This is a genomic window from Membranihabitans maritimus (assembly GCF_021729145.1).
GTDB lineage: Bacteria > Bacteroidota > Bacteroidia > Chitinophagales > Saprospiraceae > Membranihabitans > Membranihabitans maritimus.
Genome location: NZ_JAJSLW010000001.1, coordinates 1 through 115,343 on the forward strand (window position 1 = coordinate 1; position 115,343 = coordinate 115,343).

79 protein-coding genes and 1 pseudogene (1 of these 80 running past the window's edge) are annotated in these 115,343 nt (G+C 38.6%); 14 read left to right on the plus strand and 66 right to left on the minus strand.

Annotation, left to right across the window (positions count from 1 at the left end):
- Positions 1 to 193 precede the first annotated feature (193 nt).
- From LVD47_RS00005 to LVD47_RS00070, 14 genes are all read right to left on the minus strand, one after another.
- Entirely contained in the window at positions 194 to 961 is a 768-nt protein-coding gene (locus LVD47_RS00005; protein ID WP_236973452.1) for a (Fe-S)-binding protein, read from the minus strand.
- Positions 962 to 978: 17 nt separating this feature from the next.
- The gene (locus LVD47_RS00010) at positions 979 to 1,758 is read right to left on the minus strand and encodes an SDR family oxidoreductase (RefSeq protein ID WP_236973453.1); all 780 of its coding nucleotides are present in this window, start codon (positions 1,756 to 1,758) and stop codon (positions 979 to 981) included.
- Between the two features lie 12 nt (positions 1,759 to 1,770).
- The gene (locus LVD47_RS00015) at positions 1,771 to 2,403 is read right to left on the minus strand and encodes a LutC/YkgG family protein (RefSeq protein ID WP_236973454.1); all 633 of its coding nucleotides are present in this window, start codon (positions 2,401 to 2,403) and stop codon (positions 1,771 to 1,773) included.
- 10 nt (positions 2,404 to 2,413) lie between these two features.
- Entirely contained in the window at positions 2,414 to 3,802 is a 1,389-nt protein-coding gene (locus LVD47_RS00020) for a LutB/LldF family L-lactate oxidation iron-sulfur protein (protein WP_236973455.1), read from the minus strand.
- Positions 3,802 to 5,451, minus strand: a complete 1,650-nt coding sequence (locus tag LVD47_RS00025; RefSeq protein ID WP_236973456.1) for a sodium:solute symporter — start codon at positions 5,449 to 5,451, stop codon at positions 3,802 to 3,804. Before LVD47_RS00025 ends, LVD47_RS00020 begins: the two co-directional genes overlap by 1 nt.
- Positions 5,445 to 6,536 (minus strand): hypothetical protein, encoded by a 1,092-nt coding sequence (locus LVD47_RS00030; protein ID WP_236973457.1) that lies wholly within the window; start codon positions 6,534 to 6,536, stop codon positions 5,445 to 5,447. Before LVD47_RS00030 ends, LVD47_RS00025 begins: the two co-directional genes overlap by 7 nt.
- 271 nt (positions 6,537 to 6,807) lie before the next feature.
- Complete coding sequence (locus tag LVD47_RS00035) at positions 6,808 to 8,583, minus strand: FAD-dependent oxidoreductase (protein WP_236973458.1); 1,776 nt, start codon at positions 8,581 to 8,583, stop codon at positions 6,808 to 6,810.
- Between the two features lie 17 nt (positions 8,584 to 8,600).
- A complete protein-coding gene (locus tag LVD47_RS00040; protein WP_236973459.1) occupies positions 8,601 to 10,109 on the minus strand; it encodes a sulfatase family protein in 1,509 nt (502 codons plus the stop codon).
- 16 nt (positions 10,110 to 10,125) lie between these two features.
- Complete coding sequence (locus LVD47_RS00045) at positions 10,126 to 11,574, minus strand: sulfatase-like hydrolase/transferase (protein WP_236973460.1); 1,449 nt, start codon at positions 11,572 to 11,574, stop codon at positions 10,126 to 10,128.
- Positions 11,575 to 11,654: 80 nt separating this feature from the next.
- Positions 11,655 to 12,743, minus strand: a complete 1,089-nt coding sequence (locus LVD47_RS00050; protein ID WP_236973461.1) for a glycoside hydrolase family protein — start codon at positions 12,741 to 12,743, stop codon at positions 11,655 to 11,657.
- A gap of 83 nt (positions 12,744 to 12,826) precedes the next feature.
- On the minus strand, positions 12,827 to 14,677 hold the full coding sequence (locus LVD47_RS00055; protein WP_236973462.1) for an arylsulfatase: 1,851 nt from the start codon (positions 14,675 to 14,677) through the stop codon (positions 12,827 to 12,829).
- A gap of 34 nt (positions 14,678 to 14,711) precedes the next feature.
- Positions 14,712 to 16,409 carry a RagB/SusD family nutrient uptake outer membrane protein gene (locus LVD47_RS00060; RefSeq protein ID WP_236973463.1) on the minus strand — a complete coding sequence of 566 codons (1,698 nt, stop codon included), beginning with the start codon at positions 16,407 to 16,409 and terminating at the stop codon, positions 14,712 to 14,714.
- Positions 16,410 to 16,431: 22 nt separating this feature from the next.
- Positions 16,432 to 19,857 (minus strand): SusC/RagA family TonB-linked outer membrane protein, encoded by a 3,426-nt coding sequence (locus tag LVD47_RS00065; RefSeq protein WP_236973464.1) that lies wholly within the window; start codon positions 19,855 to 19,857, stop codon positions 16,432 to 16,434.
- Between the two features lie 56 nt (positions 19,858 to 19,913).
- Positions 19,914 to 20,993 (minus strand): FecR family protein, encoded by a 1,080-nt coding sequence (locus LVD47_RS00070; RefSeq protein WP_236973465.1) that lies wholly within the window; start codon positions 20,991 to 20,993, stop codon positions 19,914 to 19,916.
- A gap of 230 nt (positions 20,994 to 21,223) precedes the next feature.
- On the opposite strand from LVD47_RS00070, the gene LVD47_RS00075 reads away from it, so the two are divergent.
- The gene (locus tag LVD47_RS00075) at positions 21,224 to 21,766 is read left to right on the plus strand and encodes an RNA polymerase sigma factor (protein WP_236973466.1); all 543 of its coding nucleotides are present in this window, start codon (positions 21,224 to 21,226) and stop codon (positions 21,764 to 21,766) included.
- Between the two features lie 85 nt (positions 21,767 to 21,851).
- Here LVD47_RS00075 and LVD47_RS00080 read toward each other — a convergent pair whose 3' ends face one another.
- The 7 genes from LVD47_RS00080 to LVD47_RS00110 all read right to left on the minus strand — a co-directional run bounded on the left by LVD47_RS00080 (position 21,852) and on the right by LVD47_RS00110 (position 30,882).
- Entirely contained in the window at positions 21,852 to 23,711 is a 1,860-nt protein-coding gene (locus LVD47_RS00080; RefSeq protein ID WP_236973467.1) for a DUF5060 domain-containing protein, read from the minus strand.
- A gap of 237 nt (positions 23,712 to 23,948) precedes the next feature.
- Positions 23,949 to 25,292: a purple acid phosphatase family protein gene (locus tag LVD47_RS00085; RefSeq protein ID WP_236973468.1), complete on the minus strand. Its 1,344-nt coding sequence runs from the start codon at positions 25,290 to 25,292 to the stop codon at positions 23,949 to 23,951.
- A 76-nt stretch (positions 25,293 to 25,368) separates the two neighbouring features.
- A complete protein-coding gene (locus LVD47_RS00090; protein WP_236973469.1) occupies positions 25,369 to 26,949 on the minus strand; it encodes a beta-N-acetylhexosaminidase in 1,581 nt (526 codons plus the stop codon).
- Between the two features lie 90 nt (positions 26,950 to 27,039).
- Positions 27,040 to 28,737, minus strand: a complete 1,698-nt coding sequence (locus LVD47_RS00095) for a ribonucleoside-diphosphate reductase subunit alpha (protein WP_236973470.1) — start codon at positions 28,735 to 28,737, stop codon at positions 27,040 to 27,042.
- 54 nt (positions 28,738 to 28,791) lie between these two features.
- Positions 28,792 to 29,766 (minus strand): ribonucleotide-diphosphate reductase subunit beta, encoded by a 975-nt coding sequence (locus tag LVD47_RS00100; RefSeq protein ID WP_236973471.1) that lies wholly within the window; start codon positions 29,764 to 29,766, stop codon positions 28,792 to 28,794.
- A 565-nt stretch (positions 29,767 to 30,331) separates the two neighbouring features.
- Positions 30,332 to 30,667: a hypothetical protein gene (locus tag LVD47_RS00105; protein ID WP_236973472.1), complete on the minus strand. Its 336-nt coding sequence runs from the start codon at positions 30,665 to 30,667 to the stop codon at positions 30,332 to 30,334.
- Entirely contained in the window at positions 30,667 to 30,882 is a 216-nt protein-coding gene (locus tag LVD47_RS00110) for a hypothetical protein (RefSeq protein ID WP_236973473.1), read from the minus strand. The genes LVD47_RS00105 and LVD47_RS00110 overlap by 1 nt, the downstream gene beginning before the upstream one ends.
- Positions 30,883 to 31,348: 466 nt before the next feature.
- Between LVD47_RS00110 and eat the strand changes: the two genes are divergently transcribed.
- From eat to LVD47_RS00135, 5 genes are read left to right on the plus strand one after another with little or no spacing between them, the layout of a single operon-like run.
- The gene (gene eat / locus LVD47_RS00115) at positions 31,349 to 32,671 is read left to right on the plus strand and encodes an ethanolamine permease (RefSeq protein WP_236973474.1); all 1,323 of its coding nucleotides are present in this window, start codon (positions 31,349 to 31,351) and stop codon (positions 32,669 to 32,671) included.
- Positions 32,668 to 34,038 (plus strand): glutamine synthetase family protein, encoded by a 1,371-nt coding sequence (locus LVD47_RS00120; protein WP_236973475.1) that lies wholly within the window; start codon positions 32,668 to 32,670, stop codon positions 34,036 to 34,038. The genes eat and LVD47_RS00120 overlap by 4 nt, the downstream gene beginning before the upstream one ends.
- A 15-nt stretch (positions 34,039 to 34,053) precedes the next feature.
- Complete coding sequence (locus tag LVD47_RS00125; protein ID WP_236973476.1) at positions 34,054 to 35,202, plus strand: iron-containing alcohol dehydrogenase; 1,149 nt, start codon at positions 34,054 to 34,056, stop codon at positions 35,200 to 35,202.
- A 10-nt stretch (positions 35,203 to 35,212) separates the two neighbouring features.
- The gene (locus LVD47_RS00130; RefSeq protein ID WP_236973477.1) at positions 35,213 to 35,980 is read left to right on the plus strand and encodes a gamma-glutamyl-gamma-aminobutyrate hydrolase family protein; all 768 of its coding nucleotides are present in this window, start codon (positions 35,213 to 35,215) and stop codon (positions 35,978 to 35,980) included.
- Between the two features lie 4 nt (positions 35,981 to 35,984).
- Positions 35,985 to 37,349 (plus strand): aldehyde dehydrogenase family protein, encoded by a 1,365-nt coding sequence (locus tag LVD47_RS00135; protein WP_236973478.1) that lies wholly within the window; start codon positions 35,985 to 35,987, stop codon positions 37,347 to 37,349.
- Positions 37,350 to 37,357: 8 nt separating this feature from the next.
- Here LVD47_RS00135 and LVD47_RS00140 read toward each other — a convergent pair whose 3' ends face one another.
- From LVD47_RS00140 to LVD47_RS00185, 11 genes are all read right to left on the minus strand, one after another.
- A complete protein-coding gene (locus LVD47_RS00140) occupies positions 37,358 to 38,440 on the minus strand; it encodes a glycoside hydrolase family protein (RefSeq protein ID WP_236973479.1) in 1,083 nt (360 codons plus the stop codon).
- Between the two features lie 67 nt (positions 38,441 to 38,507).
- On the minus strand, positions 38,508 to 39,713 hold the full coding sequence (locus LVD47_RS00145; protein WP_236973480.1) for a sialidase family protein: 1,206 nt from the start codon (positions 39,711 to 39,713) through the stop codon (positions 38,508 to 38,510).
- Positions 39,714 to 40,256: 543 nt separating this feature from the next.
- Positions 40,257 to 40,628: a helix-turn-helix domain-containing protein gene (locus tag LVD47_RS00150; protein WP_236973481.1), complete on the minus strand. Its 372-nt coding sequence runs from the start codon at positions 40,626 to 40,628 to the stop codon at positions 40,257 to 40,259.
- Entirely contained in the window at positions 40,606 to 40,875 is a 270-nt protein-coding gene (locus tag LVD47_RS23920; protein WP_369427725.1) for a type II toxin-antitoxin system HigB family toxin, read from the minus strand. Before LVD47_RS23920 ends, LVD47_RS00150 begins: the two co-directional genes overlap by 23 nt.
- A gap of 385 nt (positions 40,876 to 41,260) precedes the next feature.
- Positions 41,261 to 43,147: a DUF7133 domain-containing protein gene (locus LVD47_RS00155; RefSeq protein ID WP_236973482.1), complete on the minus strand. Its 1,887-nt coding sequence runs from the start codon at positions 43,145 to 43,147 to the stop codon at positions 41,261 to 41,263.
- A gap of 18 nt (positions 43,148 to 43,165) precedes the next feature.
- Positions 43,166 to 44,584 (minus strand): 3-keto-disaccharide hydrolase, encoded by a 1,419-nt coding sequence (locus LVD47_RS00160; RefSeq protein WP_236973483.1) that lies wholly within the window; start codon positions 44,582 to 44,584, stop codon positions 43,166 to 43,168.
- A 724-nt stretch (positions 44,585 to 45,308) separates the two neighbouring features.
- Positions 45,309 to 46,328, minus strand: coding sequence for a zinc-binding alcohol dehydrogenase family protein (locus tag LVD47_RS00165; protein WP_236973484.1), 1,020 nt, complete (start codon positions 46,326 to 46,328; stop codon positions 45,309 to 45,311).
- A gap of 398 nt (positions 46,329 to 46,726) precedes the next feature.
- Entirely contained in the window at positions 46,727 to 47,599 is an 873-nt protein-coding gene (locus tag LVD47_RS00170) for a DUF2961 domain-containing protein (RefSeq protein ID WP_236973485.1), read from the minus strand.
- A 265-nt stretch (positions 47,600 to 47,864) separates the two neighbouring features.
- The gene (locus LVD47_RS00175) at positions 47,865 to 49,334 is read right to left on the minus strand and encodes a RagB/SusD family nutrient uptake outer membrane protein (RefSeq protein WP_236973486.1); all 1,470 of its coding nucleotides are present in this window, start codon (positions 49,332 to 49,334) and stop codon (positions 47,865 to 47,867) included.
- 10 nt (positions 49,335 to 49,344) lie between these two features.
- Positions 49,345 to 52,779: a SusC/RagA family TonB-linked outer membrane protein gene (locus LVD47_RS00180; RefSeq protein ID WP_236973487.1), complete on the minus strand. Its 3,435-nt coding sequence runs from the start codon at positions 52,777 to 52,779 to the stop codon at positions 49,345 to 49,347.
- 121 nt (positions 52,780 to 52,900) lie between these two features.
- Complete coding sequence (locus LVD47_RS00185; protein WP_236973488.1) at positions 52,901 to 53,986, minus strand: FecR family protein; 1,086 nt, start codon at positions 53,984 to 53,986, stop codon at positions 52,901 to 52,903.
- Between the two features lie 187 nt (positions 53,987 to 54,173).
- On the opposite strand from LVD47_RS00185, the gene LVD47_RS00190 reads away from it, so the two are divergent.
- Positions 54,174 to 54,740, plus strand: coding sequence for an RNA polymerase sigma-70 factor (locus LVD47_RS00190; RefSeq protein WP_236973489.1), 567 nt, complete (start codon positions 54,174 to 54,176; stop codon positions 54,738 to 54,740).
- 1,179 nt (positions 54,741 to 55,919) lie between these two features.
- Positions 55,920 to 57,041 (plus strand): ATP-binding protein, encoded by a 1,122-nt coding sequence (locus tag LVD47_RS00195; protein ID WP_236973490.1) that lies wholly within the window; start codon positions 55,920 to 55,922, stop codon positions 57,039 to 57,041.
- 379 nt (positions 57,042 to 57,420) lie between these two features.
- On the opposite strand, the gene LVD47_RS00200 is transcribed toward LVD47_RS00195, so the two are convergent.
- The 4 genes from LVD47_RS00200 to LVD47_RS00215 all read right to left on the minus strand — a co-directional run bounded on the left by LVD47_RS00200 (position 57,421) and on the right by LVD47_RS00215 (position 65,151).
- A complete protein-coding gene (locus LVD47_RS00200) occupies positions 57,421 to 58,791 on the minus strand; it encodes a purple acid phosphatase family protein (RefSeq protein ID WP_236973491.1) in 1,371 nt (456 codons plus the stop codon).
- A gap of 213 nt (positions 58,792 to 59,004) precedes the next feature.
- Complete coding sequence (locus LVD47_RS00205) at positions 59,005 to 60,516, minus strand: RagB/SusD family nutrient uptake outer membrane protein (RefSeq protein WP_236973492.1); 1,512 nt, start codon at positions 60,514 to 60,516, stop codon at positions 59,005 to 59,007.
- 29 nt (positions 60,517 to 60,545) lie between these two features.
- Complete coding sequence (locus LVD47_RS00210) at positions 60,546 to 63,971, minus strand: SusC/RagA family TonB-linked outer membrane protein (protein ID WP_236973493.1); 3,426 nt, start codon at positions 63,969 to 63,971, stop codon at positions 60,546 to 60,548.
- Between the two features lie 109 nt (positions 63,972 to 64,080).
- Positions 64,081 to 65,151, minus strand: a complete 1,071-nt coding sequence (locus LVD47_RS00215; protein ID WP_236973494.1) for a FecR family protein — start codon at positions 65,149 to 65,151, stop codon at positions 64,081 to 64,083.
- Between the two features lie 191 nt (positions 65,152 to 65,342).
- On the opposite strand from LVD47_RS00215, the gene LVD47_RS00220 reads away from it, so the two are divergent.
- Complete coding sequence (locus LVD47_RS00220; RefSeq protein WP_236973495.1) at positions 65,343 to 65,906, plus strand: RNA polymerase sigma factor; 564 nt, start codon at positions 65,343 to 65,345, stop codon at positions 65,904 to 65,906.
- Between the two features lie 80 nt (positions 65,907 to 65,986).
- Here the strand turns inward: LVD47_RS00220 and LVD47_RS00225 are convergent, their stop codons facing one another.
- The 11 genes from LVD47_RS00225 to LVD47_RS00275 form a co-directional block, all read right to left on the minus strand.
- Entirely contained in the window at positions 65,987 to 67,306 is a 1,320-nt protein-coding gene (locus LVD47_RS00225) for a sulfatase-like hydrolase/transferase (protein ID WP_255784983.1), read from the minus strand.
- Position 67,307: 1 nt separating this feature from the next.
- Positions 67,308 to 68,870: an FAD-dependent oxidoreductase gene (locus LVD47_RS00230; RefSeq protein ID WP_236973497.1), complete on the minus strand. Its 1,563-nt coding sequence runs from the start codon at positions 68,868 to 68,870 to the stop codon at positions 67,308 to 67,310.
- A 1-nt stretch (position 68,871) separates the two neighbouring features.
- Positions 68,872 to 70,398 (minus strand): sodium:solute symporter family transporter, encoded by a 1,527-nt coding sequence (locus tag LVD47_RS00235; protein ID WP_236973498.1) that lies wholly within the window; start codon positions 70,396 to 70,398, stop codon positions 68,872 to 68,874.
- A gap of 23 nt (positions 70,399 to 70,421) precedes the next feature.
- The gene (locus tag LVD47_RS00240) at positions 70,422 to 71,621 is read right to left on the minus strand and encodes an exo-alpha-sialidase (protein WP_236973499.1); all 1,200 of its coding nucleotides are present in this window, start codon (positions 71,619 to 71,621) and stop codon (positions 70,422 to 70,424) included.
- Positions 71,622 to 71,625: 4 nt separating this feature from the next.
- Positions 71,626 to 72,870 carry an exo-alpha-sialidase gene (locus LVD47_RS00245; protein WP_236973500.1) on the minus strand — a complete coding sequence of 415 codons (1,245 nt, stop codon included), beginning with the start codon at positions 72,868 to 72,870 and terminating at the stop codon, positions 71,626 to 71,628.
- Positions 72,867 to 74,009, minus strand: coding sequence for an exo-alpha-sialidase (locus LVD47_RS00250; RefSeq protein ID WP_236973501.1), 1,143 nt, complete (start codon positions 74,007 to 74,009; stop codon positions 72,867 to 72,869). Before LVD47_RS00250 ends, LVD47_RS00245 begins: the two co-directional genes overlap by 4 nt.
- Positions 74,010 to 74,101: 92 nt before the next feature.
- Positions 74,102 to 75,289 carry a M14-type cytosolic carboxypeptidase gene (locus tag LVD47_RS00255; RefSeq protein WP_236973502.1) on the minus strand — a complete coding sequence of 396 codons (1,188 nt, stop codon included), beginning with the start codon at positions 75,287 to 75,289 and terminating at the stop codon, positions 74,102 to 74,104.
- A 13-nt stretch (positions 75,290 to 75,302) separates the two neighbouring features.
- Positions 75,303 to 76,565, minus strand: coding sequence for a M14 family zinc carboxypeptidase (locus tag LVD47_RS00260; protein ID WP_236973503.1), 1,263 nt, complete (start codon positions 76,563 to 76,565; stop codon positions 75,303 to 75,305).
- A gap of 17 nt (positions 76,566 to 76,582) precedes the next feature.
- Complete coding sequence (locus tag LVD47_RS00265) at positions 76,583 to 78,148, minus strand: RagB/SusD family nutrient uptake outer membrane protein (protein WP_236973504.1); 1,566 nt, start codon at positions 78,146 to 78,148, stop codon at positions 76,583 to 76,585.
- Positions 78,149 to 78,159: 11 nt separating this feature from the next.
- On the minus strand, positions 78,160 to 81,558 hold the full coding sequence (locus LVD47_RS00270) for a SusC/RagA family TonB-linked outer membrane protein (RefSeq protein ID WP_236973505.1): 3,399 nt from the start codon (positions 81,556 to 81,558) through the stop codon (positions 78,160 to 78,162).
- A gap of 102 nt (positions 81,559 to 81,660) precedes the next feature.
- Positions 81,661 to 82,755 carry a FecR family protein gene (locus LVD47_RS00275; protein ID WP_236973506.1) on the minus strand — a complete coding sequence of 365 codons (1,095 nt, stop codon included), beginning with the start codon at positions 82,753 to 82,755 and terminating at the stop codon, positions 81,661 to 81,663.
- A 189-nt stretch (positions 82,756 to 82,944) separates the two neighbouring features.
- Here LVD47_RS00275 and LVD47_RS00280 point away from each other — a divergent pair, with 189 nt between their 5' ends.
- The 3 genes from LVD47_RS00280 (at position 82,945) to asnA (ending at position 86,149) form a co-directional block, all read left to right on the plus strand.
- Positions 82,945 to 83,487: an RNA polymerase sigma factor gene (locus LVD47_RS00280; protein ID WP_236973507.1), complete on the plus strand. Its 543-nt coding sequence runs from the start codon at positions 82,945 to 82,947 to the stop codon at positions 83,485 to 83,487.
- Between the two features lie 468 nt (positions 83,488 to 83,955).
- Positions 83,956 to 84,975, plus strand: coding sequence for a zinc-binding alcohol dehydrogenase family protein (locus tag LVD47_RS00285; protein ID WP_236973508.1), 1,020 nt, complete (start codon positions 83,956 to 83,958; stop codon positions 84,973 to 84,975).
- Between the two features lie 166 nt (positions 84,976 to 85,141).
- Positions 85,142 to 86,149, plus strand: a complete 1,008-nt coding sequence (gene asnA, locus LVD47_RS00290; protein ID WP_369427726.1) for an aspartate--ammonia ligase — start codon at positions 85,142 to 85,144, stop codon at positions 86,147 to 86,149.
- Positions 86,150 to 86,217: 68 nt separating this feature from the next.
- On the opposite strand, the gene LVD47_RS00295 is transcribed toward asnA, so the two are convergent.
- Entirely contained in the window at positions 86,218 to 87,627 is a 1,410-nt protein-coding gene (locus LVD47_RS00295; protein WP_236973510.1) for a sulfatase family protein, read from the minus strand.
- A gap of 299 nt (positions 87,628 to 87,926) precedes the next feature.
- Between LVD47_RS00295 and LVD47_RS23925 the strand changes: the two are divergent.
- Positions 87,927 to 88,196 (plus strand): annotated as a pseudogene (locus LVD47_RS23925) (AlbA family DNA-binding domain-containing protein); the annotation flags it as partial.
- Between the two features lie 33 nt (positions 88,197 to 88,229).
- On the plus strand, positions 88,230 to 89,255 hold the full coding sequence (locus LVD47_RS00300) for a DUF8451 domain-containing protein (RefSeq protein WP_236973511.1): 1,026 nt from the start codon (positions 88,230 to 88,232) through the stop codon (positions 89,253 to 89,255).
- A gap of 216 nt (positions 89,256 to 89,471) precedes the next feature.
- Here LVD47_RS00300 and LVD47_RS00305 read toward each other — a convergent pair whose 3' ends face one another.
- The 18 genes from LVD47_RS00305 to LVD47_RS00390 all read right to left on the minus strand — a co-directional run.
- Positions 89,472 to 90,275, minus strand: a complete 804-nt coding sequence (locus tag LVD47_RS00305; RefSeq protein ID WP_236973512.1) for a DUF4886 domain-containing protein — start codon at positions 90,273 to 90,275, stop codon at positions 89,472 to 89,474.
- 247 nt (positions 90,276 to 90,522) lie between these two features.
- Positions 90,523 to 93,357 carry a glycoside hydrolase family 2 TIM barrel-domain containing protein gene (locus tag LVD47_RS00310; protein ID WP_236973513.1) on the minus strand — a complete coding sequence of 945 codons (2,835 nt, stop codon included), beginning with the start codon at positions 93,355 to 93,357 and terminating at the stop codon, positions 90,523 to 90,525.
- 91 nt (positions 93,358 to 93,448) lie between these two features.
- On the minus strand, positions 93,449 to 94,945 hold the full coding sequence (locus tag LVD47_RS00315; RefSeq protein WP_236973514.1) for a sulfatase family protein: 1,497 nt from the start codon (positions 94,943 to 94,945) through the stop codon (positions 93,449 to 93,451).
- A 396-nt stretch (positions 94,946 to 95,341) separates the two neighbouring features.
- On the minus strand, positions 95,342 to 96,133 hold the full coding sequence (locus LVD47_RS00320; RefSeq protein WP_236973515.1) for a cupin domain-containing protein: 792 nt from the start codon (positions 96,131 to 96,133) through the stop codon (positions 95,342 to 95,344).
- Between the two features lie 539 nt (positions 96,134 to 96,672).
- Positions 96,673 to 98,592, minus strand: a complete 1,920-nt coding sequence (locus tag LVD47_RS00325; RefSeq protein ID WP_236973516.1) for a sulfatase family protein — start codon at positions 98,590 to 98,592, stop codon at positions 96,673 to 96,675.
- Positions 98,593 to 98,698: 106 nt separating this feature from the next.
- Entirely contained in the window at positions 98,699 to 99,490 is a 792-nt protein-coding gene (locus LVD47_RS00330; protein ID WP_236973517.1) for a cupin domain-containing protein, read from the minus strand.
- A gap of 640 nt (positions 99,491 to 100,130) precedes the next feature.
- Positions 100,131 to 100,973, minus strand: coding sequence for an alpha/beta hydrolase (locus tag LVD47_RS00335; protein WP_236973518.1), 843 nt, complete (start codon positions 100,971 to 100,973; stop codon positions 100,131 to 100,133).
- A gap of 133 nt (positions 100,974 to 101,106) precedes the next feature.
- Positions 101,107 to 101,991: a sugar phosphate isomerase/epimerase family protein gene (locus LVD47_RS00340; RefSeq protein WP_236973519.1), complete on the minus strand. Its 885-nt coding sequence runs from the start codon at positions 101,989 to 101,991 to the stop codon at positions 101,107 to 101,109.
- A 109-nt stretch (positions 101,992 to 102,100) separates the two neighbouring features.
- Positions 102,101 to 102,922, minus strand: coding sequence for an SDR family NAD(P)-dependent oxidoreductase (locus LVD47_RS00345; protein WP_236973520.1), 822 nt, complete (start codon positions 102,920 to 102,922; stop codon positions 102,101 to 102,103).
- 2 nt (positions 102,923 to 102,924) lie between these two features.
- Entirely contained in the window at positions 102,925 to 103,953 is a 1,029-nt protein-coding gene (locus LVD47_RS00350) for a zinc-binding dehydrogenase (protein WP_236973521.1), read from the minus strand.
- 25 nt (positions 103,954 to 103,978) lie between these two features.
- Complete coding sequence (locus tag LVD47_RS00355; RefSeq protein WP_236973522.1) at positions 103,979 to 104,677, minus strand: orotidine 5'-phosphate decarboxylase / HUMPS family protein; 699 nt, start codon at positions 104,675 to 104,677, stop codon at positions 103,979 to 103,981.
- Positions 104,677 to 105,948: an AGE family epimerase/isomerase gene (locus tag LVD47_RS00360; protein WP_236973523.1), complete on the minus strand. Its 1,272-nt coding sequence runs from the start codon at positions 105,946 to 105,948 to the stop codon at positions 104,677 to 104,679. The genes LVD47_RS00355 and LVD47_RS00360 overlap by 1 nt, the downstream gene beginning before the upstream one ends.
- Positions 105,926 to 107,104, minus strand: a complete 1,179-nt coding sequence (locus LVD47_RS00365) for an MFS transporter (protein WP_236973524.1) — start codon at positions 107,102 to 107,104, stop codon at positions 105,926 to 105,928. The genes LVD47_RS00360 and LVD47_RS00365 overlap by 23 nt, the downstream gene beginning before the upstream one ends.
- A 122-nt stretch (positions 107,105 to 107,226) precedes the next feature.
- Positions 107,227 to 109,545, minus strand: a complete 2,319-nt coding sequence (locus LVD47_RS00370; protein WP_236973525.1) for a GH92 family glycosyl hydrolase — start codon at positions 109,543 to 109,545, stop codon at positions 107,227 to 107,229.
- A 14-nt stretch (positions 109,546 to 109,559) separates the two neighbouring features.
- Positions 109,560 to 110,918 carry a sulfatase-like hydrolase/transferase gene (locus tag LVD47_RS00375; RefSeq protein WP_236973526.1) on the minus strand — a complete coding sequence of 453 codons (1,359 nt, stop codon included), beginning with the start codon at positions 110,916 to 110,918 and terminating at the stop codon, positions 109,560 to 109,562.
- A 21-nt stretch (positions 110,919 to 110,939) separates the two neighbouring features.
- Positions 110,940 to 112,403, minus strand: a complete 1,464-nt coding sequence (locus LVD47_RS00380) for a sulfatase (RefSeq protein ID WP_236973527.1) — start codon at positions 112,401 to 112,403, stop codon at positions 110,940 to 110,942.
- Between the two features lie 155 nt (positions 112,404 to 112,558).
- A complete protein-coding gene (locus LVD47_RS00385) occupies positions 112,559 to 114,001 on the minus strand; it encodes a RagB/SusD family nutrient uptake outer membrane protein (protein WP_236973528.1) in 1,443 nt (480 codons plus the stop codon).
- A gap of 18 nt (positions 114,002 to 114,019) precedes the next feature.
- Positions 114,020 to 115,343, minus strand: partial view of a SusC/RagA family TonB-linked outer membrane protein gene (locus tag LVD47_RS00390; protein WP_236973529.1) — the 3' end only. It continues 2,159 nt past the right edge of the window; 1,324 of the gene's 3,483 nt are visible here — the last part of the coding sequence; the start codon falls outside the window, past its right edge; its stop codon occupies positions 114,020 to 114,022.

The following is a 115,343-nucleotide window of genomic DNA, read 5'->3' on the forward strand; positions in this document are numbered from 1 at the left end:
CTGACACCTTTAATGATGCCTTTTCCTTTATCGCTCACTACCACAGTTCTTAACCGCAGCAGCATAAAGGCGGTTTGTCCAAAGGACTCCCAGGGAGAAACCAATGACTGTGGACCGATTCCGAGGGGCCCCTCCCTCATCTTTTACTCAGCATAAGTACTAAACAAAGAACTTTTCCTTTGTTCAATCCTTGTCAGGACACACAATAACCTGAGTTCGATGAATATTTAGGGTTCAGACCCCTTGAAAGAACATCCACAATATGGATAGTTTTAATTTTATAGTTATGTTTTTTTATATACCCATCCATCTGCATCAAACAGGACAAATCCGTAGAAATAATATAATCAGCACCTTTTTCGACAGCATTGTGAACCTTTTGTTCCGTCATTGCTGTAGAAATAGGTTCGTATTTAATGGCAAACGTCCCTCCAAATCCACAACACACTTCCGAATCCTCCGTTTCTACAATTTTCAATCCTTCCACATTCTCCAATAATTTCCTTGGTGCACTTTTAATCCCACATTCTCTTAGCGCTCCGCAGGAATCATGATATGTACCTACTCCATCCATAGATGCCTTTATCTTCGTATAATCCAGCTTTTGTACTAAAAATTCACTAAACTCAAAGATATTTCTCAGTAAAGGATTCTTCACACCTAAATCTTTTGGTGGAATCTTACCCGACAACAATTTATGGTAATGGTTTCTTACAAAACCGGTGCACGATCCGCTGGGTGTTACAATGTAATTTTCCGGATCAAAGTCATCCAAAAATTTTTGCGCCACAATCTTAGATTCGTTCCAATGACCTGCATTAAAAGCTGGCTGTCCACAGCATGTTTGCTGCGGATTGTAAACTACTTCACAATCCAATTTCTCAAGAATACTTATCATATTGAATGCCGTCTGAGGGAAAAGTTGATCCACAAAACATGGCACAAAAAGTTGTATTTTCATTGATGGGATTGTGTGTATTAAATAATTCGATCTAAATGAACGTAACCCCCATCTATATGCATCAATTGTCCCGTAGTATGACTCGAGCGCTCCGATAAAAGAAATGCAACCATATTGGCAATTTCTTCAGGGGTAGTCATTCTATTTTCCAATGGAATCTTTGACACGATAGATGAAAGTTTTGCCTCGGAATCCGGTAAAGAATGAATCCACTTTTTGTACAATGGGGTCCAACATTCCGAAACTATAATAGCATTCACCCTGATTTTGTAGGGTAATAATTCGACAGCCCATTCCCGGGTCAATGCATTTCTTCCTCCATTGGAGGCAGCGTATGCTGAGGTTCCTCCCTGTCCGGTTTCTGCTGTTTTTGAACTGATGTTTACAATGGAACCACCTGCATCCTTCAAAAGGGGTAATGCATAATGGGCCATTAAATAATAGTGAACCAAATTGCAGTGTAGACTATACATAAACTTTTCATAGTTTCCATTCTCCAGCCCCACACCATCGTTGACCCCGGCATTATTGACCAATCCATCTATTCGATTAAATTCCTTTTTAACGTATCCCACTGATTGTTCACATTCTTCAGGATTGGTTAATTCCGCCACAAACTGATATGCTTTTCCTCCATTTGCTTCAATCTCCGAAACAGCTGTGCGATTATCCTTTTCATTACGACCGATAATAACAGGTAAAGCACCTTCGTTTGCAAGAACGGTGGTAATTCCTTTTCCTATACCTTTTGCCCCACCTGTAACAATAACAACTTTATCTTTTAAACTCAAATCCATTGCAATTACTTTTTAGTCTTCTATTAAAAAAATATATACTTCCTTAGGGCCGTGAACCCCTTTTACCAATGTCTTTTCAATATCTCCGGTACTACTTACTCCTGTTAAAAAATATAACGCCGACGGATACTCCTTCAGGTACTGACGCTTTATATCTTCCAATGCCTCCGAAATACTATTCACCATCTGATTTTCATGTCCAACTATTACATGCACAGGACTATAGACCGGCAATACACGACCAGAAGGCTGTGCGGAACTCATCACCACTGTTCCCGTTCGTGCCACGAAATATTCACATTCAGTTATCACAGCATCCATAGAGTACATGGCACCCCTGTCATAGATTATAGGCGATCCAAGTCTTTTTTTCAAGCCGGGATTAACACAAACCACACTCTTCCAAGCTTTTGATTTGGACACATTTCTAAACGCTTCAATGAATTCATTATCATTTTTACAACGATACACCTGAACACCGAGTAATGAATTTTCAGTGATAAATTGATCAACAGACTCTAGATCATTCACATTAAAATATATACTCTGAAGTCCAACCTCATGAGAAGAATCATTTTTTCCAGACCTATTTAGTCCCTGTTTTATCTTTTCTATAATATTCTCTTTGGCATGCAATTGATTCATAAGCCCCTATTTACTTTTCTATTTTTGAGTTTCGTTCCTTCCATTGTTCATTAAAGGATTTTTTCGGGAAAGTTGGAATGGCCCTATTTTCACCCCAGGATTTCTTAAATAAGTATCTGAACATTCTTTCCTTCGTATTCCCATTGGCGGTATTCAACATTCGTCTTGAAAGCATAGATCTCTTCCATATATACCAGGAAAATTTTTCGAGCCGGAACGTATTCTTTTGTTCTACAGATTTCCTTCGGTTCTTCAGCAATAATTCATGTAAATTAATCTTTACGGGACATACCTCTGTACATGCTCCGCATAAAGAAGAAGCATGACTTAAATGGCCATATTCCTTCATCCCCGAAAGATGAGGCGTAATAACGGATCCAATGGGCCCTCCATAAACTGTATTATAGGTGTGCCCGCCAATATTTTTATACACCGGGCAAACATTCAGACATGCGCCGCACCGTATACAATGTAAACTTTCCCGCATCTCAGGATCTGACAATATATTGGTCCGGCCGTTGTCCAGGAGGATAACATACATATCCTCCGGTCCATCCGTTTCATTTCTATGTTTAGGTCCTGTAAAAATAGAGTTATAGACGGTGACCTTTTGACCGGAACCATGGGTCGCCAGTAAAGGCCAGAATAATTCAAGGTCTTTGGCTGATGGAAGTACTTTTTCGATTCCGGTAATGGCTATATGTGTATTTGGAAATGCAGTTACCATACGGGCATTCCCTTCATTTTCAGTTATGGCCACGCCTCCAATATCTGATAAAAGAAAATTAACCCCGGTAATGCCAATATCTGCTTCCTGAAACTCTGTTCTCAATTGCCTTCTAGCCACCATCGTCAATTCTTCCGGGCCAAGATGCGGGCGAACGCCTAATTTTTCATGAAATAACTGAGCTACTTCTTCCTTACTTTTATGGATCGAAGGGGCTACAATATGATAAGGAGGTTCTTCGGATAACTGCTGAATGTATTCACCTAAATCCGTTTCTATTACTTCAATATCCTTTTTTTGTAAAAATGCATTAAGGTGGATTTCTTCGGTCACCATGGATTTACTCTTCACGATCTTTTTGGCTTTCTTTTCCGCACAAATTTTCCAAACCGCTTCCAGAGCCTCCTTTCCATCTCTTGCCCATATAACTTTTCCTCCGTTCTTGGTAAATCGATCTTCGAATTCCAATAAATAGCGATCCAAGTGAATGGTCGCCTTTTCCTTAACAGATTGCGCATCTTCTTTTGCCTTGTCCAAATTTTGAAATTGCTGCTTACCATTTTGAAAAGCAATTTCTGACTGGTTCAGGGCATGATTCATCATGCGCCTGTGTTCCAAGTCTTCTGCCTTAGACTGACTCTCTCTGTGGAATTTTCCTTGGATTGTTCTCATTATCTAAAAATTATATATAAAACAATCATAGTGATTACCAGTATGGAAGAAAGTAATTTATAATTCCCCAATCCACTCCAGGCCTTTCCTGCAAGGGGTTCAAAAGGACTCTTCCAATAAAGGGATTTGCTTTCTACCGTATGTTTTACAGGAAATGTATACGATAAAACTATTTGAAGCAAAAGACAAAAAAGAAAAAGATAGAAAGCCATCATCATAAAGGGTATTTCACCCAGTAAGGTATCAGGAAATAATTTATTCGCAGAGTACACCAAAATCCCGATTATTGACCCTATCAACAAAGTATATTGTGCTGACCGGGCCGACGCCTTCCCCCAAAATATACCCACAATGAAAACGCATGTGATGGGAGGGGCCAGGTGCGCGATAATATCATTTAACCCCACAAATAAACTTTCATAGGTATTCAAAGCAGGGAGAAGCAATAAGGAAATTATTATGGCAACAACCGCAGAGATTCTTCCATAAAAGACCAATTGATGATCGGAAGTTCCGGGTCTAAACTTTCGGATCAGGTCATAACTGACCAATGTGGAAATTGAATTAAGGGCTCCCGCTACTGTACTCATAAGGGCCGAGATCAAGGCAGCTATGACCACTCCTACTAAGCCGGATGGTAAAAGCTGCGTAACCATCAGGGTATATATTCCTTTGCTCTGTACCACAGGTTCTCCCTGGACATCGTTTACAAGTATTGAACTCACATCTAATAAACCATTCTCCATCAATGCATATGCCATTAATCCGGGCAAAACGAAAATAAATACGGGTAGTATCTTGATAAATCCGCAAAATAACGCACCTACCCTCGCATGGCTCTCATCTTTTGCCCCCAATACCCTTTGCACAATGGTTTGATCTGCACACCAGTACCATACTCCGAGAATAGGATATCCCAATAAAACAGAGTACCAGGGCATACCACTTTCATCATTGTGCGGCCTGAGCATAGAAATCATATCCATTTTATTTGAACTCTCCAACACATTAATGAGAGAAGACCATCCACCCAATTTCAACCAGGCTGATATCGTTATAATGATAGCACCAACAACCAGTACTATCGTCTGAATGGATTCCGTCACGACGACTGCTTTCAGTCCTCCAACAACCGTATAGATTCCAATCAATAATAATAACACCGAAATACTGATGTACATATTAACACCGAATAGGGTCTCTAATACAATCCCTCCGGCCAATAGCGAAAATGCTATGTGTATAATTACCGCTGATACAATGGAAATAACCGTCAACCAATCCCTGCACTGTCGATTGTACCTCTTTTCCAGAAAATCAGGCAATGTCGACACTCCCGAATTAATGTAAAAAGGAACAAAAAATAATGCAAGCAGTATCAAGGTAAATGCCGCCATCCACTCAAAATTACCGTTTAACAGTCCGGTATCAAATCCGGATTGTGCCAAACTGACTATATGTATACACGATATATTGGTTGCAAATAAGGCTAAGCCGATGACCGGCCAGCGCAAAGATTTTCCGGCAAGGAAGTATTCGTTTGACTCACTTTTCCCTCTCATAAAGTGAGAGATACCTGACCGCAAACCAATGATAACAATTCCTACAAGATAAATCCCAATTATTAATAAATCTAATTTGCTTACCATGTTAAATCATTAAATAAATAACCATGCTGTGTATTAACACCTTTCAACATATCTTTGATTAATTCCAATTCTTCAGGAGAAACTTTACTCTTTTCTTTTGTCAAAATTCGTACATAGACTTTTACTTGGTTCCTTGTCATTAAAAATAAATATTTTGCTAACTCAACTATACTTTTAAAATTAATTACATCACTTTTATAAATGTAATTCAGTAAGTGGGTTCGGCTATTTACATCAAAATCCTCAAATCCTTTCACAATGTCTAGTTGGAAGTCAACATTCCTCCACATTTCAGCAGGCATTTTCTTCATTATATAGATCCGATTGAGCGGGATAGCTCCATTGATTAACTCAATTATACGATCTTGATACGACATAAAATCAGATTTATTCAAGCTTTTAAGGGCATATAATTGATAATCGGCATGTTGAGACCCCAATAATTTCTCTTGTAATGACGTATTAAAATGTCTTTCCATATCACTTTGAATGGAATCCGAGAGTGGGCCATGTACGATATGGTAAAGGGTATAACAAGAATACAAAGCACCATCGACTACAGCTTCCTTGACTTCTTTGGCAGTAGCTCCTGTTACAGCATCAACTAATTCTGAAACCCGGTTTTTTTCCCGGTCAAACAATTCCTTTTTTGCTTTGCGCTTGATAATGGAATTATCATCCATCAAGAGGTTGTGTAGTTTGACATAATCGTTGTTCCTAAACTCAATATGATCATTTTTCGTCAAAGGTTTTCCAGCTACGGTGTCAAACCCTACGTAATTTCCCAACAGGTTCCAATACACCCGAATATTCATCAACGCACATAGGGTATCATCACAAACCGGAGTTACAATTTCTGACGTATAAGCGTACGGTAGTTCCTCTTCATCACTTAGCATCACCACGTCATATTCGATCAACGTGGAATCATCCGTCAGTAAAAAAGCCGGTTTTTCTGATGAGACATCAGAAAAATCCCATCCGTCTACTGCCATCACAGGATTATGTTCAATGAAGGCTGTATCGCCTTGTAGAAAAGCAATCTGGCCGATAAATAATAATATGCCTGTTGCTAATTTTAGCATTTTATTGTATTTGAATCATTCCAGGCTTACCCACAAAGTGCCCTTTGGGAAATTCGCCGTAGCATTCGTTAACAACCCTCTAATCTTTATCTTCGAAGAGTGTTAATACACAACCCAAGTAAAGAAATGCAAATGTTTTCACGATATAGTCCACCCCCCTGGGATAAGAGCAATATATGTCAACTTTGCAAATTGTTCCCTGAAGGGTCAGAAAACCACTCCCATAGGCACCCCCATGGGACAATCTTTACTGTTTCAAAGCACCACTCTTCTAGTTCACTTTCTCATTTTGAGACAACACCAAGTTCATATACTCATCTAAGTGCTCCTTATAAACTTCCCTTGGGGTAATGCCGTATTTCTTACAAATAGACGCCGCCAATCCCACAGCTGCACCCATTTGTCCCGTCGTACGCATCACACGCGGTCCGCCCAGTCCCACATGACTGGCACTAAAACAACGGCCCGCCATAAACATATTCTTTATATCCCTGGAATACAAGCTCCGGTAAGGTATATAGTATTTCCCGGTCTTGTAAAACATCGCTTTCGACAAAAAATCCGGCTTTGAAGCATCCTTCAGGTTTTGTTGATAGTGAACGTCTACTTCCCGGATCTCCACTACCACCGAATCCGGAAATTGGGTTTGATCCCGGGCATCGTTGAAAGTAAAAACATGGTCCCCTATCAATCTCCGGGACTCTCTCTTACCCACAAGGTACGACACCCATTCAAATCTCAACTGCTCATTCCCCGGTTTTTTCTTTTCATTGGCAAAAGATCCGTATATCGCCCGGAGCATATGATCCCGTATTTCTTCTGCATCATGGACTTGATGCATATCGGCACGGGAATATTCCCAGTGCCAGGTTCCTTTATCCGCTGCAAAATCCCCCACTACGTCTTTCGTCCACGGTACTTCCGGAAATTTGTACGACTTATCGTCCTTATAAGTCCGCCACAAGACCGATGACCCCATTACCACACCATCCGGCTCTTCCGGACTCCACAATTCCCCGAATTCTTCCCAACCCTCGTCAAACTTATCCACACTCTCCCTGCCGTACATAAATTCAGCCCCGGCCCAGAATCCAATCCAACCATCACCGGTACAGTCAGCAAAAAGCGGAGCCTCAAAGCGTATTCTCTCTCCCGTAGAGGTATGTCGCGCATCCACGGATTCAATCACATCGTCATCTGTATTCGCGTCGTACGCTCTCCAGTTCAGGTACAGGTGGATATTCTCGTATTTTTCTACATTTTTATGCCTTTTTCGGTCCTCTGCATAGGCCTCCGGAGAACCATTAGGGTAATGTTTCGTATCCAACATCCTTAATATGCGCTCGAAATGACCGTATATCCCCAAAGTATGTACCCGGATCTCACTGCTGGCATTGCCACCCAATACCGGACGGTCGTGGATCAATGCCACCTTCAGTCCCTGCTCCGCCGCTGCAATGGCACTGGCACATCCGGCTATACCACCGCCGACTACTACATAGTCAAAATGCTCAACCTTTTCCGGAACATTCTTTTGGTTCGTTACTTCAAACCGCCATTGCGCCAAATCCTCTCCCCGGGCCGGAGGAACTTTTTCTTCCGTACTGAAATAAATGGCATCACACCGCCCGTCAAAACCCGTAAGATCGACCAGCTCAATTTCAGTTTCCCTTTCGCTTATTTCGATTTCTCCCCCGTACTCCCAGGACCAACCCGGGGTCACTCCAAATTCCTGATCTAAAACTTTCTCTCCCACCCTGACTTGAAAACGTCCGGGGGGCTCCCATTCTCCGGGAACCCAATTCTTGGTCCGCACCCATACGTGATATTTCCCCTGGGTTGGAAACTTAACCTCCATTTCGGCATTTTCTACCGGTTCTCCTAATCCATGTGCCAGCAAATAGGGAGATCCCATCTGCTCCACAAATTGGGGGTCGACAACCCATCCACCCTTCGTATCAAAACTCTCGGCCTCTATCAAAAATGACTGAGAAGGTAGAGTGAGTACATTAAATAAAAACAAGAATACTATAATACCTTTTTTCATATATGCTTATTTTGATATCAGTTTTTTTGGTACGCATTTAATACAGAGCTCAAACTATCAACAATTTCCGGATACTTCAGCCATAAGTTATTTGATTCAGTAGGGTCTTGAACTAGGTCATATAACTGTCCTTCTACACCCTCCCGTGCTGGTTCTATTATTCTAGGTTTTGCAAAACCCCCGGGACCTAAAGAGGGTATAAACTTCCACTTTCCTTTCCTAAGACCAAATTTCCCATAGAATGAATGGTGAATAGCAACATCCCTTCGATAATGACCATTTCCATTATTGGTTAAGATTGGTAAAAGACTATAACTATCCCGGATGCCTTTTTGTGATAATTTAATACCTAAGATTTCAGATATAGTAGCCATCAAATCAATAAAATCAATAGTTTTATCACAACTACTGCCTGGTTGAATTTTCTTCGGCCATTTGATCATAAACGGCACCCGATGTCCACCTTCCCATATATCGGATTTTACTCCTCTCCACATCCCATTCGCATGATGATTATATTCTTCAATAACGCTGTATGGAGCCGACCTACTTGTGATCCTGGCAGGAGACCCATTATCACTGGTAAAAATCACGATAGTAGTTTCTGCAAAATTTTGATTTTCCAGAGCTCTCAAAATCTCTCCCACGGACCAATCCGTTTCCTGCACAAAATCACCATATGGCCCTGCTTCACTTGTCCCCTTAAATGCTTCAGAGGGAGCAATCGGTGTATGTGGCGAGGTTAAAGAAAAATATAGAAAAAAAGGAGTATCCTTATTTTGTTGGTTAATATATTCTACTGCCTTTCCCGTAATCCGGGATAAAACTTTCTCGTAGGACCAACCTTCTGCCATTAATCCCGGTTGACCAAATACCGAATCAGGTTTCGGAAGTGTCGGAATAGAAACAACTGAATTATTCTCAATGTAGGTAAAGGGCGGGTGGTTAGCAGGGCCGGACAATCCAAAAAAATAATCAAAACCAACGGATAGTGGTCCGTTTTGTACAGGCTTACTAAAATCAACATCCCAGGTAAATTTTTTCCGATCTGCACTTTTCGGAATATAAGTTCCATCCTGAAGTGTCCATTTCATTCCTAAATGCCATTTGCCAATAACTGCCGTATTGTAACCTGATTTTTTCAATACTGTCGCAACGGTTGTCTGATTAGAATCTATTAACTCTCGGTCATAAGAATATAATACACCTTTTTTCAATCTAGTTCGCCAAGAGTATCTACCCGTTAGTAAAGAATAGCGGCTAGGAGTACAAACGGAAGAACTCGAATGTGCATCTGTAAAGACCATCCCTTGATTAGCCAAGTCATCTATATTTGGAGTTCGAACTTTCGACTGTGGATTTTGGTAACTCACATCCCCATAACCTAAGTCATCCGCCAAAATAATAACTATATTGGGACTGTCAGTTGCATTTTTACTGTTGGGCGAATCTCCGGAAGTATTGCTACAAGCAATAAGGAATAGAAAGCCAACTATAAAAAGAAAATATTCGTGAAATTTTATCATGATCATAATTTAAAAATTAATGAGAACGCAATTCTACTCGAAGGCTTTCTTCCCAATTTTGCAAATCCCTTTTGAGTTCAAGGAATATATCCTGATTCTCTGCTTTAATATCCTTTGATTCCTTTATATCTTCAGACAAATTATAAAGTGACGATTTACCATCGACAACTACTAATTTCCACTTTCCTTTTAAAGCTGCCTGCCCATTGCGAAATCTCCAAAATACAGTTCGATTGTTTAAAGGTTTAAAATTAGTATCCTCACAAAGTATCGGAGTGATACTTAAACCTGAGACCTTTTTACTATTTTCAAAATTCTTTATATTTAACATATCAGCAATGGTTGGAAAAATATCCATGGATAACACCAAATCATCGGATACTCTAGGATCGATTACTCCTTTCCAATGAAACAATGCTGGCACATGATGACCTCCTTCATACACCTGACCTTTATATCCTCTGAAGGGAGCATTTGAACCCACTGTACCCATCGGACCATTATCTGAACTAAAAATTATCAAAGTATTTTCCAATAGCTGATTTTCTTCTAAATAATCTAAAATACGACCTATATTCCGATCCAGAGACTCCACCATTTCTATATATGCACCCTCGATATCCTCACGAGGACCTAATGTTGGAAAATCTCCATTTACAGTTCGATAAGCTGGATCATTGGGTCCTTGATATGGAAAATGGGGAGCCCCATGAGCCAAATACAAGAAGAACGGAGTATTGTCTTGAATGCTTTTCATAAACTGTATACCATGATCGGTAATAATCTCTGTTATATACCCCTCTTCCTCTATAAGTTTTGTTCCCTTCCACCAATCTGTATATCCTTCTTGGTCAATGTGGCTTTTATAATCAACATTCCCACTTACAAATCCGCGGAATTCGTCAAATCCCTGAGCAATTGGGCCAAACTTCGGTTGGTATCCTAAATGCCATTTCCCAATAATTCCAGAACGGTAACCTGCTTTCCCAACCAATTCTGCCAAAGTAGTCACTTTTGGATCCATACCTGTATGACGATGACTTTTTGCAGTAATGACTCCTTCAATTCCAACTTCCTGAGGATATAACCCTGTCATCAAAGCCGCCCTGGTAGGACTGCAATTCACCCCATTAGTATGATAATTGGTTAGCTTTAATCCATTATCGGCCAATCCATCCAAATTTGGAGTATTTATGCTTCCATTTCCACCAAACGCATCTAAATCGCCATAACCCAAATCATCAGCCATTATCAAAATAATATTGGGTCGTTGCCCCTGAATATCTTCTCTCTTTAATTTCCCATAAATATTTTGCTTTCCAACAATCGTATCACTGAACTTGCTACTAAAAAAATAATTACCGTACATTGACGACCATTCATTTTGAGAATGTCCATAATAACATAATGGAATAGTTAGATAAACAAATAATACTAACCTGAAAAATTTGACTATGTTACTCATAACTGTGAAATTTACACAAAGTTCCTTTTTCGAAAGGTCAAAGTTATATTCAACTTAATTAAGATTCGTAAATTTAAAACCTACTCTTTTTTAAGAGGTACATGTACATTAAAAGAATGGGTTTCCCTGTCTTCTGTCGCTGCAAGGAATAATACAGATGGTTCTCCGTTTTCATCGAACCATATTTGGGGTCGCTCCAAAGAATGTAGTTCTTGAACCTTTCCGTTTTCCCACTCTATTTGCAGCTTTGAAACTATTATATTTTTGGCCAACTTCCAGTCAATCCCGTTACCTGACTGGAAGAGAACTAGCGGAATATCTTCCTCGGCGAAAGCTTCATGATTATTTAAAATGGCCCAATAACGTTCATTACTGTACCAAATAAAAGGGTCTTCTCCTGGAAAATCACTGGTTTCACTTGTAAATATTGGATCCTTATACTTCACAAATGGTCCCGTTGGACTCTCAGAAATGGCAGCCATGTGAAATACAGGTCCTCCAAAAGGTAGTTTCCCTTTTTTTGCAACAGCCTTGTAAATCATCAAATATCCGCCATCATGACGTTCAGTTATACTTGGGGTATTAACCATTAATGCATCTGCCGCCATTGAGTCTTTGGATACATCTATTAGAGGTTTATCAAAACGCTTCCAAGGTCCATTTGGGCTATTAGCTACAGCTACACCTATTCGTTGGTTATTTCTATTTAACCAGTTAAAATCTCCTTCTTCTCCCTTTTCTTCACTTCCTGTAGTACCCATATAATATAGATAATACTTATCACCAAACTTTTTGACAATGGGATTATGTGTATTTAGCCCATCCCAATATTCTGCTCCTCTGTCTTCTAAGGCAATATCTTTAAACTGATAAGGGCCTAAAGGATCGTCTGCCACAGCATGGGCAATCTTAGAATGAGTTAACCAAGCTCTGAATCCCTGCGTCTTTTCCCAGCGCGAATAAAGCAGGTGGTATTTCCCATCCTCGCCCTTTACCATAGAACCACCCCAAATAAAATAATCTTCACTTGAAAGTTTGGCCCTACCCGGTACAGGTTTCATAAGGTTTTGAAAATTTAAATCTTCCGTTCTTGTATTTTGTGCCTTTAATGGTCCATTCGAATACAAACTACAACCAAGTATCGCTATAAAAAGATATATATATTTCATCAACAAATATTTTAAATTAAATAATTTCAAATTACTCAGGATCGATTACCATTCCCTAACTCTAAAAGCAATAATTTATATTTCTATTTTTCAAATTCTCTGCCACCATTCCTCATTCTTTCAATATACGTGTAATAAGAAGGGTAAACTCTTCCATCAGCATCCAATAATACTGCCGTCATATCATATTTGCCCGCCGGTATATATCCTTCAAAATTAACTTCTTCAATAGAATCACCTAATATTGGTTTGGTCTCACTAATGCCGGCCAAATAGAGCGTCGCATATGTTAAATTGTTATGCTTACTAGCCGGCATTGGATTACTTATTTCTACGGACATATTTCCAGCCGACACTATTTCATTAAAGGCAAGTCCACTTTCCCTGGGATATCGTCGAAGGCTAATCTGATATCTTCCTCCTTTAACTACTTCTACTTTAAGATCCCCTTGTCCTCGGTTCCCTTCTAACACTCCGTTCTGGTGCCATACATATTCATACGGGTAAATGTACATATCGTGAGAACTAAGTCGAAGAGGATTTTCGTGCTCGGTTCCGGCCTTTATATATGCATATCGTTCATTGACCTCCTGTTCCATTAGTGAAGTCCACCACTTGTTATAACTTTCCCTCAATTTATTCACTACTTTGGGATGCTCTGATGCTATATCATTGGACTGAGAAACATCTTCTTTGATATTATAAAGTTCCTGACCATTGATTAATCTCCAGTTGTCATCCATCACCGCAGATCTTCTCCATTTAACAAGATTTTTCGTTCGTTGTGAGTCCACAATCAATGTACGATTAGACCACTTTACTCTTTCTTCTCTCAACAAATCCGCAAAACTTTTACCGTCAATATGTTTATCTTCACCCCAGCTTAAATTACATATATCAACCAACGTTGGTAAAAGATCAATGTGGGCTAATAGGTTATCAACTTCTTTACCTCCTTTAATATTTCCATCTGGCCACCTAATGGCATATGGTACCCGATGTCCACCGTCATAAGCACTCCCTTTTGTCCCTCGAAGACCTGCATTATATCCAGAAACTTCTCCATCTCTATGCAGAAAACCCCTTGCCGAACCATTGTCACTCATAAATATAACAACCGTTTTTTCTGCAATACCCAAAAACTTCAGCTTTTCTTCAAGACGCCCCACATTGTCATCAATATTGGTTATCATACCATAAAATCGTTTTTGTTCATCCAAAAGCCGATCTTCATTCTTGTAGATATTGTAATATTTCTCAGGAACATGGAACGGTCCATGGGCAGCGTTGGTCGCGATGTAAGTCATAAAAGGTTGACTTTTATGCTCTTCTATAAATTTAATAGCTTCGTTAAAAAACACATCTGTACAATACCCTTCATATTTTTGTGCTTTTCCATTGTGCCAATACGTATCATCAAAATAATCATTACCCCAATAGTCAGGTGTATGAGCAATACCTCCACCTCCATGTCTGACAACTTCTTGGAATCCACGATCTTCTGGTCGGAACGGGTAATTATCACCAAGATGCCATTTTCCAAACATTCCGGTCACATAACCGTTTTCAACAAAAATCTGAGGAAGTGTTATTTCATCTTCAAATAATAATGACCGTCCTCCTATCGTGTGCCACGTACCCACTCGGTTACTATACCGTCCTGTCATCAGCGCACCTCTTGTAGGAGAACAGGTCGGCGATACATGAAAATTTGTCGCTCGAACACTTTCTTCAAAAAAATCATTAATATTCGGTGTTTGGAGGATTTCATTCCCATGATATCCCAAATCACCAAAACCTTGATCATCCGTAATTATCAAAATAACATTAGGTTTCTGCTCACCCTGTTGACATCCAACGGTAAACCCCAGTAACTGATTACAACTTGTAAACAAAAGGACTGCTATTACAAAACCTAAATATTGTAATTTCATATAATTCTGGTTATACTTAATATTTCTATAAATTTTAGTAGCCAACATTCTGTGTAATCTTATCATTTAGGTCCAATTCCGATTGAGGAATGGCCCAAAACCAATCTTTTTCAGTAAATACTCTTTCCTCTACATTTCGAAAAAGATTCTCCATTCCAGAATACATTGGAGATCCATTTTCATCTATTTCCGGTGCTTTGGGAATTGATGAATAATCACCTAATGGACGCCCAATTAAAGTACCATTCACCACCTCATCGGCTATTCCCCACCGTTTTATATCAAATAGCCTTAATCCCTCTCCAGCAAATTCTACTTTTCGCTCTCTTCTGATTATCTCTCTAAGTTCAGTCGGATTAGTAGTAGTGATTTCAGGGTACATAGAGCCTTGAGTCAATTCAACACCATAAGCCCGGGCTCTCACCAAGTTTATTGCATTCAAAACTGACTGGTCAATTTCTCCCATTTCGATCATTGCTTCTGCATAGGTCAATAACACTTCCGCATAACGGATGTATATAAAATTCAGCGAAGAAGATGCTAAGTCGTTTCGGTCTATTGGACTATAATATTTTCTCCACAAATATCCGGTAAAAGTCGAAAACGGATTGGTTGCATCTTGATTTGATACTTTTTCAACTCTTTCACCAGCTGAGTTAACTCTCCATGTTTCTACACTATCAGGATGATCTTGAAAAATAAAGTCATCCCAAACTCCTCCCGCCCGAACAATAGAGGCGTCCAATCTGGGATCCCTATTTTGAAATGGATTGCCTGGATCATAAACCGAAGATTCATCGATTGGTTTCCCATCAATTGCTTCATAAGAATCGACGGCAAATTGACTTGGAACCACCGTACTCCATCCCGTTATGTTTCTAGAACCAAAGAATCTAGCATAGCTTGTAGCATGAACACTTTTTTCATAATCAGTATCAAGTATCACTCCTGAACTATGTTCACCTTGATATTGAAACTGATCCTCATAATTTTGGTAAAGCTCATATTTTCCTAAATCCATTACCGCCTGTGTAGACTGGACAGCTAAGCTCCAATTTTCGTTGTACAAAGCTACACGTGCTTTTAAAGCAAGCGCCGCCCCCTTGGTTATCCTGCCTTTTTCTGCTTCTGGCCAATCTGTAGGTAATACTTGAGCCGCATAATCAAGATCCTCGTAGATCTGATCAACAACATCTTGTTTAGGTGTACGAGCAATTTGTGCTTCTTCAATTGTGGGCACTTCAACAAGTAAAGGCACATCCCCGTATAACTCAGTTAAATAATGATAAGAGAAAGCTCTTAAAAACCGGGCTTCAGCCTGAATTCTTTCGAATAAGTCTTCAGAAACTACATCTTCGGCCCTACTCATATTTTGTAATAAACCGTTGGCTTGACTTATACTTCTATATAAATGATTCCAGGTATCTGAAAATATACCTGTCTGCGAGTCCGAATTGCCTGCAGTTACAGATTTCATTCCCAAGCCCATACGTTCAAAAGAAAGGTCTGTACCTGTTTCAAACCGTAATGGAGCGGGTAAGTTCCATGGAGTAACCTCAAACCATAATGTTTGGTTGTAAACTCCGTTAATAGCCAGGATTAACTCTTCTTCACTAGAATAAAAAGTTTCTGAAGAAGGAGCAACTGTAGGAACTTGATTAAGTTGTTCATTGCAGGAAATTACAAAAAGAATAGTTATTATAAATATATTTAACCTAAATAAATTTTTCATAATGATAAGGTTATTTGGTTAGTTAAAATTTTATATCAAGTCCAATTGAGTAAATTTCAGTAACAGGATAAAAACTACCTGTTTCTCGACCATTTACATTCGGATCTATTCCGGGAGGCATATTATTAACTGTAAATAAGTTTTGCCCTAGAAAATAAATTCGCATATTAGTTAAGGCTACTTTATTCAAGACATCAATTGGCAAATTATACCCCAATTGGAGATTTCTTAAACGGATATATGAGGCATCATATACCCAAAAGCTTGATGGCCTGTAATTACTATGTCCTGCAACAGAAGTAAGTCTCGGATAAGATGCATCTCGATTATCGGGCGTCCAAAAATCTTTTTGCCAATCAAACATATTACCGGAGTTGTGAAAGGCCCATACCATATTCTCCGAAAGATATACGTCTCTTTTTCCATATCCCTGAAACAAAGCAGTTAGGTCAAATGATTTGTATTGAATATTCAAATTCATTCCAAAATTAAGTCTTGGGAAGGGATTCCCGATAATTGTTCTGTCACTAGCATTAATAACCCCATCTTCGTTAACATCTCGGTACTTAATGTCACCGGGGCCAATATTTGCTCCCTGGGTTGGACTACTATGAATTTCCTCCTGGGACTGAAATAAACCAATTGCATCGAAGCCATAGATAGCCCCTATAGGCTCACCAACCTCAGTAAGGCTACTACCGCTAATAAATGGGCCGGCGCCTCTAAGGTTTTTGACTTCATTTTTAACATCTGAGACATTTAAGTCTACTCCATATTGAAAATCTTGACCAATATTGTCTTGAATCCCTAATGATACATCCCAACCAATATTTTGAACTTCACCAGCATTTTGATAAGGAGCCGTTCTTCCTATGATTCCTGGGATAGGCAATCGCAATAGTATATCTTCGGTATTTCGAACATAATATTCACCCGAAAAGGTCATGCGTTCATTAAATAATCCTATATCTAATCCAATATTGCTAGTTGTGGTAGACTCCCAAGTAATATTTCGATTTGCCAAGGCTAATTGCGATGCACCTGGCTGCGGCTGCCCCCCGATCATATAGTCCTGACCAAGATTAACCGTTGCCAAGTATGGATATGTTCCAATTTCCTGATTCCCTAATTGCCCCCATGATGCTCTAAGCTTCAGACTTGATATAAAATCAACCGATTCCATAAAATTTTCCTCAGACAATCTCCAGCCTACTGAAAATGCTGGGAATAAACCATATTTATTTCCTTTCGCAAAACGAGATGACCCATCATATCTTAAATTTGCTTCCAATAAATACTTTCCATCGAAATTATAATTTAACCTTCCAAAACCTGATTGAAGGGCAAATGCACTTGAAGAACCCGCATTTTGTAAATTTGACTGAGAACCTGCATCTAATTCTTCTAAATTTTCAAGTGTAAATCCTTCACGACTGGCCATAAAAATACGATTGTCAAACTTTATAAATTCATAACCTGCCATTGCCTTAAAATTATGATATAGTCCAATTGATTTTCGATAGTTTGCTATGAAATTTATATTGTTTGTAAATGACTCTATATGGATTTGTTCAAGTTTGGCTCTTCCTGATAAATCAACACCTCCCTTTAGGAATTTTTCTCCTGTTTGCGGATTTTCAGTGAAAAATGTTTTAAACATTGATTTTTGAAAGTTATTTGCAACTTCAGGGGAATAACGCAAGTTAAACTCCAGGTTCTTTGCAGGTTGATAAGTGGCTCGAAGATTTGCCATTAAATAATTTCTTGTAAGTCTATTATTTCCACCGACTTCCATATTCGCAACTATATTACCTTCTGAATAACCGGTCCCCCAACTTCCATCGGGGTTTCTAACCGGCCCATGTATCCGGGCTGTTCTATATGCAGGATATACAGTATTCTGAATACTCGGTTGATCTTGAAATGAACGTGATCCATTTATATCAAACTGGAAATTTAATTTATCAGAGGTATGAATATCTGTATTCAACCTTAGGGTATACCTGTCAAAATCACTATTGATCATATTCCCCTTTTCATCCTGAAAAGACAGAGATCCGTAAACTGATAAATTTTGATTGCCTCCTGAAACCGTTAAATTATGATTTTGTAAATATCCTTTTTCTCCCAATGCCGCTCCTATCCAATCTGAGTTAGGGTATTGAACAGGATCACTCTCATGATTTTCTTCCCAATCCTGAATGTACTGTTCAGTCCATATTTTTTGTTGCCCAACATTGTCAAGAGCCATATTATTAAACCGCATAAACTCTCCTGCCTGAACAGGGTTTACGGTCTCAGTAATATCCTGAAGACCAACATATCCACTGTAACCAACTTGAAATGTACTTTCTTTTTTAGCTCTTTTCGTGGTTACAAGAACTACTCCGTTCGCTGCCCTGGATCCGTATATAGAAGCTGAGGCAGCATCTTTTAGTATAGTTATATTTTGGATATCATTAGGTTGTAAACCGTCAATACTACCTTCTATCCCGTCAATTAGTACCAAAGGATCATTATTTCCGAGTGTTCCCAACCCTCTAATTCTAATCGTTCCTCGAGAATCACCTGGCCTTCCTGAAGTTTGGGTAACAGTTACACCTGAAGACTGCCCCATCAAAGCTGAAGATGCTTGAGTAACTGCTTGCCTGGAAATTTTACTGCCTTCAATGGAGGATACGGACCCCGTTAAATTTTCTTTTTGCTGTGTCCCATACCCCACAACCACCACCTCATCCAGTGTCTGCGAATCTTCCAGTAATGTAATTGTTAAGTTTCCTCCTCCATTTACCGGAATTTCCTGTGTCTGATAACCAATATAGGAAACTACCAATGTAGCATTCTCATCGACATCTTCCAATGTAAAATTTCCGTCAAAATCCGTAGATGTCCCTTTATTGGATCCTTTGACGAGTACATTTACACCTATCAATGGTTCTCCATTATTGTCAGTCACCGTTCCCGAAATATTAACCACCAACCGCTTTCCATACAATTCTCGTATCGAAAACGTACTCAGAGGGGCAACAATATCTCTCTGTCTCTTAACCTCCATATCTTCTTTGTCCAAAATGCCCTGAAAATGGGCAACCATCTTTCGCAAAGACTTTAACCCCTCTTCCGTATCCCTGTAAACCGCCACGTATCGCCGGTCAAAGACCCTGTATTTCAGATTCGTTTGATCCAACACCATCTCAAGCTCCTCATCCAAATCATTTGTTGCATCCGGATCGTAGTTGACTTTTACGTCTTCCACCCATGCCCGATCATAACTAAACAGCACCTGGTGTTTTTTACCAATCGATTGAATGGCATCCACTAATAACACCTCGTCCCCGTCAAATTCAGGAACCGAATTTGCCTGTGGCAACTGCCAGTGTATCATTAAAACCAGTAATAAAAGCATCCTAAATCCTACTTTTATTCGCAATAAAAGTTGTACATTCATCTTACATTGAATTTTAAGTTAAAGTTTTATGTAATGAGGGGAATGAGCGGCCAAACTTAGTTCCCCTTTTTTCTTTCCACTATAATTTTTCCATTTACTTCTTCCATATCTATTTCCAGTGTGAGTGTCATCAAACCGGACACCGTAGCCCAGTCTTCATAAGGAAGACCAAGGTTCACTCTTCTACTCAGTAGTGCCGTATCCTTCACTTCAAATTGCTTTCCGTATATATCCTCTAATCGTTGTAATACCGTCTCAAAGTGTTCGTTTTCAAACGCCAAATCCCCTTCTATCCAGGACGCATGGTCCCGGGTCGTACTATTCTGTATATGTTCCAGAAGTAAATCGGTAGCTGAATAAGTCACCGCATCTCCCGGCTTCATTACAATTGTATTTGATGTCGAATTTAAACTTTCCCGACTCAGGGTTATATCCCGGTTTTTTTTGTCCCCTGTTTTTTCCTCGTTTAGTTCCAGTTCCACTTTTCCCGATTCCAGAAACACATCCGTTTTTTGTCTTCGGGACACCACATTGAACGATGTACCGTGAACATTAACGGTCAAATCAGGTGTGACCACCCGAAAGGGCATATTTCCATTACTACTTTCGCCGGTCGGATCAGGTATCTCAATCACGTCAAAAAAAGCTTCACCGTCCAGCACCAATTCCCGTATTCCGGAGTCTTGCCAGTCTTTATTCCATATGAGTCTTGAGTTGGCGTTCAGCTTTACCGTACTTTTATCTTCCAATACTATTTCCTTCGTCTCCCCATACCCCGTTTCATAAATAATGCCTTCACCTGTATTAAAATACCAAATTACTACTCCCAGTAGAACGGCAATACTCGCGGCTATCCCAATACTCCAAATTCGCCGATTACTTCCTTTCTTTTTATCAACATCTACAAATCTTCGTTGCCGGTTCTTTTCAAAATCTTCCCGTACTTTCTCTATAGATAAACCCTGAAGGTCAAATGAAACATCCTTACTCTCCCATTCTTGTTCAAATAACTCATAAACAGACTCAAATCGATTCCTATCCTCAAAGATCTCAAACATTTCATCCAACTCCTCCCTGGAAGCTGTTCTGTCCAAATATTTTCGAAATAATATTTTTACCCTGCTATTTTTATCCACAAAAAATTAATTTTCATTAACTGTTTTACATTTGAAATTCCCCTTTCTACGCCTCCAAATAATATAGGCATTTCCTTTAATTATCGGCATTTGTAGGTATAAGACAATTCAAACTTTAGTTTGTACTAGTGGAACTCTATATTTTTTATTTTAATTTGATTTTAATCCAATATTGGAATATTTTGTACCTTTTTTATACCTTTATGACCGAATAGATCACAACAATGGGAATGGAACTCGAAAAGATATTCGATACTTATCAAAACAAGGTATTTGGATTTTTTGTCAAAAACTTAAGTGACAAAGAATTGGCTAAAGACTTGACGCAAGAGGTATTTTTTCGACTATGTAAGCGGGAATCAAAATTACATGAAATAGAAGATATCAATAGTTATATATTTTTAATGTGCCGGAATATGGCCATTAATCATATCAACAAAGCTTCCCATGATAAAAAATATAAAGAGCGATTGATTTATGCCTGGAACCACCTGAGCATCCGGGGAAAATCCCAAATCGAAAAAAATATAGATTCCGAGTACTATAGCGAAATACTCAAAGAGTCCCTCAATCACCTTCCTCCCCAACAAAAATTAATTTTCACCCTTAGCAAACAAGAAGGCCTTTCAAATAAATTAATCGCTAAAAAACTGGGGCTCTCTCCTAATACTGTCAGGAATCACCTTCATCAAGCCCTCAAAAGTTTGAGATCAACCGTAAATCCTAATATTGAATTTATTATGCTGTTGCTTTCCATAAGCATTTTGATTTAATACTTAATTATCTAAAGCATAAACAAAAACTTCTCTCTCTATTAACCCGAGTATGGTTTCATAAAGTAGAAACTTAAAAATTATCCTACATTTTCGTTATCAAACACACCCAATCTTTGCTTTCGTCTTCAGGAGGACTTCCTAATTCTCTCACACCCTCACCCCGAATACTTTTCGTCGAACCGAATCTCAGTGAATCTAATTTTCTCGGATTATACCACTTTACATTGAAACTGCCTTTAGCTTCTTTCAGATCCAACATGCCAGAAGAAGTAACCTCTGGAAAGTAAATGGCATAGGTATCCCCACTTTTTGCCAAACAATAAGCATCATTATTATCGACTAAGTCATTCATTACATCCATGTCATGAAAAGGAAGGTAATCTTTAAAAAATTGTAAAGCCAATCGGGTTTGATCCCACCACAAATCCCTGGATCTAAAATCCTCACAATCCAGGTCATTATGTGCATATTTATATCCAAAGTACCATTCTGTACCACCAGCTCCTGCCATTAGGGCACCCCATAAAGCCCTGTGACGAATAGTATCGTGGTCGGGATCTACTTCGTCAGGTAAAACACCCTTGTGCGCTCCACCAATTTCATCCAGGCAAACTACCCATTGCTTTGAAGAATTCTGGGATAGCTTTAGATATTCTGACACCTTATCATGGACATGGACCACATTGCTCTCTTGCCAGGAGATTCCATCGAGATACTCAAACCCAATTAATGGTTTCAAATGCATATCTTGCCCCTCAGTGTTTGAATGGGTATGAATGGATACAAAGTTTGAATATGGGTCATTGGTCTTAATGTATTCGGCCATATCTCTTTTTTGCTGTTCCGTCTGTGCGATAGGTGTCCACTTCGCATAACCGTTTTCTTCCCCAAGATTCCATGTCACAGCTAGATGATGCCCAAACCGGGCGATTAATTCCCTGTAATATAACCTTCTTTGCACCTCCGTATCTCCTACGTCTAATAAGCATTCATTCTCCGTTTCCTGCGTTACCAAATGAAGCATCATACCTTTTTCTTCCATATAGTCAAATACGATTTCCCATTGGGCAAGTTTGCTGCAATCGAATCTGTATCGTTCGTTGTAATCATTCCAGGGCCATACATCATTACCATCACCATGTATGTTCATGGTCAGCATATATATTGAATTTATTCCCTTCGAAGCTAAATAATTAATGGCTCCAATAATTCCCTTTCCTTTGGAATCACGCCATGTAGGGCATCCAGGATTCCAGTCTTTTATATGGGCATTATATTTGTGAATTCCATCATCCGGATTCGCTTCCCCGTAGCGATGTTCTGAATTTATGTTGTACCTATATGTCTGGTCAAAATCATAAAATGCCAGGAAGTTTTCCGGACTATCGGCACCATTTTTTATAAAATATTCATCGCCCTCTGAATATTTTAAATATCTCTCGCCTACATACCTCACTCTCCCTTTTGCTCTCAAATCTGGTGACTCCTTATCGGAAGATATTATTTCAATAGTACCACTTTGACCATCAGGCACTATTTCCTCCCCTGGGAAATCTGTCGACCTTATAGCTATATCGTCGCCATTTTTAAATGAAACAGCATATTTCCACACACCCACCTCATCCGGTCTAAAAATTACTTTCCAGATTTTCCCTGATTCTGCACCGGTTTCCGCAGCATTCCCATCGGCAGCAAAATATCCCGGAACGATGATTTTTCTCTCCCCGATCGTAAAGGTTACGTCCAATCGGTAATCCAAGAATGGGTTAATATTTGAATTCTCCCCTCTCTCCGGTCCCTCGACTAAAAATGTTATTTTGTGCCACTTCTTCATTTCACCTTGAATAGTAACATTCTCCCCTGATAGGTAAAATCCCAGACAACAAAAAAATAAAAGAAACACTATACCTCGCTTATGATCGTTTTTAAAACACGCTTCCATTTATAATAACATTTTAGTAAAATCAGGTTAATTATAAAACCAAATCTTTGGAGGAACCAAGACATATGGCAATCAATTAATATAATACAATTCTTTCAGTCAATTGTATTAATCCCAAATTTTTGAATATTAATTTAACGAATAGCAAAACAAGACCAAGCGTATGTTCGCAAAAGAAAACCAAATGCTTAAACAAGAGATTGAGTTATTTATCTTACCATTTAGCGTATTTCATCATTATTCTGGCTTTCGCGTATATCCTCCGTGAGGGAATACATTCTCAGGACTATTTTCAGATGATATATTCTCTACAAACTTGTTGTATTTCCCCTTTTGCTTTTTCAAATCAAAGGAATCATATAGTTCATCCAACACAGTATATGCTCTAAATTTTAGGTGATCACCTTCAATGGTAATTGTTTGGTACATCTGTGTATTTACAGCAGCTCGCTCCATCCATCTTTTTGACGGACGAATTCCATACATCTTGGGACCGGCAACTGAAACTACATACACTGGTCCCGCATCTCCTTCCGGGACTTCTATAGTACGCATTTGTCTACTAGATCTTCCATACACATGATCGTGCCCCATTAATACCAAATCAACTTTGTGCTTTTCCAGAACAGGAAGCCAGGCATCCCTAAGTTTGGGGTAGTCACCATGGTTCCCATCACGTGCAGAAAACAATGCATGGTGAAAGGTTACAACCGTCCATTTTTTGGAATTTCCTGAAAGGGTGGCTTCCAACCACCGGGTCTGCTTTTCCAATTCCTGTGCAGAACGCAACGCCATAGTACTATTCAATACCACCAATCGCATCGACTTATAATCCATAAAAAAAGCACTTTCTTCCAGCCCTTTCGGCCCGTTTAAAGGTAATTCAAACTGTAGAGGCCAAAAAACAGATAAAACATCCTCTGATTTCGGGTTGAGTTCATCATCGTATTCGTGATTCCCTGTGACAGGAATTATTGGTGTACTACCCGTTACATAGCCAAGGGCGTCAAACCATTCCATCCACTGGCCATCCCGATGAGCGTCATTGACACAATCTCCTGCAAATAAAGTAAAATCAGCACCCGGTTCATGAGCATATGCAGCCCGAATACTTCTGGCCCCCCAGGAAAGAATGTCGTTTTGGACATCTCCCAGGTATATAAAGGAAAAAGTATCCGAATCTTCTGTAGCTACCTGGAAATGGGTCCATGGGCTCCATTCTCCTTCGCTTCCACCTACGCGGTAACAATATTTCTTTCCGGGTAAAAGTCCTTTAAATGTGGCCGAATAATAAAAATACTCTTTCCCCCTTTCCAATTTTATTTGCTGAACATAAGCTTCTACATATTTCGCTTTCTCTTCACCATATGGAGCCGCACTCGCCTCCATAATCTGTGCAAGTGGTTGTTCAATCTTTTTCTCAGTGCGCCAGCTAACGCTCTGTGAATTCATGGGATCTTCTTTCCACGTCAATACTATATGGTCCGGTGCAGAAGATTGTCCTATGGTCGAATCCATGACGGTAGTCATCACCACCAATATAAAAATAGAATGAAATAACAGGGCTCTAACAAATTTCAATATCACAACATTAATAGGTTTTCCCAAAATTTCAAAAATACCCTTTATTTGAAATTCGCACACTTTTCAACCTATATTATTTTCCTTCTATTATCGGAGGCTCTGGAGTTGAGGCAGGGTTGAAAACATCGTAATAATAAATCCCGGCGTCTTTAAATAACGGAAGATGAAACTGTAATCTTTCCAGGTATCGATCATAATTTTTCACCGCATTATTCGACCATCCTGCTTCAGATAAAGCCGTAATCCGGGGAAAGGTCATAAACATTAGTCGATTGTTATCTGCAATTCGCTCCGTCCAAATGTTCCCTTGCATACCCAGTACTTGATTATTATGTGAAGAATGATACAGGGTATCGGGTGGAAATTGATACAATGTCTGTAAATCAGCAAAACGGCCACCCCATTTACGACCATTGGAATTATTTTCATCCTGGACAAAATCCAAATACAGTGGGATACGCGGGCATAGTACAACGTCGTAATTCTTATCCAGTGCAGAAGTCAATGCCGTATGTTTATCGTGTCTCCACCAATAAATAATAGAATTTTCGGTATCAAGATCCGCATTAATCACCTCGTCCCACCCAAGTAATGTATTATTTAGAGCACGAACCGTATCTGCCATTCTTCGCAGAAAATAATGTTCCACATCAATAAGGGAAGAAGCATTATTTTCATTCATCCATTTTACCACATCCGGATCAGTCTTCCATTCCTGGTTACCGAAATGTACCTCGTCTCCCCCAATATGTATCATCTGGGAAGGGAATAAAGCATCAACTTCTTTTAGTACATCTGTTAAGAATTGAACCACCGTATCCCTGGTTGGGTGTAATGTAAATTCCGGATGATTCTCCGAACCACCACCACTAAATACCGGATATGCACGGTTGATAGAAGTAGCATGTCCCGGCATATCAATTTCAGGAATTACAAGAATATGGAGCTTTGATGCATAATTTACAATTTCACGAATTTCATCTTGCGTATAGTATTGAGCGGGTTGATCCGGGTCATGGTCATCTCCGATTCCACCGATATTTGCCAAATCCGGATATTGCTTTATTTCAACTCTCCAACCCGGACTATCAGTCAAATGCCAATGAAATACATTTAATTTGTAAAATGCCATCCATTTCAGAAGTTGTTTTACCACATCCTTCCCAAAAAAATGTCGTGATTCATCTAACATGATCCCTCGCCAGGAAAATCGTGGAATATCGTTTATTAATTGATTGGGAATCCGAAATCGATCTTTTTCTTTATCTGCAGAATTTACAATCTGCAGTAAAGACTGAATACCGTAAAACATCCCGGCCTCCCGGCCTGAAATAAATATGTTGTTTGCTACTTCCAGTTGGTATTCTTCTTTTTCCCAATTGGGTTCAATTACAAATTGGTAATCCGCTTTTTCATTTTCATGACTCACCTTTGTGTAAATTCCAAAACGATCCATTAACTCACCCTGCAAATAATAACTAAGCTGACCATTATCAAAATCAGAATAAGCAATTATTTGCCCTTCTTTCAAAGTGAAGTGGCCCTCTTTTTCTTTTATTTCATTTGGCTGTGGAATAATGGCCTGACCTAAAATTTCTTTACCTGAAAAAATCAAGGTTATGATAAATACCATACCAAACAACCCAGTCCTCATACTTTCTAATTTGATTTACCTAAGTGGATAACTTCTCAATAGAGAAATTTACAATTCTTCTAGCCAAAGCACTTAATCTAACAGTTTACTTTAAGCTTCACAACTCTGGCAACTAACCAAACTATTCACTAATTCCTTGGATACACTCTGACTTCTTTGGTAATACAGTGTTTTCACACCCAACTTCCAGGCCTCAATCATCAATTTATTTACCTCTTTTACTGGCAAATTGGATGGGATGTTCAGGTTTAAGCTTTGAGCCTGGTCCACATACTCCTGACGGATTGAAGCTTGCTGAATAATCTCCAACTGGCTTATTTCTTTGAATGTTTTAAATACTGCTTTTTCATTTTCATCCAATTGGGTAAGGTGTTGTACACTTCCGTGGTTGAGCATGATGCTCCTCCAGGTTTCTTCATTGTCAATACCTTTTTCCTGAAGTAATTCCTTCAGGTATTTATTCTTCCGGACGAAATTACCTTTTGACAAACCTGCCTTATAATAATTACTGCTAAACGGTTCGATTCCCGGAGAAGTTTGTCCCAGGATAGCTGAAGAAGAAGTTGTAGGGGCAATAGCCATTAGTGTGGTATTTCTCTTCTCATAGCCTTTCAAAAGTTCAGGCTCTCCATATATCCACGCTAATTCCCGGGTCGCCTTGTCAGCTTTATTTCTGATATTTTTAAATATCTGTGAGGTGAGTTGCTTTGCTTGTAATCCTTCAAAAGGGATTCTGTTCTTTTGCAAATAGGAATGCCATCCCAGAACACCTAACCCAAGTGCCCGGTGTCTTTTTGCAAAATTATTCGCACTTGTCAAGTAGTAATTCCCTTCCGTTTTGGCTATAAATTCCTGCAATACAGCATCGAGGAAAAAAGTAGCCATCTTGACTGCATCGGTATTTTTCCATTCATCGTACAACTCCAGGTTCATAGATGAAAGACAACAAATAAAAGATTCATCTTCAGCAGAAGGTAACATAATTTCAGAACAAAGGTTACTACCGTATATGGTCCGGTTCAGGTCTTTATACACTTGTGGCTTATGACGATTGACATTATCAGAAAAGAAAATATAGGGAAGACCTTTTTGCTGTCTACTCTGTAATACCTTTGCCCAAATCTTTCTTTTTTCCATGTCTCCATCAATCATATCCTGCATCCAGTAATCCGGCACACAAACTCCGAAAAACAAATTCTGAATCGGGTGTCCTATATCTTTGATGGACAAAAATTCTTCAATATCAGCATGGTCAATATCGAGGTATGCTGCGAAGGCACCTCTCCGAACACCTCCCTGAGAAATCGTATCCATCGCAGTATCAAAAAGTTTCATAAAACTTACCGCTCCACTACTTTTTCCATTGTCTGTTACAGCACTTCCACGTTCCCTTAAGGCTCCAAAATAAGCAGATGTTCCTCCTCCTATTTTGGTCTGCATTATTACTTCCCCAAGTTTGTGGGTAATCCCTTCTATATTATCGGGAACAAATACATTAAAACAAGATATTGGGAGTCCCCTTTCCGTCCCCATATTCGCCCAGATAGGAGAACTCAGGCTCATCCATCCCCGCTCCACCAATTCCTGAAAAGCAGGTTTAAGTTCAGGCTTATAAAGACGCTGTGCTGCAGCAGTGGTAATCCTGTCGATAGCACCTTCTACCGTCTCCCCTTTTAGTAAATAGCCCCGATTTAATATTTGCTCGCTTTCTGCATTTTTCCACCACATCTTCTCCATCTTATATTCCTCCTGCAATCCAAAAAGCTGATCTTGAGTAGCGACTTCCATATTGAGTTATATTTTAATTATCGATCTTAGTAAGTTATTATTAATATAATTTGTTTAAAATAAGTCCAGCGCAGATATGCTCTTGTCGTGTTTGGTATAATCTACCGGACGCTTTGCAAAGAAATCATCCAAACTATTGGCAAAGACTTCCTCTTCGAACCACAACATTGGTTTAATCTCCTCTGCAGTAATATTAAACTGTGGTTTCATATTAATCTTCTTGAGACTATCATCAGCCCTGAATTTCATAAAGTTTACCAGGTCTTCCTTTTTGACCGTTTCCAGGTCTCCTTCACTAAATATCCAATCCAATATTCTGGTTTCCACTTCAATAGATTTATGGACCATCCCTACGATTTTCTTCAGGGTTTCTTCATCTATTAATTCAGGATATTCCTCCCTGATTTTATTAATCAGGAAAATTCCTGCATTTGCATGAATTTGTTCATCGACAGAGGTCCAGGCAATTATATTACTTACATTTTTCATCAATCCCTTGAACCGCGTAAATGATAAAATGATTGCAAATTGGCTGAACAAACTTACATTTTCAATCAAAATAGAAAACATAATCAAGGAAAGGGTATACTCTTTCTTGTCAATAGATTTGGCCGTTTTCAAAGCTTCGGACAGGTATTCAATTCGCTCCCTTATAACCGGCACTTCAATGAGGTGAACAAATTGATTATTATACCCCAATACTTCAACTAACCGAGAATATGCTTCGGAATGACGAAATTCACACTCTGCAAAAGTCGCCCCCAGCCCATTCATTTCAGGTTTGGGAAGATGATGATACAAGTTACCCCAAAAAGACTTTACTGCCACTTCAATTTGAGCAATAGCCAAAAGGCTATTTTTTATAGCGTTCCTCTCCGGGTTTGAAAGATGAGAATGAAAATCCTGCACATCTGCAGTAAAATCTACTTCCGAATGCACCCAGAATGACTTATTAATCGCCTCTGTAAACTGAAAAATTTCAGGATACTCGAAAGGTTTATATTGTAAGCGTTTGTCAAAAATTCCCATAGATTATAATTTTTTAATATATGTTCAAAACGACAGCGAAATAACTTTGGTGTCCGGATTGCTTTAAATCAAACACCTGCTTTTTTAATCCTTTCCAAAGCTCATCTCGCTTTGGTGCTCAAGATTCAGCCACTGGTAATTATAGCAAGTACCACTAAAAACCGTGTTTACATTCGGTCAAATACTTGCATTATTGCTTTTTGGGACCAAGCGTGCTTACAAAAATGAGAATATATTTAATTTTTTTCTAATAAATTAACTAACAGGATGTGGAAAAAAAATTTACATAGAAATAACATATTGAAGGAGCCTTGAGTTGTGAGTTACGAATTAGGGCTGCGAGTAGACTCAAACACAATAATTAAAATTTGCATCAATACATACACCCAAACAACCACAAAGGAATATAATTCCCCGTTCCAATTTCCAAGTCATCAGCGACAATGTAGGAATTTGGCAAATCAGCTATCTGACGATAATGCTTTTTTCTACCTCCTACTTCAAAATGCTATATACATGAAGCAAAAATGGCAAAAAATTATCTATCCAAATAGCAGAACAGTTTTTATGACGCAGTTTTCCCACGCCGCAACCACCAACTTAACCAAACACCGCAGATACCCCATTGGACAATGGCATCAATCAACGAACCCACAGTCGGCGTTTCAAACCAAATGCTATTGAGGTACGTGACCGTCAAAAATCCAATTAACCCGACTGAGACACTAGTAATAATAATTTGACTTGCAGAAATATCAGGTATTTTCACCAAAATCCAACACAACAATAAAACAGCAAGAAAATCCACCACAAATCCCCGAAACATATTTATCCCCATATTGCTGGACAACGATTCGTGGTACTGAACCACTGCCCACGGTTGTCCAATTGCTTCATTCATTACCTGCTGGTGCTCCTCAGCAGTTGAGCCCTCGGGGCTGTTGGCAAAAAGTAATTTCCTTCTTCAAGATTTTCATTTAATACTTCCAGGATTTGTACCTGGTTTGGAGTGTATTCCATTTCATTGTCGTGAATATTGAGCATACTCCAAGAAAGGAATTGCCAGATGAAAAGAATTAACCCTCCTACTAAAGACCCAATCCAAATTTTTGACATGATGATCGATTTTAAATAATTCGAAATAAATATTAATATTGGAAAAAATATACATTTTAAATTTTTTAACCAACCAACCCACTTAATAAAATACATTTATCCACATATTTCGAAATTTACAATATTAAAATCATCACACAGTATTATATTTGATCCTTAATACTTATATCAATATTAAATTTAGAATTTACAGACACCTGCACATTAAAAAAATAAAATGTACATTAGGGCCGGAAATTGAAAATGACATAATCTATTAAGGTGAATATATTTTGAAGTACGGTAAGGATAGTAGTAAATGAATTGACATTGATCACATTATAGTGGGCATGGTATTACGAAATCCTGACTTTTCCTCAATACTTTTCTTGTCCATTGGGTTTTGAGAAAGACAAAAGCTTTATAAAACCATTACGAAAGAGGAAATAGATCGCTTTTATTTAGATCCTATTATTAAAAAATCGCTATGAGTAATAATCAATTACAAAGAACCCTTGGACCTTTAATGCTTTGGGGACTCGGTGTAGGATATGTGATTTCAGGTATGTATTTTGGCTGGAATCTCGGTCTTGCCGAAGGGGGAACCTATGGACTCGCCCTTGCTACATTTTTTATTATAATAATGTACGTCACATTTACTTTCAGCTACACAGAAATGGCATGTGCGATTCCAAAAGCGGGAGGCGCTTTTGACTATGCCAACCGCGGACTCGGCAAGCGACTTGGTTTTTTTGCAGGCATGGCTCAAAATATTGAATTCATATTTGCACCGCCTGCTATATCAGCAGCCATAGGTGCATATTTACATTTGCTTTATCCTTCTGTTCCTCCGCTAGCTTTTGCTGTGGGCGCGTACTTTATTTTCACATTTATTAATATACTAGGTGTAAAACTTGCCGCTTCCTTTGAATTGGTCGTTACAATTCTTGCCGTCATTGAACTCATTATATTTGCAGGAGCCACACTTCCATCCTTTGAATGGGAAAACCTCAATATAAATCCCCTCCCAAATGGCTGGTCCGGAGCCTTTGCTGCCATTCCTTTTGCTATTTGGTTCTTCCTGGCGATTGAGGGAGTAGCTAATGTCGCGGAAGAAGCAATAAACCCGCAAAGAAATGTTTTAATTGGATTTGGATCGGCAATTGGTACTTTAGTATTTCTTTGCATCCTGACCTTTCTTGCTGCAGTAGGAGTTGGCGGCTGGGAAACAATCGTTTACCCATCAGGTAGTGAACAACCTTCAGACTCTCCTCTGCCTTTAGCATTAGCAGAAGTAGTTCATGAAGGACACTTTTTGTACAAACTCCTTATAGGAATTGGGTTACTAGGACTTATTGCTTCCTTTCACGGGATTATTTTAGCAGCAGGAAGAGCTACTTATGAATTTGGCCGGGTAGGGTATGCACCAAGTCCCATCAGTGCTATCCATAAAAAGTTTAAAACACCATCCAATGCATTAATATTAAACATGGCAATTGGTATTTTGGCATTGTTTACCGGTAAAACAGGAGAAATCATAACCATTGCTTGTTTCGGAGCATTAAATTTATACATTATTTCAATGATTTCTTTTTTTGCTTTACGTAAAAAAGAACCCGACCTTGATCGTCCTTTTAGAGTTCCCTGGTATCCTTTTTTTCCGGCAGCTGCCCTTATTATTTCAATTATTGCCCTGATTGCAATGACCGTATACAATATAAAGCTTGCCATTATCTTTTATGGAATCATTGGTATTTCATACCTGGGATACCACTTTTTCCTCAATCAAAAACAAATGCAACAACAATGAAAAAACCATTATCCAAACAAGAAGTCAAGAATCTTCTTCAAAAATCTGAGCACAACAAGGTACGGGTTGTCGTAGCAGATATTGACGGTGTCATGAGGGGCAAATTCATGCATAAACAAAAACTCTTTAGTGCCCTTGAGAGCAATTTTGGATTTTGTAATGTCGTATTCGGGTGGGACATGGTTGATGACGCCTACGACAATGTCGAAGTATCTGGGTGGCATACAGGATATCCGGACCAGGAGGCCTATTTGGATGCTTCTACTTTCCGCTTAATACCCTGGGAAAAGGACTTACCATTTCTTATAGCCGATTTTCATAATAAAGATAAAAATCCATTTCCCGCCTGTCCCAGGACTTTACTGAAAAGTATTATTTCAGAAGCAGAAAAGGCGGGTTTCACCCCTTTATTTTCACAAGAATTTGAATGGTTTAATTTTAAAGAAAATCCAGAAGAACTTTATCACAAAGGCTTTGACAACCTCAAGCCTTTGACTTCCGGTATGTTTGGCTATTCTATATTAAAATCTTCAGAGTACAGCAACTTTTTCCACGATTTATTTGACAGTATGGAAAAATTTGGCATTCCCCTGGAAGGCCTGCATACTGAAACCGGACCCGGTGTCTATGAAGCAGCCATTCAATATTGCGAAATTTTGGAAGCAGCCGACCGCGCCTTTCTCTTTAAAACTGCTTGTAAGGAAATCGGGTTCAGACATGGAATAATTTCCAGTTTTATGGCCAAACAAACCCAGGATCTTCCCGGTTGCAGCGGCCATGTTCATCAAAGCCTTTGGGACTTGAAAAAAAAGAATAATCTATTCTTCGACCCTTCAGACAAGAATCAAATGAGTGAATTATTCAAAAGCTACCTGGCCGGACAAATCCATTGCCTTCCCCATATACTCCCCTTATATGCTCCTACCATAAATTCATATAAAAGACTCGTTGAAGGGGCCTGGGCTCCAACAACCATTACCTGGGGAATCGACAACAGGACCACAGCTTTCAGAATTCTACCGACAGGTAAAAAATCTACCCGGCTCGAAACCCGGGTAGTAGGATCTGATGTCAATCCTTACCTGGCTATGGCTGCTTGCCTTGCCAGTGGACTATACGGCATCAAAAACAACTTAAAATTAGAGATTCAACCCACAAAAGCCAATGGATATAAAGATTCAGGCAACGGAGTCCTGCCTACATCTCTTATAGAAGCCTCCAATGCCATGAAAACTTCCCCAATAGCCAAAGAATTATTTGGCCGGGATTTTGTAAATCATTTTACAAAAACGCGTGAATGGGAATGGCGTCAGTTTGCAAGCCACGTAACGGACTGGGAAATGAAAAGATATTTCGAAATCATATAAATAAAAGACCAACACTTGAATACAAACACTAAATACAATTACAATTTCCCTACTCCCATCCGCTTTGGCGCAGGGGTAATAAAGGAACTACCCAGCCATTTATTGGGTAATGGTTTTGTCAAACCGCTAATAGTAACGGATGGCATTATTTCGGAACTTCCTTTTTTTAATGAAATAATTGAAGATCTTACAGTTCAAGGACTTTATCCTGAGGTGTTTTCTGAAATGCACAAAAACCCTGTCAAATCAGATGTTATTAAAGGGGGTGATTTTTATGAAACTACCAACAGAGATTGTATTGTAGGCATCGGAGGGGGTGTGGCAATGGATGTTGCAAGGGCTATTGCCCTTAGGATCAATAACAGAAGAGACTTATTTGAATACGACGACCTTATTGGTGGAGACCGTTTTGTCGATGGAGCGATACCGTATTTTATTACTGTTCCTACAACTGCAGGAACCGGTAGTGAAGTAGGAAGAAGCGCCATCATATCCGAAGATCAATCCAAAAAGAAAAGAATCCTCTTTCACCCAACTTTGATGGCTAAGATGGTGTTTGCTGATCCCGAATTGACTATGGACATCCCTCCTTTCATTACCGCTGCTACCGGTATGGATGCACTCACCCACAATATGGAAGCATACCTGGCAAAAGGATTTCACCCTATGTGTGACGGTATTGCATTAGAGGGAATTCGACTAATTTCACAATCATTGGAAAAAGCTACTCATCAACCGGACCTGGAATCTCGTTCCAAAATGCTGTTAGCTTCTCTAATGGGAGCCGTAGCATTCCAAAAGGGTCTGGGAGTCGTACATAGCCTTGCACACCCTTTATCCAGCCTTTTGGACACACACCATGGCCTGGCTAACGCAGTAAATTTACCTTACGGCATGGAATTTAATTACGAGGGATTTGAAGATAAATTTGACAATATGGGCCGAGCATTCGGATTGGGAACTGATTCAGGTAGAGTGCTCATCAATCACCTGTTTGAATTAAATAAAAAGCTAGGTCTACCTACACGGCTTTCGGAAATTGGGGTCGAAGAAAATCTCTTGCAAGAATTATCCCTTTTGGCTGAAGCGGATTTTGCACACCCTAACAATCCAAAAGTTGTTACAAGATCAGATTTCGAACGTTTATACAAAAAAGCTTTATAAAAAATACCCGATGCTAAAAATAGGTATAACATCTTGTTTTATGTATCCAGATCCATCGAGAACGGTATTCGGACATAAATCCCTCAGCTATATAGAGAATGACATGGCCAATTATATCAGTCAGAAAGGCATACTTCCGGTTTTATTACCCGATATTGACAATTTATTTTTATCAGACCTTTTATCTGAAATGGATGGATTTATTTTACAAGGCGGTTCTGATATCGCTCCCGAAACCTATAATGAAAAACCTGTCGGTCAATGGAAAGGAGATCCTTATCGAGACGCCTATGAACTAAAAATTCTGGATTATGCCATCCAAAACTCAAAACCGGTATTTGCTATTTGCCGTGGTTTTCAGCTAATGAATGTTTACTTCGGGGGAAGTCTTTATCAGGATATTGATACACAACTGGTGAATAAAGGACTCCATCGATCTGCAGAAAAATACGACACCATTAAACACAGTATCAAGTTTGAAAAAGGAAAACTCCTGGATGAAATTTATAGCAATATTATGCAACCATACGTCAATTCTGTGCATCACCAAGCCGTCAAAGATCTCGGAAAAGACCTCGAAATATACGCTTATTCGGACGATGGAATAATAGAAGCATTCGGATACATTAATGAACCTGCCGGCAAAGTCTTTGGCGTACAATGGCACCCTGAATTCTCCCATACATTAGGGGATGAAGTTATTGATCCTAACATCTTGTATAGTACTTTTTTACAACACGTTCGAATTCATTCTCAAAACAAAGAAATCCTGAATTAAAATCATGAAAATTATTAATCCCGCCACCGGTAATATTATAGAAGAAATCTCTGAAGATACCATTAAAACCCTTGCTGACAAACTCAATCTATTAAAGACAGGACAACAATCCTGGAAGGTTAAGACTGTCGAGGAGCGGTTGGATAAAATTGAAAAGTTCGGAGAAATCATCCAAGGTGATGTCGAAGAACTAGCTCTAATTTTGAGTACAGAAACCGGAAAACCCATTCAGCAAGCCCGCAATGAAATAAAGGGTGCCCACAACCGGATCGACCACCTAATGCTCAATGCCCCTAAATGGCTGGCTCATGAAAAAGTGATCCAGGAAGGAAACACTTTAGAGTCAATAGAATATGAACCTCTCGGTGTAATAGCTAATATCTCTGCCTGGAATTACCCATACAATGTCGGATACAATGTATTCTTGTATGCTTTAACAGCAGGTAATGGCGTATTGTACAAACCATCGGAGTATTCTTCCCTGACGGGAAAAGCCATAACAAAACGCTTATATCAAGCAGGCATTCCTGAAAATATTTTTCAATGCTCTATAGGCGGCAGAGAGGTAGGACAATTAATTCTTGAAATGGATTTCGACGGGTATTTCTTTACTGGCTCCTACTCTACCGGAAAATACATTGCCAGGGAAGTGGCTCATAAATTAGTTCCGGTACAGTTGGAGCTCGGGGGGAAAGACCCACTGTACGTAATGGAAGATGTGCCCGACATCAAAAAAGCAGCCATCAACGCTGCAGAAGGTAGTTTTTACAATGCCGGCCAAAGCTGTTGCGCTATAGAAAGAATCTATGTCTCTGAAAAAATATACGAATCTTTTCTTCAGTATTTTATTGAAGAAGTATCTACCTACCGGTTAGGTGATCCTACCGATGAAAATACTTTTATAGGCCCTTTGACCCGCCCCCAACAATTAACCGCTTTATCAGACCAGGTGAAAGACGCCCAATCCAAAGGAGCCTCGATTGCCCTTGGCGGTCATCCATTAAAAAACTCCGGCAATTATTTTGAACCGACAATTGTGGTTAACACCAATCATTCTATGAAAATCATGAAAGACGAATCCTTCGGCCCTATTATAGGGATACAAAAAGTATCTTCAGATGAAGAAGCCATAGAACTAATGTTGGATACAGACTATGGCCTCACATCAGCCGTTTTTGGGTCAGATGAAGAAAGGGTTGATATAATACTGAAAGCTATGAACTCAGGAACGGTTTACTGGAATTGCTGCGACCGGGTAAGTCCAAATATACCCTGGTCAGGGAGAAAAAATTCCGGATTGGGTTCTACCCTCTCCACTCAGGGGATCAGAGCATTCGTCCAACCCAAATCCTACCAAATGAGACCATAAAGCAGTAATTAATTATTTTCAACGGGAATCGTAATAATAAATGAATCATCTCCATCTTTGGCAGCCAGGCCCAATACTCTTATATCTGATTCGTCCTTATATACAAACGGGCGCTCCAGCCGATCCGGAGTAAGAACACCTTCATTTTCCAGGGAAACTTCTTTTGGCATAATTTCGTAATCCTTAGCTTTCTTCCATTGGATGCCGTCTTGGGAAGTTATCTTGCCTATAAATGAATGAGCATGGAAAACGCCATAAAATCGACTCCTTTCACTATCATACCAAAGGGACATATCTTCCGTATCCAGATAGTCAATAGCTGGGTCAGGTTGCATATCAAAAGGTCCGTCAGGCTTTTCCCCTATCGCTATTGCCTGATTTCTGATAAACCGCTCTTCATTGGGTTTGTCTCCCTTTACAATTAAATAATACCTGTTGTCACCACCCCGGTCGATCGCCGGATTAACGGTCAATGTAGTAATGGGCCCCGAAGGCTCTATTAATGGATGGTCGCTTCTTTGCCATGGCCCCGAAAGAGAAGAAGAAACAGCTACCCCAGTCCGTTGATTGGGCCGGAGAATTTTCCAGTTTTCATGAGAATATCCAGTAAGACTTGTTTCCATTAATTTTTCTTCGGAATAATCCGAATTATCTCCCAAATTCGTAGAAATATAATACAGGTAATACTTCCCTTCAAAGTACTTGACTTTTGGGTTGTGAGCGGTTATCGCATCCCAAAACCCCTTGCCCCGACCTTTCAAAATGGTCTCTTTGTACTCCCATGGACCTGATGGATTATCAGATACAGCATGTGCCACTTCAGAATAAACCAGCCATCCCGTAAATTTAGTAGCTTTTGGCCACCTAGAATAAAACAAATGAAATAGATCATCTTCTCCTTTAATAATGGAACCTCCCCAATTATAATATTCATGCGATCGGAAAACATTTTTATCCGAAACCGGCAGGAGACGGTTGGATAGCCTTAAATTATCTGTAGACTGACCAATCGATGAATACAACGAAAAAAACAGAAAGCAGACAGGAATAATATATTTCTTCTTTTGATGCAATTGAATGCCATTTTCCATTTCAGATCATTTAATATCCAAAGTAAGAAATTGTAAAGGCATTAACAAAATGAGAACAACTTCACTTTCAATCCTCTGGATCAAAGATGGTGCTCGCAATATACCTATAGGGCGCATCCGGTTTTTGCAAGGCATTATTCCAATAATATGTCATCAATAATTTACCATCCGGCCGCTGGATCATTTGTGGATAACCGACATCTCGAGTAGCGCCATCGCCTTCCCGCAATACAATTTCCTTCCCCCATGTTCTACCTTTATCTTTACTAAATTTTACATTAACCCTAGAACCTTCGGTACTTCTATAAATATACCCCAATGCCAACCGTCCGTCATTCATTTTCACTAACGCAGGAGGTGAACCACCCTCCCCGGTATCTTCCACCGGGTTTTCCAATTTTTCCCATGAATCGCCATTATCTGTAGATATATAACTGGATAAAGAGCTTTTCCCATCTACTGATCGAGCACGAATTACCGTTAACAATTCACTTGACCCTAACCGGACACTTGAAGGCATAATTTCGAACTTCCCCGGTTCAGGGCCTACCCATGACACCAATTCCCAACTTACGCCCCCATCTCTAGTGCGCGACAATACTACTCTACCTTCTTTTTTATTGGATTTAGCTACTGTAAGGAAAGCAAAAAGATCTTGCTTGCCATTGACTAAATAATCGGTTCGGCTGGCAACCCCATCTGTGCCGAGGTTAGGGAACCAATAAGGCCCTTTCCAGTCGTTTCCTCTATTCTGAGAATAGTAGAAATGAGTAGGACCGTCATTGTTGTTATGTCTTTGAAAAGTAATTAGAAAATCAGGGTCGGTAAAGTCTTTCACGCCCTCCTTCAACTCCTCTGGTGCTACTTCCTCACCATCAATATAGTGGTCATAGGCCCATCCCTTTTGTCCTATATCATAAGCATCCGTAATCTTCCATGTTTTTCCACCGTCCATACTCCGGGCATACTTATGCCTGGCTGCTTTGGAATCATACGTGTGGGCTCCGTCGGAATCTTTGTGATCCGAAACCACAAAACCCATCAACACTTCATCATCCCAATTCCACATTCCATTATTGGCAGGCCATCCTGCAAATTTTCCTTCCTCATAAAAAACAATGCCGTGTTCTATTTCCCCGGATGAGGTTTCTTTTTTATCATCTTTTGATTCGGCGCATGAAACCAATAAAATACTTATCAAACAGAGCGAAAAATAAAGAATGGGATATTTATTGCCATTCTTTATTTGAGTAATATTTATTGTACTCTTCATATTTACTAAACTTTTTATTATCAAGTTGAATGATTCACTGATCCATGGCTTTGCCAAAAATACAATTCCTGCAGATATATTTCAGCCCGGAATTAAATACAAAAATAAATAATAGTCCCATTGGGATCCCCATGACATAAGGCTAAAAAAGTTAACAAAACTAAGGTTCTTGTCAGGTCGCAAAGGACTCCTTGGGTGAATCCACTACTGACAATTTAAGGAAAGATCGTCAAGTCAGTCCCGTCACATAGTAATCCCTTTTGGGGCATTAACTGCGGGATGACGAGAACCGTGGTGTGGTTTTGTTGGATAGAAATGCGAGCGATCTATTCGTACATTCGTGGTTTAGAAAACGCTAATGTTCAGTGGCTCCATTTTAGTTAGATTAGTAAATGTGATCATTTTCCGCTCAGGTGTTTTCAGTTTGCACAATTGTTCCAGAGGCTAAGCCAAACATAAAGTATTTATTATAAGCAAATTGGCAGCTAAAATCAGACATGTTTAGAACATTCTGGAAGACCATATCAATAAAAATACGCAGTATCAATCATTTTGGGAATATTCCCGTATCAGAACTTCTGCAGGAATATTCAGTTTCTTATGAAGTTTGCGGATCATATTCAGATTTAGTTTTCTACGTCCCGAAAAAATATCACTCACCCTGCTTTGATAGCCCAAGATCTCGCTTAGGTCGGACTTCTTCAGGTTCATCTGGTCTAATCGGAATTGAATGGCCTCAAGTGGATTGGGAGGACCTACGGGATAAAACTTCTTTTCATATTCTTCAATTAAAATGCTAAACACTTCGAGTTCATCTGATTCGTTGGAATCCTCGAGTAATTCACTTTGCATCAATTCATACGCGCGCTCCAGGTAAGCTTCGTATTGTTCCTTATTTTTTACTGGTTTTAACATATTGTACCTTTTTTACATCAATTCGATCATATTCCGAATGGGTTCCTACCCAAACTATAAAAATTATTTTCAGTCTATACTCCACATCCACTATCAATCTATGGTGATTGCCCTTAATATTAAAAACAACTCGCTTCGAAGAAATAATGGAAGCACTTCCAAAATCCTCCTTTAACTCATTTGTACTGCCCCACGAAGCTTTAATCCGGAAAATTAATAGAATTTTTCGCCCAAAGGGCAGGCGAATTGCAAAATACTGATTATAAAATCATTAAAAACAGAAGACAGTGTGTTAATTTCAGTTCATTCCCCAAATTTGGGTGACCAATATTTTGCAATTGCCTGTCGCGTCCTGACATTTATCGTCAGGAGACTAATCCTGGCACGATTGATTGTAGATCAATTATTTACAATCAATCGTCGCCATTATTCATGATTTTTTCGTGAATAAAGTGGGTTAGAAACTTCTTCGCTCCAAGACTTCAACGGTTCTTCAGTCAAAGGATGTTTTAGCCAATACTTCCGTAAAGTACTCAAAGCAATCACTCTCATAACGATTTAAATATACAAAATGTTACCAAATTGGTAAAACATTGCCAACCACAGACGAAATTTGCGCTATATGGATGATTCTATTTATCCAAACCCCGGATCCACTTTGCTATTCTTTCCAGATCTTCTTCCGGGACATGTGACATAGGAGGCATTGGCGTAGCGAACTCAGGCCAATTGCCGGGTTTGGGTGATTGGATCAATTCAATCATTTCTTCGATGGAATACCGCTTTTTCGAAATTTCCGAAAACGATGGCCCTACTCGCTTATCTGACAAGTGGTGACAGGACTGACAGGTATATTTAGCTAATAACAAATCAATATCTTTTGAATTATCTTCCGAGGAAACATCACTCATACTTTTTCCAACACCGACTGTAAATCCCGGACTTTTTTCCGTTTTCTGTATAGGCGCCTGGACTTTATTGCTTTCTGTAAGTACCAACTCATCTCCCGTTGGTATCTGATTCACGGTATAATATCCTACGCTGTGCAATAAGGCCGAGTTTTGTAAAGAAATTACGCCCGGCAAACTTATCTCATGGATATATCCCAGCCGAATCGAATCCAACACCAACCTAACACGCTTCTGGTCTTTAGAAACTTCAATTGCTTTTATTCCAGTGGGATTGGAATTTATGACAGGACTGCCATATTTCTTGTGATACTTGTATGTAAAAGATCTAATATTATAGGAACGAACATCCCTCGCAGATGATAACTCGACGGGTTTTGTAAAGGTTATTTCAAAACCATCCGGTCTTATTTGCACCGATTTCATTTCAAACGGAACCTCCCCATTCCATACTAATCGCTGTAATCCGTACAATTCACCTCCGGTCGAACCCCAACCGCGGGCAGTCATCCCAACAAAAATAGAACTGTCTCTCCCCCAATCCATCCGCATGACTCCGGAAGAAAAACCACTTCTAAATGGGAAAACCACTCCTTGCTTTACACCATTGATTTCTTCTAAAAAGACTCTGTTTATCATACTTTGCCCCTGATCACCTATAAATATCTGTCCATCAAATGGACCAAAATTGCTACCCGGATCGGTCAAAATATCAGAAGTGGAAACACCAATCACAGCATGCGGCAGCCAGACAGCAGGCGATTTCAACCCTTCGATATCTTTGGCAACTTTGTACATTGGCTCACCCGTATTGGGTATATCTTCTTGTTTCAATGCAATGGGAGAATTCTCTTCGCCTGACCAGGCCAATGATGCGGGATGTCCTACAAAATCACCTTTTTCAAGTACATTCAGCCAACCAGACCCGATCCAACCTCCTTGATTGTCCGTATAGTAGATACTCCCGCTATCATCAATCGCTAAGCCGGCCGGAGATCTCATACCTGCAGCGAAAGGAATTAATACCCCTTCAGGGGTTATTTTCATCATCCATCCACGCCACTTGACCTTACTCAACATTTCGCCTCCGATCCAACCCAGGTTCAGAGTAACAAACATATTGCCCTCTTTATCGAAAACAGGTCCGTATGCATATTCATGATAATTGCCTGTCAAATGAAAAGCCTGAACCGTTTTATATTCATCCGCCCTTCCATCGCTATCAACATCCCGCAATCGCGTCAATTCCTGACGTTGGGCAACAAAAATATCGCCATCGTGATACGATAACCCCAGGGGTTCATGCAATCCCTGTGCGAATAAAGAGTAGTGCGGCTTTTCTCCATATTTTCGATAAGGGTTGGATACGACCCACACCTCTCCCCGCCGCGTACAAACGGCCAATTTACCATTGGGCAAAAGAGTCAATCCACCTACTTCTAAAATAATATCTTGCGGAATCTCCAGCGTCTGGATTTGATAATAATCTTCTTCTTTCGGATAATAAACAGAATCGGATTCCTCATGCTGCCCATACCCTTTAAAAAGAAAAAGTATAGCCAGGAAAATATAAAAAAATCTGCTGATGAAAAGGTTTTTTGTTTTTTCCATTTTTTTATGCTCTTAGCCCTACCAGATAATTTTATATTCGAACAAATCAGGCTGATCTGAAAGGGGAACCCTCAGTTCCTGATTTTTCCCCAATGAAAGTATTTCTGGAGCGTATTTTTGATCTAGTTCGATGTAATAAGAATGGTTAATCCGGTATAAATTGGTTGCTACTTTTTGAATTAGGTTTCCATTAGCGACACGAAACAGCCAATTTTTATCCTGGGAAGAAATTTCGACCCTTCTCAATAACCCCGATCGACCGTCCATCGGAGCAATATGATCATTGACAGAGTTCCCTTCCAATGAATATTGAAAAACAGGATTCCGCCTTTCATCCAATGTATACCCTTCCATATGTATATCTTCCAGCTCGTAAAGACCTATCCATTCTTCTTTTATCCGATCCCTGTCCGTTAGATTGGGAAGGTCAGAAAAGGTAACAATACTTCCCATAGGTGAAGCCACTTGCGAATTCCCCCGACGATGCCACATACCGGTAGTTTCTATAAAATCCCCCCGCCACACCTGCAACAGCGCCCCTTGCCGGGTATCATACGAATAATTTATTCCTTCGGGATAGCCTACAGAAATAGCATAAGGCAATTTTTCACCATTAAAATCCAGGTAACTTCGCAAAACATAGGGCGAACCATTAGGTCTGACGTAAATAGGATCTTCTACGGATTCATTTTCATCATATTCTATTTCACCCAAGCTACTGATTTTTATATTTCTCAGGGCTACTTTTCCATGATCTCCCTGAACCATCAATGGTCCTAGTTCCTTTTCATCCGAATAAAACGAAGACCGTGTGGGGCCACCGACCTCCACCTGACTCTGGACCAATAAACCATTTAAATATACTTTTTCAAACCGGGCATTCTTTATTTTATTTCCATTCTCGTCAAATTGAGGCGCCCTGAAAAATATCCGCAGATGTTGCCATAGTCCGGGAGCACGACTTGCATTTACCAGTGGTGGAACGCCTTCAAAACCTTTTTGCCCTTCTTCTCTATTCTCGTCCCATCGTTGATAAATTCCACCGCAATCATAATGTCCCGGAAATTCTTTTTTCCAACTATCCAGTAATTGCACTTCATATCGTCCCATAAGATATATACCCGAATTGGATTCCGGAGCCATCATAAAATCGAGTTCCAATTCGATATCTCCATACGATTCTCTTGTCAGTAAGTGACCCCGGTTTTCTTCGGTTGGGACATTTACCAGCACTCCCTCTCCATTAACAATTTTTTCCTCGTCAGCCAGATCACCCATTCCCCACCAGACATCACTGGCATTTTGCCAGTTGTCTGCAGGTTTATCAAAGTCAATGTATTCCAATAATTGAAAGCCATCTCTTTCTTGTGCGATTACTTTATTCAGGAAAAATGAAAGAAATAAAAAGAGGACCCAGCCTAAGTAATTTGATATCATTCTGCGCAATAGTTCTAACTAAATTTTACAAAAATTATAGAAGAACCCAAAAGTAATAAGTTATTACTTAAAATTAAGAATGTAAAACAATAAAATAATCCACATTTAATTTCACATAAATAAACTTGTACAATATTAATTTTATAAACTTCTATAAGTCATGGCTTTTCTTCAACAGCTTAACTAAATAATTCTGTTCTTAGAGAGGTTATTTTTTGGAAGTTTAAAACTATTCGCCTGATTTGGATTAATGGTGTTAATAATGCTATGGATTCGGTAATCCTAACTTCCAATACAAAGGAGGATATAAATGAGGTGCAGTATATATGGGCGGTTATATTTGACACTTTCCAAGAAGAAGTGGTAAAGGTTAATTTATCAATATTTTCGGATGAGTACTTCACTAAGAATAATCAGTTTCTTACGAAGTTTGCGGTTCAAATTCAGATTTAGTTTCCTGCCCACTAAAAAGCATCATATTCCCTGCTTCAGCAACCTAAAATTTCACTTATATCCAATTTTTAAAGTTCATCTGGTACAATAGAAATTGAATAACATCGAGCAGATTAGGATATTTTACTGGATAAAACTTTTCTACATAGTCTTCGATTAAAATGCAAAGAACTTCTATTTCATCAGATTCGTCTCAATCCTCGAGTAATTCACTCTTCATTAAATATACCCCTCGCTATAGGTAATCTTCATATTGGTTTTAACATAATTTTCAGTTGAATTGAATTAAAATTTTTAAAATACCCCCGGGCTTTTCAGCCCATTCTTTCATCGCTTCCCCTACAACTTCCGGTCTTATAATTCGGGTCACAAGCTCTTTTTCACCTAAATTGCTAGTCCTTAAATACCTGATAACCGCCTCAAAATCCATTGGATTGGCATTCCTGGAACCCATAATGGTCAATTCCTTTTGTACCCAAAGTTTGGTTGGGAAAGCTACTTCCTGATTGGTATATCCTATACAAACCACCTTTCCTGAAAACCCAACCTCTGCAATTGCTGTCCGATAGGTAATGGGACTTCCTGCAGCTTCAACAACCACTGTTGGTCCAAACCCAGTGGTTAATTGATCAAGTATAAGATGAAGCTCATCATTCCTGGAATTGATGGTATAATGAGCTCCCAGTTGTTTTGCTATCTCTAATTTGCAATCATCAATATCAACAGCAATCACCGTGGCCCCACGCCAGGCAGCTCTGAGGATGGCACCTGTTCCTATCATGCCACAGCCCAGGACCATCACGGTGTCTGTATCCAAAACATTCGCATTATCGATAGCATGAAATCCGACTGTCAATGGCTCCACCAGCGCCAATTGATAGTCATTGAGTCCGTTATCCTTTAATACTTTCTGCCACTGCACCACAAAGTACTCACTCATAGCACCGTCTCTTTGCACTCCCAGCGTTTGGTTGTATTTACAAGCATTAAATCGCTTTTGCTTACAGGAAGCGCATTGGTAACAATGGGTATATGGAACGACCGTAACATGATCTCCCACTCTAAAATTATCAGGAACATGACTTCCAACTTCTTCTATAGTTGCTGAAATTTCATGACCGGGGATTCTCGGATATTCGACCAGGGGATTTTCACCTAAATACGTACTCAAATCCGAACCACATAGACCAATATAATTCACTTTTAATAAAACCTCTTCTCGGCCACATTCAGGTTCCTGACGATCAGCCCATTTAATAACTCGTGGTTCGGTAATTTCTATCGTTTTCATTCTTTTTTCACATTGATTTCATTACCTTTAATTCGGAAGCCCTTCAGAGGTTTGTCTTCTTTTAAACCTTCCGGAATATAAAGCTTACTCCGATAAATCCAGGCTTCTATCAAAGTCCGGCCAAGAGGGATTTTAATGTTCAATCTGAACCTGCAGGGTTCTTCATAAGTAAACAAAATTCCTTTAAATAGATTGAAATTACCGTCATATTTGATCACTGAATTCCCTCTAAAAATAAAAATTCAATTGCTCAAGAAGATAGTTGTTTTGTAATGAAAAACGTCGATTCGGAAGCTCCACTTATTCAAACTACCCAAGCATCCACGACAGTTCATTCTACAACTCTCCTTAACTCAATCAAAGTGTACAGGAACACCTTTGATTATTTATATTTTTGTCTACCACTCATAAACCCAAACATAAGTTGTATAATTAGTAGGCGGCGCAGTCCAGCTTTCTCTCTCAGTTTTCTCACCACATACTAGTGTCAACCTTAATCCATTGCTAAAAAAAAGTGGATCTTCTTCGTGGAGCCTAAAAGCTGAAAAGGAATGATCTTTTTCTTCAAAATGTGTAAGCCCAGCCATTGGCGTAACGTAACGGCCTCGATTGAAATAATAAGTTCCAAGAAAATAATCCTCCAGTCCGGAAGATAAAAGAAGAGGTTTTTCAGATTTATCAATATAGGCACGGACTGTGCTTTCAAGATATCCCCATCCGGTACTATTAGCCGCTATGGCTACCTGGTATAACATACCTGAAATACTATCTATATGGCACATATTGAATTCTTCCATGGATTTAGCATTGTAATCCTCCAACTTATAAAGTTTTAACCGTGCATTATCTGGAATTTTCACTCCGGAAAATTCTATCGGTATGTTCTCCGTGCCACGAATGGAGTACCAAAATCGAGCGCTTTTGACTTGTTCTCCATTTGGTATTTGCCCTGTTATGCGAATGCTGCGATGGAATGGGATTCGATAACTATTGTACAGGCCGCCTGGCCATCCTGTCTTTCCAATCCTATGGTTTCCCCATGGAGCATACGGATCCAGAAAACCTATGCCATGCCCCATTAACAGACTCATATCGATCGAAGGAATTTCCTCGCCATCCACATAGATGCGTATCTTCAGGTTCCCTAAGCCATCATCCCAGCCCCGGTTGTTCCCACCAAACCACATATGATTAATTACTCCCTTCCCTTTGTGAGAAAAAAGCTCGGCTTCTACACCCCCTTCTAAAATATAAACCGCCTTACCGGTCATGCCAAATGGCTTAAGGCTATTGGTTTCCAGTGGGGGAATCTTATTTGTACAAGACGTCATAAAACAGCAGACAGACAAAGTTAGGAAACAATTTGTTATTAGTCTTTTCATGATATTTCAAGTTCTTTGTTTTAAAGCACCAATCTACTCCTTAATATTTTATGATTGCAAAAACAGTTAAATTAATCTCATTTTAAAAGATCCGTCTGCCTATACTTCTAAAAAGTATTCCCAGGGATTTCATTTTACAGACTATTCCTAACACTCAATATCCCGGATTTTGCCACATATAATCTCGGTCAGGATTACGATTTAATACTTCCCTGGGAATGGCGAATAACAACTGATGATCTCTAACTTTATAATTATTAGGATCAGGATAAGTTTCAGCTACTAAAAAAGAATTGACAACTTCAAAAACTCTATTTGTTCTGACTAAATCAAACCAACGTATATTTTCAAATGCAAATTCTAACCGTCTTTCTTTTTCAATAGCCAAACGAAAAGATGCTTGATTAGAAACTTCCGAAGAATTGAGAGGTACTAAACCTGCACGATTTCTATTCCAGTTGAGTATATCCAAAGCTTGGCCGGTTGATGAGTAGTTTAATTCATTAAGAACTTCAGCATACATTAAATAGACATCAGAAATTCGTAAAACAGGCCAGTTAATTTCAAAATCAAATCTAGCTGTGGCATTACCGACCACAAATTTCTTTACCCATACTGTAGAAGTATTTACATCCCCAGTCAATGTTTTATAACCTTTTTGAACAGTAATATCTCTTCTTTTATCCTCATCGCTAAAAGCATCATAAATATCTTGAGATGCATAGAAATACCCATTATCACCTCCAAAGGGCACTTCATCTGAGCTTATATCAGGTGGAATAACTTCTGAACTGTAACTATTTCCTTGTCCTATATTACCAGAAACAAACTGGATTTGAAAAACAAATTCTTTCCCATTGTCATTAGCATCATCCCAAATATCTTCCCAGTTACTAAAACGCTCGAAAAATCCGGAATTAATAATATCTTCTAATTCCGCTTTTGCAGAATTCCAGTCTTTTTGAGTAAGATAAACTCTTGAAAGTATACCCTTTGCTGCATATAAGGTTGCTCGACCTATATCATTTCCTTCCCATGCCGCTGGCAATTCATTTGCGGCTTGTTTTAATTCATCAATCAAAAATTTATACATCTCTGTATCAGTGGCCCGGGGAGTTTTTCTTACTTCCTCTGGTGTCGAAACCTTATCTACAAGAGGAATTCCTCCAAACAATCTAAATAAATCAAAATAAGCCAATGCTCTTAAAAACCTTACTTCACCTTTAGCAAAAATCTTTCGTTCTTCTCCCAAAGTAAACTCTACATTATCAATGTTATCAAGTACATAATTGCAGGCTGTAATAGCTCTATAGTATCCCTGCCAGGCACTCCAACATATATTTGTAACTTCGTCATCATTAAATCTACTTACTATTGTATAATTATAAACAGAATATGATGTCGAATGGTTATCAGATCTAGCTTCAGCCATTTGTGGCAGGTAGTTAATATACGGATTTTTAAAAAGATTGTAAGCACCATTAACTGCTAATAATACTCCTTCTTCATTTTCATAAAAAGAGCCAGTATTAAATTGCGAAATTGGTGCCTTGTCCAAATAATTTTCACAACTAAAAGTGAGAATCAGATAAAATAATAATATTGCGATTTTATATTTTTTCATGATTTAGATTTTAAAAAGTTAAGTTAATTCCAACCATATATTTTCGCGTAAGTGGGTGCGTTCCATAATCATGACCTGGATAGGTTGTTAGGTTCCCATCCGAATTTCCTTCTACATTAACTCCTGGATAACTATCGAAAGTAAAAACATTGTCAGATGCTATGTAAATTCGAAATTTATCAATACCAAGTGTGGTTAGCAATGATTTTGGTAATGAATAGCCCATATTGATATTTTTAATTCTTAAAAATGCAGCATTATATAGCCATGAATCATTAAACCATGCATTATCCCCCATACCAAATGGCAGCGGTACAGTGCCATCCCCTGGTTCTTCGGCTGACCGATAGCCATTTAACCAACGTTTCCTTTGATTTTTATGCGGCTCTCCAAAATCTATACCTCTAGCCATGAAAAAAAAGAGATCGGCACCCCACTGACCTTGCAGCAGGAACCTTAAATCAAAATTTTTAAATTTAAATGAGTTTTGAAGTCCAAAAATAAAATCGGGATTTGCTTTTCCTAATATTTTCCTATCGCTATTATCGATTATGCCATCATTATTTTGATCTATAATCTTTGTGTTTCCAACTTCTTGATTTGGAAGATGGGGATCATCCAATGAATATAAGAGTCCGTCTGATTCGTATAAATAAAAGGCTCCCATTGGTTCACCAACTTCTGTGATGTTTGTAGGTGCACCCCACCTGGAAACGATAATAGGTTCATTGGTCTCCCCAAGTTGTTTAACCTCATTTACATTATTTGAAAGATTAAATGTTGATTCCCATTTAAAATTGACTTTTTCAATTATCCGTCCAAAGACTTCCATTTCCCACCCTCGATTTTGAACTTGACCGATGTTTGTAATATTACTTCCAAACCCCGTCGCTGTGGGTACTGGTACATTAAGAAGCATGTCATTCGTATTATTCAAATATCCATCTAATGAAAGTTGGACCCGGTTATTGTAAAGTGCCAAATCAATTCCCACATTACTTGTTTCCGTTGATTCCCATCCAAGTATTGGATTATCAATAGATCCCGGTCTAAATCCACCAATTACATTTCCATTAAATGAATAACTTGACCCAGACATTGAACCTATGGCACTGTAATTTCCAATAAAATTATTTCCCGCTTTCCCCCATGAAGCACGTAGTTTCAGAAAGCTGATTACACCTATATCTCTCATAAAACTCTCCTTACTTAGAATCCAGGCTCCAGAAAGAGAAGGAAACAAACCAAAACGCGTTTCAGCTCCAAATCGAGATGATCCATCATATCTTAGTGCAGAACTAAATAAATATTTTTCATTAAAATCATATAAGACCCTTCCAAAAACTGATGCTATACGATGTTCACTTCTTGAAGAGGTTGCAGTAGTTGGTGTTGCTGCCACATTCATTGTATAAATTAAATCATTAGGATATCCCGTGGCCTCGCCGCGTAAATAAGAATAGTTTTCACCTTCAATTGATGTTCCCACCAAAGCATTGAGATTATGATTGTTATTAAACTGATTTTTATACGAAAGTGTGTTCTCAAAGATATAATATGCATTTGTAGTACTACTTTCATTTCCTATTGGTAATGATCCTAGCCTTACATTGGAGGTTTGGAAATAAGTATTTCTATGTTCTCTTCGATCGTAACCAAAAGACGTTCTGAATTGAAGATTTTTCAATACTTCTGCATTTAGAAAAATTGACGAACGTATTCTATTTCTATTTACACGATCAATTGTTTCTTCAGAAAGAGCAATTGGATTAACCAAAAAACTAATCATCCCTTCGGTGTATCCTAGTTTTTCAGTTCCGATATCTGTTCCTAAAGTTGGCCACATAAAAGTTGCTTTATGAGGAAGACTTTCTTTTCCATCAACAAGACCTCCGGTGTAAGTAGAAAAAGATGGTGTAAGATTTAACCCCACGCTAACTTTTGGTGTAATTTTAAAATTTGTATTTGACCTAAATGAAAAAACTTCATAATCGCTATTTATTACAATTCCTTCTTGATTGACATAATTACCAGATAATAGGTAAGTTGCTTTATCTGTCCCTCCAGACAATGACAACTGGTAGTTCTGCATGGGGGCTAAACGATATATTTCATCTTGCCAGTCAACATTAGGAACGGTTTCAGGATTACTCCAACTTGAAGGTATAACAGTCACTGATGATCGCACACTATTAGGATCGTCAATATTTCCTCCAGACCTTACCCAAGCTTCATTTCTTGCCCAAGTCGACCATTCTATGTATTCATCTTTATTCATTACATCAATTACATTTTCTCTTTGCTGAATACTATAATAGCTATTAAAGGATAAAGTAGGTGCTCCAATTTTTCCAGATTTACTTGTAACTATTACAATTCCACCAGCACCACGTGCACCATAGATTGCTGCAGCTGAAGCATCTTTCAATACTTCAATACTTTCAATATCTTGTGGGTTGATGTCCTGCAAGGTAGTAGTTGGAACTCCATCAATTATATAAAGCGGTTCTACTCCGCTAGTTACACTATTTGTTCCACGTATAACAACTTTAAGATCTTGCCCCGGTTTTCCACTTGCATTCATTGCTCTAACTCCAGCCAGTTGTCCGGCAAATGCCTCTGAAATGGAAGTAATAGGTCTGTTTTCTATAGCCTCTGCCTTGATATTAGAAATTGAAGTAGTAATATTGGACTTTTTTACACTTCCATACCCAACGACTACCAATTCTTCCAATTCAGATATATTTTCTCGTAATTTTATTGCTATAATTTGTTTTCCATCCAAAGATATTTCTTGAGTTTGATATCCGATATATGAAATAACCAACACAGCATTTTCATCTACATCTTCCAATGTAAAATTCCCATTGAAGTCAGTGGACGCTCCTTTATTGGTACCCTTCACCAATACATTTACACCTATTAGTGGTTCACCGACTTGATCTGTCACCGTACCCGAAATATTGACTACCAATCTTTTATTGTACACTTCTTGAGCACTAAAAGTACCCAACGGTGCAAGCACCTTGGATCTTCTAGACTTCACTAGTTCTCCTTCATCCACGATATCCTGGAAATGTTCGATCATCTTCCTAAGGGACTTCAATCCTTCCTCGTCGTTTTGATAAATTACCACATATTTTTGGTCAAACAAACGGTATTTCAGATTAGTATTTCTGAGCACAAAAGACAAGGCTTCCTCCAAGGAGGTATAACGATCCTCATTGTATTCCACTGTAATATCGGATGCAATGGAACGGTCATAGTTGAAAAAAACTTCAAATTTCTGCCCTATTTTGTAAAATGCCTCTTCCAGCAGGACTTCGTCCTGGCTGTCCGGCACTGCAGATCCCACCTGCGGAATTTGAAGGGCCATTAAAAATATCCAGCATAAAAGCATTTTTATTTTTTGCTTTTTTCTACAGAATCTTCGTAACTTCATCATTGAGTTAGCAATTTAATTGTTAATGAATTTAGTGTATCGGACGGCGCATTAATCCGGTTATAATATAATGCGGGAGGTTCCCTCAAACGGCCCGTAAAAGAATTTAATTTATACTTTCCGGTTAGTTCACTGTCCGTTTTTTTATTCCTATCGTATCGTCTGTTATCTCTGTTATTTCAATTTTCAACATCATCTCCATCATTTCGGTTACCGTTTCCCAATTCTCAAAAGGGACACCGAATTCCACCCGCTTATTCAATAGCTTCTGATCATCCACTTCAAAAGATTTACCGTAAATATCTTCGAGGCTTTGTAACATTACCCGGAACTCCACATCCCTATAACTCAAGGTTCCTTCTCGCCAGGCAGAGTGTTCTTCAGTTGCCTCCATTTTCTTTTGCACCAATGTGTTTTCATCCGAAGAAAAGCTTACCAAGTCCCCGGGGCTCATATGGATCACACGTGAAGAATCCAGTTGCATTCCCTCCGGACCCGTAGGTTCTTTTTCAGCAGCATCCAATGATGGGGTTTCATCCTTATTCAACTCCAAGACAACAATCCCTCGTTCCAGATACACTTCTGTCTTTCCTCTTCGTTGAGAAGCATTAAAGGCCGTTCCCAGTACATTAATAGTTAGGTCAGAGGTCTGCACTTCAAAAGGCATTTTCAGTTCCGTACCCTTTTCACCCTCCATACTCACGTGGGATACATCAAAGAAAGCTTCCCCTTGTAATTTTACTTTTCGTACTTTATTCCCTTCCCAGTCTTTATTCCAAATTAATTTGGAATGTGCATTGAGGCTTACTTTCGTTCCATCGTCCAATACGATTTCCTGTGTTTCGCCATATTCCGTCTCGTAGACCATCAAGCTACTATCCGTATTCCACCAATCCGCTACAAAATACACGCCTAATACAATCGCCGCTGCCGCAGACCATTTCCAAACCTTTCGCCATACTGCTACTGCTTTCATTGCATTTCTGCGCTTCGCAACGCTCGCCTCCACCAATCGCCCCCAGTTCAATTCCTCCAGAATTTCCGACCGATCCATGCCTGTCCATACTTCTTTTAGCATTTCATCCATCTCTTCGGGCCCCGAAGTCATTTTTATTTTTTCAATCAATTCGTCCCTTTCTTCGGGGGTACAGGATTCGTCCAAATACTTTCGCATCAAGATCCGGATTCTATTCTTTTCGCTATTACTCACTTCCTGCTTTTAGATTGATTAAAAAATAAAATTAAATTTTCCAATATAAATGCTTAATTAAAAACGGTCATAGTATATGACGACCGATATTTACAATCATACCAGCATCGAATAAAAAAATTTAATAAATTTGGATTTTAAGGGATTATATAGATATTTGTATGGATAGAATATACTAATACCTCTGATGAAGGAAGTCGTCGATATACAATTTTTATTTCTCAATTACCGCGACAGGTGCTACGGATTTTTTATTAAAATCCTGAAGGATCGCGAACTGGCAAAAGATCTGACCCAGGATATTTTTGTCAACCTGATCCTGAAAAAGAAAGAATTGACCGAGGTACGGAATTGGGACAACTATATTTATATGATTTGCCGAAACCGGGCCTACGACCACCTCAAAAGAGCCGGTCACGATAAAAAATACAAAGAATACCTTTTCCGCTACTGGGACCAACCATCGAACCTGGTAAAACCCAAAGCCGAAAAACAAATGGAGTCCGACCATTACCGGGAAATCCTCGAACAATCCCTGAGCCAACTACCTGATCAACAAAGAGTTATATTCAACCTCAGTAAAAAAGAAGGATTATCCCACCAGAAAATAGCCGAAAGACTCAACCTTTCACCTATAACTGTCCGCAATCACCTGCACAGGGCCATGAAAAAGATACGGTCTACCGTAAACCCGGATATTGATTTGATAACGATAGTGGTGGGAAGTCTAGTGGCTTGGCTGATGGGTGGCTAGGTTGGTTTGGAAGATTGGGATACTTGGAATCTGAGGTTTTAATAATTTTCCAGGCAAGATTCGCCAAGCCCGCATATAAGGATTGCACGTGAGCCACGTTTGTCCCCAAAGGCCTGTACAAGCGACAAGTGCGACGACGTCCAGGCTGGACCAAGAGTACACCCCAGGATCTGCAAAAACCCATACTGACAACGCCGGGCGATCACTTAGTGGGTGAACCTAAACCCGATTCCAATGACATGGATTCTTATGTCCATTTTCCTTCTGAACTTTAATGCTGTATTCTGGAATATGTTACATTATTGTTGAATAAAAAAAAGAGGAATGACAGACAGAGAAAACAATATTATCCAACAATTTTCAGAAAGTATAAAAGAATTGAATCCTAATGCAGAAGTCATCCTCTACGAGTCCCCGGGCCACAGAATATACAACTGTTGACTCTGATTGGGATCTTTTAATTCTATTGGACACACCAAAAGTGACTCTAAAAAACAGAACAAAAATTCAAGCCTCACTTGCGGAACATAGAATTTGAAATTGGGCTGTCGATATCTGTTTTTGTAAAAAAAGATTGGGAAATCAAATGTCAAGTAACACCAATTTGCAAAAACATAAAATCCGATGATATCACAACAACGGGAAACAATACCTTGAAGAATAAATTTTTTATCGATTGACTACTACAGAAAACACATTATAAGATGCAGTATTACTAGCAAAACTCAACTGATGGAACTTATGTGTCAATCGACTATACCATGCATGTTCTAAATCCGTTTCAGCTCTCCTGATTATAAATGGCTATTCTATTAAAAGACATAATAGAGTAAGAACTATATTTTTTGAAAATTTTATAGTCACTGGACTTATTCACAAGGAAAACAGTTACTTTAATCGGATTTGTTTGATGGGAGAAGTAAGGGGGATTACTCAGATTTTGTAGGCTTCACAAAGAAACAGTAGAACCAATGATTAGTAAAGTGGAGGAATTTATCAAAAAAAAATAAAAAATCATACTGCTTTGTCCTCTTGAATCCTTATATAGAACGGAGCAAAGCCCCAACCTTATATTCATGGCAGTGAGAAGGAAAAAGAAATAATATAACTTTTATGGATTCAAATCCGAAAATGTTATAACTTTTATGGATTCAAATCCGAAAATGTTATATTCATGCGATGGTAAAAAGAATTCTAAAAGATATAATCCTCTCGAAAGTAGATGGCAATAAAGCTATTGTACTTATGGGCCCCCGACAAGTCGGCAAAACCACTTTATTACAATCCGTATTCAAAAAACAACAAGGCATACTATGGCTGAACGGTGACGAACCTGACATTCAAAACCTGTTTTCCAATATTACCTCTACTCGTTTAAAAGCAGTTATAGGAAACAATAAAATTGTGATAATCGATGAAGCCCAACGAATCCGGGATATCGGTATTCGTCTCAAATTAATTATTGATAACATTCCCAATGTCCAATTAATCGCTACAGGTAGCTCTTCTTTTGAAATAGCCAACCAGGTCAACGAACCGCTAACGGGAAGAAAGTGGGAATATAAAATGTTTCCCCTGTCTTTTCAGGAAATGGTTTCACACAACGGATTCCTGGAAGAAAAACGATTGGTACCACACCGAATGGTTTACGGATACTACCCCGATGTCATCAATCATCAGGGTGATGAAAAAGAGATACTGCATCAATTATCCGATAGCTACCTCTACAAAGACATTCTGATGTGGGAACAGATCAAAAAACCAGATAAACTTATCAAGCTACTCCAGGCACTAGCTTACCAAGTCGGCTCTCAGGTTTCATACAATGAGCTAGCCCAGACTACCGGCCTGGACTCCAAAACTGTAGAGCGTTACATACTGTTACTTGAACAAACTTATATAATATTCAGGTTGCATTCATTTAGCCGAAACCTGCGTAATGAACTAAAATTTAGTAAAAAAATATACTTTTACGACAACGGTATCCGGAATTCTATCATTACAAATTTTAATCAAATAGAGAATCGAAACGATATTGGAGCACTATGGGAAAATTTTATTATTTCAGAAAGGATTAAATATTTGAACTACAATCAACTTTGGACCAACTATTGGTATTGGCGCACACGCCAACAAAAGGAAATCGACTTTATTGAAGAATCAGACGGACATATCAACGCCTACGAGTTTAAATTTAAACCACCCCAAAAGGTAAAACCGCCCCGTTCTTTTTTAAATGCATATAAAAACAGTTCTTTTAAAGTTATTCATTACGATAATCTTGAGGAATTTGTTTTGTAAATGAAATACTGGTTCATTATACCGTATCGCGCACTCCAGATAAGGGATGCAGATATTATACCAATTGCACAAAATTAAATTTGCATTCTCCAAAGACTTTCCATCTTTTTCGCAAAGCCTTTTTAGCCACGGAACAAATCATTTAATATTTATCAGTGATGACCCGTAGTGCTCTGACACGGTAAACATTATACATATATATCTTGGATTTAGTCATCCCGCAGTTAATGCCCCAAAAAGGATCACTATATGACGGGACTGACCTGACTATGTTGAAAAATATGTCAGGAGAGGACTCTACTATGGAGTCCTTTGTAACCTGACCTACCCCCCCTAATACCTCTAATCCTTTTTGTATCAGAGCAGTAGTTCACTCCTCCTACTTATCTCGATTCAAATAAGCCTCCTTATCCGATTCATAACTTTCCACCAATTCCTTATCATACCGATCTTCGAAATTCTGGGGGGGAACTAATGATTCCGGCCCCAAATCAGGCCTTTCCTGATAATTCAATGTACCATCGGCCTTCTTTGATATAGCAAATTCGTCATATACATCACCCATTATCGTCCTGGAAACATAACGCAGGGATTCCGGGCTCACATATATTTCCTGGAAAAGCTGGAGAGAGGTTCCTGCCCGGTCCATCCATTCTTCAAATCGAATGGCGTTCATCCAAGGTCCGGCGACAGAAACAGCATATACAGGAAATACACCATCCATTTGACCGCGGGCATATAAATGCTCATGCCCAGTCAAAACCAAAGGAACTTCATACTTTTCATATAATTCCTTTAACTCGGGGTAACGGATACCGGGCGTCCGATTTCGAGCTGCACTTTCCATGTTATAGTGATGGGTCATAATCACCCAATCCCCTTTAAATTCCTTCAGCCGCTCTTCAGTCCATTTTAATATGGTCTCTTTATGCTTTGACCAAAAAACCAAATTTAGGGAAATCACCCTAATATTATTGTAATCTACATAGTATGTTTCCTCCTTCATCCCTTCCGGGCCATTTTGCGGAAAGGCAAAGCTATGATTCCAAATCGGAGTGATCTTCTCGTAAGTAGTCTTATCGTCAGGATACCATTTATGTTCATGGTTTCCTGGTGTAGCAATGGTAGGATAGTTTTCAAATATCCAACCACCCGCTGGAAAAAATTCCCCCCAATTTTCAATATTCACTGCACTCCTATGGATTAAATCTCCTGCAAAAACCATAAATTTTGCATCCGGATTATGCAATACTGCCTGGCGAATAGCCCGGCTTCCTTTGGAAAAAATAAACCGCTGTACATCTCCGAAATATAAAAATTTGAAAGGTTCGTTTTCCCCTGTAGCCGTAGTAAATTCAGCCCATTCCGACCAATAATCATTATTCCCCACCCGATATGAATACCGCGTATTAGGATCTAAGTTCTCCAAATTTACTGCATGGTAGTTCCAGGTTCCATCATCTGCTGTAAAAGTATCTGACTGCGCCTCAACGGTAATGATTTTATCCTCGAAAAAAGGAGAGGGAGTGGCCTTTGTATATTGCAATTTACTCTCGACTTGCCCCTGCCTGGTACGCCAACAAACCGCTTGAGTAGTGGCAGGATCCGATTCCCAGGTTAACTTTATATGATGAGGTAACTGTTCCAAAAGACTATTATCGTAATCGGAGCTTGATGTTGTTTTCTTTTGGGTAGAACAAGACAAAATAATAATAGGAAGAAACACTAAAACGGGTACTGTGAATTTCATTTTCAGGAGTTTCATTTAAAAACGGAAAGCAAATCTATTCTCTATATGAGTATTTTGATTTAATTTATAAGGTTCATCTAATTCGCGAAGGTATTGAGATTTTCCTGATAGTATATGAAATCTATATAAAATTTAAGTTTAATTGAAACTTCTAATGAAAAAAGGCCACCCAATTGAGGTAGCCTTTTTTAATGATTTTTTTATAGTTAAAAACTAATAGCCCGGGTTTTGTGGCTCCAAATTGGGATTAATATCCAATTCCGTTCTTGGTAATGGCATTAAATAATCCCGGTTGGGATCAAAATTTTCATGGGGCTCTAATGAATTGGGGCCTTTAAATGCTTCTTCTCCCAATTGCCGTCTCTTGATATCGTACCACCGCTTATATTCAAATGCCAATTCCAACCTTCGTTCTTCCAGTATTAAGTCAATTAATTCTTCTTTTGATATATTATTTGATACATCCGCAGGGAAGTCATTCTGCACACCACCTGCATTTCGCGCTCTTTCCCTAATATCGTTTACATACCCTATTGCTTCGTCGGATGGACCATTTAATTCGGTAAGTGCTTCTGCCGCGATTAATAATACTTCTGCGAATCGAAAACACGAATAATCCGTATCTGCATTCCTTCCATCCGCATTGGCATTGCCTGGGAATCTTCGGTATTTGGCGATATGCGGACGTTGAGTATTTGCATATTCAGTATATGGTTGCATCACTCCCTCAATCAGGGAAGAATCTGCAAAACTAACATGCTTCCGGTAATCACGGTCATCCCATGTATTGTATACAGGCAATGAAGGCACCAATACACTCCAGCCCAATTCGTCTGCACCGCGAATTCCGGTCATAGGTCCCATTAAGTCGTCATCGGCTCCACCGCCTCCACCTTGCTGGCCAACAAATTCTGCAATAAAAATGTGCTCTCTTTTATTTGGTGGACCGGCTACATATAATTCCTGATAGTCTGATAGCAATTCATAATCAAACCGTGATTTATTATCAATTACCCATTTAGCTTCATTGTATGCATTTTGAAAATCTCCCAGTGTCAAGAATACGGAAGAAAGGTACGAAGCAGCCGAACCTTTGGTAGGACGTGATCGTATGCCATCTGTCCTTAGGTCAGGTAACCATTCTTTGGCAAACTCTAAATCAGCAATTATTCCATCGTACACTTCACTTGCAGGAGTTTTGGATAATACTTTGGTTGCTTCCGGATCAGTAACAAAGTAATCGATATAAGGTATATCTCCGAAATTACGGACCAGGTGATAATAACAAAAAGCCCTAATAAACCTCGCTTCCGCCACTAAGGGATTTAGTTCACTTTCGGGACTACTCAGTGACTCTGCTCCGGAAATGGCAGCATTCACCGCGCTAATCGTCTGGTAGAAATATGGCCAAAACCTACTGACCATTCCATTATTGTCATCCATGTCAAAGTCGTTGACCTGTTGTCGTTCTGCAGGTGTTCCCCTGTCCCCGATATCTACCATATCTCCGCGTAACATCAAAGCAGATACGAATTGTCTACCCCAAAGCCGTTCTGAAGATATCCAGGCATAAGATCCTGCAACTGCCACTTCAACGTCCTTGGGAGAATTAAATAGCCCTTCGGGAGATAACAATCCCACTGGCTTTTTATCCAAATCAGTACAATTTGAGAAAAAAGCACAAACAAGCGTTATTAAAAATATTTTTATACTTAGATTTTTCATTGTTTTATCTTTTTTAATGCTAGAATTAATCAAAAGGCAATATTAAGTCCCAATGTATAAGATTTGGCATTGGGATAACTACCGTAATCCAATCCTAAATTCCTATTTCCATCCGCTGCTCCTCCCGTTCTGTAATTAACTTCTGGATCATATCCCTCATAAGAAGTCATTGTAAAAATATTCTGTGCACTAAAATAAATTCGGAGTTTGCTTAGATTAACCCTCGATAAGTATTGTGAATCAAAGCTATAACCCAAAGCGAGGTTCTTCAGTCGAGTAAATGTACCGTCCTTTATCCACCTGGTGGATACCCTTCTCGACCTTCCGGTATTGGCCTTTGGAACATCTGTATTGGTATTATTCGGTGTCCATCGATTGAGCGCATTGGTTGTCGCATTGTTATTACCGGACATCAAATCCAATTCCATCAGCGTATAACTAAGTATATCATTGCCTACAGAACTTTGGAAAAATACGTTTAAATCAAAGTTTTTCCATTTGAAATCGTTATTCCATCCCCAAATAAAATCCGGGTGAGGATTTCCGATAACCATTCTGTCATCACTATTCAAAGTACCATCCGGCTGACCCGTTAATTCGCCATTTTCATTTTTACCGTCAATGTCTTTGAATTTTTCTCCTCCCGGTTCTTGTTCAAAACCGGCGCCGGTAATAAATTGGTCTCCTTCCTGGTAAACTCCATCATATATCCAACCAAAGAAACTACCGACCGGCTCTCCTTCTCTAAGAATTTGAGTATCTCCCAAACCGACCATATGTCCTGGGCCTGACCCGTAATAAATATCATCACCGTTCGGAAGTGAAACCACTTCATTTCTATTATGTGAAAAATTGACATCCATACTCCATTCGAAAGCGCCCGTTAGATTTCGGGAATTAATACTCAATTCAAAACCGGAATTCCGAACCTGACCTATATTTTGAAGTTGGGTTGTATAACCAGAATATTGTGGCAATCTCACACTAAACAGCAAATCTGATGTCAACATATTGTAATATTCTGCTGTAAAAGTTACCCGGTCATTCCAAAATCCGATATCTGTTCCAAAATTAAATTGTCTTGTAGTTTCCCAGGAAAGATTATCATTAGCTACGGATGTAGGTCTTACTGCATTAACAATTTGATTATTTAAGGTAGAAAACACCGGTGAAAACCGAGCCAAAGTCTGATAAGGCGAAATAGCTTGATTCCCTGTTTCCCCGTAACTTACTCTCCATTTCCAAAAGCTAATAAGGTTGGAATTGGCAAGAAAATCTTCCTTTTTCATATTCCACGCAACTGCCCCGGAAGGGAAAAAAGCCCATCTATTATTTTTGCCGAAATTGGAAGAACCATCATACCTCGCATTAAAAGTGAATAAGAATCGCTCGTCCAGCGAATAATTTACTCTTCCGTAAAACGATGATATTACCCATTCAGAAAGTCCAGAGCTAGGTGATTGCCATACAGCGGAAGAACCAAGACCCCAATATGAAAAAGCATCCGTAATGAATGACTGGCCTCTGGCACCCCAGCCCTCGTTGGTTGATTCCTGATAAGAATATCCTGCGACCGCACTTAAGTTATGTATTTCCCCAATATCCTGGGTAAAAGTAAAGTAATTTTCAGTCAGAACGAGAGTGTTTTTTGAAGCACTAATTTCTGCATCACCACCTACATTTCTTCCTTCTGTAACAGTTGTCGGTGAAAACTGGCCCGTTCTGGCGTTATTGGTTGTAGCACCAAAAGAGGTTCGAAACTTCAAATTTTTGAAAATGTCGTATTCTGCAAAAACATTTCCCTGAAAACGATCCGTTGAATTTTCATTTATCAACTGTGTTACAATGGCATATGGATTATCATGCGGATCATTCAGACGCGCTGTGGTAAAGACACCATTGTCATTATAAATCGGTTGATACGGTTCGAATTTAAACGCTGAAGATACTACGCCTGGAGTCAATCCTCCTGATCCTTCTTGTGTCCGGACCCCGTTACTTCCCGATCTTCGTCCAAATAAATTGAGTCCGATTTTTAATTTATCTGTTGCTTGTATATCTATATTACTAGTAACTGACAAACGATCGTAATCAGAATTCAATATCACCCCTTTCTGATCGTAATACGCCCCTGAAACATAATATTTTACATTTTCATTACCGCCTGCAATGGAAAGCTGATAATTCTGGATACCTCCATCCCTAAATATTTGATCTTGCCAATCGGTATTAGAACCAAGGGATTGAAAGCCGGGCCGGGCATCAGAGATATAATCTACAAACTGATCTGCATTTAGCAGATCCAACCTGTTAATTTCATTTTGGAACGAATACGAGGAATTAAAATTGATTTTTGTTTTGCCTGAAGACCCTCTTTTTGTAGTGATCATTATTACTCCATTGGCACCTCGAGAACCATAAATTGCTGTTGCCGATGCGTCTTTCAATACTTCAATCGAAGCAATATCTTCCGGTGGTGGCATGGACCCACCCACAAAACCGTCCACGACAAAAATGGGGTCACTGTTGGCATTAATCGATGTACCACCGCGGATCCGAACTTTCAATCCAGCTCCGGGTGCTCCATTATTGGATTGTATTTGGACACCTGCAGCACGCCCTTGCATAGCTTGCACCCCACTACTCGCAGGATACGCAGATATTTGTTCTGATTTTATGGACGAAACAGCTCCTGTCAAATCGCTCTTCTTTGTCGTCCCATACCCCACAACTACCACCTCATCTAAGGTTTGGAGATCTTCAGCCAATGTAACTGAAATAGAGGATTTTCCTCCAACAGATACTTCCGCTGTTTGGTACCCAATATATGAAAACACCAGAACAGCGTTTTCGTCAACATCTTCCAGCGAAAATTCACCATTAAAATCGGTTGAAGTCCCCTTGTTCGTACCTTTCACTAAAACATTTACCCCAATTAACGGCTCTCCGTTCTGATCTAGAACTGTTCCTGAAATATTGACAACCAGTCTCTTATTATATAATTCATACATAGAATAAGTCCTCAGCGGGTTAATTAACCTCGACTCCCTTGTCACTTCTTTTTCTTTTCTGTCTACAATACCCTGAAAATGGGCGATCATTTTTTTAAGAGACTCTACTCCCTCCTTGGTATCTCTGAAAACGGCCACATATCTTTTATCAAAAATTTGATATTTGAGATTGGTTTGACCGATTACAGAAGATATCGCCGCGTCGACTGTCTCGAATTCCTCGGCATTGTATTTTACCTTCATATCCGAAACCATCTCCTGGTCATAGTTAAAATAAACCCCGAACTTTTGACCCAATAATTGGAAGGCTTCTTCCAAAAGAATCTCATCATTTACATCATCAGGAATATTTGCCTGAATCGGTAATTGGTAAACCATCATTAAAATCCAGCATAACAGCATGGTCGTTTTACCTTTTATTCGAAATAAAAGTTGTAACTTCATCACATCTAATTTGTTATTTAATTAGTAAATAAGGATCAGGTAAATCAGCTTGTCAAAATCGTTCGTCCAAAACACTTTTGACAATTATAATTTTTCAAAAACAAATAGCTTATTTACTTGTCCTTTTTTTTATCATTATTGTATTATTCTTTTCATATTCTATCATTTCCAGATTTAACGTCATTTCAATAACATCCTTGACCGTTTCCCAATTTTCGTATGGCAGTGCCAGGGAAACCTTTCGCTGGATTAGTGAATCTCCATCAATTCTAAAGTGTTTGCCATAGATATCTTCCAGTTCGCTCATTACAATGCCAAATTCCATTTTTCGAAAGGAAAGTGTCCCATCCATCCAATCAACCCAGTCATTAGATATTTCATCCCCTGATTTTGTGAGCAACTTGGTTTCAGAAGAAAAACTAATTAGTTCTCCGGGTTTCATCGTCAAAGTATCCGCCTGAAAATCTACTTTCCCTTGCTCCGGTCTCAAATTTGATGCATTCTTTTTCTTAAATGAACCGCCAGTAAGATCAAGTTTTACCAAACCCCTTTCCAGAAATACGTCTGTTTTTCCCCGACGGCTGGAAACATTAAAAGCGGTTCCCAGCACATTAATCATTAAATCCGAAGTACGCACTTTAAATGGAAGACGTACCAACCCGCCTGTATAATTCATCTCTTTATGGGATACATCGAAATAGGCCTCACCTTCCAATTCTGCAAATCTGATATCTGAGCTTTGCCAATTTTCATCCCAAATTAACCTGGTATTTGCATTTAGGGTGACTGTAGTACCATCATCCAAGATTATTTCTTTCGTCTCTCCGTTTCCTGTCTCGTATACCATGAAGTTTCTTTCTTCTCTTTCCATCCACCAAACCATAGCAATCAATGCCAGCACTGATGCCGCAATAGTCCATTTCCAGACAGAAACTACCCTGCTAACATTTACCTTGGTTTTAGTTTTGTCATCATTTGTCTCAATCAATTGCTCCCAGGTGACTTTCGAAACACTTTGGGACAAATCGCGTTCTTTCCAACCCTCCAGGAAAAAAGCATCTATATCTTCAGGATTTTCAGCCCGATCCAACAGCTCCAACAGTACCTCCCACTCTTTTTGGGTGATTGTTCGATCCAGATATTTTTTTGTCAAATATTTTATACTATCAGCTTTTTTCACACGATTATATTGTTTAGTCCTTTCTATAAGCCAAATAATACACTTAGAAAAAGGCTTTAATTTCATTTATTACCATACAAGACTGGACTTAAACAAAAATGTACCAGTGGAGATGAAAAAAATTACTAAATTTGGGAACTAACTACAATCGTCGTTTATTTGTTTTACACACTACTCTTTGAACAGACAATATGAGTGAAGAAGGTCTAAAATTGTTATTTTACCAATACCGCGACAAAATCTACGGATTCTTTGTTCAATTTCTTGGAGACAGGGAATTGTCAAACGATTTGATGCAAGATATTTTTCTAAAATTGATTCAAAGTAATAGCGAACTTGAAGAAATTGCAGACATGGATGGTTATATTTATCAAATGTGCCGCAACCGGGCGTATGACCATTTGAAAAAAGCATATAGAGACAAAGAATACAGAGATCATTTAGCCTCTCATTTGGATCTCTGGACAAATCAAATCAAACCGGAAGCAGAGAAAAAAATGGATGCAGACCATTACCATGAAATTCTGGAACAGTCCCTCAGTAAACTTCCCGACCAACAGCGACTCATTTTTAATCTTAGTAAAAAAGAAGGCCTTTCCCACAAAAAAATAGCAGAAAAACTAAACCTTTCACCTATAACTGTTCGAAATCACCTTCACCGGGCCATAAAAAAGATACGTGCAACCACCAATCCGGATGTGGATCTGATCATGGTGATAGTGGGGTGGGTTATAGTATGGACATTGGGGAGTTAGGTATTTAGGTTCTTTAGTTCAAAATTTCATGTAAAATGAACGAAAACAGAACCCTTCACAATGATTGGTAGAATTATAATTCATTCAACTTCAGACTCCCAATTCAAAAATTGTTCCTTTAAATTTTGAGCTATAATCGGATAGGTTTTTATTAAATTGTTCGATTCCGTAATATCCATAGATAAATTGAAGAGATAAGTCTCTCCATCTTCAAAGATGTATTTCCAATCTCCCGAACGCACCGCATGGTGTTTTTTCCCTGTATATGCATTATTAAATCGCCAAAAAATTGTTCGATTTGCGATTGTACCGGAATTAAATAAAACCGGAGAAAAATCAATTCCATCAAAATTATTTCGCCCCAACCGAATACCAGCTAAACTCAAAAAAGTAGGTGTCAAATCCATTGTAGTTAAAGTCGTTGTTTCAACTTGTTGTCCCTTGATCTTGCCCGGCCAATAAGCAATGGCAGGTATACGATGACCACCTTCAAAAACATCTCCTTTTTGGCCTCTTAAGGGATAGTTACTCCCTACCCATGAATAGCCCCCGTTATCCGAAGTAATAAAAATTACAGTTTGATCCGACAATTCCAATTCCTCCAGTTTTTCTACCACTTGACCAACACTTTCATCAACTGCTTCCAGCATATCTTTATAAGCCCTTCTGTACTGACTGGCCGGCAGGGGGCCGTACTTGGCATCATGCCAGATCTTTCCCTCCGTTCGGTGAGCCAGGTCGTCGGGCCCCTGAAAAGGGAAATGGATCGCTACATGGGATAAAAAAAGAAAAAAAGGTCCCTTCTTTTGTTCCTCAATAAAATTCAAGGCATGATTTGTTACCAAATCCGTTAAGTAGCCCGGTTCTTCATTGAGTTTATGATTTTTATACCAATCCAATTCTCCAACCCGCGACATATGCGTGTGGTAATCCGGAGAATTATTACTCACCACACTCCGGTTAAATCCCTGGTCATTCGGTCCAAACAGACTAACATGACCTACATGCCACTTTCCAAATACTCCGTTACTATAACCGGCTTGCGCTAAATATTCGGCAAGGGTCTTTTTTGATAAGGGCATCCCTTCCTCCTTATTAAAACCGATGGCACTCTCAATACCGGAACGCTGCTGGTATTGTCCTGTCAAAAAAGCTGCCCGAGTCGGACTGCAAACCGGCCCGTTGGAATGAAAGTCACTAAAGACCATACCCTTTTCTGCCAATTTTTGAATATTCGGTGTTTGATGAATGGCATTCCCATAGATACCCAAATCGCCATAACCCAAATCATCAATCATGATCACGACAAAATTCGGGGGAGATTGTGAATGTACTGAAAAAGAAAACAGTAATAATCCGAGAAACAAAAAGTGTCTTAATCTAAAAATGTAGACATACATATCATTCTGTTTTGATAGGATCGGATAATATCTGTCCTTGGTGTATTAATATCTCCTGAACTGCTTTTACATCGACTGTTCTTGGTGTTTCATGGTTTTGAATACTCACATGTGCCGCCACTCCGGCAGCTTGTCCAAGAGACATCCATGTAGGTTCCATCCGGATGGAACAAAAAGCAATATGACTGGCAGACAATGCGACCGGAACAATGAGTCCTTCAATTTTTTGAGGGATCATCACCCGATAAGGTATCTCATAGGGGCGGGTCAAGTGAGCCAACATTCCCAAATACCCTTCAAGTACCACGGTATCTCCCGGTTGTTTTTTATGAACCGGAAAGCTGTCTACGGGAAACTCCCCCATCGCGATGGTATCACTATGTGCATAAAAGTGGGGAACCTCTTCCGTGATGGCTACATCGTGCTCCGTCAAAGTATATTCACCTACCAATCGTCGTGCTTCCCTAACATAAAGTTGATACGGGAAATGTTCATTATCCGAAAATTCATCCAACGGCCAGTGGTATTGCTGTGCCATTGCCCGATGTTCCGGTAAAATTTCTTCATCATTTTGTAAAAACCAGAGCAACCCCAACGCAATTTCCCGATGCCTTCTTGCAATCTCCAATCGTTGAAAATAATCCCCTTCCACATATCCTTTATTCTCCTCCGGGAAAGGAAAAGCCAGAGGTCTGGGATTAATATTCGCATCTACCTTATTGCCCGGCAAATCCGTCACAGATAATGCCCGTACCATAGTGTCAAAATGTTCCGGATAATACCCCCATCCGTCATGTAAAACGGCTGGAGCAGAAAGCAATCCATTTTTTAAGTCATCAAAATAAGGCGTATATAAATTTCGATCGTAATTCGCTGGTGGTTGGTTCAACACATAGCTATTGTTCGGATCTTTTGTCAAGCACAACCGGTATGTATATGCCGGCAAGCCCTCATCACCTTCTCCTGTGCTACCGGGCAAAATGACCCCTTTTTGATAGTCAAAATATATTTTCCCTGCATGAGGTTCCCCATACTCATGCCTGCTTTCCCTTCCCAGTCTGTACTCAGCTCCTGCTCCGGCATAAAGATCTCCCTCGTAGGTGGCATCAATAAAAACCTTACCAGATAGTAAAAACTGATCTTGGCTTTCGATATTTTCAACCAGGATTTTATCAACCTGTTGATTTTTTACTTTTACTTTGATTAAACGATGATGCTTTAACAACTTAATTTTCCCGGTTTCAGCAATCATTTCTTCCAAAACCACCTCTGCAAGTTTGGGTGTAAAATAATAGCCTTCCCGGCATAATTTTAAATCCATGGAATCTTTCGGATATATGGTCTGGTAAACTTTCCAAACTCGATCTGTAAATTCCCTAAACAATCCCCCGATATATTCCTTTTGCTCTACATCACTTTTACCCAGTCCACTCGTGGTCATACCTCCGATATGTTGTAATGGTTCAATAATTGCCACTGATCTACCCAGTCTAGCAGCCGTAATACCACATGCAATTCCACCCGGAGTTCCACCGAGTATTACAATATCATATTGTTGATTCATATTATTTTATTCTTTCTTTATTCCAAATGGTTAAACCTGTTAAATCTTTCTTTCTTTTCCCCTTTCTGATATACCCCATCGTATAGGCGACTACAATAAACACCCCATTAACCATAGCACCTACCCAGTAACTATGAACGCCTATAATCCATGGCTCCGGTAATACCCCAAGTAAACCCAGTCCCAGGTAAATATTAAATAACACTGCGATCGTCATTCCGACAACAGCACTTAATCCATCTACTTTATTCGTAAAAAATCCAAGTAAAAACAATCCCATTAAACAACCGCCAAAAACGCTGGTCACTATGAGACTGATATCATTCATACTTTCTTTTTCAATTTGACTAAATGTAATGGCACCCATTATGACCAATACTGTTACGACAGCAGCTATACGATGAGCAGATTTTAAATAATATTGGTCGGATTTATTCTTCGAAAGCCAGGGCTTCATCAAATCAACCACAGTCACAGTTGAAATAGCATTGACACCTGAATCCATTGTACTCATGGCGGCTGCTATCACTGCCGAAATAATGATACCGGAAACTATCGGTGGTAATTCGGAGAATATAAAATACGGTAATATCTGATCGGATTCTAACTGGGAAATAACTGCATTAGGATGTACTTGATAAAACACAAATAATGCCGTCCCTATTAAAAAAAATAGCGTCCACATCGGTAGGGCTATAGCTGAATACAAGAGGGTAGCCTTTTGTGCTTCTCGGGTTGATTTTGCTGACGCATAACGCTGAACCATATTCTGGTCTCCTGCATAAATACCTAACCAATTAATAATACCCAGAATCAGTACGGTATAAAAAGTACGTTCATTTAGATCAAACCGCATTTCCCCCAAACTAAACTTATCGAACGATTGCCCCATCTCAATAATAGCAGAAAATCCACCGGGTACGTCCCATACAATCCAAGTGATACAAATTATTCCTCCTAATAATAAAATAATAGCCTGCAAAACATCCGTCCATATAACGGCTTCAATACCCCCTAAAATCGTGTATATTCCAATAAAAACGCCGGTCGCAATAATAACCCACACTATGGAAATACCTGTAAGAAATTGAATAACCAGAGAAACCAGAAATAATATTTGTGCCATCCTGATCAACTGCAAAATGATAAAACTTACGGTACCGTACATCCTCGGAATTTGCCCATAGCGATCACCGAGATATTCAAAAGCGGAGGTTAGATTTCCCCTTCTAAAAAACGGAATGAAAATAATGACAGCAATGACAGCGATAAAAGGGACCACCAGGTTGACCGATAATTGCCGCCAATCCAAAATAAATGCTGCAGCAGGTAAAGCCAAAAAAGTAGCAGAACTGACAATTGTACCCAACATTGAAAGACCAATAACCCAGCCGGAAAAGGAGCGATTTCCAACAAAATAATCTTCTGTAGTTTTATTTTTTCGAGCAAAATAAAAACCCGCCAGTAACATACCTACCAGGTAAATCAAAACCGTCACCACATCGGCTGTTCTAATTTCAATATTCATCCAATGGATTTTAAAAGTCTAATTTAATTAGATGTTTTCACCAATTGATCAATTGCTGATACTGGAAATTTCAACACCTCTACAGTTTGTTTCGCACCGGCAAAAGCAACTAAAATTTCCCCTTTATGTTCCATTACATGAGGGTAATCGATATGTCGATCACCCACTAGATATCCCAGCGTATGAAAAACCAGACCGTCATTACTTACAGCCAGGGTAAGTGGGTCCCTTTTTTCAGGATTAGAGTTTGATACAAGAATATAGCGACCATCTTTCAGCCGCAGTCCACTAAATTTTGACCGGGCATCCGGAAAATTTGTTTTCACCGGAGCTGACCAGGTTCTTCCATTATCAGAGGAAAAAGCCCGATACAAATAGCCGCTTCGATTATTGTCTCTGAAAAAAGCTACCAGATTGCCATCGGGTAAAATCAACCAATACGGTTCTTCAGCTGCCAATTCACTACCTTTATACCCAATCAGTGGAATATCTTCCCATTTGTCAAATCCACTAACTCCACCAATTAGGATATGGACATTGGCAGTACTATCTCTACGGGTCATCATCCATTCTCCGGAAGGTAATTGTTTTGGCGAAAAATTATTCATGGCATTATCCATCAATAATCCTTTGTGTTTCCATTTTCTTTTCCGCTTCGATTCCAATTCGAATGCGTGTAATTGAAGCCCTTTGCCCCGGTACCCTTTGCCATAATATTGAGTAACCAAGGCCAATAACTTTCCATCACGAATCCAGAATCCCCGGGCAATCCATCCGTGACCATCTTTGGGTGCACCTGCTAAACTTCTTGGTTCACTCCAATGGAGACCATCTTTACTGGTAGAAAAAGAAACCAACTGACCGGGCAAGTCGTGCCCCGGAACCTTGCCCCGATGTTCCATTGCTGAATAGTCCCTGGGATCACCCACACCATCACTCCACATCGCCCAATACAAGCCCTTATAGTGAATTAAGTAATTGTGTTGATGAACTTTTCTACCCCAGGCATATCGTACATCGTTAACCACAGCATGCTCTGATTCAATTTCCGGTAAAGCTGCAAAGTCAATATCATGTGTATTTTCAGGAATATTTCCTCCTTTTAGCATCAATCCTGATTCCGGATTTTGTACGGGATCAGGAAAATCCATATTTTGACACAAGGCAAGATTGAATATACCACCGTATATTAAAAGGCCAATAATTCTATATGCACTTTTCATATTGCTATTGTTTTGTTGGATAATTTTTCATATCCAATTGATCCAAATCTGAAATTTTAATTTTGAGCACTTCAATTTTTTGCTTGGTTGAACCCGCAAATGCAATAAGAATATGCCCATTATGCTCAATCACATTAGGGTAATCTATCTGTCTCCCCCCTTTCAAATACCCCATTTTGTTGAAGACAATACCATCATCTGATATGGATAACGCAATTGGGTCTCTTTTTTCAGGATTGGGATTGGAAACCAAAATATATCTTCCATCACTCAACCTCAAACCGTGAAATTTGGACCGAGCATCCGGAAAATTAGTTTTGACCGGCTTGCTCCAGGTACGGCCATTGTCCGTAGAAAAGGCACGATACAAGTAACCGCTTTTTCGATTATCACGAAAAAGAGCCATAAGGCTTTTTCCGTCTGGCAACACCCACCAATAAGGTTCTTCAGCCGACAATTCACTACTGGTTCCCAAGACCGGAAAAACCTCCCAATCTGATTTTGACGTTAATCCACCAACCATAAAATCCACTCCTCTTTCTTTGTAATCGTAAGATCTTCGGGACATCATCCATTCACCGGATGGTATTTTCTTCGGTGGAAAATTGTTGATGGCATTGTCCAAAATTTGGCCGTCATCCTCCCACATTTCCGTTGATTTATTGAAAGTAAACGATCTCAATTCCAGACTTGGACCAAAAAAGCCTGCCGCTTCATCTAAAGAAGCCAGGGCCAATAGTTCACCGTTCCGTAACCAAAATCCTCTCGCAATCCAACGCATTCCTTTTTCAGTCCGGGTATTGTAAAATTCCGAATTCGGACCCGAACCAGGGGGATATGGTGTAAGCAATTTCGGCTCCGTCCATGTTAACCCATCCGGACTTGTAGCATATTTAACTACTTGCCCAACGCGATCTTCTACTCCGGGACCATCACTCCACATTAACCAAAATTTACCGTCGTGGAAAATCAAATAATTATGTTGATTAACCCCACCGGATAAATGATGGCCGGAAAAAGTATATTTTTCATCTCCAGGTTTCCCCTGAACATTACTGACCACTACATGTTGTGAAGGGATCACAGGTAACTTGTCAAATTCTATATTGTGCGGGTGGTCAAACCACTTACCCTGAAACATGAGGGGAGATTCGGGATTTTTCATAGCATCAGGATAAATTTTGGAACTACAGCTATTTAACAAAATTCCTAAAATCAATAATAAGAGATAAGTCGAGATTCTATTCATTCTATTTTACTTTTGTAAGATTTCATATTAAATAATTCTATATCAGACATCTTAATTTTTAATACTTCTATTTTTTGCTTTGTAGAACCAGAAAATGCAATAAGAATATTTCCGTCATGTTCTATCGCATGTGGATAATCTAATTGGAATGGGGGTCTTTTTCCCACTAGGTAAGCCATTTTATGAAATGTCACTCCATCTTTACTAACTGATATAGTTAATGGATCCCTTTTTTTAGGATTTGGATTGGAAATTAAAATATAATTACCATTTGATAATCGTAAGCCATAAAACTTAGAAGCCGCATCCGGGAAATTAGTCTTCACTGGAGTTGACCAAGAGCGTCCATTATCCACTGAAAAAGAACGATACAAATAACCACTTTTTCGGTTGTCTCTAAATAATGCCATTAATGTTTGACCATCTGGCAAAATCCACCAATAAGGTTCCTCAGCAGATAATTCACTATTAGTTCCTAGTACAGGAAAAATTTGCCAATCATTCTTGGATTTCAATCCACCAACCATAAAATCCACGCCTTTCTTTTTATATTCATATGACCTTCTCGACATTACCCATTCACCAGTTGGAATCTTTTTGGGAGGAAAGTTATTAATTGCATTATCATAAATTAACCCTGCATCCTCCCATATATCCGTTGACCTATTCCACTTAAAGGCTCGCAATTCCAAACTTTCACCAAAAAATCCATTGGCCTCATCTAATGCAGCTAACGCTAACAACTCCCCATTATATTCCCAAAACCCTCTAGAGATCCATCGCATTCCCAAATTTGACCTTGTATTATAGTGTGGAGATATTGGTGTTGAATTCGGAGGATAAGGTGTAATCATTTTAGCGGTTGACCAATGCTCTCCATCTTTACTAGTAGAATATTTCACAACTTGCCCCACCCTATCTTCGACACCGGGTCCATCACTCCACATTAACCAATACTTATTGTTATAAAAGTGCAAATAATTATGCTGATTAACACCCCCACTTGCTTTCGGATTATAATCAATACTTGAAGTATCACTACCTCTTACATCACTTACGACTGTATGTATCAATGGGATTGTAGGCAATTCAAAAAAATCGATCGTATGAGGATGAGCAAACCAATTTCCTTCAAGCATTGCCCCAGATTGAAGATTTTTTAACGAAGTACATGAAAAACAAAAAGATATCAGGAGAAATAGCACTAAAACCTTAACGAATTTAATTTTCATTATTTTAGTGGCTTAGAATTAATAAAATAATTTGACATTGCTTTCCCAAGAGAAATTGCTTCGGAGCGATATCCCATATGTGTGCTAAATGGAGTATTCATATTCACCTCCAATGTAAATGCAATGCAATGGTCATTAGTATTCAACCAGACCCATTCATGAGACGAACTACTATTTTTCTTATCCCATTCGCGCTCACTATATAAGATTTGTATCATCGATTCAGTTTTTTTTGTTTCAGTTGTCATTAACTCGGAGTTTAGAGATTCAAAAAACATTTGTCGATTCTTTTTTTGTTTTTCATAGGGTAAATACCGTTCAAAAGGGGTCAAAAAAAATGGATTACTTTTCGAACCAGGTCCGTGGAATCCAATAAACAAATCCATTAAATTATCCTCCGCTAATTGTTTTAAATGCGCTTTGATTGCTCTAATTTCCTCCCATAAATGCGGTTCATTGTGCCAATTCATCCAATGGTCATATGGTTTTTGATATTTACCTGTTCGACCTTCGACTACTGCATCTACATCAATGATAGGAACAATATATATATCTGCTAATTGTCTAAGAGCATTGGCTCTTGGATCATTGGAAACAAGCCAAATGGCTAGTTCGTGAAGCACCCAACTACTTCCTGATTCAAAAGCATGAGCTCGAGCTTGCAACCAAATTCCAAAGCGAGGCTGTTGCAAGGCATGATACTTCATTGCTCCAACTTTTCTATTTTTCTTAGTGCGACATAATTCAAATTCCTCAACTCCTGAAGCTCGACTACACAAATTCATTAATTCCATAGCATGGTCAGGTGTATAAGGTAAATCATAAGCGAAATAAACTTCTGAATTCCAAATTTTATGCGAATATTCGAAATACTCTGCTCCATCTATACTAATTTCCCTTCCTATATCTGTTAATGCCCATGTTTGTTGATCATAAGAGAAAAATGCTTGCGGACTAATACCGTCAATTTTCGGATTCCCAATCACCAATCGCAAAATAACATTAGTTCCAGGATCAATCCCTTCTAATTTAAAATACCACCACACCTGACTCCAACTTGCTTGGCCTTCATTATGTGGTATAATTTCAATGGACAATGGATCTCTTTGCACAATTTCCACTTTCCCACCACCACTCTCAAAGTCAGTGCGAACCCCAATTGATTGATTATTTTGTTTTTCTTTCATGTTCTGTTCCGACTTACTTCTTATGTGATCCGTTGATAAAATAATTTGCAATGGCTTTACCTAATGTGATAGCCTCCTGGCGAAAACCTTCCCGAGTACTCAATACTGTACCCATATTTACCTCTAATGTTAGATTAATAACTGATTCTGTAGTATTTTGACCTACCCAGATATTAGAAGAATCATGATTCTTTGGATCGTAATCTCTTTCACTGTAATAAAATTGATCCATCGATTGGGTATTCTCTTCCATTTGGTTAAAAGATTGAGCCTGAAGGACCTGAAAAAAACTCCTTCGATTTTTCCGTTGCCAATTAGAGGTCAAATTCTTCTCCATGGGCACTATAAAATATGGATGACGCTGATTTCCAGGGCCATGGAAATCAATAAATAAATCCAAATTATTTTTTAACGTTCGATCTTTTAATTCTTGTTTTATCCTATTCACTTCCGGCCAGTGATTCTTTTCATGGCTCCAGCCGCGATTATGGTCATAGGGCCTTTGATTTTTCCCGGTCCGACCTTCCTCAATAGCATCAATATCAATAATAGGTAAAATAGTAATCTCTGCTATTTTTCTAAGATTAGAAGCCAATGGATCCCTTGAAACCAACCATGATGTCAACTCATGTAAAACCCAACTGCTACCTGCCTCAAAGGAATGAGCTCGAGCTTGTAACCAAATTCCATATTTTGAATTTGAATTCGTAGAATTTAATTGGATAGCAGGAAGGTGTCTTCCTTGTTTGGATTGACAAAAGTCGAGGACTTCAATGTTTGGTAGGTTCTCTAAAACAGGCAACAATTCTAATTGAAGTTCTGACAATCGATACGGCCTATCATAAGAGAAAGATACCGTTGCTCCTCGAACGATATGCGAAATTTTAGTAAAAACAGAATGCTCAGAACTTACTTCATTACCAGAACTGGTTAAAGCCCAATTTGTATCATCATAACTATAAAAAATGCGTTCTGAACTTCCCGCACCCTTTTCTATGAATAACGTAATCTCTGATCCAGGATTAATCCCTTCTATTTTAAAATGCCACCATATTTTAGACCACCCACCGTTGTTCTGATCATGTGGAATAACACGAATAACTAAGGGATCTGTTTTCTCCACCATTATTTTGCCTCCTCCATTAGGAAATTCAGTAGTTACTTTTATAACAGGTATCAAATCATCAGACTTATATAACTGAGGCATTCTTGGACTAAATATGGCTAAAGAAGTTCCTATAGTAGAAAGCTTTACAAATATTCTTCTATTAAGCATAGTGTAACTTTAAAATACTACCAAGCTGGATGCTGTTCTAAATTTTCAGCCCGATCAATTGCGTCTTGAGGTATAGGCCATACATAGTTCTTTTCTGGATTAAAAATCCTGGTTTGTACATCTTTATATGGCAAAAGTGAATTTCCTTCTTCATCTTTAGGCAAATCAACCCAATTTGATAAATCCAAACTTTTTATATTTCTATTTAAAACGTCTTCTGCAATCCCCCATCGAAGAATATCAAAATACCTCAATCCTTCAGCAGCTAATTCCACTCTTCTTTCATTTCGAATAAAGTCACGGAGAGAAGCTTGATCGTTATATTTCATCTGATCTACATCCGGCATACCTGATCTTCTACGAATTTGGTTCAGCGCATCGTAAATAGACTGATCCGGTCCGGATACCTCATTCTTTGCTTCTGCATACATCAATAAAACATCCGCATATCTGAAAATAATCCAATTAACATATGAATCCCAAAAATTATTTTCTAAGTCAGCTACATATTTTAAATAATATAAATATGTAAATGCAAATCTTGCTTCGGAACCCGTAAAATCTACAGTTGCTCCATTGTAATCGAGTCCCTGATAAATAAAGGTATGATAAAACCTAGGATCTCTATTATTAAACGGATTAGCTGCATGTTCTGGATTGTTCCAATCAAAGGGAGATCCATCAGCCATTTCAAAACTTTGTTGCAATTCATCAGTTGGCAAAATTAATGCATAACCACCTAGATTTACAGGTGCATACCTTCTCACAATTCCCTGACCAGGGTGTGTATTAACATTTTCTGCATATTGATATGCTAAAATCACTTCGCTCGTCTGATTATTAAATGCGGACAAAAACACTTCCTCAAAATTTGGGTGAAGTGAATATTGGTCTAAATCAATTATTTCTTTAGCTGTAGAAGCTGCCTCGTTCCACTCATTATTATACAAATGCAACCTCGCTTTTAAAGCTAATGCCGCTCCTTTTGTGATCCTTCCTGTTTCACTTTCCGGCCATTCCAAAGGTAATTTCTCAATAGCCAAGTTTAATTGATCAAAAATATAACGTAACACTTCCTCCTTACTGCTTTTGGAGATATCACTTTCCTCAATCCCTAAAGGACTGGTAACTAATGGTATATCTCCATACAAAGTTACCATCCGATAATATTGATAAGCTAACATAAAATGGACTTGACCAGATAACTCGTCTAATTTAGCTTGCGAAATATTTGGAACATCCTTGATATATTCAAAAAACTCTAAACTTAATCGTATATCTCTGTAATCCCAATATGAACTAACATGAGGATCATTAGTATCATACAAACCGTTGGCAATGCTATTCGCTCCTGAACCTGCCCGACCATAAGCATTGTCGCTAAAAGCTTCAAAAATAGATTCTTCAACTCCTCCAAGACCAATATATAAATTATTGACCCATAATTCAGCCTGTTCTTCGTTTTCCCAGAAGGTGTCTAAAGAAGGGGTATCTAAAGGAGATCTTTGTAAAAATTCATCATTACATCCTAAGATAAAAAACAATAATGCAAAAAATGGATGTCTATATACTATATGTTTCATAATTTCTTAATTTACAAATTAATATTTACACCAAAATTAAAAAGTCTTGAAAGTGGATATCTTGATTCTAATTGACGGATTCCTAGACCTGTAGCCATTTCCGGATCATACCCCAAATATTTAGTAAATGTTACTAAGTTTTCAGCACTCACATACAACAAAATATTATTAATGTTAAGACTTGGTAATTTCTCAGAACTTATGGTATATCCTACTTGTAATTGTTTAAGTCTAAAATAAGAAGCATCCTCTAACCAAAAACTTGAAAATTCTTTATTAATTCCTACTAGAGGTCCTCCTCCTACCCTAGGACTTGGAAACTGCGCATCTTTATTTTCTGGTGTCCAATAATCCAAATGATAAGATCTTACTGTTGTTATTTCCCAAGGACGAGTTATAGCATTATGTTTCATTACCCCTTGTCCAAATGCAATAAAATTAAAGTTCTTAAAATTAAAATTTAACCGGACTCCATAAGGCAATCTAGGATCTGATCGACCTAACCTCACACGGTCATCGCTATTAATCACGCCATCGTTATTAGCATCCATATATTTAATATCTCCGGCCCCAACCTCTGGATTCTGAGTTGCACTATTGCTCACTTCCTCTTCGGATTGAAAAAATCCTAAAGCTTTATAACCATACCATTCATCCATAGTATAATCTTCTTCTGAAATGGTATAACCTGATATACGCGGACTGATGCCCCCCATACTCACAATGTTATTCTTTGAATCCGAAACTTGAAAACTTATACCATAACTAAAGTCTCCTAAAGTATTTCTATGTCTTAACTCAAGCTCCCACCCCATATTATCAACCTTTCCAGCATTTTGAACAGGCTCCGGTTGACCGAAAGTAGTAGGCAAAGGCAATTGTAACAATATATTCTGCGAATTTTCACTAAAGAAATTTAAATCAAATTCTAAAAGATTGTCGAAAATGCTTCCTTCGAGTCCAAAATTTATCGCTTCCTTTGTTTCCCAGGTCAATAAAGAATTGGGTGCTCCAGCTGTACCAACTGCTCTTTGGGGAGAACCATTAAAAAAGTAAGCCGACTGTGCCAATCGATTTGCAAATGGATAAAAGCCAACATTCTGATTTCCCACTTGCCCCCAAGCTAACCTTAACTTCAAAAATGTTAAAACTGTATTGGAATTCAAAAACTCTTCATTGGAGACCACCCATCCTGCAGAAAAAGAAGGGAAAAAACCCCACCGTTTATCCTCTACAAATCTTGAAGAACCATCATATCTTGCTGAGGCTTCTAATAAATATTTGTCATTGAAGGAATAATTTACCCTTCCAATATAAGATTCCAAAGCCCAATCTGACGCTGTACCGGATATCGACCAAAAGTTAGGATCACTGCTACCTGCATCTACAACAAAAATATTGTCCGTTAAAAAGTCTCGAGTACCAATTCCCTCACTAGTTGTCAAATACCATTCTCTGGTAACCCCACCTAGTAAAGAAAGTTGGTGGTTTTCAAATAATTTTTCATAATTAAGGAAAAGGTTTACATTCTGAAGCGACTCATCTAAATAACTAATATCAAGGAAATTATCAACCGATTCTACAGCTACTTTGTCTTGATCGATAGGATCATAAACCTTTAAAATATTCCGATAACTCCGAACTTTCTCCTTTGTTCCAACAATACCATAACTTGCTGAAAAATCCAATTCATCCCAAATATTATATGTTATTTTAAAATTTCCATTTAATCTACTATTTTTATTTAGAGATTGTCCCCCATCCTCGGATAATACTGCCATGGCGTTACCACCTTGAGTATGGCTTGGTTCTTGAAGCCATTTACCATCTTCAGATAGAAACGGTTCCGTTTTAGGAGTTGCATATATAAACCTTAAGGATGACCATCCTGAACTTGGAGATATACCCTTTGAAGGGGAGTATCCTCCGCGTACATCTATTTTTAATCTTTCACCTATGTTAAATACTTGATTTAATTGAAAATTTAATCTCTGGTAATCTGTATTTATAACAATGCCATCTTGTTTTAAGTAACCAACAGACATGTAATATTTATGAAGATCCGTACCTCCAGATATACTTACATTATGGTTACTTTGCATGGCTGAATTAATTAAATATGCATCCCAATCATAGTCTTTCCATTCACTACTCGAAAACCGTTCCAGGTCAGAATCACTATAAAAAGGACTTGAACCATCATTGAGTAAAGCTAAATTCCGCATGGTGGCATAATCGAAAGCAGATGGCTTTTCAGGCCATCTTGTAGGGTCTTGAATACCAAAAGTACTTTTCACGCTTATTTTTGGTTTCCCACTTATTCCCGATTTTGTAGTTACCAAAATAACACCTCCAGCAGCACGTGACCCATATATTGATGCTGAAGCAGCATCCTTCAGCACACTGATACTTTCAATATCATTAGGGTTTATCTGATCCAATGAAGAAGGTATACCATCTACTAATGTTAAAACAGGATTACTTGTAAACGTACTGGTTCCCCGGATTTTAAAATCAATTGCCTGGTTTCCAGGTTGCCCTCCTGTTCTCACAACATTTAACCCAGATACCTGACCTTGCAGCGCCTCTTCTACAGAGGCAATTGGCCGATTCTCTAATTGGTCCGCTTCGATTACACCTACAGCACCTGTCAAATTCACCTTCTTTTGTATGCCGTAACCGACAACGACTACTTCGTCCAGAGTCTGGGAATCCTCAAGTAATATAATTGTTATCTCCCGTTCCCCATTTAAAGTGACTTCCTGAGTCTGATATCCTATATATGAAAAAATAAGAACAGCATTTTCATCGATATCTTCTAAGGTGAAATTTCCATTGAAGTCTGTAGATGCCCCTTTATTGGTTCCCTCTACAAGAACATTAACTCCAATCAAAGGTTCTCCATTTTGATCAGTAACTTTTCCAGACAAATTAATTACAAGGCGTTTATTATATATTTCCCTGACTGAATACGTTTGTAGGGTGTTGACTATTCCAGACTTTCTATCTACTTCTTTTTCTTTTTTATCAATAATTCCCTGAAAGTGTTCTACCATCTTTTTCAGTGATTCTACCCCTTCTTCCGTATCTCTGTAAACGGCTACATATCTCTTGTCAAAAATCTGAAATTCCAGATCAGTTTGCTCCAACACATAAGATAGTGCATCTTCTACATTCTTGTACTTTTCCGATTCATACTTAACCTTTACAGTGGATACCACTGATCTGTCATAACTAAAAAACACACCGTATTCCCGGCCTATTTGCTGGAACGCTTCTTCTAAGAGTACTTCATCATTATGCATATCATCTAATGCAAACCCAATTGGCACCTGATACACCATAAGAAAAACCCAACACAAAAGCATAAGCGATCTACCTTTTATTCGCGATAAAAGTCTTACCTTCATTAGTATTATTTATTATAGTTAGTAAATATTGGTAGAGATAATGAGATTGTAGAGTTCCGCTAAAACTCTTCAAGTATTCTGAAAATATTCATCTCCTTGTCTCTACTTTTTTTCCATTCGTACTTTATTATTCTCTTCTTCTATTATCTCTATATTTAATGATACTTCCATAAGGGTTGTAACTGTTTCCCAGTTTTTATAAGGGAAAGCAAATCGTACGGGTGTATTAAGCAATACTGAATCATTTGTGAGAAACGTTTTACCGTATATATCTTCCAATTGGTTCAACATTGTTCCAAATTCCACATTATCAAAGGATAATGTACCTTCTTTCCACTCAGCATATGTCTGAGGATTGTCAGCTTCCTTTATTTGCAAATCCTGACCTTCAGCAGAAAAGCTAACCACATCTCCCGGTTCCATAATCAATGCCTCTGCTACTTCCTGAGAATTTTCATCAGGTTCTGATGAACTTCTTTGAAGCTTACCATTTTCCTCTACGGCTATTTTATTAGCCAAATCCAACCGAACCTTCCCCCTTTCAAGGAATACATCGGTCTTCCCACGCCGATTCATTACATTAAAGGCAGTCCCCATCACATTGACCGACAAATCAGAAGTAGTTACTTTAAACGGAATTAATTGTGTGCTACCTTCAAGAACTTCCTCTTGCACGCTTCCATCCTTATCCAAATGTGAAACGTCAAAGAATGCCTCACCGCTAAGTCCTACCTGCCTGGTATTATTTTTTTTCCATTCAGGATTCCAGGTTAAGCTGGAATTTGCATTCAAGGTTACCTCAGTACCATCGTCCAAAATAATATCTAGTGTTTCTCCAAATCCGGTTTGGTATACTATCTGTTCCTCCTCATACCCTGCATTCATCCACCACAACACCCCTATCGCTATTAACACAGAAGCAGCTACGCCCCATTTCCATAAACTAATGACTGGAGAATTCACCTTTCTTTTTGTAGAAATTAAACTCTCTCTTTCCTTCATTAAATGCTCCCAAGATAAAACATCACTTCTATCTACCTGGCCCGAATCGGTCCACCCTTTCTGGAATATCTGCTCCAGCAATTCAGGATTTTTGATACCTTTTAATAAATTGAAGAGTTCTTCTCCTTCTTCAGGCTTATGCTCTTTATCGAGGTACTTATCCAACAGGTATTTTATTCTTTGAAGATCCTTCACCTTTTAAAATTATATCTCTATTTGTTTCATTAACTATTTATTCCAAATAAAACCAAGTTATCCAAATATCATTATACAAGACGATCCAAAAACATCAACATACTAGTGAGAGATGAAAAAAATTATTAAATTTGCAATATTGATCAATGTATCGTTTAATTGTTTTACTAGCTACCATTGAATCAGAAGATGAATAAAGTGAATCCTAAAATACTATTTAATAATTACAGGGATAAAGTGGTGGGCTTTTTTATAAAGTTTCTCAAAAACGAGGAGATTGCCAAAGACCTGTCACAAGACGTCTTTCTGAAACTTATTAAAAAAATAAATGAGCTGGAAGATGTAACTGATCTTGATGGCTATATTTATTTGATGTGTCGAAATCTGGCATTTGACCACCTGAAAAAAGCTTCCCACGATAAAAAATACAGGGAATATATCCTCGATGTTTCTTCTGAATCCCAACCTCCCGAAATAACCCGGGAAATAGAAAGCGAATATTACGGAGAAATCCTGGAACAATCCCTGGAACAATTGCCCGACCAGCAACGGCTTATCTTCAATCTCAGCAAACGGGAAGGTCTTTCCCACCAAAAAATAGCCGAGAAGCTCAATATCTCTCCTAATACTGTCCGCAACCACCTTTACCAGGCCCTGAAAAATATCCGTGCTACTGCATCCAATCCCGATATTGATTTAATTATTGTGGTTCTAGGGTGCTTTTTAATATAGTCGCAGAGTGAGCCTATTAGGCTACGCCAAATAGGAAATAATTGTCGCTTAGATAATGAGCCCCGAATGCACGAATGAGTTTTTTTGTTTGCAACAGAAAAGCGATATTCTATCAACTCATACATTATTTTATTCGTGCCCGTCTGCAGCCTTTCGTTGGTACTCATCTAAAATTAACAATATGAAATAGGTAAAATCCACCCCCGCCCGTTGGGCACCCCCGCCAGCGGGGGAGATTTTCGAACAATTATGAAACAAAAATTAAATCAAAAACGAATTAAGTGCTCTAAAGAGAAATTTTATTTTGACGTCAGGTCGATATCCCCCGCTGGCCGGGGTAAGGGGGTGGATTAAGTCTATAATATCTTTTTTTTTTACGATGTGTCCTAACTTTAGGCCTGCAATCGGCAGGCATTCGTAGCTAAATGATGTATACTTGCTTACAAAATTGAATAATTAGAATAGTCCATGAAATCAATTACCTGTACCACTCCCCATTGCTTCGAAGAAAAAGAAAAGAGTATTCCCGGGATACAAACCGGAGAAGCCCTAGTAAAAATAAATCGTGTCGGGATCTGTGGAACAGACCTTCATGCTTTTCAGGGGAATCAACCTTTTTTTAGATATCCCCGCATACTGGGACATGAATTGAGTGGAACAATAGTTGAGTTATCAGATAATGACTCGGACTTCTCCACGGGGGATCGCGTTTGTATAATACCCTATATTCACTGTGGCCAATGCCAGGCCTGCAGGGCAGGACAAACCAATTGTTGCCAGGATCTAAAGGTTTATGGGGTTCACGTCGATGGAGGCATGCAGCAATACATTAATTATCCAATGGACCTACTATTGAAAGTCAACACCATGACTTCAGATGAAGCCGCTATAGTGGAACCACTGGCCATAGGGGCTCACAGTCTGCGAAGAGCAAATGTCCAGAAGGAGCAACTCATTGTAGTACAGGGATGTGGCCCCATTGGCATTGGCATTATAATGTTAGCAAACTATATGGGAGCCCATATCGTGGCACTGGATGTGAATGAAAGCAGACTCCAATATGTGAAAAATCATTTCGGTGTTTTGGAAGCATTTAATCCCATTGACAAACATGCACAATCCATTATAAAGCACTACTTTGAAAAACGAAAGGCCGATATTGTTTTCGACGCCACAGGAAGTGCGAAAGCAATCCCAACAGGGATTCAATATATGAGACACGGTGGCAAATTGGTTTTGGTAGGTATCGCCAATACTGACCTAATATTTAATCACCCTGAAATTCACGCCCGTGAAACTTCCATTTTATGCAGCAGAAACGCAACCACTGAGGATTTTTCCACCGTTACCGAAGCAATCCGAACTAAAACCCTGGCTTTGGATAAATATATTACAAAAGTAGTTGATCAATCTGAAATTTTGAGTCATTTCAATAAATGGGCATCCCCTGATTCAGAGGATATAAAAATAGTTACTTCTTGGGAATAAAAGTTTCTAATTCAATTTGGATGAGCATTTCCTATTTTTTCTTCCAATAATCAAAATGCCAATTTGATGCAAGAAAAATGTTTTATGTAGTTTTCACTAATACCTTTCATATTCATAAATCTATTTTTAGTTTTGGAGTTGAATTAGAATATAAATATAAAATACAATCGTGGTAAATAAATTATTGGCTACAGAACAGGCTATTGCTTTTGTCAAGGAGACTTTCTCGAATGAACTTTGTAACAATCTCAATTTGCACAAAGTTTCTTCCCCCATTATGGTACTGGATGGAACCGGTATCAATGACGACCTCAATGGAGTGGAACGAACCGTCACATTCCCCGTCAAACAAATCGGTGACCGAAAAGCTGTTGTCGTGAATTCACTGGCAAAATGGAAAAGGATACGACTCCGTGAATTAAACATCGAACCGGGTATAGGGATTTTGACAGATATGAAAGCCATTCGACCGGATGAAGACTACAGCCCTATCCACTCTATATATGTGGATCAGTGGGACTGGGAAAAACATATAACTGCTCACCAAAGATCATTGGAGTGTTTGAAATCCAACGTACGTAGCATATACAAGGCATTACAAAATACAGAAGAAAGGGTATTTCAATTGTATCCCGAAATTGAGCCCATTTTACCGCGCGAAATTACATTTGTACACTCAGAAGAATTAGCAAAACAGTTCCCTGATTTCAAACCTAAAGAACGGGAAAATAAAATAGCTAAAAAGTACGGAGCAGTTTTTATAATAGGCATTGGTGGAAAACTGAGTACCGGAGAACCTCATGATGGCAGAGCTCCCGATTATGACGATTGGAGTAGTCCCAATGATGAAGACTTCTATGGTCTAAATGGGGATCTTATTGTATGGAACCCAGTGCTTCAATCCGCCCTTGAAATTTCCTCTATGGGGATACGGGTAGACCGCGAAGCACTTTTAAGACAACTTCAAGAAAAAAATGATGAAGACCGCAAGTCACTTTACTTTCACCAAAAAATTCTCAATGATGAATTACCCCAGAGTATTGGAGGAGGAATTGGACAATCGAGAGTTTGTATGTTTCTCCTTCGCAAAAAACATATAGGAGAAGTGCAAGTAGGACTATGGCCAGATTCTGTGAGGAAGGATTCTGAAAATGAAGGGATTAATTTGTTGTAAAAACCGTATTAATTTGGTGGCCTCCTTTTTCAATACAAGGTATAGTATTCGAAATTTTTGATTTGCAATTAATCAGTTTCCGAATAAAACCTATTCTCATGCCCTTCCGCCAATTGGATTAAACTTCTAGCGACATCCGGGTATTCCTCGATTACATTTCCTTTTTCATAGGGATCATGAACCATATCAAATAACGAAGTATCAATTTCCGGATGAACATATTTTCCGGCCATACCACCTGTAGCTGCCATTTCCAATGTACGATACTTATGCTTTAAGTGAAGTTTCCATTTGCCATCACCTGTAATAATTCCTTCAAAATTAGACCCGTTGGAAAAAGGATAATACTTATGTGGATTTTTTGCTTCCGGTTTATCCAAAACTATATCCCAGACATTCTTCCCATCTACTTCATTATCTGGCAATTCAGTATCGGTCAATGAACAAACTGTAGGAAGAATATCTATGGAGGCAAATGCCTTATGAGATTTAGTATTCCCTTCTACTATACCGGGATATTTAATTATACAGGGATTGCGTACACCGCCGTCAAAGGTAGTTCCTTTCCCCTCCCTGAACCGGGTAATACCAGCGTGGTCTCCATAGGACAACCATGGACCATTATCCGATCCGATAAATATTACCACTGTATTGTCTTCCAGACCATTGTCTTTCAAGGCTTGATTCACCTGTCCAACGGACCAATCAATTTCCATCATGACATCTCCGTAAAGACCGGTACCCGACTTCCCATCGAACTTATCACTGACAAAAAGGGGGACATGGGGCATTGAATGGGCAAGGTAAAGAAAGAAGGGTTCTTCTTTATTCCGATTGATAAAATCAACCGCACTTTCCGTATACCAGGTAGTCAACATTTTTTGATCCCCTTTTTCCAGGGTATCGATCGTTATCTCTCCGTTTTCCCAATACCGGATGGGAAATTGCCCCCAATAATCAGGATTCTCGGGATGGTGCTTCCACATATCATTTGAGTACATCAAACCACACGATTCATCAAATCCCCTGTCCTGAGGGCGTCGTCCTTCCTGATCTCCAATATGCCACTTTCCAAAACTACCCGTCGTATAACCATTCGTTTTCATCACCTCTCCCAGCGTAGCAAATGCAGTACTCAAACCACCCTGATTCGGTCCATGGGCTCCGAAAACCCCGGTTCGTCCCGGGTAACACCCCGTAAGCAAAGCCGCCCGGGAAGCAGAACATACTGCCTGGGGTACATAAAAACTGTAAAAACTTCTACCTTCACTGGCCAGTTGCTCGACATGAGGAGTGGGATATCGCGGATTACCAAAGGGTGAATAATCATCGAAAGCACCATCATCGATGAATATCAACACGACGTTCGGCTTTTCCGACTTTACTTCTACTGCAGAGTCGGTACTCTGATCACATCCAGGTGTAAGAAATACTATCGAAAAAAGAACGAAGAGCATAAGAATTTTATCATTTCCCATTTCGTCAGGATTGTTGAAGTTTTTCGCTATTTAATTTTACTTGGTATTAAATATATCGTAAATAAAGGGATTTATAAAATCTTTCACTAAGAAGCAAACACTATCAATTGAAAAACAATGCAATAACGACTAAAGCCAATGATCTCACAAAAATTTTGTATAATAGATAAATTGGTTAAAAAAAATATGTGGACAGGTCAGAATTAATCAGTAGATTATCAGATATTGAATGGGAAGATTTTGAAGTTAAAGAAGCCAAATCGGAGATACCAAAATCTGCCTGGTAAACCGTTTCCGCTTTTGCCAATACAAATGGTGGGTGGATACTATTCGGTATTAAGCAAACGGGTTCCACTTTTATTTTTTCCGGGGTGGAAAATCCTGAAAAAATTGAACAGAATTTTTTGAATACGCTGAGAAGTAAAAAATTTAATGTTTTTATCCGGACACGCCAAAACAAGTATACAATTAACACTCTAACTGTCCTCTCATTTTACATAGAGCCATCACCTCTGAAACCCGTTTATTTTAATTCTCACGGAAACACTTTCATAAGGAGGGGAAGTTCAAACCAAAGGGCGACAAAAGCGGAAATTGACAGTATGTTCCGGGACCAAACATTTGGAACGAGAACTTCTGAACCAGCGCCAAATACAGATCGTCAAAGTCTTAACAACACCTCAATCAACAGGTATCGGGATTATTTGTCGCGTTTTAATCCAGCTGTTAGCTACAATCGATATGAAGAAGATGAATTCCTCGAAAAGCTTCGTATTACTGAAAACGGACAATGTACATATGGAGGATTGTTAATGCTTGGAAGAAGAGAAATCATTGAAAAACACTTCTCTGATTTTAGAATCGACCTTCTTGAAGTTCCAGGTACTTCTTATTCCGATGCAAAACTGCGTTATACATTTCGCCTCGATGAACAGGAAAATCTTTGGGAATATTATTTTGAGTGTTTCACCCGACTAAAACAAAAAGTAGATATTCAATTTTCACTCACTTCCGAAGGATTTGGTCAGGAACTTTCTCCCGGTTTGGAAGCGATCCGAGAGACCTTGGTCAATATGCTAATGCACGCTGATTACTTTTCAGCTGCCAGATCCCGTATACGAATTTTCACAAACCATATTGAATTTTTCAATCCGGGCGGACTGCCCAAACCTTTGGAGGAGTTAAAAGCCAAAGACATCTCACTTCCAAGAAATCCAATTATCACTAAATTATTCCGAATGGTAAAATTGGCTGAAAACGCCGGTTTTGGCTTTGATAAAATAGAAACCAACTGGCAACTGTACAACAAGTTAATCCCCCAATACGAATTGGATTTCGATTCCACAATCATTAAATTGATAACCGATAAAGACACCGATAAAGACACCGATAAAGACACCGATAAAGACACCGATAATTTGTCGATCAAGCACGACTTATCAAATAATGAGTTTGAAATCCTTCAACTAATGGAACAGAACCCAAAAATTACTACGCGTGAATTATCTAAAGAAATAGGAATCAACCAGAGAAATATTAAGAAAAATATAGACAAGCTCAAAATAAAAAACCTGATCCACAGAGTTGGACCTGCTCGGGGTGGGTACTGGGAGGTTTTAGGAAAGTAGTTCACAATTGAATTCCGCTCAAGACAAGAACAAAGACAGGTTGAGTAGTCGATCCTTAGATCCCCTTAGGAAACTTTAGGATTTCACAAAATAAAGGAATCAGGTCGTAACTAATTTGCTTACGCCATTAGTTATGCGACTACAAGTGCTGACCAACTTGAAATATCAATTTCTCATTAATTGAGTACTACAGGTAAGCGGGGAATCGAAAACACCTTACCTTCTATTACCTTTTAAGACTTTAGCCGCAACTTTTCTAAGAAATTTCGCATCCTCCGACTCCATACCCTCGGGGACAAATCGAATTTTCCTGGGTGATTCCCCTGACATTTTACCAAACCATACGCACCCAGCCAGATAACAGCCGTACATATTCGCGTGATAACGGTCATTATTCCATAAGTCGATGCCTGAATTTTTCTCAAATGATCGAAAAAAGGCACTCCCTGAAGGTAAAATATCCAGGTTATATTTCGATGCCAGATTAGAATAATTTTCGCTGAGACCTTTCTGCATATCCTCCCGGGTCATATCCCAATTTTCCAGACGCTTACTTCCGGGGCCATATGCCCAGGTTTGATGAATCACCGTTTCTGCTCCTGGAGCATGTTTACTTATAAAATTAATTAGCTTTTGGGCATACGGTTCATAAGATTCGGACTTGAAACTTAAACTGCTCACTTGTTGAATAGTCACAAAATCATAGTCTCGCATGGTCAATAAATCTTCCAGACAATACTTGTCGAAATAAGGATTGAGGTTTGGATTTTCCTGACATTTCCCTATGAGATCGGCATGTTTTTCCAGGGAACACCCTCCGATATTGGCTTTTGTAATATTTATATTGTATCCGGGAACTGATTCGGCAATTTGGGGTAGAAAAGTACAGGCATTATCGGCAAAACTGTTACCAATAGTCAAAATACTTATTGATGGGTTCACCGGTTTATCTTCCCACCTTGCAGAAATATGTAATACACAAATAAAAGCAACAAATAAAGGAATCCAGACCTTACTCATTTTTACAAACACCATCTATGTCACTCTTTTCCACACCTTTATGAACAAAGATAAAGTGTAAATATAAAGATCAGGAATTTTATAACTTTTCCAGTAGGTAATTCAATATTTCTCAGCGATCTCATTATATTAAAATTTCGAATTATATCAAAGGTCCATAAAATAAATTGTATTACCTAAAATAAAATGATAAAAATCCCGTAAAGCCAACATTTAAATTTAATCCTTAAAATGGAAACGCTATCTACTAATTCGTTTTCGCATGAAAATCAAAAATCAACCGCAACGGTTCAAATACATCCCCGGTTCTCCACGAATGCCTGCTGGGTCTGGCTGAAGGTCCTAATTCCGATAAATTTTGAAATTTGGTTCCAATTCCTGGGATATAATGTAAAAACGAAATGTCTCCCCCAGGATACAATGCATGGGCGTCTCTTGGGGATTCCGGTTTTTCCGGATTATACATCTTTAGATAAATATCTGGAGAACTGCAATAAACCTTAAAATCCGATTCATCGGTATCAAATGAAGCCCAGTACAAATTGGAATGATACCCCTTAAATTCCGGATAGATAAGCTCTTCATACGATTCGCCTGTTATAGTATTATTGTATTCCTTCTCCCATACGTTGAAGGTAGTACCCTTCATACGATTTTTATATACTCGATACGGTCCACCCCCCAACCATTGGAACCCATTCATTTTCTCCTCCGGATAATCAAATGAAACTCCGAGGACATCTATACTATCCTGACTGTGCCGAAGCTGATCAACCCGAAGCTCTAACAAACCGTCCGTATGAACTATCCATTCAAAAGATTCCGGGTAATGATCATAATTTCCAGTTATTTTTATTGTACCGTCATTATCCTTTTCCCATTTCACCTCGCGAACCTTATTCTCCCTCCATGTATAACCAACCGGCTTCGGCCCTCCCTGAAACGATAATTTCCCTTTTTCATTCATCACACTGGTTAAAGTACCGTCATTAAGATCGAAATTATATGTGATTTCCTGCACCTTCACATGCAGTCTATTTCCTGTTGGTTCTGCCACAATATCACCTTCTTCGTAGTCCAATTTACTTATCAATTCAGGAATATAGTCTTCAGCTCTTTTTACAGGCCAACGCCATGTATAAATTTCCCGCCCATAGGGATCAACCCCTTCAAGTTCTAAAATTTCTGCACTAATAAAGTCTTCAGGCAAAGGAATTTTTACCTTCGATGATGTACCCGGTTCTGTATCTGAAATAGTTATCTCTCCGGAAGATACGATCTTATCACTCGATATGCCTGGGGTCCCTTTTTCCACCAACCGCCATTCGAAACGACATTCATCCAAATTGGTATATAAGAATTCATTTCGCACGATAATCTCACCGTCAAACTTATTGTTTATAACAAATGGATCGATCTGAACAGGTGCCCAAACTTCCTTCACTGTATAAAAACTTCCTTCTTTCTCACCGTGAGGACCGACTATACCGTCAGGTGCATGGTTACCATCACTATCGTACTCCTGCAAGTCTGTCCGCCATACAGCTTCATCTCTCAAATTCCATAAAAAACCACCGGCATTTCCAGGGCTTTGCTTAGCGGCTTCCCAATAGTCATTAAAATTGGCTCCATGCCCACCGTCGTACAATCCATGAAGCAACTCAGTAGGAAAGAATATCTGATCATCTCCCACTAATCGGGTATGTAACTCGTGAAATGATGGATAATGTCGTGTGTCCGTATTATTCCTTCTCAACCATGGGAAAATAACCGGACGTTTCTGAAAATCGTATTCGTGAAACCATTTTTCATTGGGAAACTGCCACCCTCCTTCGTTACCAAAATCCCATAATATTACACTCGGATGGTTTTCATCCCTTAGAATAAGTTCTTTGATCAACTTGGGACCAACAATAGTGTCGTACCCTTTTTGCCATCCGCCTAATTCATCCAATACAAATATACCGAGAGAATCACATATTTCAAGAAATCTCTTATCCGGTGGATAATGACTCATCCGCACAGCATTCATATTCATATCTTTTATTAGGTTGACATCTTCCAGATGATCCTTTTCACTCAAACACCTCCCGGAAGTAGGGTAAAACGAATGCCTGCAAACACCTTTCATTACAATTTTTTCACCATTCACATAAATGCCGTCATTGGGCCTAAGGTCAACTGTCCTAAATCCAATTTTTTCTTTTTGGGTAAATAGTACTTCACCATTGTGTAATAAATCAACTTGCATCGTGTAAAGATTAGGAGACTCAGGATTCCAGGTAAGTATATTGTCAAAATAGGTATTTAATGTATGATGAATTGTCTCTTCATCCAAGGCAAATTTTTTCTCCCCCTCAACGCTATTTCCATCTTTATCATACAAATGAATGGCAATACTATTGGACGAAGATTCCCGGTTCAAAAAGGCATTAATGGTTACCTCACCATTTGCCTGGGCATTTATAGCTAATCTTTCGAAATGGACCTCAGGCAACACTTCCAGATACACCGGCCGGAATATACCGCCGAAAATCCAGTAATCAGCATATCGTTCCGCTTCATTTACGGACTCGTTCGATGAGAATTTGGAAACCTTGACTTCCAATAAATTCTCTTCCCCATATTTCAGTAAACCACTGATATCATATTTAAATCGATAAAATGCCCCCTGGTGAACCTCCCCGGCCAATTGCCCGTTGATCTTCACCTCGGTATCTGTCATTGAACCATCAAACACAATTTTCACCTTTTCGCCCTTCCAGTGCTCGGGCACTTCAAATTCATGCTTATACAGCCCGTATTCCTTTCCGTATTTTATGTCTTCATTCTTGTGGTCATGGCCATAGTTATATGTTCCAAAATTCTGAAGTTCCCAATTGGAAGGAACTTTAATATTTGTCCATACTCCACTATTCCTTCCGTCAGAACAATAAAAATCCCATTCTACATTATCCAGTCTATCTTTACCTGAGAGGTATTTTATTATAGCTTCCTGATCTCCCTGTGCAACCGCTTGCATCCAACTAAAAAGAAATAGGAATAATCCACAGGATACTGTCCTCAACCTAAAATTTATCATTGTTGTAAAAACTTTATTCATTACCTAAAGAATACGAAGGTAAATATAATTTTGAAACCTGTTGAAATCAAATATTATCATCGCAAGATTGTCAATATTTCAAATAATAATCTAACCTGACATTACTTTCCTCCTTCAGCAAAGGGTCGGCTATTTCGCGCATTTTTTGGATGATCTTTAATTTTAAACCTGATTTAATTTTGTCCAATTCCGCATTGGAAAATGAGTATAAATTGATATTTTCTTCGGGGTCAAAAGCAATATGGTAAAGCTCATTGCGTCCGGGATTAAGAAAGTCAATAACCAATTTCCACTCTGATGTCCTAAAACACCTCATAAAAGATTTGCCATAATTAATCATGCTATATTCACCATAATAGTCATTATTCCAATCATCGATTTTATCCCCCTTAAGCAAAGGGATTATACTCCTACCTCGTACCATATGATCAGAAGGTATTTCTCCACCTGCCATACCTACCAACGTAGGGTATAAATCGAGACTCGTAATTGTTTCTTCAATAACCGTTCCTCCTTTTATTACTCCTGGCCAATACACAAAGGCAGGTACTTTGATAGAGTTATCGTAGAGGTTGGGGCGATATTTACCCATTATATTTTCAGCATCCTCTGGAATCGTATTCGTAAGCCAAATACCGTTGCCTTTATGCCTGATTCCGTTGTGTCCCATATTATACCCATGATCCGAATAAAAAACAATCACCGTATTTTTTTTCAAATTCAATTTTTCAAGCAAATCCATAATCTTTCCGATACTTCGATCTACCCCTCGGGTGCTCGCCAGGTATTCTTTCATATCATTTTTGGCCTTAGCAGTGTTTAAATCCGGGTAACCCGGATTGGGTAACACAGGATCCATTTCATCAAAAGGAGCCCAATCATCCTCGTCTACCGGCAACCAGGCACTATGTGGTGCTCTTGTATTAAAACAAAGCAAAAAAGAACGATTTTTATAGGTCTGTATAAATTCAAGGGCATTGTCTGTCAAAATATCGGTCGTCAATCCTTTACATTCCCTGACAGTTCCATCCTTTTCCAATACCGGGTTCTCCACTTTAGCTCCTCCACCAGGTAAGCCCATAAAATAATCAAAACCGTGATTGGTTGGGTGGAACTTTTTGTCCGATGAAAGAATCCAATCCCCCAGGTGCCATTTACCTACCAGGCCGGTCACATATCCCAAATCCTGGATAACTTCAGCAAATGTGGTACTTGCAGGATCTATGCCCGGGTTGTAGGCCGGATTGTATAGTTTATGTTTTGGATGTGGTATAAAGTCCAGGACATTGTATTCGCTGGAATACCTTCCAGTCATAATACTAATCCTAGAAGGACTACAGACCGGTGTTGTAATAAATGCATTTTTTAAATAGGCCCCTTCCCTGGCCAATTGATCCATATTCGGCGTACTGGCATTTGGATCTCCTGAAAGCCCCAGAGCCCAGGGAGCCTGGTCATCCGTTAGAATAAAAATAATATTAGGCCTTTCCTGACTCAATAATTTACCCATACAAAACAATAATGCAACTATTATAATGTATTTTCCAAAATACTTGTGCTCAAACATTTATTTACCTTTTTCTGTACCATTCAACCTCTGTATTTGATTACCATCAGCCGGTAAAAGAATACCGGATCTTCATTGTCTTTCAACAATAAAGCCTCGGGATCTTTATAGCCCCTTATAAAAATAAACACAGGATATTTTCTATAAAACACTCCATTTTAAATAAAAACTGTAATAATAAACAAATACAACACATGATATTATATTTATTGCAAAATTTTTATCTGAGCATTATTCCCTATTGCGTTTGCCCTGAGGTCAAAACAATCCGTCCATTAGTGCATCAGACTCCTCGTACCTGAAATGAAAAGGTCATCGACCTGCCATTGCATTGGGATAAAGGAAAGAAGAGGAAACGTCACAAATTCGTCTCTTTGATCCAGGTTTGTGTGTGCTTTATTTTGCTCCCCATTGAAATGCAAAATACTGACAAGGCTTATCACCGACGTTTTTGATGGCATGAGGAACATTGGAAGCTAGAAAATACGCATCACCACTCCGGCCTCGATAGGATTTATCCCCTATTTCCTCTTCGGTCTGTCCTTCTATCATGAGGATGATTTCAGCCGCCTCGTGAGTATGCTGCTCATGACTTTTCATTCCGGGATTAAGTGTAGTCACGTGCATTTCGTAATACGGGCACATTGCGGTGGATGTATTGAAATATTTCCGGACACCTCCTTTTGAAGATTGATTAAAATCCAGGTCATCATAGTCGATGATAAAAGAACTAATATCCCGGTTGATTTTTGCCGGGTTGGTCGGGTTGACTGCCTTATAAATCATCCGGTAATAACTGACGTCAGATGTCGAAGATGCAATAGTTCCCTCTTCACCGGGAAGTAGAAAAAAGACACTTTTCGGCCCAATGGTTTTATTTTCCCGACCCATTGACACCATAGCTTCTCCTTCCCTGATAATTAATATTTGTTCTTCTTCCAATCGAAGTTGTTGCTTTCCGTCCTTCTTACTTAAGATTTCCAACTGAAAAATGGCCGTTGAAAAATGAGTAGTGGTTCCGCTAAACATGATCTGCTCTTTAGCAGCTTCTTCAAGTGTATACAACCCTGACGCTACACTTTCTCCTGGCTCATGCTTCATGAGATGATGATCAGTTGTTTTATGACTTTGACCAAATATCAAACTACTTGTAATAATCAGGTAAAGGATCGCAAATAAATATTTCATTTTGTTTAGTGTTTAATATCATAATTAAAAGTCCAACACATGAACATTTTATAATATAAAGAACTATATCGCAAATATATTTCGAAATATTTAAACACTCATTGACAAAGCTTGAAAAATATAGATTTAGCATCCAATACAATTCTCGGTTCTGGCATCAAAAATAAGATTGTGTTATTTTTCTCGTCTATACTCATACAAGATATGCATGTCTGAAAATATAAGTCCGAAGAAAGAAAAATATCTCTAAAACAGAATAGTCATGAAAAAAAATTGTCCGGGGGTCGATCTTCTCCGTATTCAGAGGCTAAAAATAATGAAATAAACACCAACGGTAAAGAGTAATCCGGAAGCCGGATCCGATCTCTCATAAATAAGCGATAATGGCTATCACTTCGCTGGTTGTATCTTTCGAATTTTAACTATATTTTACAACCATGCGGGGTTTGGGTTCCTGATAAATTCAAGAATTATGTTTCACTAAATGACCGTATAAATTCCCTTAAAAGGCTATTTCGATTTGGTATTTCTCTTCAAGATTACTGGTCAATATATTCGTATTTTTGAGAATACCCCTTATACAAATAGGAATATTCATCAGGTACATATTCATCATAATATTGTTTTTGTGAGTCACCTACCTTTGACAATATCCTTCGTCCGTATCGGACGGTATTATCGTATTTACTTTGGATTGCAATTCCAGCAGCTTTTTTAGTTGTTTCATCAAGTATTCCAGTTTGCTCAATTGCATTCATGGCATACATTCCAACTAAATAGTTGGAATCATTAATCTCACCTACTAAATCGGATAGATAAATATCCTCGAGTCCCATTTTACACAATGCCAGATTGGCCGCAATTCTTACTGCTGGAGTCTTGTCTTCAGAAAGTCCTTCAAGTAATCTAACGGATTTATGACTTTCATGAACACCCAACCATGTGGCAGCCCAATATTTTTGACAAGCATTACCGGTTTGGACAAGGTTCTCTAGCTTGCTTATTTCTTTAAGTTCTCCCGCCTCAAAAACGTCAATTAATTGCTTTATAAGATCTTTGTTCTTATTTTGCTGTAAAATAAAATATTTATTTCCGTATTTAACACCCAGGTCTTCCAGAATGGGTTCCGGAATCAATCCCATATCTCCATTTTGAATCATCCAGGAATGAAGCCTATTTCTATTTTTATGTAAAACATCTTTATACCCTGGATCATTCGCAAGGTTAATTGTTTCAAATGGATCATTCACAATATCATAAAGCTCTTCCGGAGGACGGGTTGGTTCAAAGAACCGAGATTGAAGTTCATTTAGGTCCCCATTGAGATTGAGTTTCCTCAGCGCTTTCGTAAATGAATAACCATCTCTATATTGATCTCGTTGACTATGTGGCCGGAACGAAAGAAAATTTCGGATATATTTATATTTTTTTGTCCGTATACTTCTGATAATATCAATTGGGTCTCCTGATCGATCTCTGGCTGTTACAATAAACTCTCTTTCCTGATAATCTTTGTTAAATAAATCCTTAGCTAATACATTAACCGGCACATCTATTCCAGCCAATTTCAAAGAGGTAGCTACCATATCGATTTGTAATACCAAATCTCTGCGGACAGTTCCAGCCATTTTTTTATCCGGAAACCGAACGATAAGGGGTACATTTACGCCTTCATCATAAAGAAACTGTTTCCCTCTCATTGAACTAACCCCATGATCTGTAATGAAAAATATTATTGTATTATCCAATATATTTTCTCGTTTCAATCTATTCATTATTTCACCCACTTCATTATCAACAGTTAACCAGGAATCCAGATAATCTGCCCACCATTCCCTAAATAACGGTGTATCCGGATAGTAAGGAGGAAGATTTACACTTTCGGATGATACCGGATTGGACAACCTTTCTCCACTTCCACGATCTTTGCCTCCTTTTAATTGAATTTGTGCAAAAAAAGGCTGACCCCTTTTCCGCTTTTCCCACGTACCTTTATTATATAAAATTTGATTTGACCAATTATAATCAGATTTACCGCTGTTACAAACATAATACCCTTCATCTGTAAATAATTCCCAAATAGATTTGACAGGCAGAGTATAGGTATCTGAATACACCTTGGAATTACCGTCCCTATCTCCTAATTCACGTTGACTCCTGTGATTATGAGCACCCAAAACAGATGGGTGCATACCCGTAACGAACCCAGATCTGCTAGGAGAGCACACGGGGCTGGTTACAAAAGCATTTTCAAAAAGCACGCCTTCTTTTGCCATTTTATCCAGGTTAGGTGTCTTTATCGTTTCTTCTCCGTAGCAACTTAAATGTACAGATTGGTCTTCTGATATTATCCATAGAATATTGGGCCGTTTTTCAGGTTTGGGTCTTTCTTGTCCCATTAAATTGGCGGCGAAAATAATCGCAAATAAAATGCTTTGAAATAATTTGATTTTTATCATAACTCAGCGGTTAATATAATTTGATTTTTTCAGTTATATCGTCAAAGAACCTCCGAAATCAAGTGATCCTGGAACAATTAGACGAAAAATCACTAAATAGTAAAATTTATTTTGCTCCCCATTGAAATGCAAAATACTGACAGGGTTTATCACCGACGTTTTTGATTGCATGAGGAACATTGGAAGCGAGAAAATACAGATCGCCTCTCCGGCCTCGATACGTTTTATCCCCTATTTCCTCTTCGGTCTCACCTTCTATCATAAGGATAATTTCAGCCGCCTCATGAGTATGCTGCTCATGACTCTTCATTCCGGGTTTCAGTGTGGTCACATGCATTTCGTAATAGGGACACATTGCGGTGGATGTGTTGAAATATTTCCGGACTCCTCCTTTTGAAGATTCATTAAAAACCAGGTCATCATAATCGATGATAAAAGAACTAATATCCCGGTTGATTTTTGCCGGGTTGGTCGGGTTGTCAGCCTTATAAATCATCCGGTAGAAACTGACGTCAGGCGTTACAGATACAATGGTTCCTTGTTCCCCGGGAAGAATTAAAAAAACACTGTTCGGTCCAATGGTTTTAGTTTCCCGCCCCAATGAAACCATAGCCTCTCCTTCCCTAATAATTACTATTTGTTCTTCTTCTAAACGGAGTTGCTGCTTTCCCTCCTTCTTGCTTAAAGATTCCAGCTGAAAAATGGCCTTTGAAAAATGAGTAGTGGTTCCGCTAAAAATGATCTGCTCTTTAGAAGCTTTTTCAAGTGTATATAACCCTGAAGCTACACTTTTGCCTGTCTCTTGCTGTATTAGATGGTGATCAGATGTATTTTGGCTTTGACCAAATATTACAGTACTTGCTATAATCAAAGTGAGGATCGGGAGTATATATTTCATTTTTTATGCTTTTTCGGTTGAGATCGCAACAAAATTTTGATGATAGAATATTCGTTCAAATTAAAGAATTAAATTGAAAATTCATTGCGGTATATAAAATACACATTGGTTAAGATTGCGGAATAGGGGTTTTGTCCAGAGTTTTTTAAGGTTACTAAAATAAGTGTAACATTAGATCATTAATTGTAACAAAGCTTGATTAGCTATTACCAATATATTTCTTACATCGTACGTACATAACATAAAGTTTATTAGTCACAAAATTGCGAGGATATATCCCCGCCGGAAGCAGATTATAATTTAGACTTTTTCTCAAGACAGTCTTACAAAGTATAGTTTTGAGTGAATCAATGATCCCTTCAACGGTTCCCTACAGTCAAATTAACTTCGTTACCGATCTAACAATAATACCGGGATCCTATATTCATCAACTACATTAGGAACAATTTTTACAATATTTTTCAATCTAACATTATAGATTCTCTTCCGTGAGAAATTCAGTAGATAAGGTAAGATCTATTACATTCCTGTCAAAGACCCTCTATAAAATCTAAAGAATAATACGCTCAATTACACGTAAATCTCCAAAGTGTCTTTAATTTTGCTAATTCGTAAAAAATGGATACTTTACCCCGCCAACTTATTCCATCTCTATTGTTGGCGCTCCTACCAAATACCCAAGGGAACCTAAAAATTTATCCATTTCCTTAACTGTATCCAGATAATTCATTTGATGAGTGTAATTAAAAAATCCATGAGATTCATTTTTATAGAGAAACAGATCACATCTGCTACCTACTCGTTCCATAATTGTTTTAAAATATTTCATTGTTTCCACCGGAATCAACTTATCATTCATACCAAAAAACACTATTGTAGGAGGTGCTCCTTTCCGGACATTGTGTAAAGGAGAAAAGTTTTTATAAAATTCACCTATTCGATCAAAACCATTTCCTCCGGGACCATTGTCTATAACGGGATTAAATAGGACCAATGCATTAGGAGTACAACTTACCGACAAATCTTCGCCCTTTTCATTGTAATTTTCTATTAAAGCCGTGGCAGCAGCTAAATGCCCCCCAGCTGAACCTCCAGATGCTATTATGCGATTTGAATCTACCTTATACTCATTTGCATTTTTTCGAATATAGCGAATAGCTGACTTGGCATCTTTTAATGATTCAAATGGAGTAGTCCCATGACGACTTTTCATCCTATAATCAGCCACAAAGCAAACAATCCCTCTTGATGAAAAATATTCAGCATGTGGGTGAAACTGTTTGGTACTACCTACCTTCCAACCACCACCAAAAAAAAATACCATCCCTGGATATGAATCACCATTTTCAAAATCATTCGGCAAGTAAATATTCATCGAAAGCACTATAGTATCAATCATTTTATAATTTCTCTGGAGATCCTGAGCGTTGGAAATAAAAATAGAACTTAAAAATAAGATCAGAAAGGAATTTAGCTCTCTCATGTTAACTTCAATTGTCTTTATATATAAAAAATTTATTATCATTTGCAATTCCCGTTGGTATTATAGATCATCATCAGACCAAGTGTACTACAGATAAGTTACGCATCCAATGTAAACCAATTAAGAATCAAAGTCATCTCCAATATTCTCTGATTTTATTATTCAAAAATTGTACGCTTCGTTCTAGCTGATCCATGCCGTCCACACCGTCCTCAATACTGATCCAACTGTCAAAACCCACTCGTTTTAATTCACTAAAAATGGCGTCGTAGTCATTCAATCCTTTTCCAATTTCACCATGGCTTAGCCTCTTGGCATACCCCAAAGCTCCGCCTTCTTCTTTTCTCAAATCTTCTAATGTTCCCTCTTTCAGATACCGGTCGCTGGCGTGCATGGTGACAACGCGATCAGAAACTCTTTTTAGTAGTTCCAATGGGTCTTCTGCAGCCAGATATGTATTACTGGGATCATAGTTTACTCCAAAATTTGGATGGTGAATCCGGTCTACAAGGGGACAGAATATCTCCATTTTTTGAGCAAATTCCGGGTATTCCCAAAAATCATCTTTATAGTGATTTTCGATTATTAGAGTTATCCCTCTCTCTTCTGCATAAGGGAGGCAAGCTTCTATGGATTCTACCGCATAATTAATACCTTCTTCTATCGAGAGTTCGGGGCGTTTTTGCCCGGAAAGAACCCTACAATATGAACCTCCCAGTTCGTGCGTCATTTCGATCCAGAATTTTTGTTTTTCTATTTCTTTCGCTCGGAATTCGGGATCCGGATGGGTGAAATCCGGAGAGCAACACATCATTGGTATTTCTTTTCCATGGCCTTCTACCTGTTTGCGAAATTCACTCCAGTTTGACCGGTCCTGCATTTCGATAAATCCAGAGTACCACTCTAATCCGTCAATATCTAATTGAACAGCTAATTCGATCCATTCGGACAATTTCATAGAACCATCTTTGCAAAGGGCCTGCATAAAGGCTTTGGGAAATGCAGCTAATTTCGGCATAATCGTTTAATTTTCAATATCCAAATGACAAATAAATTCTAATTAATCAAGACACCATTGACAATTTCTGTGCTCTTGTTCTCGTGTTTATCATTTAAAATTTATTTGATTATGTTTTCGGGGATTCATCATTTCCTCTAGCGGGTATTGTAACTTCATCCTTGGGGGCATTCCTACCCAATAGTGGATACTGTTCCAGTTCAACGGTTTGTCCGGTTATCGGCCCACTTTCTTCAGATAGCCAGTAAATGACTGCAGCTGCTATCTCTTTTGACCAAATAATACGACCAGAAGGAGCAAACTCTTTTGGAAGATATGTATACCAATCGTACGGCAGATTTTGACTTCTCTTTCTCTCAATCTCCTTTTCAGTAAGTACCCAACCGGGGTTTATTTGATTGACTCGAACACCTGCCTCTCTAAATAAGGCATCACCTAAATTTCGTGTCATTGTCATCATAGCACCTTTACTCATGCTATAAGCTAATAAATTAGGTTCTCCACTCCAGGCATTTACAGATCCAATATTGAGAACACTTCCTTTTGATTCTGTCAAATGTGGTAAAGCTGATTTTATCAAAAGGTAAGGTGCGAAAGTATTTACAGAAAATACGTCCTCTAATAATTTTAAATCTGTATTGTGTATATCAGACGCAGGTACCCAGGCAGCATTGTTGACGATGGCATCCAACGTGCCATAGGAATTTATAGCAGCATTGACAAGCCTTTCAGCTGATAATGGGTCTGTTAAATCATCCAGGTGTAATATTCCATTTTCTTCACCGATTTCCTTTATAACATTTTCGCCGGCTTTTTTTTCACGCCCGTGAACTATGACCTTTGCACCTTCGGTAACACAACGCTGGGCAATGGCCTTGCCAATCCCTGTCGTACTTCCGGTAATAATTATTACTTTGTTTTTTAATCGCATACTTAAACGGGTTTTAATATACTTTTTACTACTTCTCCTTTGTGCATTTTTTCAAAAGCTTCGTGCCAATCTTCGATACCCCAGACTCCTCCAATTATAGGTTTTACATTCAGGGCTCCACTTGTAAGCAAAGCAATTACACGTTCCCAAATCGGCCAGTTGTGACTAAAACTCCCCTGCAAAGTAGCATTTTTTTGGACCAGCGGATCCAGAGAAAATCCCAACGGATCTTTTCCCCAACCAACTTTGGAAATATGACCATTAGGTCGGACGAGATTAATGGCATTTTTAAGGGTGATACTTACTCCTGCTGCATCAATTACCATATCTGCTCCCAATCCATCTCTCTCAAAAGCCCATGGGGTAGCGTCTTTTATAATTGGAGTACATCCATAGTTTTCTTCTGCTATTTTCAATCTTCCCTTGTCTGCCTCCAGTCCGACAATCGCTACTTCGGCTCCGCATAACCGGGCCATTGCAGCACACAGAATACCTATAGTACCTGGTCCGAGAACGACTACCCTGTCGCCGGGTTTGATATTTCCATTTCCAACAACAGCATTAAATGCTACACAACAAGGTTCAGTGAGGCAAGCTTGTTCGAATGACAAAGAATTTGGTACATTGTGCAGGCACCTAGCGGGTACTTTTACATATCGAGTCATGGCTCCATTGACACCATAACCAAACCCTTTACGGGTTGGGTCCAAATTATATAATCCTTGTTTGGTCATAGGGTTTTCTTTGTCAATAACCGCTGCAGTTTCACTAACTACACGATCACCCTCTTTCCATCCTTTTACATTTTTACCTAAAGCAGCGATATGACCTCCAAATTCATGTCCTAAAACAACAGGATAATTTACGGGCCAACTGTGGTCTGCTGTCCATTGGTGAAGGTCACTTCCACATACCCCTACATTGGCTACTTCCAACAAAACATCCTCATTCCCTATTTCAGGTCGGGGAATTTCTCGTATCTCTACAGATCCTTTTTCAGGTGCAAAATTTACTACGGCAGCTGAATTCATATATTCTAGTTTTTAATTTTCTGGTTTATATTTTGACATCCCCGTAGGCATGTACTTTTTCGCATATTAATCGAAGCGATCCCTCCAGGTCTCCATCTGCTGTTTTGAATGCGTCTGCGTCTATTGTCAACGGTGCACCCAATACTACTAAAGGCGCTCCATATTCCGGACATTGAATAGCTTGCTCAAGAGAAAGACCTCCAACAGCCTGAACTGGGACATTTACGGCCTTCACTACTTCTTTTAATTGATCAAGAGGACTTGGCATTCTGTTCCCGGCAGCAGCGATTCCTCTTCTTTCATCATAACCTATATGGTGAATTACGTAATCACACCCTAAATCTTCTAACCTTTTTGCACCCGCTACCATATCAGGACAACCAAGGTTATCTCCCATTACCTTTGCGCCAAAATCCTTACCTGCCTGAACAACACATTTGATAGTTTCTTCATGAGCCCTGGCCATAACCACTACATGAGTAGCGCCTGCTTTTGCCATCATTTCTGCTTCCAGGTATCCTCCATCCATTGTCTTTAAATCTGCCACAATAGGAGTGTCCGGGAATGCTTCTCTCATTTTCCGCACCCCGTGGAGTCCTTCCGCAAGAATGAGAGGTGTACCTACTTCCAGCCAGTCTACACCAGCTTTCATTGCAATTTCTGCTGTTTTCAGGGCTTCATCTATATTGGTCAGGTCAAGTGAAATTTGAACAATTGGTTTCATTACAATACTTTTAAAATTTTATTTATCCGATTGATACATTGTATCATAGATCTGACAGTATGGTAATTTATTTTCCAGGAATGTCCCATATGCCTCCATATTGGCTCACCTCCCCTTGTTAGTAAAGGATACCATTCACCTACATTATGATTAATAACTCTGTCAAATACAAATCGATGTACATTTTTGTAAGCATCCCAATATTTATCTTCATGATAGATAATGAATCCATCCAACAAAGCAATTAAAACCTCTGCCTGCTGCCAAAACTCTTTTTCTCTATCATATACCCCCCCAGAATGAGGGCCTTCTACATATACCCCCCCATTCTTTATATCAATTCCATTCTCCACTGTATGGTCTAAAATAGTTCTTAATGTCTCTTTGTATTGATCTAAATCAACCTCTAAAATTTCCAAAGCATGTATCAATAACCATGCAAATTCCGCATTGTGTCCAAAACAAGTATTATCTGTTGCATTTCCTTTCTCCCCATCTTCCGAAAACCTGTCCCACCCCCAAATTATGTCAAACTTAATTTGAGGGGCTACCGACCAATCTTTATAGAATTGTGGTATTCCCGTTTTATAAACAGGATGGATCATTCGATCTTTTAACAACTGAATGCATTCAATTAATTTTCTGCGATGTACCTCTTCTCCCGTACTTTCATATAAATTAGTAAAGGCTTCCATTAGGTGCATATGTACATCCAATGTTTTACGATCACCGCCCTGATTTCCCGGTCCACACAAAGTCCAATCCCTGTTAAACATTTCCCAATAACCTCCATAAAATGTGTCTGAACAATACTTCTGTAGAAGATCAAATACCTTTTTTGCATATTGTGTACCTATGGGATCATGAGTTGCAAGAGAATATTCAGTCAAAGCATATATAGCAAAACTATGGCCATAGATTATCTTTTTATTGTTTACCACTTTTCCTTTCCGGTTAACCATCCAATAAAACCCACCTTCCTGTTCATCCCACATCTTGCTAACCATAAAATCAATCCCATGTCTAACTAATTGATCAATATTTCCTTTGTCATACCCCGAACGAAGTGCTGAAGATAATGTATAGAGGCAACGCGTTTGTGCAATTAATGATTTTTCATCCTCTCCGGTATCTTCACCATTTTCATCAAAGTGCGTATTATACCCACCATTCTCTTTATCGATAATACGGTCCGTCCAGAAAGGAAGAAGCTCGTCATACAAATGATTTTCTATCTCTGTCTTATACTTAATTACTTCTTGCATATCCATACTTGTATTTTTTTAAAGAGTAAATTCCTAACCCAACCAAATAAGTCATGGCTACTATTAGAACAATTAAACTTTCCTTTACTCCAATGTTAGTGCTAATTTGCCCCATTATAGGCGGTAAAACCGCACCCCCGGAAATAGCCATAATCATTAGGCCTGAAATTTCATTTGACCGTTTGGGCAAATGTTCAATAGCTAGAGAAAAAATTAAAGGAAACAGATTGCCAGAACCAAGTCCTACCATAAATATTGCAACCTGAGTCATGATTAGAGTAGGAGCCATCATTATACTTACAAGGCTTGTCAATGCAATTATTGAAGTTATTAGCAAAAAAAATTGGGAAGAAACCCAATTTAATATTACAGCACCCAACAACCGGCCTATCATTAAAGCTAAAAAATAAAGGCTAATTCCTAATGAAGCATTTTCCAAGCTAAGCTCAAACCGATTCATTAAAAAATTGGCTATATTTGAGTTCATCCCTACATCAGCTCCTACCAACATAAATATGCCCAAAACGAGTGCCAAAATAAATCTGTTTTTGAGCAAAGAAAAACAACTACTAAAAGTTGCTGGTTCCTCTTTCGATTTCATCTCAGGTATCCTCGTTGAATAAAGCCATATAGCTGATAAAAATGAAGTAATGGAATATATTGCGAAAACCAGTTTCCAATCTCCAAACTGAATAGCCACAAAGGTTGTTATAATAGGCCCTAACAAAGAAATACTTGCTTTCAAAAATTGAGAAAAGCTCATGTAACTTGAATATTTTTCCTTAGGGGATACATCATAAAGCAATGGATTGGCAGATACATGCACTATAGTATTCCCGATCCCAAGAAATACAAAAGCTATCATTATCAAAGGAAAGGAATAATAAATAACAGGGATTAGCATCCCCAGTCCGGTAATAAATATACCAAAATTAAGCATTCTCTTCTTTCCTAACCTATCCTGAAGAATTCCCGCAGGAACTGCTAATACAAAAAACCAGAACAAAGCCATTGAGGGAACCAATTGTGCGATATCATCTGTAAGATTAAAATCTTGTTTAATAAAACCCGTAGCCACACCTACAATATCATCAAAACCCAAAATAACGAACGAAGTAAATACAGGAAGGGACTTTGAAAGCAAAAATTTAGATTTTTTCATTTGAAAATTTTACAAAAATTTATACAGCACTAACACTGATGATTCGTAAACATTAATTTTCTTAAAACATACAAAAGACACTGTCATATTAAATGGGTAATTTAAATGTTACAATTCCCCATTTATTCAACACCCCATTCTTTATTGGGTTCTTTGCCCAAAGTAATTTTAAGACGACCTCCTTTACTAAATTCCTTATGCGTAAACCAAAATTTATTTAGCGCATCACCATTTAACTCGGCATTTTGTATATAAATATTTTCAGGACTATTATTCTCTGTTTCAATAACAAATGAATCTCCATCATAATAATTGCTATCCAGATGTATGGTTATTTTATCAAAAATAGGACTTGTTATTTCGTACTTAGGATTTACATTGGCCCCTCCTTCTATATCGAATAAACCAATTGCCATTAATACACCTAAGCCACCCATTAATCCCTGGTCTTCATCACCCTTATACCCCCCATACGGAGAAACGTCACTATATTCTTCCTTAATCTTACGCACCCAATATTGAGTTAACCAGGGTGATCCCGCATGATTAAACATGTGTGCCATGGCTGTTCCCGGTTGATTGCAGTAATCCGTCCAATTTGCATCTATTCTTTTATTCTTAATTCTACAAAATCCTGAAGGTTCGGAAATTCTAAATTGACTATCAAGCCTTTCTACAAATTCTTCCGTCCCTCCAAATAATTCAATTAACCCAAGTATATCGTGAGGAACATAATAAGAATAAATAGCAGAATTACTTTCACAAAATCCATGCAGATTCAAGGGATCAAAATCTACAATCCAATTACCACTCGTGTCTTTGGGATGTATATAGCCGGTAATTGGATTCCATAGATTCTTATAATTTTGAGATCGTCGTTTTAAATTCAAGTAATCCTCCTTTTCCCCAATTCCTAATGCCATTTGTGAAAGGCACCAATCCTGATAAGCATACTCCAATGTCATGGATGCATTTGCATGGGTATGAAAACCATTAAGGTTAGATCTCCCATCCGGTACATACCCCTTTTCTATATACAAAGACATCCCTCCTCCTGAGGGATTCTGCCCAAATTCATATCCCGCACGACTTCTGATACCTCCCGGAAATGCATTTTTCTTCAGTCCTTCGTAGGCCAAATCAATATCGTAATTACGAATCCCCTTATTATAGGCTGCTGCAAAAAAGGAAGAGGCCGGATCTCCGATCATAACATAGGAATAATTTCCCCCCGTAGATCCGCGTGGTATCGTTCCTCCATTTTTATAGATATCGACCATTGTATTACAAAACGCATCCATAACCTTCGGATAAGCCATTGACCATAGTATATTAAGCGACCAATGACTCCCCCACCAGGCATCAAAATTATGGTGAGGAAATTTAGGTTTTCCTTCTTTATTCAAATCTACCTGTCTTATTATCGGGTAGTCTCCTCTGCGATCCATATATTTTCCATTCACATCACTAACGATTCGGCGACCTAATAATGCATGCCATAAATCCGTATAAAATTTAACCTTTTGTTCTTTCGAGCCCCCTTCTATTTCAATCCGGCTTAACCAAGCGTTCCATTCATCGTAAGAATTTTGTTGGGCTTCCTCAAAATCCCAATGGTCTAATTCAGATTCAAGATTTAGTTTGGCCTGTTCAACACTCACATAAGATATTCCTACTTTCAGCAACACTTCCTCCTTTTCTTCAGTTGAAAATTTTATAGCTAACCCAGAATTAGCTCCAGCCACTCTTTCAATAGGTCCATTCTTTACAATCTCTCCATCTTTCCATGTTATTATCCTTTCAAAAGGTTTATTAAGTCTAGCGTAAAAATAAACCGGTGTCTCTTTTGGACGGCGTCTTATACCTTCCATAATTTCATACCCGGCAATATCTGTTTCATTAACTTTCCATGCTTCAGAATAAATAGTAGCCCCATGACCGACCTGGGCACCTCCATCAAATAAAATATAGCTGTTTTGGTTTTTTGGGAAAGTGTATTTATGGAAACCTACACGAGTAGTAGAAGTTAATTCAGCCTGAATTCCGTAATCATCCAATTGAACTTTATGATAGCCCGGTTTAACAATTTCATTTTCATGTGTAAATCTGGATTTATAGACTTCTCCTCCCTTGTGCCCTTGAAACTTTCCAACAGTCGGCATAACAGCAATACCTCCCATTTCCCAGGCATGAATATGACTAAAGCATTGGATATGTTCACTATCATAAAGATATCCTGCCCCCCAATCCCCTTCAGGATTAGTATCCGGGCTTAAATTAACCATACCAAAAGGCCGGCATGCTGAACTAAAAAAGAACCATCTTGCTCTTGGGGCTCCAGTATCAATGTAGGGATCGACCAAATTTACCGGACGAATATCTTGTGACCAAATTTCAGTAATTGTCAAAAGAAATAAAAGAAACAGTAAATTATATTTCATTAAATTATATTTTTTCAGTTATTATAAAATTCAGCATCATTGTTAACAGATTTTTCCCAATCGTTTAGTTTGCTATTTAATTCTTTCACAATCTCCGGCTCATTATTTATTAAATTATTAGATTCACTTTGGTCGAGTTTAAGATTATATAAATATTGTTTAGGACTGTCAATTTCTTCAATGAGTTTCCAATCTCCAGAACGAACTGCTCTGTACTCAGTGGGTATATTTCGAATCGGGCCATCAATCCTCCTCCAAAAAAGCGTTCTTTCTACTTCCTTCTCGTGCCTCTTTAATATTGGCATTAAATCAATACCATCTTCTTCATATTTATTGCTATCTACTCCAGCAAGCCTTAGAAAAGTAGAAGTCCAGTCCATAGTGATTGCAACCTGGTCAGAAGTCTCACCTTTTGGTAACACTCCTTTCCATTGAGCTATACAAGGAACTCTAATTCCCCCTTCAAAAAGATCTCCTTTATATCCTCTCAAGGCCCCATTTGATACATAAGGGGCATAATGAGCTCCTCCATTATCCGATGTAAAAACAATTAAGGTCCGATTGCTTAAATTCAATTCAGAGATCTTTTGTAAAATGCGACCTACGGTAGCATCAACACTTTCCACCATCTCAATATATGTTTCTGGATTACCTTCTTTCTGCCAGGATTTATGTTTCGGTTTTACTACTTTATCCTGGTCATTTGGTCCTAAATAAGGAAAATGAGGTGCAAGATGGGAAAGGAATAAAAAGAATGGAGAAGAGCGATTTTTCTCGATAAATCTTAACGCTTCATCTGTAATAAGATCCGTAGTATATCCCTTTCGATTAATAGAATCATTACCTAACCACAAATCATGTACGCCTATTCTGTCCATATGGTCAAAATAGTGATGATTCCCTCCTAAAATTCCAAAGAAATCATTAAACCCTTGTTGCAACGGCCTGCGATCATAATCATATCCAACATGCCATTTGCCAAAAAGCCCACAATCATATCCTTTTGATTGTAAATCATTTCCAATCGTTCGGCCTTCAATGGGCAATCCCCTCCCCATTTCTTGATAATGCAACGCATCATCAAGTCCAATACGTTGTTGGTATCGTCCTGTCAAAAATGCCGCACGGGTAGGTGAACAAATCGGAGCATTTGCATAAAAATTAGTAAACCGTACGCCATTTTCAGCTAATTTATCAATATTGGGCGTTTCAATATCCAAATTACCATAACAACCCAATTCACCATATCCGTGATCATCTGTCATGATAAAAATGATATTCGGTTGCTTTAGTATATCGTCCTTTTCAGAACTACAAGAAAATGCAATTACTGCTACAAGTAAAACAACAATTTTTAAAAAGTAATGTCTCATGATAAATTTGATTTACAACATTTATTTTCTCTCTTCATATTTGTAGTATTTAGGATTCAATTCTGAAGGAACTGTAGCGTCGATACTTTTCCGCCAATCCTTAAGTTTTTGATATAGTTCTTTGACCTTCTCCGGCATTTTGTCAACTAAATTATAACTCTCCCCTATATCCTTTTCAAGGTTATATAGTTCCAGTTTGTTATCCTCAAAAAATTCAATTAATTTATAATTGCCAGAACGGATTGCACCCACTGGTCGGGATCTGTAAGTCCCTTTCTTTGCTTCCAAATAACACGGGAAGTGCCAGTAAATTGCTTCCCTGGAAAATGTTCTTTCATCCTTAAACAATGGAACTAAGCTTTTGCCATCAAGAGCCAATGTAGGTGGTCGCTGGATACCGACAACATCCAGAAAGGTTGGTAGGAAATCAACACTATTAACCGGAACACTGCATTGGCGATTTGTATCAATTTTCTCAGGCCAGTAAAATATTAATGGTACACGAATCCCCCCTTCATAATACATTCCTTTTCCACCTCTTAAAGGCTCGTTTGAAGTAATTCCACTTTGTCTCCAAAATATATTATCATTTCTGTACCCACCTTCACCTCCATTATCAGAATAAAAAACTATTAAGGTCTTCTTGTCAAGGTTCAACTCCTCAATCTTTTTTACAATCTTTCCTACTGCTTTATCGAGGCTATAGATCATGGCTGCATAAACAGGATCATTCTGCCCATTATTAGCTTCCTTGACTTCAAAATGTTTTATATCTTCTTCTTTTGCCTGAATAGGTCTATGAGGAGAATAACTTGCAAAATATAAGAAAAAAGGATTCTGCCTATTTTTTTCTATAAACTGAGTAGCTTCTGATGCAAGTCGATCAGTAAGATACTCTCTCTCAGGTCCATCTTCCAACATAGGGTTACTATATGGACTAAAGTAAGATTTTGGGTGACCTGCATGCCAACCTCCAACATTGACATCAAATCCTTGTGACTTAGGTCCATAATGCGGATCATCTCCCAAATGCCATTTGCCGATAAGAGCAGTTGCATATCCTTCTTCTTTTAAAATTTCTGCAATGGTAACCTCTGAAGAGTCTAAGACCGGTTCGTTATTTACAACTTTTCTATTGAATATTGGAATTAATTTTCGAAGAGAATCTGGCCCCCGGTCTGGGTTTCGTACGGTATAAACACCATTCTTTGGAGAATATCTTCCAGATAAGAATGCTGCTCGTGTAGGAGCGCAGTTAGCAGCACATGCATAAGCATCTGTGAATACCATACCTTTCTTTGCAAGATTGTCGATATTAGGGGTTTCATAATATTTACTTCCCATAAAACCAACATCTTTCCAACCTAAATCATCAGCCATAATAAAGACGATATTCGGAGAAGGTTGTTCTTGTTTTGCCAAACTGTCATTACACATAAAAGCCCCGATACTAATTAGAGGTAATAAGTTAAGAAATAATTGCATATAGATATAAAAAATTGAATTGCAACAGAAGAAAATATTCCTAAAAGTTATTTGAGCATAAATCATCAGCAAATAGGTTGTTTCACCCTTTATTCACCCCCTAATTCTAAAAGAACAGCATAACCAAAAAGCTTAAATAATACTCAATCAATTTCTTAGTATCCCGGGTTTTGAGGAAGTACATCTTCTCCCACTTTATCAATTTCAGATTGAGGAATTGGGAAAAGCAACCAACTGTCATCAGCATCTTTGCCAATATTTCGAAGAGCTTCCACAGCCTTTCCTGTTCTTACCAAATCAAACCATCTAACACATTCAAACATTAGTTCCGACCTTCGCTCTTTTTGTATCAGGGTTCTAAATGTGGATATATCAGGCACATCAGACCTAGTTAAAGAGTTTAAACCTGCCCGATTTCTTACTTCATTCAAAATTTCCAGTGATTGATCAGGAACAGAACCTGAGATTTCCGCTAGAGTTTCAGCATATAACAGGTACATATCCGTATATCTAATTAAAGGAAAATCCATTCCACTACTATTAGACTCAATATCATATAGATAATCGAACTTCACATTAATCCAGTGACCATCAACCCACTGATCTATGTCCAAAGCATGATAGCCGTTTACAATATTAACCTCCTTTCTCAAATCCCCATGTTCATAAGATTCCACTACGCCTGGTTCAAATGTTATATGACGTGCTAGAGGCCGATACTTGCCAATAAATTCTTCATATCCCGAGGCTTCTCCTTGATTTCCAGCGCTAAATAAAACCGACAAAATAACTTCTTTACCTTTTTCGTTTCCCCCATCCTCAGCAAAAATGTCAGAATATGATTCTGCAAATGAGTATGGACTGCTAAACAGGATATTTTCTAATAATAGCTTGGCATCCATCCATCTATCTTGATTATGAACTTGGCCACTAAGTGTAATATACACCCTAGCCAATTCTCCTTCAGCAGCATATTTAGTAATCCTCCCATAATCACTGCCCGGAACTGATGCAGGTAAATGATTTATCGCAAACATATAGTCTTCTTCTATTTGCCGGTAAATTTCAGATGGTTTCGCAGAAAACGTATTAACCGCTTCAAGAGAGCTAATTTCCGTGTCAACCAATGGAACAGAACCAAATAAACGTACTAATGCAAAATATGCTTCTGCCCTAAAGAATCTTGCCTCTGCTTGTATTCTGCTTTTAACATCACTTTCAAAATTCTTTTTACTTTCAATTTTATCTAAAATTATATTAGCGTTACTAACAACCTTATATAATCTATTCCACATACCAGCTGTAGTATTAAGAGTCCAATTATTTGAACTCACCTCATATCCAAGTTTTTGATTCTCTCTATCATAGGTATCACCTCTGAATTCAGTATAATAAGTCCATAAACCTGGATAAATACTTTGCCATGAATCATAGACAGATACTATTGCATTTTCAAAATCTTCCTGGGTCTGGTAAAATGAACTCACATTGGTTTGAGTTATAGGAGCTAGATCCAAAAAATCTTTACAGGAATATTGTAGAAATATTATATTAGTGATCAGGAATAATTGAATTTTATTAAATTGTATTTTATTCATCACATACGATTTTATTTATTAAAAAGACACATTAAGGCCAAATAAAAATGTTCTAGAGGTTGGGTATATACCATAATCATTTCCGCCAGAGGTGGCATTCCCATTATACATATCAGCTTCGGGAGAAAAGCCAACATCAGAATAGTAGTCCCAGGTGTACAAATTCTCCCCTTGTACATAGATTCTAACGGAAGAGAAGCTAAGTTTATTCAGAATTTGATTGGGCAATGTATATCCTAAGGTTATATTTCTTAATCTTATATAATCACCATCATAAAGCATTCTGCTTGTAATTTGGGCACCCGCACCTGTGTTTGCCCCCCACATTCGCGGGGTCATACCGTCACCCGGATTATCAGGAGATCGCCACCTGTTCACCCAATGTTTAAATTTAACATTATGAGCTCCCTGGGGCCTATCAAATTGTCTTCCGATAATATTAAATATCTTATTTCCTCCTGCTCCGTTAAGAAAAATGCTTAAATCAAACCCTTTATAACTGAATTGATTGGTTAAACCCCAAAAGTATTTCGGAATATTACTTCCCAAAATTTGTCGATCTCCTTCATCTATAGTTCCGTCTCCATTGTAATCTTCAACTATAATGTCCCCCGGTTGCGACCCCGACCAGTGAGGTGACGATTCAATTTCTTCCTGAGTATTATATACCCCCGTCTGTTTCAACAGATAATAAGATCCAATTGGTTGACCAACTGTCGTGATATTAAAATCATTTTGAAAACCTCCAAATATAGGAGCATCATTTGGGCCGAGTTTTAAAACCTTATTCTCCAAAAAAGATATGTTAAAACTTGTGGACCAATTCAACTCTCCATCTATATTCACTGAATTGATACTAAAGTCAACACCCTTATTTTCAACCTCGCCATAATTTTGTCTTTCATCGGAAAACCCGGTAATTGTAGGTACAGGTACTCGCAACAATAGATCATTTGTCAAGTTGTTGTAAAAATCGATTCCTAATGAAAACCTATTGCCAAATACCCCTAAATCCAGTCCAATATTAGTAGATGTAGTTTTTTCCCAACTCAAGTTCGGATTTGAAATTGAACTTGGAAATAAACCTGGAGTAATAGTTTCATTTGTTCCAAAAAGATAACTAGAAGTACTCATTCCACCGATTGCCGCATAATTACCGATAGAATTATTACCTGTTATTCCCCAACTAAACTTAAACTTTAGTTGACTAATAAACTCTGAATTTTCCATGAATTCTTCACGATCAACCTTCCAAGCCATGGAAGCAGACGGGAACCATCCCCATTTAGTATTTGCCCCAAATCTTGAACTTCCATCCCTACGTATACTGCCTTGAAATATA

Coding starts and splice junctions, on each gene's coding strand:
- LVD47_RS00005 (WP_236973452.1), bottom strand. CDS start 961: ATGAAAATACAACTTTTTGTGCCATGTTTTGTGGATCAACTTTTCCCT.
- LVD47_RS00010 (WP_236973453.1), bottom strand. CDS start 1,758: ATGGATTTGAGTTTAAAAGATAAAGTTGTTATTGTTACAGGTGGGGCA.
- LVD47_RS00015 (WP_236973454.1), bottom strand. CDS start 2,403: ATGAATCAATTGCATGCCAAAGAGAATATTATAGAAAAGATAAAACAG.
- LVD47_RS00020 (WP_236973455.1), bottom strand. CDS start 3,802: ATGAGAACAATCCAAGGAAAATTCCACAGAGAGAGTCAGTCTAAGGCA.
- LVD47_RS00025 (WP_236973456.1), bottom strand. CDS start 5,451: ATGGTAAGCAAATTAGATTTATTAATAATTGGGATTTATCTTGTAGGA.
- LVD47_RS00030 (WP_236973457.1), bottom strand. CDS start 6,536: ATGCTAAAATTAGCAACAGGCATATTATTATTTATCGGCCAGATTGCT.
- LVD47_RS00035 (WP_236973458.1), bottom strand. CDS start 8,583: ATGAAAAAAGGTATTATAGTATTCTTGTTTTTATTTAATGTACTCACT.
- LVD47_RS00040 (WP_236973459.1), bottom strand. CDS start 10,109: ATGATAAAATTTCACGAATATTTTCTTTTTATAGTTGGCTTTCTATTC.
- LVD47_RS00045 (WP_236973460.1), bottom strand. CDS start 11,574: ATGAGTAACATAGTCAAATTTTTCAGGTTAGTATTATTTGTTTATCTA.
- LVD47_RS00050 (WP_236973461.1), bottom strand. CDS start 12,743: ATGAAATATATATATCTTTTTATAGCGATACTTGGTTGTAGTTTGTAT.
- LVD47_RS00055 (WP_236973462.1), bottom strand. CDS start 14,677: ATGAAATTACAATATTTAGGTTTTGTAATAGCAGTCCTTTTGTTTACA.
- LVD47_RS00060 (WP_236973463.1), bottom strand. CDS start 16,409: ATGAAAAATTTATTTAGGTTAAATATATTTATAATAACTATTCTTTTT.
- LVD47_RS00065 (WP_236973464.1), bottom strand. CDS start 19,857: ATGAATGTACAACTTTTATTGCGAATAAAAGTAGGATTTAGGATGCTT.
- LVD47_RS00075 (WP_236973466.1), top strand. CDS start 21,224: ATGGAACTCGAAAAGATATTCGATACTTATCAAAACAAGGTATTTGGA.
- LVD47_RS00080 (WP_236973467.1), bottom strand. CDS start 23,711: ATGGAAGCGTGTTTTAAAAACGATCATAAGCGAGGTATAGTGTTTCTT.
- LVD47_RS00090 (WP_236973469.1), bottom strand. CDS start 26,949: ATGAGGACTGGGTTGTTTGGTATGGTATTTATCATAACCTTGATTTTT.
- LVD47_RS00095 (WP_236973470.1), bottom strand. CDS start 28,737: ATGGAAGTCGCTACTCAAGATCAGCTTTTTGGATTGCAGGAGGAATAT.
- LVD47_RS00100 (WP_236973471.1), bottom strand. CDS start 29,766: ATGGGAATTTTTGACAAACGCTTACAATATAAACCTTTCGAGTATCCT.
- LVD47_RS00105 (WP_236973472.1), bottom strand. CDS start 30,667: ATGAATGAAGCAATTGGACAACCGTGGGCAGTGGTTCAGTACCACGAA.
- LVD47_RS00110 (WP_236973473.1), bottom strand. CDS start 30,882: ATGTCAAAAATTTGGATTGGGTCTTTAGTAGGAGGGTTAATTCTTTTC.
- eat (WP_236973474.1), top strand. CDS start 31,349: ATGAGTAATAATCAATTACAAAGAACCCTTGGACCTTTAATGCTTTGG.
- LVD47_RS00120 (WP_236973475.1), top strand. CDS start 32,668: ATGAAAAAACCATTATCCAAACAAGAAGTCAAGAATCTTCTTCAAAAA.
- LVD47_RS00130 (WP_236973477.1), top strand. CDS start 35,213: ATGCTAAAAATAGGTATAACATCTTGTTTTATGTATCCAGATCCATCG.
- LVD47_RS00135 (WP_236973478.1), top strand. CDS start 35,985: ATGAAAATTATTAATCCCGCCACCGGTAATATTATAGAAGAAATCTCT.
- LVD47_RS00140 (WP_236973479.1), bottom strand. CDS start 38,440: ATGGAAAATGGCATTCAATTGCATCAAAAGAAGAAATATATTATTCCT.
- LVD47_RS00145 (WP_236973480.1), bottom strand. CDS start 39,713: ATGAAGAGTACAATAAATATTACTCAAATAAAGAATGGCAATAAATAT.
- LVD47_RS00150 (WP_236973481.1), bottom strand. CDS start 40,628: ATGTTAAAACCAGTAAAAAATAAGGAACAATACGAAGCTTACCTGGAG.
- LVD47_RS00155 (WP_236973482.1), bottom strand. CDS start 43,147: ATGGAAAAAACAAAAAACCTTTTCATCAGCAGATTTTTTTATATTTTC.
- LVD47_RS00160 (WP_236973483.1), bottom strand. CDS start 44,584: ATGATATCAAATTACTTAGGCTGGGTCCTCTTTTTATTTCTTTCATTT.
- LVD47_RS00165 (WP_236973484.1), bottom strand. CDS start 46,328: ATGAAAACGATAGAAATTACCGAACCACGAGTTATTAAATGGGCTGAT.
- LVD47_RS00170 (WP_236973485.1), bottom strand. CDS start 47,599: ATGACCGGTAAGGCGGTTTATATTTTAGAAGGGGGTGTAGAAGCCGAG.
- LVD47_RS00175 (WP_236973486.1), bottom strand. CDS start 49,334: ATGAAAAAATATAAAATCGCAATATTATTATTTTATCTGATTCTCACT.
- LVD47_RS00180 (WP_236973487.1), bottom strand. CDS start 52,779: ATGATGAAGTTACGAAGATTCTGTAGAAAAAAGCAAAAAATAAAAATG.
- LVD47_RS00190 (WP_236973489.1), top strand. CDS start 54,174: ATGAAGGAAGTCGTCGATATACAATTTTTATTTCTCAATTACCGCGAC.
- LVD47_RS00195 (WP_236973490.1), top strand. CDS start 55,920: ATGGTAAAAAGAATTCTAAAAGATATAATCCTCTCGAAAGTAGATGGC.
- LVD47_RS00200 (WP_236973491.1), bottom strand. CDS start 58,791: ATGAAATTCACAGTACCCGTTTTAGTGTTTCTTCCTATTATTATTTTG.
- LVD47_RS00205 (WP_236973492.1), bottom strand. CDS start 60,516: ATGAAAAATCTAAGTATAAAAATATTTTTAATAACGCTTGTTTGTGCT.
- LVD47_RS00210 (WP_236973493.1), bottom strand. CDS start 63,971: ATGAAGTTACAACTTTTATTTCGAATAAAAGGTAAAACGACCATGCTG.
- LVD47_RS00220 (WP_236973495.1), top strand. CDS start 65,343: ATGAGTGAAGAAGGTCTAAAATTGTTATTTTACCAATACCGCGACAAA.
- LVD47_RS00225 (WP_255784983.1), bottom strand. CDS start 67,306: ATGTATGTCTACATTTTTAGATTAAGACACTTTTTGTTTCTCGGATTA.
- LVD47_RS00230 (WP_236973497.1), bottom strand. CDS start 68,870: ATGAATCAACAATATGATATTGTAATACTCGGTGGAACTCCGGGTGGA.
- LVD47_RS00235 (WP_236973498.1), bottom strand. CDS start 70,398: ATGAATATTGAAATTAGAACAGCCGATGTGGTGACGGTTTTGATTTAC.
- LVD47_RS00240 (WP_236973499.1), bottom strand. CDS start 71,621: ATGAAAAGTGCATATAGAATTATTGGCCTTTTAATATACGGTGGTATA.
- LVD47_RS00245 (WP_236973500.1), bottom strand. CDS start 72,870: ATGAATAGAATCTCGACTTATCTCTTATTATTGATTTTAGGAATTTTG.
- LVD47_RS00250 (WP_236973501.1), bottom strand. CDS start 74,009: ATGCTTGAAGGAAATTGGTTTGCTCATCCTCATACGATCGATTTTTTT.
- LVD47_RS00255 (WP_236973502.1), bottom strand. CDS start 75,289: ATGAAAGAAAAACAAAATAATCAATCAATTGGGGTTCGCACTGACTTT.
- LVD47_RS00260 (WP_236973503.1), bottom strand. CDS start 76,565: ATGCTTAATAGAAGAATATTTGTAAAGCTTTCTACTATAGGAACTTCT.
- LVD47_RS00265 (WP_236973504.1), bottom strand. CDS start 78,148: ATGAAACATATAGTATATAGACATCCATTTTTTGCATTATTGTTTTTT.
- LVD47_RS00270 (WP_236973505.1), bottom strand. CDS start 81,558: ATGAAGGTAAGACTTTTATCGCGAATAAAAGGTAGATCGCTTATGCTT.
- LVD47_RS00280 (WP_236973507.1), top strand. CDS start 82,945: ATGAATAAAGTGAATCCTAAAATACTATTTAATAATTACAGGGATAAA.
- LVD47_RS00285 (WP_236973508.1), top strand. CDS start 83,956: ATGAAATCAATTACCTGTACCACTCCCCATTGCTTCGAAGAAAAAGAA.
- LVD47_RS00295 (WP_236973510.1), bottom strand. CDS start 87,627: ATGGGAAATGATAAAATTCTTATGCTCTTCGTTCTTTTTTCGATAGTA.
- LVD47_RS00300 (WP_236973511.1), top strand. CDS start 88,230: ATGTTCCGGGACCAAACATTTGGAACGAGAACTTCTGAACCAGCGCCA.
- LVD47_RS00305 (WP_236973512.1), bottom strand. CDS start 90,275: ATGAGTAAGGTCTGGATTCCTTTATTTGTTGCTTTTATTTGTGTATTA.
- LVD47_RS00310 (WP_236973513.1), bottom strand. CDS start 93,357: ATGATAAATTTTAGGTTGAGGACAGTATCCTGTGGATTATTCCTATTT.
- LVD47_RS00315 (WP_236973514.1), bottom strand. CDS start 94,945: ATGTTTGAGCACAAGTATTTTGGAAAATACATTATAATAGTTGCATTA.
- LVD47_RS00320 (WP_236973515.1), bottom strand. CDS start 96,133: ATGAAATATTTATTTGCGATCCTTTACCTGATTATTACAAGTAGTTTG.
- LVD47_RS00325 (WP_236973516.1), bottom strand. CDS start 98,592: ATGATAAAAATCAAATTATTTCAAAGCATTTTATTTGCGATTATTTTC.
- LVD47_RS00330 (WP_236973517.1), bottom strand. CDS start 99,490: ATGAAATATATACTCCCGATCCTCACTTTGATTATAGCAAGTACTGTA.
- LVD47_RS00335 (WP_236973518.1), bottom strand. CDS start 100,973: ATGAGAGAGCTAAATTCCTTTCTGATCTTATTTTTAAGTTCTATTTTT.
- LVD47_RS00340 (WP_236973519.1), bottom strand. CDS start 101,991: ATGCCGAAATTAGCTGCATTTCCCAAAGCCTTTATGCAGGCCCTTTGC.
- LVD47_RS00345 (WP_236973520.1), bottom strand. CDS start 102,922: ATGCGATTAAAAAACAAAGTAATAATTATTACCGGAAGTACGACAGGG.
- LVD47_RS00350 (WP_236973521.1), bottom strand. CDS start 103,953: ATGAATTCAGCTGCCGTAGTAAATTTTGCACCTGAAAAAGGATCTGTA.
- LVD47_RS00355 (WP_236973522.1), bottom strand. CDS start 104,677: ATGAAACCAATTGTTCAAATTTCACTTGACCTGACCAATATAGATGAA.
- LVD47_RS00360 (WP_236973523.1), bottom strand. CDS start 105,948: ATGGATATGCAAGAAGTAATTAAGTATAAGACAGAGATAGAAAATCAT.
- LVD47_RS00365 (WP_236973524.1), bottom strand. CDS start 107,104: ATGAAAAAATCTAAATTTTTGCTTTCAAAGTCCCTTCCTGTATTTACT.
- LVD47_RS00370 (WP_236973525.1), bottom strand. CDS start 109,545: ATGAAATATAATTTACTGTTTCTTTTATTTCTTTTGACAATTACTGAA.
- LVD47_RS00375 (WP_236973526.1), bottom strand. CDS start 110,918: ATGAGACATTACTTTTTAAAAATTGTTGTTTTACTTGTAGCAGTAATT.
- LVD47_RS00380 (WP_236973527.1), bottom strand. CDS start 112,403: ATGCAATTATTTCTTAACTTATTACCTCTAATTAGTATCGGGGCTTTT.
- LVD47_RS00385 (WP_236973528.1), bottom strand. CDS start 114,001: ATGAATAAAATACAATTTAATAAAATTCAATTATTCCTGATCACTAAT.